Source organism: Chryseobacterium sp. UF-81 (assembly GCF_058245105.1).
Genome location: NZ_JBSIBX010000006.1, coordinates 57,672 through 173,014 on the forward strand (window position 1 = coordinate 57,672; position 115,343 = coordinate 173,014).

107 protein-coding genes, 2 tRNA genes and 1 pseudogene (2 of these 110 cut by a window edge) are annotated in these 115,343 nt (G+C 38.0%); 51 read left to right on the plus strand and 59 right to left on the minus strand.

Features of this window, described 5'->3' with window-relative positions; translation table 11 throughout:
- Nucleotides 1–612: the 3' portion of an NAD-dependent epimerase/dehydratase family protein gene (locus AC4IFE_RS10200; RefSeq protein WP_490756806.1), read on the plus strand. It extends 318 nt beyond the left edge of the window; 612 of the gene's 930 nt are visible here — the last part of the coding sequence; its start codon lies off the left edge, out of view; its stop codon occupies nt 610–612.
- 109 nt (nt 613–721) lie between these two features.
- The gene (locus AC4IFE_RS10205; RefSeq protein WP_490756807.1) at nt 722–1,630 is read left to right on the plus strand and encodes a helix-turn-helix domain-containing protein; all 909 of its coding nucleotides are present in this window, start codon (nt 722–724) and stop codon (nt 1,628–1,630) included.
- A 117-nt stretch (nt 1,631–1,747) separates the two neighbouring features.
- On the opposite strand, the gene AC4IFE_RS10210 is transcribed toward AC4IFE_RS10205, so the two are convergent.
- On the minus strand, nt 1,748–1,942 hold the full coding sequence (locus tag AC4IFE_RS10210) for a cold-shock protein (RefSeq protein WP_490756808.1): 195 nt from the start codon (nt 1,940–1,942) through the stop codon (nt 1,748–1,750).
- 93 nt (nt 1,943–2,035) lie between these two features.
- On the minus strand, nt 2,036–3,160 hold the full coding sequence (locus tag AC4IFE_RS10215) for a DEAD/DEAH box helicase (protein ID WP_490757053.1): 1,125 nt from the start codon (nt 3,158–3,160) through the stop codon (nt 2,036–2,038).
- A 517-nt stretch (nt 3,161–3,677) separates the two neighbouring features.
- Between AC4IFE_RS10215 and AC4IFE_RS10220 the strand changes: the two genes are divergently transcribed.
- Nucleotides 3,678–4,625, plus strand: coding sequence for a beta-1,6-N-acetylglucosaminyltransferase (locus AC4IFE_RS10220; RefSeq protein WP_490756809.1), 948 nt, complete (start codon nt 3,678–3,680; stop codon nt 4,623–4,625).
- Nucleotides 4,626–4,871: 246 nt separating this feature from the next.
- Here AC4IFE_RS10220 and AC4IFE_RS10225 read toward each other — a convergent pair whose 3' ends face one another.
- Nucleotides 4,872–5,699, minus strand: a complete 828-nt coding sequence (locus AC4IFE_RS10225; protein WP_490756810.1) for an anti-sigma factor — start codon at nt 5,697–5,699, stop codon at nt 4,872–4,874.
- A gap of 1 nt (nt 5,700) precedes the next feature.
- Entirely contained in the window at nt 5,701–6,177 is a 477-nt protein-coding gene (locus AC4IFE_RS10230) for an RNA polymerase sigma factor (RefSeq protein WP_490756812.1), read from the minus strand.
- 391 nt (nt 6,178–6,568) lie between these two features.
- Between AC4IFE_RS10230 and AC4IFE_RS10235 the strand changes: the two genes are divergently transcribed.
- From AC4IFE_RS10235 to AC4IFE_RS10250, 4 genes are all read left to right on the plus strand, one after another.
- A complete protein-coding gene (locus AC4IFE_RS10235) occupies nt 6,569–7,138 on the plus strand; it encodes a fasciclin domain-containing protein (protein WP_490756814.1) in 570 nt (189 codons plus the stop codon).
- Nucleotides 7,139–7,222: 84 nt separating this feature from the next.
- Nucleotides 7,223–7,933 (plus strand): ferritin-like domain-containing protein, encoded by a 711-nt coding sequence (locus tag AC4IFE_RS10240; RefSeq protein ID WP_490756816.1) that lies wholly within the window; start codon nt 7,223–7,225, stop codon nt 7,931–7,933.
- A 25-nt stretch (nt 7,934–7,958) separates the two neighbouring features.
- Nucleotides 7,959–8,774 carry a ferritin-like domain-containing protein gene (locus tag AC4IFE_RS10245; RefSeq protein WP_490756817.1) on the plus strand — a complete coding sequence of 272 codons (816 nt, stop codon included), beginning with the start codon at nt 7,959–7,961 and terminating at the stop codon, nt 8,772–8,774.
- Between the two features lie 242 nt (nt 8,775–9,016).
- Nucleotides 9,017–10,273 carry a hypothetical protein gene (locus AC4IFE_RS10250; protein ID WP_490756819.1) on the plus strand — a complete coding sequence of 419 codons (1,257 nt, stop codon included), beginning with the start codon at nt 9,017–9,019 and terminating at the stop codon, nt 10,271–10,273.
- A gap of 71 nt (nt 10,274–10,344) precedes the next feature.
- On the opposite strand, the gene AC4IFE_RS10255 is transcribed toward AC4IFE_RS10250, so the two are convergent.
- Both AC4IFE_RS10255 and AC4IFE_RS10260 read right to left on the minus strand, forming a co-directional pair.
- Nucleotides 10,345–10,424, minus strand: a tRNA-Leu gene (locus tag AC4IFE_RS10255).
- Between the two features lie 68 nt (nt 10,425–10,492).
- The gene (locus AC4IFE_RS10260; protein WP_490756820.1) at nt 10,493–11,260 is read right to left on the minus strand and encodes an MBL fold metallo-hydrolase; all 768 of its coding nucleotides are present in this window, start codon (nt 11,258–11,260) and stop codon (nt 10,493–10,495) included.
- Between the two features lie 54 nt (nt 11,261–11,314).
- Here AC4IFE_RS10260 and AC4IFE_RS10265 point away from each other — a divergent pair, with 54 nt between their 5' ends.
- Both AC4IFE_RS10265 and AC4IFE_RS10270 read left to right on the plus strand, forming a co-directional pair.
- The gene (locus tag AC4IFE_RS10265; RefSeq protein WP_111956088.1) at nt 11,315–12,742 is read left to right on the plus strand and encodes a TonB-dependent receptor; all 1,428 of its coding nucleotides are present in this window, start codon (nt 11,315–11,317) and stop codon (nt 12,740–12,742) included.
- Between the two features lie 12 nt (nt 12,743–12,754).
- Nucleotides 12,755–13,204, plus strand: a complete 450-nt coding sequence (locus AC4IFE_RS10270) for a GAF domain-containing protein (protein ID WP_436807145.1) — start codon at nt 12,755–12,757, stop codon at nt 13,202–13,204.
- Nucleotides 13,205–13,547: 343 nt separating this feature from the next.
- Here the strand turns inward: AC4IFE_RS10270 and AC4IFE_RS10275 are convergent, their stop codons facing one another.
- The 7 genes from AC4IFE_RS10275 to AC4IFE_RS10305 all read right to left on the minus strand — a co-directional run bounded on the left by AC4IFE_RS10275 (nt 13,548) and on the right by AC4IFE_RS10305 (nt 17,318).
- Nucleotides 13,548–14,285, minus strand: coding sequence for an ABC transporter substrate-binding protein (locus tag AC4IFE_RS10275; RefSeq protein WP_490756821.1), 738 nt, complete (start codon nt 14,283–14,285; stop codon nt 13,548–13,550).
- Nucleotides 14,286–14,307: 22 nt separating this feature from the next.
- Nucleotides 14,308–15,630, minus strand: coding sequence for a magnesium transporter (gene mgtE, locus AC4IFE_RS10280; RefSeq protein ID WP_490756823.1), 1,323 nt, complete (start codon nt 15,628–15,630; stop codon nt 14,308–14,310).
- 173 nt (nt 15,631–15,803) lie between these two features.
- Complete coding sequence (locus AC4IFE_RS10285; protein ID WP_490756825.1) at nt 15,804–15,968, minus strand: hypothetical protein; 165 nt, start codon at nt 15,966–15,968, stop codon at nt 15,804–15,806.
- A 29-nt stretch (nt 15,969–15,997) separates the two neighbouring features.
- Complete coding sequence (locus AC4IFE_RS10290) at nt 15,998–16,141, minus strand: bacteriocin-like protein (RefSeq protein ID WP_490756827.1); 144 nt, start codon at nt 16,139–16,141, stop codon at nt 15,998–16,000.
- 17 nt (nt 16,142–16,158) lie between these two features.
- Nucleotides 16,159–16,320 (minus strand): bacteriocin-like protein, encoded by a 162-nt coding sequence (locus AC4IFE_RS10295; RefSeq protein WP_490756829.1) that lies wholly within the window; start codon nt 16,318–16,320, stop codon nt 16,159–16,161.
- A 37-nt stretch (nt 16,321–16,357) separates the two neighbouring features.
- Complete coding sequence (locus AC4IFE_RS10300; protein WP_490756831.1) at nt 16,358–16,510, minus strand: bacteriocin-like protein; 153 nt, start codon at nt 16,508–16,510, stop codon at nt 16,358–16,360.
- A 256-nt stretch (nt 16,511–16,766) separates the two neighbouring features.
- A complete protein-coding gene (locus AC4IFE_RS10305; protein WP_490756832.1) occupies nt 16,767–17,318 on the minus strand; it encodes a pyruvate decarboxylase in 552 nt (183 codons plus the stop codon).
- Between the two features lie 174 nt (nt 17,319–17,492).
- On the opposite strand from AC4IFE_RS10305, the gene rpsO reads away from it, so the two are divergent.
- The gene (rpsO, locus tag AC4IFE_RS10310; RefSeq protein ID WP_034704056.1) at nt 17,493–17,762 is read left to right on the plus strand and encodes a 30S ribosomal protein S15; all 270 of its coding nucleotides are present in this window, start codon (nt 17,493–17,495) and stop codon (nt 17,760–17,762) included.
- 48 nt (nt 17,763–17,810) lie between these two features.
- Here rpsO and AC4IFE_RS10315 read toward each other — a convergent pair whose 3' ends face one another.
- Nucleotides 17,811–18,179, minus strand: coding sequence for a DUF4260 domain-containing protein (locus AC4IFE_RS10315; RefSeq protein ID WP_490756833.1), 369 nt, complete (start codon nt 18,177–18,179; stop codon nt 17,811–17,813).
- A gap of 157 nt (nt 18,180–18,336) precedes the next feature.
- Nucleotides 18,337–19,758 carry a sugar MFS transporter gene (locus AC4IFE_RS10320; protein ID WP_490756835.1) on the minus strand — a complete coding sequence of 474 codons (1,422 nt, stop codon included), beginning with the start codon at nt 19,756–19,758 and terminating at the stop codon, nt 18,337–18,339.
- A 449-nt stretch (nt 19,759–20,207) separates the two neighbouring features.
- On the opposite strand from AC4IFE_RS10320, the gene AC4IFE_RS10325 reads away from it, so the two are divergent.
- Together AC4IFE_RS10325 and AC4IFE_RS10330 are read left to right on the plus strand one after the other, a co-directional pair.
- Complete coding sequence (locus AC4IFE_RS10325) at nt 20,208–22,487, plus strand: polyribonucleotide nucleotidyltransferase (protein ID WP_490756836.1); 2,280 nt, start codon at nt 20,208–20,210, stop codon at nt 22,485–22,487.
- 210 nt (nt 22,488–22,697) lie between these two features.
- The gene (locus tag AC4IFE_RS10330; protein WP_490756838.1) at nt 22,698–23,042 is read left to right on the plus strand and encodes a TfoX/Sxy family protein; all 345 of its coding nucleotides are present in this window, start codon (nt 22,698–22,700) and stop codon (nt 23,040–23,042) included.
- Between the two features lie 68 nt (nt 23,043–23,110).
- On the opposite strand, the gene AC4IFE_RS10335 is transcribed toward AC4IFE_RS10330, so the two are convergent.
- From AC4IFE_RS10335 to AC4IFE_RS10355, 5 genes are all read right to left on the minus strand, one after another.
- A complete protein-coding gene (locus AC4IFE_RS10335; RefSeq protein ID WP_490756839.1) occupies nt 23,111–24,169 on the minus strand; it encodes a nucleotidyltransferase domain-containing protein in 1,059 nt (352 codons plus the stop codon).
- Between the two features lie 64 nt (nt 24,170–24,233).
- Complete coding sequence (locus AC4IFE_RS10340; RefSeq protein ID WP_490756841.1) at nt 24,234–24,983, minus strand: nucleotidyltransferase domain-containing protein; 750 nt, start codon at nt 24,981–24,983, stop codon at nt 24,234–24,236.
- 160 nt (nt 24,984–25,143) lie between these two features.
- The gene (locus AC4IFE_RS10345) at nt 25,144–25,281 is read right to left on the minus strand and encodes a hypothetical protein (RefSeq protein WP_165570718.1); all 138 of its coding nucleotides are present in this window, start codon (nt 25,279–25,281) and stop codon (nt 25,144–25,146) included.
- 290 nt (nt 25,282–25,571) lie between these two features.
- Complete coding sequence (locus tag AC4IFE_RS10350; protein ID WP_490756843.1) at nt 25,572–26,591, minus strand: helix-turn-helix transcriptional regulator; 1,020 nt, start codon at nt 26,589–26,591, stop codon at nt 25,572–25,574.
- 145 nt (nt 26,592–26,736) lie between these two features.
- Nucleotides 26,737–27,072: a HopJ type III effector protein gene (locus AC4IFE_RS10355; protein ID WP_490756845.1), complete on the minus strand. Its 336-nt coding sequence runs from the start codon at nt 27,070–27,072 to the stop codon at nt 26,737–26,739.
- Between the two features lie 737 nt (nt 27,073–27,809).
- Between AC4IFE_RS10355 and AC4IFE_RS10360 the strand changes: the two genes are divergently transcribed.
- From AC4IFE_RS10360 to AC4IFE_RS10370, 3 genes are all read left to right on the plus strand, one after another.
- Nucleotides 27,810–28,610, plus strand: coding sequence for an RtcB family protein (locus AC4IFE_RS10360; protein ID WP_490757054.1), 801 nt, complete (start codon nt 27,810–27,812; stop codon nt 28,608–28,610).
- A gap of 90 nt (nt 28,611–28,700) precedes the next feature.
- A tRNA-OTHER gene (locus tag AC4IFE_RS10365) sits at nt 28,701–28,808 on the plus strand.
- A gap of 241 nt (nt 28,809–29,049) precedes the next feature.
- Nucleotides 29,050–30,807, plus strand: coding sequence for a hypothetical protein (locus AC4IFE_RS10370; protein ID WP_490756846.1), 1,758 nt, complete (start codon nt 29,050–29,052; stop codon nt 30,805–30,807).
- A 122-nt stretch (nt 30,808–30,929) separates the two neighbouring features.
- On the opposite strand, the gene AC4IFE_RS10375 is transcribed toward AC4IFE_RS10370, so the two are convergent.
- Together AC4IFE_RS10375 and AC4IFE_RS10380 are read right to left on the minus strand one after the other, a co-directional pair.
- Nucleotides 30,930–32,114, minus strand: coding sequence for a DUF1501 domain-containing protein (locus tag AC4IFE_RS10375; protein ID WP_490756847.1), 1,185 nt, complete (start codon nt 32,112–32,114; stop codon nt 30,930–30,932).
- 189 nt (nt 32,115–32,303) lie between these two features.
- Nucleotides 32,304–33,683, minus strand: coding sequence for a DUF1800 domain-containing protein (locus AC4IFE_RS10380; RefSeq protein ID WP_490756849.1), 1,380 nt, complete (start codon nt 33,681–33,683; stop codon nt 32,304–32,306).
- A 236-nt stretch (nt 33,684–33,919) separates the two neighbouring features.
- Here AC4IFE_RS10380 and AC4IFE_RS10385 point away from each other — a divergent pair, with 236 nt between their 5' ends.
- The 6 genes from AC4IFE_RS10385 to AC4IFE_RS10410 all read left to right on the plus strand — a co-directional run bounded on the left by AC4IFE_RS10385 (nt 33,920) and on the right by AC4IFE_RS10410 (nt 39,548).
- Nucleotides 33,920–34,483: a hypothetical protein gene (locus tag AC4IFE_RS10385; RefSeq protein ID WP_223558637.1), complete on the plus strand. Its 564-nt coding sequence runs from the start codon at nt 33,920–33,922 to the stop codon at nt 34,481–34,483.
- A 114-nt stretch (nt 34,484–34,597) separates the two neighbouring features.
- On the plus strand, nt 34,598–35,647 hold the full coding sequence (locus AC4IFE_RS10390) for a glucokinase (protein WP_490756851.1): 1,050 nt from the start codon (nt 34,598–34,600) through the stop codon (nt 35,645–35,647).
- 146 nt (nt 35,648–35,793) lie between these two features.
- Entirely contained in the window at nt 35,794–36,360 is a 567-nt protein-coding gene (locus AC4IFE_RS10395) for a YceI family protein (RefSeq protein WP_490756853.1), read from the plus strand.
- Nucleotides 36,361–36,438: 78 nt separating this feature from the next.
- Nucleotides 36,439–37,065, plus strand: coding sequence for a YceI family protein (locus AC4IFE_RS10400; RefSeq protein WP_490756854.1), 627 nt, complete (start codon nt 36,439–36,441; stop codon nt 37,063–37,065).
- A gap of 391 nt (nt 37,066–37,456) precedes the next feature.
- Nucleotides 37,457–38,098 (plus strand): alpha/beta hydrolase, encoded by a 642-nt coding sequence (locus AC4IFE_RS10405; protein ID WP_490756856.1) that lies wholly within the window; start codon nt 37,457–37,459, stop codon nt 38,096–38,098.
- Nucleotides 38,099–38,204: 106 nt separating this feature from the next.
- Entirely contained in the window at nt 38,205–39,548 is a 1,344-nt protein-coding gene (locus AC4IFE_RS10410; protein WP_490756858.1) for an ammonium transporter, read from the plus strand.
- An 82-nt stretch (nt 39,549–39,630) separates the two neighbouring features.
- Here AC4IFE_RS10410 and AC4IFE_RS10415 read toward each other — a convergent pair whose 3' ends face one another.
- Both AC4IFE_RS10415 and AC4IFE_RS10420 read right to left on the minus strand, forming a co-directional pair.
- Nucleotides 39,631–40,254 carry an FMN-dependent NADH-azoreductase gene (locus AC4IFE_RS10415; RefSeq protein WP_490756859.1) on the minus strand — a complete coding sequence of 208 codons (624 nt, stop codon included), beginning with the start codon at nt 40,252–40,254 and terminating at the stop codon, nt 39,631–39,633.
- Between the two features lie 60 nt (nt 40,255–40,314).
- Complete coding sequence (locus AC4IFE_RS10420; protein WP_490756861.1) at nt 40,315–40,893, minus strand: Crp/Fnr family transcriptional regulator; 579 nt, start codon at nt 40,891–40,893, stop codon at nt 40,315–40,317.
- Between the two features lie 187 nt (nt 40,894–41,080).
- Between AC4IFE_RS10420 and AC4IFE_RS10425 the strand changes: the two genes are divergently transcribed.
- The gene (locus tag AC4IFE_RS10425) at nt 41,081–42,499 is read left to right on the plus strand and encodes an L-serine ammonia-lyase (RefSeq protein ID WP_490756863.1); all 1,419 of its coding nucleotides are present in this window, start codon (nt 41,081–41,083) and stop codon (nt 42,497–42,499) included.
- 191 nt (nt 42,500–42,690) lie between these two features.
- Here the strand turns inward: AC4IFE_RS10425 and AC4IFE_RS10430 are convergent, their stop codons facing one another.
- Both AC4IFE_RS10430 and AC4IFE_RS10435 read right to left on the minus strand, forming a co-directional pair.
- Nucleotides 42,691–43,533 (minus strand): prephenate dehydrogenase, encoded by an 843-nt coding sequence (locus AC4IFE_RS10430; protein ID WP_490756865.1) that lies wholly within the window; start codon nt 43,531–43,533, stop codon nt 42,691–42,693.
- A gap of 189 nt (nt 43,534–43,722) precedes the next feature.
- The gene (locus AC4IFE_RS10435) at nt 43,723–44,205 is read right to left on the minus strand and encodes a hypothetical protein (RefSeq protein ID WP_490756867.1); all 483 of its coding nucleotides are present in this window, start codon (nt 44,203–44,205) and stop codon (nt 43,723–43,725) included.
- A gap of 284 nt (nt 44,206–44,489) precedes the next feature.
- Here AC4IFE_RS10435 and AC4IFE_RS10440 point away from each other — a divergent pair, with 284 nt between their 5' ends.
- Both AC4IFE_RS10440 and AC4IFE_RS10445 read left to right on the plus strand, forming a co-directional pair.
- Entirely contained in the window at nt 44,490–45,227 is a 738-nt protein-coding gene (locus AC4IFE_RS10440) for a hypothetical protein (RefSeq protein ID WP_490756869.1), read from the plus strand.
- 254 nt (nt 45,228–45,481) lie between these two features.
- A complete protein-coding gene (locus tag AC4IFE_RS10445) occupies nt 45,482–46,147 on the plus strand; it encodes a hypothetical protein (protein ID WP_490756871.1) in 666 nt (221 codons plus the stop codon).
- Nucleotides 46,148–46,264: 117 nt separating this feature from the next.
- Here AC4IFE_RS10445 and AC4IFE_RS10450 read toward each other — a convergent pair whose 3' ends face one another.
- From AC4IFE_RS10450 to tsaE, 7 genes are all read right to left on the minus strand, one after another.
- Complete coding sequence (locus tag AC4IFE_RS10450; protein ID WP_490756872.1) at nt 46,265–48,547, minus strand: cation:proton antiporter; 2,283 nt, start codon at nt 48,545–48,547, stop codon at nt 46,265–46,267.
- Between the two features lie 274 nt (nt 48,548–48,821).
- A complete protein-coding gene (locus AC4IFE_RS10455; RefSeq protein ID WP_490756874.1) occupies nt 48,822–49,211 on the minus strand; it encodes a hypothetical protein in 390 nt (129 codons plus the stop codon).
- Between the two features lie 108 nt (nt 49,212–49,319).
- Entirely contained in the window at nt 49,320–50,030 is a 711-nt protein-coding gene (locus AC4IFE_RS10460; protein WP_490756876.1) for a LytR/AlgR family response regulator transcription factor, read from the minus strand.
- The gene (locus AC4IFE_RS10465; RefSeq protein ID WP_490756877.1) at nt 50,005–50,778 is read right to left on the minus strand and encodes a histidine kinase; all 774 of its coding nucleotides are present in this window, start codon (nt 50,776–50,778) and stop codon (nt 50,005–50,007) included. Before AC4IFE_RS10465 ends, AC4IFE_RS10460 begins: the two co-directional genes overlap by 26 nt.
- Before the next feature lie 50 nt (nt 50,779–50,828).
- Nucleotides 50,829–51,200, minus strand: coding sequence for a hypothetical protein (locus AC4IFE_RS10470; protein WP_490756878.1), 372 nt, complete (start codon nt 51,198–51,200; stop codon nt 50,829–50,831).
- Complete coding sequence (locus AC4IFE_RS10475) at nt 51,200–52,393, minus strand: alanine dehydrogenase (RefSeq protein ID WP_490756880.1); 1,194 nt, start codon at nt 52,391–52,393, stop codon at nt 51,200–51,202. Before AC4IFE_RS10475 ends, AC4IFE_RS10470 begins: the two co-directional genes overlap by 1 nt.
- 69 nt (nt 52,394–52,462) lie before the next feature.
- Nucleotides 52,463–52,864 (minus strand): tRNA (adenosine(37)-N6)-threonylcarbamoyltransferase complex ATPase subunit type 1 TsaE, encoded by a 402-nt coding sequence (gene tsaE / locus AC4IFE_RS10480; RefSeq protein ID WP_490756882.1) that lies wholly within the window; start codon nt 52,862–52,864, stop codon nt 52,463–52,465.
- A 373-nt stretch (nt 52,865–53,237) separates the two neighbouring features.
- On the opposite strand from tsaE, the gene AC4IFE_RS10485 reads away from it, so the two are divergent.
- From AC4IFE_RS10485 to AC4IFE_RS10505, 5 genes are all read left to right on the plus strand, one after another.
- The gene (locus tag AC4IFE_RS10485) at nt 53,238–55,064 is read left to right on the plus strand and encodes a hypothetical protein (RefSeq protein ID WP_490756883.1); all 1,827 of its coding nucleotides are present in this window, start codon (nt 53,238–53,240) and stop codon (nt 55,062–55,064) included.
- 163 nt (nt 55,065–55,227) lie between these two features.
- Nucleotides 55,228–57,054, plus strand: a complete 1,827-nt coding sequence (locus tag AC4IFE_RS10490) for a hypothetical protein (RefSeq protein WP_490756884.1) — start codon at nt 55,228–55,230, stop codon at nt 57,052–57,054.
- A 161-nt stretch (nt 57,055–57,215) separates the two neighbouring features.
- Complete coding sequence (gene dnaG / locus AC4IFE_RS10495; protein ID WP_490756886.1) at nt 57,216–59,198, plus strand: DNA primase; 1,983 nt, start codon at nt 57,216–57,218, stop codon at nt 59,196–59,198.
- Between the two features lie 119 nt (nt 59,199–59,317).
- A complete protein-coding gene (gene clpP / locus AC4IFE_RS10500) occupies nt 59,318–60,004 on the plus strand; it encodes an ATP-dependent Clp endopeptidase proteolytic subunit ClpP (protein ID WP_027373257.1) in 687 nt (228 codons plus the stop codon).
- 342 nt (nt 60,005–60,346) lie between these two features.
- Nucleotides 60,347–61,609: an esterase-like activity of phytase family protein gene (locus tag AC4IFE_RS10505; RefSeq protein ID WP_490756888.1), complete on the plus strand. Its 1,263-nt coding sequence runs from the start codon at nt 60,347–60,349 to the stop codon at nt 61,607–61,609.
- A 134-nt stretch (nt 61,610–61,743) separates the two neighbouring features.
- Here the strand turns inward: AC4IFE_RS10505 and tpiA are convergent, their stop codons facing one another.
- The 7 genes from tpiA to AC4IFE_RS10540 form a co-directional block, all read right to left on the minus strand.
- Nucleotides 61,744–62,505: a triose-phosphate isomerase gene (gene tpiA / locus AC4IFE_RS10510; RefSeq protein ID WP_490756890.1), complete on the minus strand. Its 762-nt coding sequence runs from the start codon at nt 62,503–62,505 to the stop codon at nt 61,744–61,746.
- The gene (locus AC4IFE_RS10515) at nt 62,502–63,194 is read right to left on the minus strand and encodes a DUF4276 family protein (RefSeq protein ID WP_490756892.1); all 693 of its coding nucleotides are present in this window, start codon (nt 63,192–63,194) and stop codon (nt 62,502–62,504) included. The genes tpiA and AC4IFE_RS10515 overlap by 4 nt, the downstream gene beginning before the upstream one ends.
- The gene (locus AC4IFE_RS10520) at nt 63,191–64,567 is read right to left on the minus strand and encodes an AAA family ATPase (protein ID WP_490756894.1); all 1,377 of its coding nucleotides are present in this window, start codon (nt 64,565–64,567) and stop codon (nt 63,191–63,193) included. Before AC4IFE_RS10520 ends, AC4IFE_RS10515 begins: the two co-directional genes overlap by 4 nt.
- A gap of 52 nt (nt 64,568–64,619) precedes the next feature.
- Nucleotides 64,620–66,746, minus strand: coding sequence for a S9 family peptidase (locus AC4IFE_RS10525; protein WP_490756895.1), 2,127 nt, complete (start codon nt 66,744–66,746; stop codon nt 64,620–64,622).
- Nucleotides 66,747–66,771: 25 nt separating this feature from the next.
- Nucleotides 66,772–67,122, minus strand: coding sequence for a tellurite resistance TerB family protein (locus tag AC4IFE_RS10530; RefSeq protein WP_490756897.1), 351 nt, complete (start codon nt 67,120–67,122; stop codon nt 66,772–66,774).
- A gap of 185 nt (nt 67,123–67,307) precedes the next feature.
- The gene (locus AC4IFE_RS10535) at nt 67,308–68,420 is read right to left on the minus strand and encodes a BT_3928 family protein (protein ID WP_490756899.1); all 1,113 of its coding nucleotides are present in this window, start codon (nt 68,418–68,420) and stop codon (nt 67,308–67,310) included.
- Between the two features lie 6 nt (nt 68,421–68,426).
- Nucleotides 68,427–68,990, minus strand: coding sequence for a DUF1599 domain-containing protein (locus AC4IFE_RS10540; RefSeq protein WP_490756901.1), 564 nt, complete (start codon nt 68,988–68,990; stop codon nt 68,427–68,429).
- 268 nt (nt 68,991–69,258) lie between these two features.
- On the opposite strand from AC4IFE_RS10540, the gene folP reads away from it, so the two are divergent.
- From folP to ilvA, 7 genes are all read left to right on the plus strand, one after another.
- Entirely contained in the window at nt 69,259–70,122 is an 864-nt protein-coding gene (folP, locus tag AC4IFE_RS10545; protein ID WP_490756903.1) for a dihydropteroate synthase, read from the plus strand.
- 337 nt (nt 70,123–70,459) lie between these two features.
- Nucleotides 70,460–71,332, plus strand: a complete 873-nt coding sequence (locus AC4IFE_RS10550; protein WP_490756905.1) for an aminotransferase class IV — start codon at nt 70,460–70,462, stop codon at nt 71,330–71,332.
- Between the two features lie 213 nt (nt 71,333–71,545).
- Nucleotides 71,546–73,228, plus strand: a complete 1,683-nt coding sequence (gene ilvD / locus AC4IFE_RS10555; protein ID WP_490756907.1) for a dihydroxy-acid dehydratase — start codon at nt 71,546–71,548, stop codon at nt 73,226–73,228.
- A 7-nt stretch (nt 73,229–73,235) separates the two neighbouring features.
- Nucleotides 73,236–74,963, plus strand: a complete 1,728-nt coding sequence (ilvB, locus tag AC4IFE_RS10560; protein WP_490756908.1) for a biosynthetic-type acetolactate synthase large subunit — start codon at nt 73,236–73,238, stop codon at nt 74,961–74,963.
- A 19-nt stretch (nt 74,964–74,982) separates the two neighbouring features.
- Nucleotides 74,983–75,264 (plus strand): ACT domain-containing protein, encoded by a 282-nt coding sequence (locus AC4IFE_RS10565; RefSeq protein WP_490756910.1) that lies wholly within the window; start codon nt 74,983–74,985, stop codon nt 75,262–75,264.
- A gap of 49 nt (nt 75,265–75,313) precedes the next feature.
- A complete protein-coding gene (gene ilvC / locus AC4IFE_RS10570; protein ID WP_490756911.1) occupies nt 75,314–76,360 on the plus strand; it encodes a ketol-acid reductoisomerase in 1,047 nt (348 codons plus the stop codon).
- Nucleotides 76,361–76,372: 12 nt separating this feature from the next.
- A complete protein-coding gene (gene ilvA / locus AC4IFE_RS10575) occupies nt 76,373–77,629 on the plus strand; it encodes a threonine ammonia-lyase (RefSeq protein ID WP_490756913.1) in 1,257 nt (418 codons plus the stop codon).
- Between the two features lie 444 nt (nt 77,630–78,073).
- On the opposite strand, the gene AC4IFE_RS10580 is transcribed toward ilvA, so the two are convergent.
- The 3 genes from AC4IFE_RS10580 to AC4IFE_RS10590 are packed head-to-tail and all read right to left on the minus strand — an operon-like array spanning nt 78,074 to nt 82,233.
- Complete coding sequence (locus AC4IFE_RS10580) at nt 78,074–79,543, minus strand: M28 family peptidase (RefSeq protein WP_490756915.1); 1,470 nt, start codon at nt 79,541–79,543, stop codon at nt 78,074–78,076.
- 9 nt (nt 79,544–79,552) lie between these two features.
- On the minus strand, nt 79,553–79,789 hold the full coding sequence (locus AC4IFE_RS10585) for a hypothetical protein (RefSeq protein ID WP_490756916.1): 237 nt from the start codon (nt 79,787–79,789) through the stop codon (nt 79,553–79,555).
- Nucleotides 79,790–79,818: 29 nt separating this feature from the next.
- On the minus strand, nt 79,819–82,233 hold the full coding sequence (locus AC4IFE_RS10590; protein WP_490756917.1) for a hypothetical protein: 2,415 nt from the start codon (nt 82,231–82,233) through the stop codon (nt 79,819–79,821).
- A 115-nt stretch (nt 82,234–82,348) separates the two neighbouring features.
- Here AC4IFE_RS10590 and AC4IFE_RS10595 point away from each other — a divergent pair, with 115 nt between their 5' ends.
- Complete coding sequence (locus AC4IFE_RS10595; protein WP_490756919.1) at nt 82,349–82,771, plus strand: hypothetical protein; 423 nt, start codon at nt 82,349–82,351, stop codon at nt 82,769–82,771.
- A 29-nt stretch (nt 82,772–82,800) separates the two neighbouring features.
- Here AC4IFE_RS10595 and alaS read toward each other — a convergent pair whose 3' ends face one another.
- Entirely contained in the window at nt 82,801–85,404 is a 2,604-nt protein-coding gene (alaS, locus tag AC4IFE_RS10600; protein WP_490756920.1) for an alanine--tRNA ligase, read from the minus strand.
- A 432-nt stretch (nt 85,405–85,836) separates the two neighbouring features.
- On the opposite strand from alaS, the gene AC4IFE_RS10605 reads away from it, so the two are divergent.
- From AC4IFE_RS10605 to msrB, 4 genes are all read left to right on the plus strand, one after another.
- Nucleotides 85,837–86,391: a sigma-70 family RNA polymerase sigma factor gene (locus AC4IFE_RS10605; RefSeq protein ID WP_490756921.1), complete on the plus strand. Its 555-nt coding sequence runs from the start codon at nt 85,837–85,839 to the stop codon at nt 86,389–86,391.
- A 13-nt stretch (nt 86,392–86,404) separates the two neighbouring features.
- Nucleotides 86,405–86,677: a hypothetical protein gene (locus AC4IFE_RS10610; protein ID WP_490756923.1), complete on the plus strand. Its 273-nt coding sequence runs from the start codon at nt 86,405–86,407 to the stop codon at nt 86,675–86,677.
- Between the two features lie 79 nt (nt 86,678–86,756).
- On the plus strand, nt 86,757–87,200 hold the full coding sequence (locus AC4IFE_RS10615) for a DUF417 family protein (RefSeq protein WP_490756925.1): 444 nt from the start codon (nt 86,757–86,759) through the stop codon (nt 87,198–87,200).
- 20 nt (nt 87,201–87,220) lie between these two features.
- Nucleotides 87,221–88,312, plus strand: coding sequence for a peptide-methionine (R)-S-oxide reductase MsrB (gene msrB, locus AC4IFE_RS10620; protein WP_490756926.1), 1,092 nt, complete (start codon nt 87,221–87,223; stop codon nt 88,310–88,312).
- A gap of 86 nt (nt 88,313–88,398) precedes the next feature.
- On the opposite strand, the gene AC4IFE_RS10625 is transcribed toward msrB, so the two are convergent.
- The 4 genes from AC4IFE_RS10625 to AC4IFE_RS10640 all read right to left on the minus strand — a co-directional run bounded on the left by AC4IFE_RS10625 (nt 88,399) and on the right by AC4IFE_RS10640 (nt 91,562).
- Nucleotides 88,399–89,046, minus strand: coding sequence for a hypothetical protein (locus AC4IFE_RS10625; RefSeq protein WP_490756927.1), 648 nt, complete (start codon nt 89,044–89,046; stop codon nt 88,399–88,401).
- The gene (locus tag AC4IFE_RS10630) at nt 89,043–89,669 is read right to left on the minus strand and encodes a hypothetical protein (protein WP_490756929.1); all 627 of its coding nucleotides are present in this window, start codon (nt 89,667–89,669) and stop codon (nt 89,043–89,045) included. Before AC4IFE_RS10630 ends, AC4IFE_RS10625 begins: the two co-directional genes overlap by 4 nt.
- 143 nt (nt 89,670–89,812) lie before the next feature.
- Nucleotides 89,813–90,658 carry an ABC transporter permease gene (locus AC4IFE_RS10635; RefSeq protein WP_490756931.1) on the minus strand — a complete coding sequence of 282 codons (846 nt, stop codon included), beginning with the start codon at nt 90,656–90,658 and terminating at the stop codon, nt 89,813–89,815.
- Complete coding sequence (locus AC4IFE_RS10640) at nt 90,651–91,562, minus strand: ABC transporter ATP-binding protein (protein WP_490756932.1); 912 nt, start codon at nt 91,560–91,562, stop codon at nt 90,651–90,653. Before AC4IFE_RS10640 ends, AC4IFE_RS10635 begins: the two co-directional genes overlap by 8 nt.
- Nucleotides 91,563–91,755: 193 nt before the next feature.
- On the opposite strand from AC4IFE_RS10640, the gene AC4IFE_RS10645 reads away from it, so the two are divergent.
- From AC4IFE_RS10645 to AC4IFE_RS10670, 6 genes are all read left to right on the plus strand, one after another.
- Complete coding sequence (locus AC4IFE_RS10645) at nt 91,756–92,751, plus strand: alpha/beta fold hydrolase (protein ID WP_490756934.1); 996 nt, start codon at nt 91,756–91,758, stop codon at nt 92,749–92,751.
- Nucleotides 92,752–92,898: 147 nt separating this feature from the next.
- Nucleotides 92,899–94,263, plus strand: coding sequence for an AAA family ATPase (locus AC4IFE_RS10650; RefSeq protein WP_490756936.1), 1,365 nt, complete (start codon nt 92,899–92,901; stop codon nt 94,261–94,263).
- Between the two features lie 185 nt (nt 94,264–94,448).
- Nucleotides 94,449–95,555, plus strand: coding sequence for an NAD(P)/FAD-dependent oxidoreductase (locus tag AC4IFE_RS10655; RefSeq protein WP_490756937.1), 1,107 nt, complete (start codon nt 94,449–94,451; stop codon nt 95,553–95,555).
- 14 nt (nt 95,556–95,569) lie between these two features.
- Nucleotides 95,570–96,607, plus strand: coding sequence for a tetratricopeptide repeat protein (locus tag AC4IFE_RS10660; protein WP_490756939.1), 1,038 nt, complete (start codon nt 95,570–95,572; stop codon nt 96,605–96,607).
- Nucleotides 96,608–96,656: 49 nt separating this feature from the next.
- Nucleotides 96,657–97,769 carry a peptide chain release factor 2 gene (gene prfB, locus AC4IFE_RS10665; protein ID WP_490756941.1) on the plus strand — a complete coding sequence of 371 codons (1,113 nt, stop codon included), beginning with the start codon at nt 96,657–96,659 and terminating at the stop codon, nt 97,767–97,769.
- An 87-nt stretch (nt 97,770–97,856) separates the two neighbouring features.
- A complete protein-coding gene (locus AC4IFE_RS10670; protein WP_490756943.1) occupies nt 97,857–98,552 on the plus strand; it encodes a DedA family protein in 696 nt (231 codons plus the stop codon).
- A gap of 42 nt (nt 98,553–98,594) precedes the next feature.
- On the opposite strand, the gene AC4IFE_RS10675 is transcribed toward AC4IFE_RS10670, so the two are convergent.
- From AC4IFE_RS10675 to AC4IFE_RS10685, 3 genes and pseudogenes are all read right to left on the minus strand, one after another.
- Nucleotides 98,595–99,464 carry an alpha/beta hydrolase gene (locus AC4IFE_RS10675; RefSeq protein ID WP_490756945.1) on the minus strand — a complete coding sequence of 290 codons (870 nt, stop codon included), beginning with the start codon at nt 99,462–99,464 and terminating at the stop codon, nt 98,595–98,597.
- Nucleotides 99,465–100,202: 738 nt separating this feature from the next.
- Nucleotides 100,203–100,457 (minus strand): annotated as a pseudogene (locus tag AC4IFE_RS10680) (thrombospondin type 3 repeat-containing protein); the annotation flags it as partial.
- Nucleotides 100,458–100,619: 162 nt separating this feature from the next.
- Nucleotides 100,620–102,005 carry a serine hydrolase gene (locus AC4IFE_RS10685; protein WP_490756947.1) on the minus strand — a complete coding sequence of 462 codons (1,386 nt, stop codon included), beginning with the start codon at nt 102,003–102,005 and terminating at the stop codon, nt 100,620–100,622.
- A gap of 162 nt (nt 102,006–102,167) precedes the next feature.
- On the opposite strand from AC4IFE_RS10685, the gene AC4IFE_RS10690 reads away from it, so the two are divergent.
- Complete coding sequence (locus tag AC4IFE_RS10690) at nt 102,168–103,067, plus strand: DUF808 domain-containing protein (RefSeq protein WP_490756948.1); 900 nt, start codon at nt 102,168–102,170, stop codon at nt 103,065–103,067.
- 91 nt (nt 103,068–103,158) lie between these two features.
- Here AC4IFE_RS10690 and dnaJ read toward each other — a convergent pair whose 3' ends face one another.
- The 5 genes from dnaJ to proS all read right to left on the minus strand — a co-directional run bounded on the left by dnaJ (nt 103,159) and on the right by proS (nt 109,551).
- Nucleotides 103,159–104,277 (minus strand): molecular chaperone DnaJ, encoded by a 1,119-nt coding sequence (gene dnaJ / locus AC4IFE_RS10695; protein ID WP_490756950.1) that lies wholly within the window; start codon nt 104,275–104,277, stop codon nt 103,159–103,161.
- Between the two features lie 105 nt (nt 104,278–104,382).
- Nucleotides 104,383–104,919, minus strand: a complete 537-nt coding sequence (locus tag AC4IFE_RS10700) for a nucleotide exchange factor GrpE (protein WP_490756952.1) — start codon at nt 104,917–104,919, stop codon at nt 104,383–104,385.
- A gap of 296 nt (nt 104,920–105,215) precedes the next feature.
- On the minus strand, nt 105,216–106,547 hold the full coding sequence (locus AC4IFE_RS10705; protein ID WP_490756954.1) for an Nramp family divalent metal transporter: 1,332 nt from the start codon (nt 106,545–106,547) through the stop codon (nt 105,216–105,218).
- 114 nt (nt 106,548–106,661) lie between these two features.
- Nucleotides 106,662–107,957, minus strand: coding sequence for an OmpA family protein (locus AC4IFE_RS10710; protein WP_490756955.1), 1,296 nt, complete (start codon nt 107,955–107,957; stop codon nt 106,662–106,664).
- A gap of 118 nt (nt 107,958–108,075) precedes the next feature.
- Nucleotides 108,076–109,551, minus strand: coding sequence for a proline--tRNA ligase (gene proS, locus AC4IFE_RS10715; RefSeq protein WP_490756956.1), 1,476 nt, complete (start codon nt 109,549–109,551; stop codon nt 108,076–108,078).
- Between the two features lie 177 nt (nt 109,552–109,728).
- On the opposite strand from proS, the gene AC4IFE_RS10720 reads away from it, so the two are divergent.
- Both AC4IFE_RS10720 and AC4IFE_RS10725 read left to right on the plus strand, forming a co-directional pair.
- Nucleotides 109,729–110,739, plus strand: coding sequence for a prolyl-tRNA synthetase (locus tag AC4IFE_RS10720; RefSeq protein ID WP_490756958.1), 1,011 nt, complete (start codon nt 109,729–109,731; stop codon nt 110,737–110,739).
- A gap of 29 nt (nt 110,740–110,768) precedes the next feature.
- Nucleotides 110,769–112,172 (plus strand): OmpP1/FadL family transporter, encoded by a 1,404-nt coding sequence (locus AC4IFE_RS10725; RefSeq protein WP_490756959.1) that lies wholly within the window; start codon nt 110,769–110,771, stop codon nt 112,170–112,172.
- An 80-nt stretch (nt 112,173–112,252) separates the two neighbouring features.
- Here AC4IFE_RS10725 and AC4IFE_RS10730 read toward each other — a convergent pair whose 3' ends face one another.
- The gene (locus AC4IFE_RS10730; RefSeq protein WP_490757055.1) at nt 112,253–112,978 is read right to left on the minus strand and encodes a ZIP family metal transporter; all 726 of its coding nucleotides are present in this window, start codon (nt 112,976–112,978) and stop codon (nt 112,253–112,255) included.
- Complete coding sequence (locus AC4IFE_RS10735) at nt 112,978–113,706, minus strand: class I SAM-dependent DNA methyltransferase (RefSeq protein ID WP_490756960.1); 729 nt, start codon at nt 113,704–113,706, stop codon at nt 112,978–112,980. The genes AC4IFE_RS10730 and AC4IFE_RS10735 overlap by 1 nt, the downstream gene beginning before the upstream one ends.
- Nucleotides 113,707–113,841: 135 nt before the next feature.
- Here AC4IFE_RS10735 and AC4IFE_RS10740 point away from each other — a divergent pair, with 135 nt between their 5' ends.
- A complete protein-coding gene (locus AC4IFE_RS10740; protein WP_490756962.1) occupies nt 113,842–115,008 on the plus strand; it encodes a THUMP domain-containing class I SAM-dependent RNA methyltransferase in 1,167 nt (388 codons plus the stop codon).
- A gap of 38 nt (nt 115,009–115,046) precedes the next feature.
- On the opposite strand, the gene AC4IFE_RS10745 is transcribed toward AC4IFE_RS10740, so the two are convergent.
- Nucleotides 115,047–115,343 carry the 3' portion of a hypothetical protein gene (locus AC4IFE_RS10745; protein WP_490756964.1) on the minus strand. 102 nt of this gene lie beyond the right edge of the window, so only the last 297 of its 399 coding nucleotides appear in the window; its start codon lies beyond the right edge, outside the window — the gene reads right to left on this strand; the stop codon is at nt 115,047–115,049.

Consider the following 115,343-nt stretch of genomic DNA (forward strand, 5'->3'; position numbering starts at 1 on the left):
ATGTATCCGCAGAACAGCAGGATTCTCACAGAGCAAACGCCATTTGCACCTGTCGGGAAAAAAGGGAAAGTGAGGCAGCAGATGGCTGAAATGCTTTTAAAAGAAATAAAAACCGGGCAAATAGAAGCTGTTATATGCCGTGCTCCCGAATTTTATGGTCCCGGAAAGACGCAAAGTATTACCAATACCCTGATCTTTAATAATATCAAGGCTCATAAAAAACTGAAAGTTCCTTTAAGAGATGATACGGCAAGAAGCCTGATCTGGACACCGGATGCCAGCAGAGCAACGGCCCTGATTGGAAATACGCCGGATACATATGGGCAGACCTGGCATCTTCCGGTAGACAGCAATAAGCTCACCTATAAGCAGTTTATAGCCTTGGCATCACAGATCTATGGAAGGGAATTAAAATATACTGTCATTCCAAAGTTTGTGTTTAAGATAAGCGCCCTTTTTAATAAACAGGCGAAAGAGCTGCAGGAGCTGCTTCCAAGATATGGGGATGATAATATATTTGATGATTCAAAATTCAGAAAACGTTTCCCGGATTTTAAAATAACTTCATATAAACAGGGGATAGAGCAGATAAAAGAAGAACAGAAAAAATAGTAATTTTAGGGACGGAAGACGGAAGGCGGAGGATGGAAACCTGTTTACAGTTATTCATTCTGGCATAACAACTTCTTATTCCAGTTCTAGCTCAATCAATTAAAAACTCATGAAATCACCGGAAAAAATATCTTCCATTAACCTTTTTCACAGGTATTTGAAGCTGAAAAAACCTTCAAATCCTTTGATCAGTGTTTTCGACTTTACAGAAATCTCTGTAGATCCTGCCACTCTGTTAAGTGCTATCATAACAGATTTTTATGTAGTGGCCCTTAAAAAAGACTGTGCAGGAAAATTCAAGTACGGACAGCAGTATTATGATTTTGATGAGGGAATCATGTATTTTACGGCACCACAGCAGGTCATGCAGTTTGAAGATATATTGCTTTCCGAAGTAAAGGGGAGTGTGTTGGCCGTACACCCTGATTTCTTACAGGGATATGCTTTAGCCAGTGAGATCAGGAATTATGGTTATTTTTCTTATTCCAGCAATGAAGCACTTCATCTTTCCGAAAGAGAGGAAAAGTCTGTGATGGATATTATTGACAATATCAGAAAGGAAATGGAGGCTAATATGGATGTCTTTACCCAAGATCTTCTGGTGTCCAACATTGATCTGTTGCTAAAGTACTGCGACCGTTTTTACAGCCGGCAGTTCCTGACCAGGAAAAAAGTGAATAACAATCTCCTCACTAAGCTTGAGAACTTACTTGATTATTATTTTAAAAGTGATCAGTTAATTATTAACGGAATTCCCACCGTTCAGTTTATGGCGGGCGAGCTTGGCGTAAGTTCCAATTATCTGAGTGATATGCTTAGAATTCAAACCGGTCAGACCACACAGCAGCATATACAGAACAGGCTGATTGAGAAAGCGAAGGAATTGTTATCTACAACCTCAATGTCGGTTTCTGAGATTGCTTACCAGCTTGGCTTTGAGCATCCTCAGTCTTTTCACCGCTTATTCAAGAACAAGATGTCTGTTTCACCACTGGAATTCAGAGATTCTTTCAACTGAAAATACAGATGTATTCAAACAAAAAACCTCTCACATCAAGTAAGAGGTTTTGAACGGACATCGAATGAAAGGTATTGCTACTTATCAGTCAATGTTCGTTTAAATGGTATATTCAAATTATGCTAACTTTACGTTAACTGCATTTAAACCTTTGTCGCTTTTTTGTACTTCGAAAACTACTTTATCGTTTTCACGGATAGATCTTGTATCTAATCCTGAAGAGTGTACAAAAATGTCTTTACCTCCGTCTGTTGGAGAAATAAATCCGAAGCCTTTTGCTTCATTGAAAAATTTTACGGTGCCTTCTTGCATTGTAATAGTATTAAAAATTGTTGTATTAATTATCTTGCGGACTATTTTCTAAAAACTTATCAGAAAAGTTGTCCATTTATTTTTTTATTATGATCAGTGTAAATATTGAAATTTTTCCACATGCATTATAAACCCTATCAGCTTCTGAATATTGGTTAAGTCAGAACGTTCCCCTTCGTCACAGAAAGAAACGGCAGTTCCCTGGGTTCCTGCTCTTCCGGTTTTTCCAATGCGGTGAACATAAGTTTCCGGGACATCCGGAAGTTCATAGTTAACGACATAAGGGAGTTCCTCAATATCAATTCCTCTGGCGGCAATATCGGTAGCGACCAGAACACGGATCTTACTGTTTCTGAAATCTTCCACAGCCTGTTGTCTTGCCATCTGAGATTTATTTCCATGGATCGCTGCTGCAAAAATTCCTGTACGCTCCAATTGTTTCACCAGTCTGTCGGCTCCCTGCTTGGTACGTGTAAAAACCAGTGAACGTAAAATAGATACATCCTGCAGTATATTGATAAGCAGATCAGTTTTCTGGGTCTTTTCAACGAAGTAAACGGACTGGTTGATGGTATGTATTGGTGATGGAACCGGGTTTACTGTAATTTCTACAGGGTTCTTCAGCATGGCATCTGCAAATTTTTGGACGTCCGGAGGCAAGGTTGCAGAAAAGAATAAGGTCTGTCGTTTTGGTGAAACCAGCTTTAAGATTTTTTTTACATCCTCTGCAAATCCCATATCAAGCATTCTGTCAGCTTCGTCCAGGACCAGTATTTCAATTTTAGAGAGATCAATATATCTTTGGCTTACCAAATCCAGCAGTCTTTCGGGAGTTGCAATAAGAATATCCACCCTTTTTCTAAGAGCAGCAAGCTGGCTTCCGGATAATACACCTCCAAAAATGGAAAGCTGTGATAGTGGTAAATATTTACTGTAAACTTTAAAACTTTCTTCCAGCTGCAGGACCAATTCCCGGGTTGGCGTTAAGATTAAAGTCCGTATTTCTTTATGATCTGGTGTATTTCTTTTTAATAACTGAAGAATAGGCATGGCAAATGCCGCCGTTTTCCCGGTGCCGGAGTGAGCATAGCCTATAATATCCCTTCCTGCTAAAATATGGGGAACAGCAATGTACTGTATCTCTGTAGGTTTGGAATATCCGGCTTCTGTAACGGCACGGACTATAGGATTTATTAAATTTAAATTTCTAAAACTCATCATATTCTACCGGAACATCCGGTTCTGAGTGGCCAAATCGGTTAAGATCTGAATTGTTGTCTTGCATCAAAATAATGAATATCAGTTCTGATAAGCATTATCTTTAATTATTATTTACTTTGCATTAACTTTGACAATAAATTCAGTTGGGAATATATTTGCTGAGCTTTGCAATATCATATCGTTCTTATTCTCAGGGGCAGGGTTTTAATCTGTACCATTCTGAGCTTTATAAATACTTTTCACCTGAAAACCAAGGAAACAGTATTAAAAATTATTAAAAAATAAGTTTTAATTGGGCAGCTGAAAAAGCAAAACTGAAAGAGAAAAATGAAGATTTTAAACTATTACAGAATAGCAAAAGGCAGAGACCTGTTTTTATAAATGCTTTGCAAAGCTACAATAAAGAAATTGAATATTAATTGATTTAAATGATTGATTATCAAAAAATTATTTGTAGCTTTCGCACGTTAACTGAATTGTTTGCAGCCAAGCGGATGATTTTAAATCCGTACTTATGCAGACCTCTGTTCCTACAACCAGCCCCCAACCCCAAACTTTACAATCCCACACAGACCAGCATGTGAGAATTGCATACTTCATTATGGTTCATCATAAGCCGGAAGTATTCAAAGCAATGTTTCAGAAGATCTATACAAGAGATCAATTTTATCTCATCCACATAGACCGTAAAGCTAAAGATGAGTTTACCGATGAGATCCAGATGTATCTCATTAAGTTTCCCAACGTTTATATTCTGGAAAGTATCAATATTGTTTCCGGAGGATTCAGTATGATCCAGGCTGAACTTGATGCCATGGAATTTCTGCTTAATGTAAGCCAGGAATGGGATTATTTTGTTAACCTGAGCGGTGAAGATTATCCTTTGAAATCACAGAATATCATCAGAAAATTCCTTACAGCAAACAATGGACGGAATTATCTTTTCTATTATGATCAGAAGTTTTACCGTCCGGATACTCTTAAGAGAATACAAAATCATTTTACGGAGCTGTCTTATAAGATATCGTCTCTTATGTACAAAAGAGAATTCATGAAGGGAGTTACGCCCTATATCGGTGGGAAATGGGTTATTTTTACCAGGGATACCTGTGCTTTTCTTGCCAATAATAAAAGAGTGATGAATTTTGAGGATTATTATCTCCATACATTTCTGCCTGCAGAATCATTTTTCCAGACTGTTCTTATGAATACTTCTTTTAACGATCTTATTGTAAATGATGATAAAAGAGCCGTCATCGAAAAACCGATATTCGGTAAGAAACAGACATCAGAGGAGCTTATTCTTTTTCTGAAAGCAACCAACCACCTTTTCATCAGGAAAATAAATGACAAAACAGAAGAAGAGGTTGTGAAATACATCGAAGAAAGCTACGATTTTCCTCTACCGGACATAGATGAAGTAGAAAGAGAACTGAAAATTGATAAAAGGCAGGATAATTAACTTCCGTATTTCCTCAAATTCCAAAAAATTCTTGTCAATGTTTTTTTAACCTCCTGTAATTAACAAGGGGCCTCAATGAAATGTAAATTTGTTTCAACTTAAATGTTCCAGATATTAAGTCTCAGTAATTGAGAAATTTTATTAAAATTAAATGCAAGGTCATAGAATATACGTACTGTAATATTATTAAGCGCTATGATCCAAATGAGTAATACCATGAAGATCATTCATTCTAAAGTATAGGTCTTAGATCTCACCCATTACATACATATTCTCCATGGTCGGAACTGTACTGCCTCCCTGTTTTTCAAGGGTTATAGCGAATGCTTGTGCTTTCGGAATATGGGCAAGAGCAGTTTTGCTGTCTTTTTCTTCAGTGTATATTCCGGCGCTTACTGGTTTTCCGTCTGCAATAGCCCAAAGCTGATACTGCATTCCTTCCGGAGCCTTTGGTAAGCTCTCAGCGTTGAGGTAGACTTCTTTTGTTTTTTTGTCCCAGAAAACCATTGCTTTGGAATCGGTATGCTTTTCTACGCCTTTCAGCATGACCATCTGCATATCGGGATTGGAAAACATTTCCATTTTCTGATTCATCTTTTGCATAGCGAGATCCTGAGCTTTTTTCTCGGTCTGCATTTTAGCAATTTCATCTTTCGTTTTAGACTGATCGCTCATCCAGAAAAGATTTCCGGCAGCACTGATCAAAAATAATACAGAAGCGGCAACTGCATAGGTTTTCCAGCTGCTTTTACTCTGAGGCTTAATGTCTTGTTGAAGCTTGATATCCTGCTGAGGTTTCGCATGGGGAATATCCCGGATAACCGCAGGCTGTACTTCTTCAGTAGTCTGCTCCTGCTGGATCTTATTCCAGATCTTAGATTTTAAATCGGCTGGTGGTGCCACGGCCTGGCTTGTCACCAGATCTTCCAAAGTTTTTTGTGCTTCTTCAAAAGCCGCTTTTACTTCAGCATTGTTTTTCATCACACACTCCAAAATCCCTGCCTCCTCAGGAGAAGCAAGACCTAGAATATAAGATTCTATAATTCCGGATGATATGTATTCTTTAGTGTTCAATTTATTGATAATCTTTTAACAAATCCTTTAATTTCATCAGCGCATTCCGCATTTTGGTTTTCACCGTTCCAAGGGGTATCTTTAGTTTATCAGATATTTCGCTCTGCGTATAACCCTGGTAGTATGCTAAGTCGATAAGTTCCTGTTTATCAACCTCCAAACCTTTCAGTACATTATTAAATCCAATAAAATCGGATGAATTGTTAGTCGTTGAAAGTTCTGTAGAGTTATATACGAAATCCGGAAGAGGCTGGTTTTTAAGTTCGTTCTGAAAACCTTTTGATTTTAAATAATCTATAGCCGTGTTTCTTGCAATATTAATCATCCACGTATAAAACCTTCCTTTGGAAGAGTCATACTGATGAGCGGCATTCCAGATTTTAACAAAAACATCCTGGATTATTTCTTCCGTATATTCTTTTGACTGAACGATCCGGAGAACCACACCATACAGGGCTCCTGCATAATGATCGTACAAATAATGAAAGCCCGATTCGTTTTTTTCCTTCAGTAAAACGATAAGCTCTTCTTCCGAATAGGTTGTTTTAATAGTGTATGATTTTCATTCCAAATGTAATAAAAATTAATATACTACAGACAACATCCGAAAAATCTTTTAAATCGTAAATGATTTTAAGTAATCGTTTAAAATTATCAGATATGAAAAGTATAATCATAAAAACAGCCCTCCTGTTTTTCAACGGATCTGTCTGATTCCCTATGTCTCAATTAGTTTTGGATTCCGAAAGATCTAACAGGTTCTAAGTTTTTAATAAAAAATCAATTTTTTTAAATCCAAAACAAAAACCGCCTCGTAAATGATTCTAAGAACACAAACTAAATAAATATTAATTAAAAAAAACAACAAAATGAACACAAACTCAAAAATTGCAGTTTTAGGAATGATCGTTTTATCATTCGCTTTCAGCGGGAAGGTAACTGCACAGATGGTGAAAGAAAAAACAGTAATGGTAGGCGGAGCGCTGATGTATCCATCTAAAAATATTATTGAAAACGCTGTTAACTCCAAAGATCACAAAACTTTGGTAGCAGCAGTAAAAGCAGCCGGTCTTGTAGAAACGCTGCAGGGAGCAGGACCTTTTACAGTGCTTGCCCCTACGGACGCAGCCTTTGGGAAACTTCCCAAAGGAACTGTGGAAACTCTGGTAAAACCTGAAAATAAGGAAATGCTTACAAAGATCTTAACCTATCACGTGCTTGCCGGAAAATACAGTGCTAAAGACATCTGGGCTGCAGTGAAAGCCGGAAAGGGTAAAAGTATGATGAAAACGGTAGAAGGGGAAGGGCTTACCTTCTGGACAAAAGGAAAAGATCTTTATGTACAGGATGCTAAAGGAAATAGTGCAAAAGTGACGATAGCTGATGTGAATCAGTCAAATGGTGTGATCCATGTGATTGATACGGTCTTGATGCCGTAATGTTTTAGTTTTCAAACAGCATAATTTTTTATGCTGTTTTTTTCCTCTTTTGAGAATCATAAAACACTTTAACCTAATAATATTATGAAAAAAACAATTAATGTTTCTAACCAGGGAGCAACTCTGGATACAAGCAGAAGAAATTTTTTGAAACTGGGCGGTATAGGACTGGCAATGGCAGGACTTGCGCTGATTGGTTGTGACGACGATGATTTCGAATTTTCAGGTAACGGTCAGGTCTTTGACCTGGGTACCGGAGATGTCGGAGTCTTGAATTATGCGTATGCATTGGAACAGTTGGAGGCAGATTTTTATACAAAAGTAGTCAATAACTTTTACTCAGGGATTTCAAGTGCCGAAAAAGAGATCTTTACAGACCTTTATCATCATGAAGTCATTCACCGTGATTTTTTTAAAACGGCTATCACCGGTGCTACGATGAATGTTTTACCCACACTGGAATTTCAGTATCCCAATGTGAATTTTAATAACAGAAATTCCGTTCTGGCGACAGCAAAAGCCCTGGAAGATACAGGGGTGGCTGCCTACAACGGTGCGGGAAAATACATTGCCAATCCTGCCTATTTGGTTATTGCAGGAAAAATCGTTTCTGTAGAAGCGCGACATGCCTCTGCGATCAGGAATATCATTAATCCCGGATCTACAGACTTTTCAGGTGATGACGTGATTGATGCCAACGGACTGGATCTTGCCAAAGAGCCTAAAGACATCGTGATGGCAGCAGGAGGATTTATAAAAACTCCTTTCACATGGAAAGAAAGAGGAATCAGCTAATTACCCATTTTCAAAATCTACAGTTATGAACATTCTTAAATTACTCGATAAGCTTTCTAATGATAAATTTTTTACCACAGAAGCGACAAGATTAGAAACGATTACCAATATTTCATCGTTTGGTAAAAAAGCAGCGGTGGCCTCTATTCCGCTTGGATTGGGCACCTTAATGGCAACCCCTGCTAAAGCTGAAACTTCAGATAAAACAGTTCCCGTAAGTGTTTTTAAAAATGCTTTGACGGATGCTTTGCAGCTGGCATTAGTTCTGGAATATCTGGAAAATGAATATTACGCAATGGGACTGGCTGTACCCGGCCTGATTCCTAATTCAGACCGGCCAGTATTCATGCAGATCTCAAAGCATGAATCGGCTCATGTTACATTTCTGAAAAGTACACTGACATCTTTGGGAGAGACTCCGGGAGCAAAACCCACTTTTGATTTTACCGCTGGCGGGGCTTTTATGCCTTTTACAGATTATAATCAATTTCTTGTTTTGGCACAGGCTTTTGAAGATACCGGGGTTCGTGCTTATAAGGGACAGGCTGGAAATGTGATGGCTAACAAAGCAGTTTTGCAGGCCGCATTACAGATACATTCAGTAGAAGCCAGACATGCTTCGCAGGTGAGAAGAATGAGAGCCAATAAAGGCTGGATAGAGCTGGCCAACGGAGGAAACATGCCTTCTGCTACCAATGCTGTCTATGCCGGTGAAGACAATGTGAATCAGGCCGGATTCAATACCGGTACTGCTTTTGGAGCTGCTGCAGGATCTGCAGCTTATGATGAAATTTTAACAGGAAGTGAAGCTCAGGCAATTGCAGGTCTGTTTATTGTCTGAGATAATTTTTATTATTTAGGTGTGAGTCCTATCCTTAGAAAATTTCTGAGGATAGGATTTTTTTAATTATTAATCTTAATTATAGAAAAATATTACCCAAAAGTGTAATTGACCTGCTTTGTTTTTATCACCAGCTTTACTATGAAATTAATAGTATAAACAGTATACCAACGGCATTTCTGCCGAAGAGCCTACTGTAGAATTTGATTTGTACTCATACTGCTAATAAAAACAAAATTACCATGAAAACACTACATTTAAAAAGTCTGAAGATTCTCGTGAGCTTTTTCCTGCTCACTCTGTTTACCAGCCTGTATTCACAGCCTCCGGTACCTGTTGGCCGTATTTATGACCAGGCGCACCAGCAGAGCTTTGTTCTGTACAGTGACGGGATGACGGTACAGGATGGTAATCCCATGAATAGAGGCCTGGCGTATCGTGATCCATCCGGAATGATGTATTTGAGGCTGCCCGCTGCCAATCCGCACCAAAAAGCTTTTTTCCTGGATTACAACAGGAATGTTATTGAGATTGATTATATCCAGGGAGCCAGAATTATTGGTTATTCAGACATTCAGCCGCCACCAAATCCAATGATTAATTATGTTCCGCCGGTATACAGCCCTAATGTCGGTATTCAGACAGCGAACGGTTTTCAGCCTTTACCGGAGCAGGTTATAGACATAAAGAATCCGTATGGTGACCTGATGATTACAAACGAGCAGACCGCTAAAAACTGTTACGACCGGTCAGTTGGTTTTAATGGCACCCTGGACAAACAGAAATTTGGTGACTGCATGATTGAAAATATGGCCGGAAAAAAAGAGAATGAAATTTATAACTGTGTTAAAAATGCTTCAACACCGGAAGAGCAGGCTTTATGTCTTGTTGGCACTATGGGAGGGACAAATGAAAGAAGAATATCTGCATCTCTGCTGAAATGTTATAAGCACTATGGAAATGACTATAGTAAATATCCGTTGTGTCTGGCAGGCGAATCCTCGGATCCTGAGCTTCAGAAGCTTCTTTCCTGCGTGCAGCAGCAGGGCAGTTTTGGACAGGTGAACTTTATGAATACCGCTATGTGCTATGGAGCAAGCAGACTTAATATGAATACAGAAGCCCAGATCGTAGTGCAGTGTGCTGTGACGTCAGGCGGACAGCCTTATGTTTTTGCCGGCTGTGCCGGCGGGCAGCTCATGTCCAGGGAACTGGATAAATGCCTTACCATTGGTGTGGGAGGTGATTCCGGCTGTTTTGGTAAAAATAATGACATTATAAAAGGTTTGAATAAAATTGGTTCCGAGCTGCAGAATCAGTTTGGCCCAAATAATGACATCGTAAAAACATGGAATAATACAGTTCACGACATTCAGTATGGTCCGGGTAAAAACCACGAAGTGGTAAAGGTCTTTACCAATGTTGGAAACGAGCTGGAAAAAGCAGGAAATAATATCGGAAAGGAAATAAAAAAAGTACTGCCGAAAATAAAATGGTGATTTGCAGGAAAAACTTATTTTTTAATTTAATGAAAAACCCCTGAGAATCAAATGATTTCAGAGGTTTTTAGTACCCGGAGCCGGGCTCGAACCGGCACGGTTTCCCACTGGTGTTTGAGACCAGCGCGTCTACCAATTCCGCCATCCGGGCATATGTTAAATTGGTGTGCAAATATAGAAACTTTTTTTAATGTTCAAAAGCTTTTTAAGAGAAAAATTTTAAAATTCTATCTCCAAACCATCATAAGCCAGGTGTATTCCTTCCGGAAGATCCTTATCTTCAATATCATGCAAACCCAGATGGTGACTGATGTGTGTTAAAAATAATTTTTTAGGCTTAAGTTCCTTAAACAGGGCAATGACGTCAGGAAGAATAAAATGGGCAGGATGCGGATCGAATTTTCTGATGCAGTTTAAAACCAGCACATCCAGATTCTGCAGTTTCTCCTTTTCTATATCCGAAATAAAATTGGCATCGGTAATGTAGGCAAGGTTTTTAAATTTATATCCGAAAACCGTAATTTCATAATGGATCACTTCAACAGGCGTGATTTCGGTGTCTAAAACACGGAAAGGCCTGTTTTCAATTTCGTGGAGATCAAAAGCCGGAGCTCCCGGATATCTTACATCGGCGAAAGCATAGGGGAAACGGTTTTTAATCTCATGTCCAACCCTTTTGTAACAGTAGATCGGCATATTTTTCCCGCTCTTAAAGATCAGCGGACGCATATCATCAAGACCGATCACATGGTCATTATGCTCATGGGTAAGAAGAGCAATATCTACAGTGTTTTCGTGGTTAAGAAGCATTTGTTCCCTGAAATCCGGCCCGCAGTCGATAAGTATTTTTTTACTTTCCTCAGTAGTAATCATTACTGAAGAGCGGAAACGTTTGTCTTTGGGATTTTTGGAAGTACATACTTCGCATGTACAGCCTATAACGGGCACACCCTGAGAAGTACCGGTTCCTAAAAATTTCAACTTCATTTTCTTTTGAGGTTGGTTTAATTTTGGTAAATTTACGAAAAATTTTACGTCCTAATGTATCAGAAATTAACTCCTAAACAAAAAGCATTAACAATTAATCTAGATCCTACTATTTATGGTACTTTCGCAGAGATTGGAGCAGGGCAGGAGACTGTTCGTCACTTTTTTAGAGCAGGAGGGGCTTCCGGTACAATTGCTAAGGCGATGTCTGCTTATGACAAGGATTTCAGTGATGCCATTTACGGAAAAGAAGCAAAAAACAGGTATGTTACACAGAACAGACTCCGTAAAATGCTCCGTTATGAAGTTGCGTTAATTGAAGAAAGAATTTCAAGGGAAAATAACCCTAATAGAAAATTTTTCTCTTATGCGAATACGGTAACTACCATTAATTTTGATAAGACGCTTAAAGGCCACGGATGGGTTGGAATCCGTTTCCAGACAAAGGAAAACGAAGATTATAATGAGATCGTGATCCACGTAAAATTTAAGGAAAATGATGCTACCTTACAGCAGGAAACCTTAGGAAACCTTGGAGTAAACCTGATCTTCGGAGCTTTCCATTACTATGACAATCCCAGAAATTTAATCGAATCTTTATACGACGATATTGCAAAAGACGGCCTTGAAATTGATATGATCGATTTCAGCGGTCCTGCTTTCGATTATGTGGACAACAGGCTAATGTCGCTGCAGCTTGTGAAGCATGGAATGACAGATGCGGTGATTTTCAATTCCCAGGGAAGCAATATGCTGCCTGCCGATGTTTTATACAAGAAAAATATATTCGCGGTAAGAGGGAGTTTCAGGCCCGTAACAAAAGTGAACATCGATATGCTTAAAAACGGCCTCGAGATGTTCCAGAAAGATGCAACCTGTACCCATGAAGAAACAGAAGTCCTTATTGAGATTACCATTTCAAACCTCAGGGCGGATGGGGATATTGATGAGAGAGATTTTATGGACAGGGTGGATATTCTTGGTAAACTGGGATATACCGTTATTATTTCCAACTTCTCGGAATATTACAGGCTGATCGATTATTTTGCGTCCTATACAAGCGGTGATATCGGTGTTGCAATGGGTGTGAATAACCTTCTGATGGTATTTGATGAGAAATATTATAAAGATCTTTCAGGTGGAATTCTTGAAGCATTCGGAAAGTTCTTCAGAAACGGGATGAGGGTGTATCTTTACCCTTATAAAGATCCTGAAACCCATGAATTGCTGGATTCTTCAAACCTTAAAGTAGAAGAAAATTTAAAAGAGCTTTACAAATATTTCAAGCACAATAACCGTATTGTAGATATTACCAATCATAATCCGGAATTCCTGGAAATTTATTCCAGAGAAATATTAAGAAAGATTGCATGCTGCGTTAAAGGCTGGGAAAACCAGGTTCCTGAAGGTGTGGCAGAAATGATAAAAGAACGTGGAATGTTCGGCTATAAAGAAGAGCTTTCCTTTAAACAATTCTCCTAAAAACAAAATAAAATGTCAGAAATAAAAAAAAGACTTTCTTCCATTCTTGAAAGTCCAAAACATAATACAGAGGAAAAGCTTCAGAAAGTGTGTCACCTGTTGGATCAGGAAATTTCCTACTTCAACTGGACAGGATTCTATTTTAAAAACGGAGATAAGGATGAGTTGAAATTAGGACCGTATGTGGGTGCACCTACCGATCATACTATTATTCCTTACGGAAAAGGAATCTGCGGACAGGTTGCTGTTTCCAATGAAACATTCGTAGTTCCGGATGTTCACCAGGAAAGCAATTACCTGAGCTGCTCTATTGATACGAAAGCTGAGATAGTAGTACCGATTTTCAAAGATGGCCAGAATGTTGGTCAGATCGATATTGATTCCCATACTGTAGACCCATTTACTGCTGAGGACCGTGAACTTTTGGAATGGCTTTGTAATGAAGTGTCCAAAATTTTGTAATTGGAATTTCAATTCGAAATATAAATATAAGCTCCGGTGTAAATCGGGGCTTTTTTGTTGCATTTAAATACAATTGGTGGCTGAGGCTCTCGAAGCCACCAATTAGCTGGTTCAAGAGATTTCTGAGATAAATATGGAGTATTTTTTTGACCACCCCGTCAAAAATTCTTTGAATTTTCACCACCCCTCCGGAGGAGGGGAATTTGATCCCTCAGACAAATTTTTGCCAGTATGAAAATCAGAGATTTTCAGAGAACTTATGTGCTCTTCTATGCAGTTTATATATCAAAACTTATAAAACTTAAGTGTTTAAAAACTTTTGCTCCTTTTGTGGTTAAAAAAATCAACGCTGCATCGCATGAATTTCAGCTAATAATTCTTTAAAATAATCTCCGCATTTTGCGATATGCGTTCCGTACCACGAAAATGCCTCTCCATCCACAATCATAATTTTTTTGTCAGGATAAAATGCTTTCATTTCCTCAATATGCTTTTCTTTAAAAGGGAAGGGCTCCGAAGAAAGCATAATGACTTCCGCTTCGGCAAGATCTTCCATTTGAATCTCAGGATAACGGGTTCTGTTTTTGAAAATATTTTCAAAACCGATCTCTGACAGGATTTTGTGTATAAAAGTATCCGAACCGATGGTCATATAAGGATTTTTCCAGATGAGATAAGCTGCTTTTACTGTTGCATTGAGTTTGGCCTGTTCCAGAACCTCATAAATCTTAAGATTGAACTGTTGTGCCCTTTCTTCTTTATTAAAAAGATTTCCGAGTGTTTTAAGAAGGTAATAATTATCTTCAATGGTTTCCACATTGGTTACAATCACTTTAAAATCATCCATCAGTGCTTCTACCTGCTCTTTGATGTTTTCTTCTTTATTGGCCAGAATGAGATCCGGCTGCAATGCCCTGATCTTATCAATATTGATATTTTTTGTTCCGCCGATGACCGGGACATTTTTCACTTTGTTTTCAGGGTGGATGCAGAATTTTGTTCTCCCGATCACTTCATTTTCACTAAGACCAAGATCAAATAACGCCTCTGTAATAGAGGGAACTAAAGAAACAACTTTCATATTCAGACTTTCTCTGCCTAAATTACAAAAGTTTTCCTGTCAGGAAAAGCCCGGCTACAGAAAAATAAATAATAAGCCCGGTAACATCTACCAGAGTGGCCACAAATGGGGCGGAAGAAGTAGCAGGGTCTAGGTTCAGCTTTTTCAGAATAAAAGGAACCATGGATCCTGAGAGCGTTCCCCAAAGAACAATCATCACGAGAGAAACACCAACACTTAAACCTACGTATGGCCAGTACATTCCATAATTGAAGAATCCTGCTTCGTGCCATACCATAATCCTTAAAAAGCCGATCACACCAAGAATACCACCCAGAGCGAGCCCGGTAAAGATTTCTTTTTTCATGACATACCACCAGTCTTTCAGACCAATTTCCTGAAGAGCCATTGCCCGGATAATAAGAGTTGCTGCCTGGGAGCCGGAATTTCCTCCACTGGAAATAATTAGCGGAACAAATAAGGCCAATACAACAGCTTTCTGAATCTCATCCTCAAAATAGCCCATCGCTGAAGCAGTCAGCATTTCAGAAAAGAAAAGAATAATCAGCCACGTACCCCTCTTTTTGATCATTTCCATCAGAGAAGTCTGCGTATATGGATCATCTAACGCTTCAAGACCCCCGAATTTCTGAATATCTTCCGTATTCTGCTGTTCGATCTGATCGAGGATGTCATCAATCGTTACAATACCTACAAGAACGCCGGCTTCTGTAATGATGGGAAGAGCAGTCCGGTCATATTTTTCAAAATAAGTTACCGCATCTTCTTTTGAAGTGGTCGTTGTTATCGCCACGAAATGATTGTCGGTCATATCCGATATCAAAGTATCCTCTTCTGCCAAAAGCAGGCTTCCTAAAGCAATATCATCAATCAGGCGGTTTCTTTCATCCACTACATACAGATGGTTCATTGTTTCCACTCTTTTGCCAACCTTTTTGATCTGCTGAAGACATCTTTTTACCGTCCATTCTTTACGGATCTGAATGTAGTAAGGCGTCATCAGACGGGCAATAGAATCTGAGTCATACCCAAGAAGCTTCAGGGCAATCCTTCTTTCCTGGGGATTAAGATGATTGATGGAATACTTGATCAGCTCATCCGGAAAGTCCTCGAAAAGAGAGGTTCTGTCATCCGGAGTCATTCCGTTCAGGATCTCGGAAACTTCTTCGCTTCCGATACTTCTGATCGTTTCTTCCTGGAAATCAGGATCAAGATGGGAAAAAACTTCCGCTTTATATTCTTTCGGAACTTTTAAAAATGCCAAAAGCCTCTCATCAGCAGGAAGGTTGCTGAGAGTTTCGGCGATATCGGCAGGATTAAAGATAAGTTCGTCTCTGGAATTCAAAACGTGAATTTTTTGGATATGCAAAAATAATTCAAAAATTTAAGACTATGAAGGAAAGCGGCAAAATTAAGGATTAATTAAAGCTTAAAATCAGTTAGAACGTTTTTCTGGAAACAAAAAACACCCGCCGGAGCGGATGTTCAAAAATTAAATTTAATTCATAAATACCTATATTATTCAAGAATAGGTCCGCATAAAGGGTAAGGAGAGGGCATACACATGCCTCCGTCACAGCATTCCCCAAATCCACACTGAGTGTGGTCCTGGCATTTTTTGCCCAGTCCGCTGCCGCTGATCGTCAGCTGTTCTTTCCTGGTGAGTTTTTTTATATTTTTCATGGATATTTTGTATTAAGTAAAAAACTGATTTATTCTTCAATACAGTCATATTCCATGCACACTCCCCTGCAGCAGAAACCAATAAAACATGGTCTGGTTGCGCTGCATCTTTCAATAGCTCCTCCGTTGATTTTTCTTTGCTGGTCTCTGTTGAGTTTCTTTAAATTTTTCATGATAGATATTTTTTAATTCAATAAAAGTTAAGACTATTAGAATTCAATACATGCTTGTGGGCTACATACTCCATCACACACCATCCAACGGTACATGGTCTGGTTAAACTGCATCTTGCGATAGTCCCGCCATTGATCTGGCTTTGCTGTTCTCTGTTTAATTTCTTTAGATTTTTCATATCAATAGATTTAATCATTAAGATAAAGATCTGGTACTTAAAGTTCAGGATCAATACATGCGTGAGGTGAGCATATTCCGTTACAGCACCATCCTATAGAGCAGGGTCTGTTGATATTGTTGCATCTGTTAATAGCACCTCCATTAATTTGTTTCTGTTGCTCTCTGTTGAGCTTCTTTAAATTTTTCATATTATATAAGTTTTAATTTGTAAAACTAAAATAGTAAAAAATATTATATTATTCACTATGTGATGAAAATATTTAACTAGTAATCAGAGTATTTGAAGGTTTTTTTAATTTTATTGAAAAAATATAGTTGAAAAAATATACTTGTTAAAGAAAGGTGGGTAGATCGTAAATTGAGAATTGGGAATCGTCAATGAGTGAATTTTTTTGACAGTAATAATTGACCATTAACTTGCGAAGCAAAATTCACCATTCCCCTTTAAAGCTCTGCTCCAGCCCCGGATTTAAGTTTTCTGAGTTTTTTCAAAATCCCCTTGATCGCACCGTCAGTTCCTATTTTAATAGAATTTTCGGTAGAACCTAAAAGGCGCATATTTTTCCGGTAGGTGTCATAATCTGTTTCTGTAACCAGATTTCCTCCTGCATCAAAAAGTTTCATACTTACTACAACCTGGTTGGAAAACACATATTTACCGATGCCTACTTTGAAATACCTTACTTTGGGAACAATAGCAAAATCAGCGTCGTTATTGACACAGTAATCGGTGATGGTTTGTTTTTCAACGCTGTCAAAAGGGATCTGCACTTCGGCTCTGAGTACTTTATTCTTTCTCCCGCTGAAATTATCGGAAACGGCACTGAAGAACGCCAGGTTTGTAGGCTCTTTGATTTCCTCAATATCAGGTTCTACCTCAGGATTGAAGTATAGGATTTTTTTTGTTTTGTTGTCGGCATTTTTCTGCGCTTTTACCGAAATAGCACCGACCAGTAAAAAAGTTCCAAGAGCTGTAAAGAATATAATTTTTCTCATTGTGTAATACGTATGCAAAATTACTGCCTTTTCATCGGATGGCATACAATTTATTAAGAAATTTTTAACATTTTTTTCTATCAAATTCAATAAATGAAATCGATAATGTTTGCAGAATCAAAAAATAGTCGTAATTTTGCACCCGTTACATAATAATCATTAAACAATATTGGAATGTACTTAACAACAGAAAAAAAAGCAGAAATTTTCGCAAAACATGGAAAATCTGCACAGGACACAGGAAGTGCTGAAGGACAAGTAGCTCTTTTCACTTTCAGAATCAACCACTTATCTCAGCATTTAAAGGCTAACCGTCACGATTTCAACACAGAGAGATCTCTAGTGAAATTGGTAGGTAAAAGAAAAAGCTTATTGGATTATCTTAAGAAAAAAGATATTACAAGATACAGAGCTATTATCGCTGAACTAGGTTTAAGAAAATAATCTACAGAGATTTTCAAATAAAAGCAACTTCGAGAGGAGTTGCTTTTTTTATGCCCCTGCTTTCCGGTCTTTTCCAATTTTCCCAAGATGTGTATTCTGAAAGTTATCCGGATATTTCAGTCCATAACCCAATATTCTGTCAAATGCCGAATGGGCAAACAGTATGGCACCTGCCATTTGGAGATAGGGAAGAGAAAGGGCGGTCCCGGCAAGGTATATAACGGCAGCCAATCCAAGATGATGAAACAGGTTGTAAAAAAACGCCCCCGTTTTATTATTGAAAACATACCCCAACATAGAAATATCCGGTGCCAGAAATAATCCGGCAAACCACCACCAGGATAGCCCTGTCTGCCCAAAAGCAAATATTCCCAATAACAAAAAAGCAAAGTATTCCAGCTGTAATTGAATCTTCATAACAAAAGTATTGATTATCCCCATAAGTGTCTGACTTAGTGTAAAAGTTACATCTTAAGGTGGATTTAAAAACAAAAGTGAGACGTTTTTAAACATCCCACTTTAAATTATGAATTAACCCGAACTCAGGTTAATTAGGTTCTGTGTCAAATAATTCTTAATGTCCCGATTTTGCTTCAGTGCTTTCTACATGCCCTAAATATTTAGAACAGTATGCCCCAAAGATTAAAATCACCAGATAACAGAAGACAGGAATAATAAATGAATGCTGTACCCCCAGCTGATCGGCAAGATAACCCTGAAAAATAGGAACAATAGCACCTCCCAATATAGCCATTACCACCAAAGAAGATCCCTGGCTGGTATATTTGCCTAAACCGGAAATAGCCAGCGTATAAATATTGGAAAACATGATTGAGTTAAAGATTCCTATTCCTAAAATGCTGTACATCGCCAGTTCACCGTGATTAACCATTGCAGAAATTAGGAGAATGACATTAATGGCCGCAAAAATAGATAATGTCCTTGCCGGAGCTGCTTTACCGATAAAGAAAGCAATAAAGTTAAGTACAATAAATACAAGGAAAAAGCTGATTTGTGCAAAGCTCAGGTCTACGATACTGAAAATGACCAGGAAAACAGCAGCTGCTGCACCCAGCATATAGATTGCTTTTTTTCCCTGGCTTAATGACTGGTTTAAAGAAATGGCCCCAAGAAAACGTCCGATCATCGCACCACCCCAATAAAGTGAAAGATAATTTTTGCTGATGATCTCATTAAAACCCATGATCTGAGGCTGTTCCAGAAAGCTGATGATAAAGCTTCCTACCGCCACTTCTCCGCCCACATAGCAGAACATGGCAAAAACGCCGAATTTCAGGTGACTGAACTGAAGAGCGCCCCATCCTTTTACGATCTCTTCTTCCTGGGTCTGGAAAGAAGGCAGTTTCACCCGGGAAATAAGTAATGCCACCAATAGAAGAATGCCTGCAAAGATCAGGTAAGGAATTCTGGTAGCGACTGCACTGAACGAGCCGTCCGGAGCTGAGAAAAATTCAAAGATCAGGTGACCTCCAAGAACCGGTGCAATTGTGGTTCCGAAGGCATTGAAGGCCTGAGTCATATTCAGTCTGCTGGAAGCTGATTCTTCGCTGCCGAGTAATGAAACATAGGCGTTGGCCGTTATCTGAAGCACGGTAAAACCTAATCCCAGAATAAACAGGGCTCCAAGAAATAAAGGGTAATAAGAAAAAGTCGCTGCCGGATAAAATAAGACACACCCAAAGGCAGCCAGAAATATACCGAACATGATTCCCTTTTTGTACCCTGCCTTATTAATAGGATCTCCTTTTGTAATAGAGATCAGGAAATAGATCAGTGAACCGATAAAATACGCTCCGAAAAAACAGAACTGTACCAGCATGGATTCGAAAAAAGTGAGTTTGAAAAGCTGTTTCAGATAGGGGATCAGGATATCATTCATACAGGTGATGAATCCCCACATAAAAAAGAGCAGGGTGATCGTGATTAAAGGAACCGTATAATTCCTGCTCTGTGTTTTTACTTCTTTATTGATCATAAACATTTATTTAATTTGAAAAAGAACGGTTAAGCCCTTTTCAGTTGTTTCGTCTGCTGCATACATATTTTGAGAAGCATGGCAAATATAAGCCAGTGACCTGTTTTTCTGCAACTTTTCAGATGACTTTTCTTTAGATAAAATGTATCTATTGCTGCAGAAATATTATTTGCACTTTTTGAGACAATAATACGAAAACAACAGGATTTAATAATCAATTTTCTTTAAAAAAAATATTTTTTGTCATTCTGAATAATGAATAGGTTAAACATACCGTCAGTAATTTTACATCTTTGACAAAAAAGGAAGGGATATCTTATGATTCTGAGCAGCATTTCTGAGACTGAAAATTTAATATCTCATTATTATATGGTATATTTGCACACGAAAATTTAGACGAAATATCAATAATTAAAGCACTCAATACGGAGTGCAACACAAAACAATTTATGAGTATACCTCAAGCAATTACAGAAACGATTATTCTTGCAGACGGCAGAGAAATCACAATTGAAACAGGAAAATTAGCAAAACAGGCTGATGGTTCTGTAGTCGTAAAAATGGGCGGAACAATGCTTTTAGCAACTGTTGTAGCCAGTAAAGAAGCAAAAGAAGGAGTAGATTTCCTACCCTTAACTGTAGATTACAGAGAAAAATTCTACGCAGGAGGAAAAATTCCTGGAAACTTTTTCAGAAGAGAAGCCAGACCGTCAGATCAGGAAATCCTGACAATGCGTTTGGTAGACAGAGTTCTTAGACCATTATTCCCTGAAGATTTCCATGCTGAAGTTCAGGTAATGATTTCATTAATTTCTTATGACGGACAGTCAATTCCTGATGATTTAGCAGGTCTTGCCGCTTCTGCCGCTATCGCTATTACAGATATTCCTTTCAACGGGCCAATGTCTGAAGTAAGAGTGGTAAGAATTGATGGCGAGCTTTCTATCAACCCTAAATTTGAAGATCTTAAAATTGCTGACCTAGACATCATGGTAGGAGCAACCAAAGATTCTATCGTAATGGTAGAGGGAGAGATGAAAGAAATTTCTGAGCAGGAAATGCTTGAAGCTATCCAATTCGCTCACGTAGAAATTAAAAAACAAGTTGAAGCTCAGGAAAGATTAGCTGAAAAGGTAGGTAAATCTTTCCCAAAAAGAGAATACAGCCACGAAAATCACGATGAAGCTATCCGTGAGAAAGTGTGGAAAGAAACATATGATAAAGTATATGAAGTAGCGAAAACTCCTTCAGGAAAAGAAGAAAGAGGTGAAAAATTCAAAGCTGTTCTGGATGAATTTTTAGCTCAATATGTTGATAATGCTGAAGAATTAGAAAGAGTAACCCCTTTCGCTAAAGTATATTACCACGATGTGGAAAAAGAAGCGATGCGTCAGATGATTTTGAATGATAAAATCCGTCTTGATGGTCGTGATCCTGAAACCATTCGTCCAATCTGGAGCGAAATTGATTATTTACCGGGAGCTCACGGTTCTGCAATCTTCACAAGAGGTGAAACTCAGTCTTTAACAGCTGTAACACTAGGTTCAGTGAAAGATGCAAACATGGTAGACAGCGTGATGGTAAACTATGACGAAAGATTTTTCTTACATTATAACTTCCCGCCGTTCTCAACAGGTGAAGCAAGACCTTTAAGAGGAACTTCAAGAAGAGAAGTAGGACATGGAAACCTGGCTCAGAGAGCTTTGGCAAACATGATTCCTGAAGAAAACCCTTACACTATCCGTATCGTTTCTGATATTTTGGAATCGAACGGTTCATCTTCTATGGCTACTGTTTGTGCCGGAACTTTAGCATTAATGGATGCTGGTATTCAGATTGCAAAACCTGTTTCTGGTATTGCAATGGGATTGGTAACAGACGTTAAAACCGGAAAATTCACTGTTCTTTCTGATATCTTAGGAGATGAAGATCACCTGGGAGATATGGACTTTAAAGTAACGGGAACTGCAGACGGTATCACGGCTTGTCAGATGGATATCAAAATCCAGGGGCTTTCTATGGATATCATGGAAAAAGCTCTTCTACAGGCAAGAAACGGAAGACTTCATATCTTAGATAAACTAAATGAAACTATTTCTGCTCCAAGAGAAGATGTGAAACCGCACGCTCCGAAAATGGTAATGCTTGAGATCTCTAAAGATTTCATTGGTGCTGTGATCGGACCTGGTGGAAAAATCATTCAACAACTTCAAAAAGATACAGATACTGTTATTGCTATTGAAGAAGTAGGAGAAATCGGAAGAATTGAGATTTCTGGTGTAAGCAGAGAGAAAATCAATGCAGCGATCGCCAGAATCAACGAGATTACGTTTGTACCTGTAGTAGGTGAAGTGTACCAAGGAAAAGTGGTGAAAGTAATGGATTTCGGAGCTTTCGTAGCCATTGCGAAAGGGACTGAAGGACTTCTTCACATTTCTGAAATTGAGTGGGCACGTCTGGATAAAGTACCTTATAACGAAGGTGATGAAGTAGAGGTGAAGTTCATGGGTTATGATGACCGTAAGAAAATGAAGCTTTCAAGAAAAGTTCTTCTACCAAGACCTGCAAGACCTGAGTCTAAACCAAGACCAGAAGGACAGGACAGACCACAAGGTGACAGAAGACCGGAAGGACAGGGCAGACCTGACAGACCGGCAAGAAGAGAAGAGAATACAAGACCGGAAGGGGAAAAACCTGCCGGAGATCAAAATCCTTCTTCTGAAGCTTAAGATTAAATCTTATATATATAATGAAATCCCTCAGAAATGAGGGTTTTTTTTGTAACAAAATTGGATGTTTATGCTTTTCCCAATCTGGCAGATAATGCTGATGTTTTGTGCCAAAACCTATTAAATAATAGGATTGATTTGACGACAACTAAAAAGAAAATATGTTTAGTTAAATCGCTTTTGCTTAAATTTAAAGTATAAAATTATTTTATGGCTTACAGTACTGAACTTGCGGACAGAATCCGTGAACGGCTTTCAGAAATTCCGGATCTTGAGATCAGGGAAAAGAAAATGTTCAGCGGATTATCATTTTTGGTCAATGATAAAATGTGTATCAATGTGAGCCACGATAATCTGATGTGCCGGTATCATCCTGACCTGGAAGAGGAAGTTTCGGAAAGAACGGGGTTTCTTCCGATGATTATGAAAGGAAAGCAGCTTAAAGGATATTGCTATGTGGAACCTGCAGGTTTTCAAAAACCTGATGATTTTGAATACTGGATTAAAATATGCCTGGATTATAATTCGATAGCCAAAGCTTCAAAGAAAAAATAACCTTAATATTCCTGACATTTTAAAATTCAACCATTAAGGTAAAGTTTAGTTGTTAAGAATATTAAGATTTAACCATATAAGTTTTCGCGTATCTCTATTAAGATTTTCTCCGTCTTTTTTACATCTTGATACTCGGGGAGGGTAGAAACTGCGTGATAGTGCTCAATAGACTTTATCAGATCGTCTGCTTTTTGCATGACCGCTTCATAGGACCGGTTTCCGGCTTTGATATCAAGTAATTCCTCCCTGTTGTCTACGCGGATATTTAACGAATTGGTTTTGAATATATGTTCGCAGGACTGTAATAAACGGATGGTATGCATCATGTTTTTACTGTCATAGTTCTGTCCGTGTTCCTGGTTGACGTTATAACGGTCTTCGTTGCGTTCAGATACCCATTTCCAGTATTCTTTATAGTCTTTGCAGTACGTGGAATAGGCATCCAGATTACAGAAAAGATAGGCTGCTGGTTTTTCGTCTTTCGGAACGGATGATACAGAAACCTGATTAGCTTCTTCATGTTGGATCATTCCTTTATACCCTAAAGTTTCTGATTCATCATAAAACACAGCGTACATCCCCTTGGTATTCCCGATATTGACCAGCCCGCATTTGTCCTGTATTTTTCCGCTTTCTGAAAGCCATTTCTTAAGAGGAACTGATCCCTGATCTTCAAGAATATAGCAGAAATCAAGAACGGATTTTCTTTCTTTTTCTATGGGATTAAGGATTTTTTTATTCAGTCCTTTAGCCTTTTTGATCTGTGAAATGGCATATCCCGCAAAGGTGTCTTTGCATAACTTGGATAAAAAGTCTTCTGAACGGAGGAGATCCATCAACGGATGTTTTTGCAGAATACAGTCTTCCGGACTTGCCAGCACTTCCAGAATATTAGGGTTGTTTTTTTGCAGCAGCTCTACAAATCTCCCGATCTCATAATAAGTGATATCATTGGTTTCATTAGAGATCTGCGGAATGTAATTCAGTCCGTAAAATTCTTCTTTTGGCAGATAATATACCCCACGGATATCTGTATCCGAGTTTTCCGTTGCGAGTCCGAAGGAGCGGCTTCCGGATATGGCTTCGAGGAGGATGAGGTTATTAGTTTTTAGAAATTCAATAGTCATGATTTTTTTTCTTTGGAAACATGAGTTTCTTCCTTTTCTTTAAAGTTAAACATTGTATTAGTTTCTAGAGCTTTAATATCTCCCTAAAAACCCTCTCCATTTCACCTTTATCCACCTTTCCTCCTGCAAGACTTTTCGCTCTTTCTTCATTATCGAATATTGTTTTCTCCAGAAACCTAAAAAGTTCCCAGTCATTCGGGTGGTAATAGGATTCTCCTTTAGTAGCTTTTAAAACGATAAGATCTTCTATCTTTTTTCTGGTCTCATCATCTATTAATACTAATAGTTCGCTGAACAATACCGGCGGAACCGTTCCTTTTTCTATGATCCATTTACCGGTCAGTGCAGTTCGTAAGCAGTAAAAATAACTTTTCAGTTTTACTTTATCATTTCTGCAGGCTTCCAGGTATTTTTTGCTCATGCTCAGATAGTGGTAAGAAACCGCTATCGGTGAAAAGCAGGCATCTGCCAGGGGAGTGAACAGTTCCAGAAAATTCTCGTTCTTTTTGTAAACGATAGGAGAATAAAACCAGCTCAGTAAAGCTGCATTGGATTTCAGCAACAGATGAAAAGTCTTGCGAAGATCCCATCCGGAGCCGTCCAGGTCGTCTTCTGTCATAAATTCTATCGTCTCGTCTTTATCCCATGGAGAAAGATACCAGTCTTTTTCATGCCGGTAGATAAAGCGTATATCATAATCGCTGTCCGGAGATGCAAAACCCCATGCTCTGCTTCCGGATTCTACAGCCAGAAGAATTTCTACACTGCGTGTTTCCTCTATTTCTTTTATTTTCTCTAGTATTTTTGGTGTCATTGTATTCAATTTTAAGGCAAAGTAAAATCAGTAGTGCGCAGTGTTTTTGCGTAGATTTTTCGTTGGAAGTTTTATTTGAACCTGTTGAACAAAAAAAGAGGCTGTACATACTAATGACAGCCTCTTTTCAATAAAATTAAATTCTAACTACTTCTACATTTTAAGCAGTAATCTGCTTAGGTCCTTTTCCTTTATCTTCTTCTTTTTTATCTAATTTCTCAGATATTTTTTTTACGATGTACTCTATCGCAATAGGTGCTATAATGGCAATCAATGCTTTAAATATTCTTGATTTCATAGTAAGATTTTTTAATGTATCAATTAATACAATTTCTGAGCCATTTTAAAAATGTCAGGATTGATCAGTGTTGGAAAGGATATGGAGTGATCATTCTCATTTTTTTAACCACCCCGTCAAATCTTTGATTGCCACCTCTCCAGGGGAGGGGAATTCTGACCCGACGAATTTAATCATCATGAAAATCGTAGATTTTCAAAGAAACTTAAGTGATCTTCTTTTCAGACATCCTGCCACTTAAAAATAACTAAAGTGTTTAAAAACTTTTGTCTCTTTTGTGGTTGAAAAAATCAGTTTTCATCCGGAACTATTAAATCTTCATAGTTTTTTAATCCTGCTTTAAACTTATCCTGCAGCTTCAGTCTCAGCTTTTTAGGCTGATGAACAATCAGACATTCTCCAAAACCGAGCAGGAGTCTTTCAAGTTCAAAATTGATTTGTACACAAATCTTAAATAATGTGCCTTCTTCTGTTTCGCTTATAATTTCCTGGCTTTTATGAAGTGGTTTTGTTTTTACATAAGGAGCATTCGAGGAATCTACAAAGAAAACAACATTTCTGGGAGCCATCGTTTCAGAAACCGTAACCCCTACAATATCTTTAAAATATTCATCACCATCCAGATTTTTATCTATATACTCTAAACTTTCCTCCACATCAATCTTTTCCATTCTGTCCAGGGCTAAATTGTACATTTTGCCTTTATGCTGGCAGATCAGGAACCACCGGTTATTAAACTCCTTCAGAAGCTGCGGGTGAACCACATAATTACTGGATTCCCTGGCGGTAAAGCTGCGGTAAAGAATATTGAGTACTTTTTTGTTGGATATGCTTTCATAAAGGATATCAATATGTTCTAGCCCTTTCAGCTGCTCATTTTTATCCAGATGGATGATGGATTTCTGCCCGGTAGAATGGATGGAGTCTTCCAGTTTCTGAATGACCCCGTTCATCTCTTTGAACATAGAGAAATCCTTAAACTGTTTCAGGATCTGAACTGCATTATTCATGGCTTTCAAATCACTTTCATTCACAGAAATGTTGTGGATGCTGTATTCAGGATCGCTGTAGCGGTAGTATTTTCTATCGTATACTTCAATAGGTGCTTCATACCCGAATTTCTCGCTCCGCATATTCTGCAGATCCAGCTGAACGGTACGTCTGCTTACGTACGATTCCTTTCCTTCAAATTCAAACAGGGCATCCGAGCAGGCATCAATAAGATCTTCCAGCGTATACTTCCGGTATTTATTCTTAAGGCATTTATCTAATGTTTTATAGCGGATGAGTGCGTTTTTATTAGATGACATGGTTTTTTGTGTTTTGGATGGTGAATAGTGAATAGTGAATAGTGAATAGTGAATTTTGCTGCACAAGTCAATTTTTTGGTCTATCATTAGTTTTTCTCAAAATTGACAATTCACTTGCGAAGCAAAATTCACCATTGACTTATAATTACTTCTCTTTTAAAGCATTTTCATCAAAAGTAATTCCTTCCCAACCGAACTTCATAAAATTCCGGATATTCTGGTGATCGGTTCCTTCCGGTTTTTTCATAACATCTTCCCTGTAATACTCACCAAAAAGCCAGAGTGTTTCTTCTTTCGTTAGATTCTGAATACTTGCGAAACTAAAAACTTTACACGAGCCATTATTCTGCCCCGCATGGTTGATCGTATCTCCGTTTTGAAAAGCAGTAGGAGTAAATTCATAATGTTCATCAATATAAGTGATAACATCACTGAACTTGATGGTTTCCGGGAAATGTTTTAATTGTTCTAATAATACCATGAGCCTTGTTTTTTTAATTATATACTATTGTACAGATCTGCAAGCCTGCTTTTCTGCATTTTTACTAAATTTTTGTAAAAATAATTAAATTTCTTTATCTACGCAAAACTATTGCGCAATAAGGCTGTTACTTTGCATCATCAAAATGAAACAAAATGGAATTTAACGGAAATCACTTAATAGAATTAGGGTATAGACCGGCCAAATGGTTTAAAAATGCCATTACATATATCAACGAAAACAATCCGGATGAAGTTCAGATCAGAGAATATCTGGAGCAGTTCAGACAGCCTGATATTATTCCGCTTCATGAAACAGCTAAAGATTTTATCATCAACATCAGGGCAGAACATGAAAGTGAAAACGACAATGTAGAGAAAGTGATCAACACAATGAAAGTCCTGATGAAAACACCTACGCTTACTGCCGGAGCATTGATGCCCGATGCATGTCCTACAGGACCTGAAGGGTTAATTCCGGTAGGGGGAGTGGTAGTTGCCAAAAATGCGATCCATCCCGGATTTCATAGCGCTGATATCTGCTGTTCTGTAATGCTGACTGATTTTGGAGATGCTGATCCTAAAGAAGTATTGGATGCAGCCCATTCGGTGACGCATTTCGGATATGGAGGAAGACCGAGAGGTGAACAGATGCAGATGTCCCAGGAACTGATGGATGCATTCAGAAAAAATGAATTTTTAAATGATGAAAAGCTGATCAGCATTGCCCGTTCTCATATGGGAACTCAGGGGGACGGAAACCATTTCTTGTTTGTCGGGAAGTCTAAAAATACCGGAAATACCATGTTGGTTACTCATCACGGTTCAAGAGCCCCGGGTGCTGCTCTTTATGATAAAGGATTGAAGGTTGCCAACCGGTTCAGACAGGATATTTCCCCTGAAACATTAAGAGAAAATGCATGGATTCCTTTTGATACGGAAGAAGGGCAGGCCTATTGGGAAGCTCTTCAGCTGATCAGAACATGGACCAAGGAAAACCATACGAATATTCATGATGCGGTTTTAAATAAGCTGGGAACAGAAAAGCAGGATAGATATTGGAACGAGCATAATTTCGTTTTCAAAGATGGTGATCTGTTTTACCATGCCAAGGGAGCCACTCCGCTGGATGATAAGTTTATGCCGGATATCACAGGACCAAGACTGATTCCGCTGAATATGTCAGAACCTGTTTTAATCGTTCAGGGAAAAACTAACGAAAGAAATCTGGGTTTTGCTCCTCACGGGGCCGGAAGAAATTTCAGCAGGACACAGCATAAAAAATCACTGGCCCATAAAACGGTTGAAGAGGTTTTTGATGAGGAAACCACAGGATTGGATATCCGTTTCTTCTCTAATGAAATTGATATTTCCGAACTGCCAAGCGCTTATAAAAGTGCCAAAAATGTAAGAGCGCAGATTGAAGAATACGGACTTTGCGAAGTCCTGGATGAGGTGATGCCTTACGGGTGTATCATGGCGGGTGATGTAGGGAAAAATGCACCGTGGAAGAAAAAGAAGAAATTCAGAAAAGCATAATTTTTAATTTAATAAAAAAACTAATAACTAATAACTAACCTTGCAGGTATAAAAACCTGTAAGGTTCATGAAAACTTTTTTCATAAGGCAGGGGCAGTAGCTCAGATGGTAGAGCAACAAAATTACTTTTCGCTGCAGGCAAATGAAGTTCCTATGAATCCCAATTGTGTGTCACAGGTTCGAGCCCTGTCTGTCCCTCAAAACAAAGGAAATACTTATATTCATGTATCAGTTATTTTCATATGTTAAAAAATTGAAGGCAAAGAAAGTTCCTATATTTTAGAATTACTTTCCGCCTTTTTATAAATGATAAGGCAAAGGGAGTTCCTATATTTTTGGATAAATTACTCCCCGCTTTTTATAAACTATAGGTAAAAGGAGTTCCTATACCCTTCACTTTTAAGAACCTACTCCTCACTTATTTTTTAAATTAAAAACAATGAAAACATTAAAATTATTCAATGCTGTATTAGCTAAGGAATCGAATGCAGAGGCATTTATTTCTAATGACGGTTTTATTATTGAACCTGATGCTCTATGGGCAAAAAATGAGATCATCTCTTATTATGCAAGGGAAAAATTAAATGGAAATGATTTGAATAAAACCTTTCATAAATCATGGGAGAAAATAAAAAATACTTCCAGAACTGATTTATTTTTTGAACAGATCAGACATTATATTTCAACGTATGGAAGCGATTTTCAGAATGAAATCTATATTCCTGCTGAAATATTGAATGTTCCGGATACAAAGCTGGTTTTTAAAATCATCAGGGCTTACACTGTAGAAGAAATGCAGGAAAAGTGTCTGTCTCTTTTGAGATCGGGAATTGCTTTAAAAGAAGAAACTATTGATGAACTGCTTTATATTTTACATACGGAGCTGGAATATGATTTCACCGGGAAAGAAAACATCAGAAATAAGGAAGCTGTTATAAAAATAGCCGATCTGTATGATATCTATCCTGAAAATCCTGTTGAGTTTTTCCGGTATGCTATTTATAAAACGACCAATACTACACTTTTAATAAAAAGTGATGATTTGATTGATTTAATCAAGCAAAGTAAATTCAATCCAACCCATCTGTTCGAAAGTTTCGGTCTGGAAAAACTGGCGGAAATTTTTAACAGGTTCAAGCCGCTGTTCCTTGCTTTTAAAAACAGAGCTCCGAAAGTGATCAATAAAATTTCAAAGCTGTCTAAAGTACATCATAAACCGTTGATTTCAAATCCTTTGAATGATGCTACGAATACATTACTGGAAAACAGTGATTGGCACTGGCTGGAAAATGCAACACCATTTGCGTTATTTAAGGCTTTGTCAGCATGTTACTCAAGAATGTATGGTCAGGATACTTTTGTTTACAGAGTAAGAAACGGAAAATCGTGGGTGAAAAAAGGTAAAGAAACTTATGTGAATCAGTTCAACTATGATTTTATTCTGGATTATCTGAAACTAAAATACGAAAACGTATCCGGAAAGAAATTTTATTTCCCGGAGAATGTAGAATTTGCATTACCGACTTCTGAAAAAATGTTTGTTGGAAATATTCCTACCGGAACCCGTTTGTATGGCGACAGACTGGCTGTAGGTATTTATTGGGAAGATAAATGGGGTGCCCGCGACCTGGATCTTTCCGGATTAAATATCTCAGGAAAAATAGGTTGGAATGCCGCTTATAATCATGGTGACGGACAACTGATGTATTCCGGAGATATGACTTCTGCTCCTCACGGTGCCGTTGAATATCTGTACGCCAATAAAGGACATTGTGCACCAACACTTGTGATGAATAACGTTTTCAGCGGAGATGCAAATTGTGGATATAAAATCGTGATCGGAAAAGGAGATGATATTTCCTACGATTATATGATGAATCCTAACAATCTCTTTGCTGAAGCCAGATGTAACTCTGTTCAGAAGCAAATGATCCTGGGAATGCTGGTGGCAAAAAACGAAAAACAATGTTTCGTACTGTTGAATTTCGGAGCCGGACATTCTCACGTTTCTGGAAATAATCAGGTTTCCATAATGGCAACAAGTGCATTATACCAGCAATGGTACGAAGCCATGTCTTTCAATGAACTTGTAAAAGAGCTTGGAGCTGAGATTACAACAGAAAAAGCGGAAGCCGATTTCGATTTCTCACTGGAAACTCTTGAAAAAGACAGCTTCATAAAAATCTTTAAGCAGTAAAGTAATGCGCAAACATCTGCGACATCTGCAAAATCAGCGAGAGATTTAAAGAATTCAAAGTCTATATAGTAAATTTATACTGCCATTTTGATTAAAAATCAGAGTGGCAGTTTTATTTCAGATTAGATAAAATCATATACTCCGTTTTTCCAGCCCAATACTTTGGAAGAATCCGCTTTAAGCCAGTTTTTCAGAATGGTAGCATAGACTTTTCTGAAATCTTCCGTGTAGATCAGATCCCCTTCATTCAGTTTCTGCAGGTCGGGAAGTGCATTAAGAATTCCTTTCTTTTTAAGCCCGCCACTGATGAAAAACATTTGGTTGGCCGTCCCGTGATCCGTTCCGTTGCTGGCATTTTGAGCGACCCGTCTTCCAAATTCTGAAAAAGTCATTAATAAGACATCATTGAAAATTCCGTCGTTTTTCAGATCGGTCACAAAAGATTTCACTGCGTCATTGATGTCGGTGAACAGTTTTTTCTGCCTGTCATTCTGATTGACGTGCGTATCAAAACTTCCCACCGAAAGATAATAAACCTGTGTGTTGATATCAGATTTGATCAGCGAAGCTACAGTTTTAAAATCCTTCCCCAACTGTGAATTCGGATACGTCTGATCTGTCTTTTTTGACTTGCTCTTCTCAAAAATATAATCAGCATTATTGATGGTAGAGCCAAGCGTCTGGTATAAATAAGAAACCGTTTCATCATCATGATGGTGGTCATAAAGAGATTTGAAATATTTCTCCTGACTCGTTTGGTAAAGTCTTTTCGGATCTTTAAAGGCAAATGCTTTATTATTTTCCCCTTTAAGCGCTAGGCTGAGCATATCATCAACTTCCAGCGCTTGCGTGGGATGTTCGCAACGGTAGCATTCTTCATCCAGAAAACGACCTAGCCATCCTGTTTCCAGGAATTCGTCGCTGCGACTGGCAGAATGCCAGATATCCATACTTCTGAAATGCGATTTATCAGGATCCGGATAACCCACATTATTCATCACCGAAAGTTCACCGCTATCAAAAAGTTCTTTAAAATAGGATAGTGCCGGGTTGATTCCCGTTTCATCATTAAGCGGCAAAGAATCTTTGATGGCGATACTGTTTCTTTCTTTAAAATAAATATCGTTTTTTGTGGGAATGATTGTATTCAGACCATCATTCCCCCCTGTAAACTGCAGGACTACAAGAATCTTCTGATTACGCTCCAAAGCTTCATCCAATGTCATTGCCTTCAGAAAATTGGGCATCATAAACGATGCGGTAGCTAATGAGCTTATTTTGAGGAATTCTCTTCTTTTGATTAACATAATTTTGTTTTTAGATTGGAGATTGTAGGGATTAGGGGAAAGGGCTAGGGGAATCGTAATATAACTTTTAAATTTCTTAATTTATCATTTATTTGTTACTTTAAAATATGAGTTAAAAACAAATATTATTGAATTTTGAGATTCAGTACTAATCCCTAATCCCAAAACCCTAATCCCTTTCATCTAATCCTACATTAACTGGTATTCCGGAGTAGACATCAGATTAATAATATTCATCTTTATACTTTTATCCGAGAAATTTTTCACTGAATCCATATCAAGTGTTTTAGCATTCAGGATAAGATAATCTTCACAGTTTTTGTCCGCAAATACTTTTTCCAGCCTGCTCCAGTCGATGGTGATGTTGGGATTCTTAAATGATTTATTTAAATCGGTTTCGCGGGATTTCATACCCATATCGATATCGTCATCCTGTCGGGGGCTGTATTCTAAAGGGCGCAATCCGGACCATATCTGTGGAATCTGCAATCTCAGCATCAGGGTAGAGCTGTCTATCCATGATTTTCCGCTGGGCCATCCGGCTACGTTGGGCGGATAAAGCAGCATTTGTCCTAGCAATTTCTGGTAAACGATGAGATTTTCCGGATTCTGAATGTTCATGGGAAGCATTCGCATCATTCCCGCCATCAGTTCGACAGGAGATTTTATCCTGTTTCCGATATTTTTTTTGTCATAAAACCAGGAACTGGAAAAGATTTCGGACATCAGTTTTTTGATATCGTACCCGGAATTGTAGAAGTCTGTGCTTAACTGATCAACAATATTGCTGTCTACATTTTCATTAACGAAGAACTTATATATTTTTGTGGTGATAAATTTCGCTGTGGCTTTCTGTTCAAGGATCATATTTAAAATGTCAGTTCCGGAGAAATTTCCGGTTTTTCCTAAAAATACTTTTGAACCTTCATCATGCAGGTTTTTTCTTTCTTTAAAATAGCCTTCTTTATCATAGCCCCATCCTGTGAATGCTCTTGCGCCTTCCCTGATATCTTTTTCAGTATAATTTCCCCTTCCCATGGTAAATAATTCCATCACCTCTCGGGCAAAGTTTTCATTCGGGTGACCTTTCTTGTTCTGCTGATTGTTGAGGAAGTTCAGCATTGCCGGCGACTGGCTTACTTCAAAGAGAAGATCTTTAAAATTGCCCAGTGCATTCTTCCGGATTGTATTGAGGAGCTGTTTACTGAATTTTGAATTATTGATTCTGGAAGCAAAATGTCCATGCCAGAAAAATGACATCTTTTCTTTCATCTGCTCCTTACTGTTCACCATTCTGTCCAGAAAATTAAGGTTCAGCTCATTATTTTGCTGCCTGTTGATGCGCTGTATTTCTTTTCTTTTTTCTGCAGGGGTTTTATTATTCATCATATCCTCCTGAATAAAAATGTCGGGAGTATCATAATTAACTTCTGTAAAGTTTTCTTCTTTAAACAACTCACCAGTCAGTATCTTTATACTCTTGTTTTTAAGATCGCCGATCTGGTTGATCCCGACTCCGAAGCCGGCACGCCAGAGAAGATGTTTATGGTGTAATAATGAATCGTCCATTGTGGAGAATTTAATTTTTGGATGGATTAGAACGGGAAAGGTTAAAATAGTAACGGTTAAGAATTCTTAATATTACTTTTCTTTAAAATAATTTAAACAATCATTTGAATTTTAATATAAATTAACATATTGATAATCATTGTATTGTGTTGGAATTGAGTGTTAAAATCATAAAAAACGCCTCCCTTGGCACGATTTTTACAGCTTATTGGAATAGTAAAATTAAAATTAGAGTTATGAAAATGTTAAAACAAGCAATAGTACTGGCTGGAATCTTAACAGCAGGTATCGCAAGCGCACAGAACTCAAAGATGAATAACATGATCAAAGTAGGTGCGAATGTTGGTTTAGCAGTGCCGGCAGATAATTTATCTGCAGCAGCAGGCGTAGATGTATCTTATCAGAATTTGATCACTCCTGGATTCGGATTAGGTATTGCCACAGGATATACTCATTATTTCGGAAAAAGCAATAACGGGTATGATAACAATGATGTAGGGGTAATTCCTGTAGGAGCTTTAATAAGAATCTATCCTAAACAGACTGGTTTCTATTTCGGAACAGACTTAGGATACGGTTTCCTTGTAGGAGATGATAAAGTAGCTTCCAACAGCTCTGCTGACAGACCGGACGGAGGTTTCTATATCAAGCCGGAGATCGGATACCACAACAGAGACTGGAATTTCTTCGTACAGTACCAGAAAGTTTTTGTAGGAGATAAAGGCGATATTGCCGGACAGGACTATAATGTGGGGAATATCGGAGTAGGATTCGGATACAATATTCCATTAGGAAAGTAGTTAGATTTATATATAAACAATTATTAGCCAAACCTTTTTATGAAAATGAAAAGGTTTTTTGCTTCCCTGCAAGATTTACGAAAACTATTATTATATTTGATAAAATTTGAGGTTATGATTTTGAATCCAAAATTTCCGCTTTATTTACCAGGAGTAGAGAACAGTAATAATGATAATGTCACTATCATTGGGGCAAGTCTCCGTGAAGATATAACCATCCTAGGCTATTTTGTTTCCGGTAACGGAGGCCTTGAGATAAAAATTCAGAATGAGTATAACACCAAAGAGTACACCTCATTTTCTGACATATTAAGAAAATTCATACAGGATAATCAGCTGGACAACGTAAAGCGTCTGGCAGTAGCTGTGCCGGGACCTGTAATTAACGGCAAAAGCAGCCCTGCACGACTGGGTTGGGACCTGGATATTGAAGAATATACAAGAGATTTCGGATTTGAGAAAGGAGATATGCTGAATGACCTAGAAGCATCAGCTTACGGAATGGGCCTTCTCGAAGACAGTGATCTGGATCCCATTTATACCAGCGGGCATCTTGAAAAAGGAAATGTAGCTATCCTTGCTCCCGGAAACGGACTGGGAGAGGCCGGATATTTCTTTGACGGAAAGAACCTGAGACCTTTTGCAACGGAAGGTGGACACTCCGAATTCTCACCAAGAACCAATGTTGAAGTTGAGTTTTACCAGTTTTTAAATAATATCTACGGTATTGTGAGCTGGGAAACTGTACTCTCTAAAACCGGTCTTTTCAATATTTACAGATTCCTGAGAGATGTAAAAAGACATCCGGAACCGGAATGGCTTGCAGAACGTCTTAACGGAGGAAACTTTGTGGAGGAAATCTATAAAGCTGCGGTAGAAGATGATGTGCTGATCTGTAAAATTGCCTTAGACACCTTCCTGGAATTCCTTGCAAGAGAAGCCAATAACCTTGTGCTGAAGCTTAAAGCTACCGGAGGACTTTTAATAGCAGGAGATATTCCGCAGGTGATCAGGGAATATATCGACAAAGGGAAATTCTATGATAAATTTAAGATAAGCGATAAGATGGAAGGACTGCTGAAAAGCACCCCTCTGTATCTGATTAAACAGAATCACACCGCATTGAAGGGGGCCGCATTGTACACTGCTTACTATCAAAATTAAAATACAAACTCCGAAACTTTTCGGAGTTTTTTTATGGAATGATATTATTCATAAAAATAATTAATTTTATTGATATACATCAATGAAATCTATCGGATAAGTTGGCTACATTTGCACCATCAAACAAGTAAATAACTTTATTCAAAATGAAAAAAATATTCTTATTAGCGGTTTTAGCCGGTAGTCTTGCGTTCGGACAATCTAAAAAAGTGGTAGCATCTGATGTTCACTGGTGGGGATACAAAGTAGCAAAATCTGAGGCAAGTTCTCATGACGGAACGGTGAAAGTAAAATCAGGAGACATGATCATGAAAGGGAATAACCTTGTAGGAGGAAGCTTTGTACTGGATATGACTTCCATCAATTCTACTGACCTTTCCGGAGAATACCAGCAGAAACTGAACGGGCACCTTAAGAACGGTGACTTCTTCGAGGTTGAAAAATTCCCTACTGCTTCTTTCAAAATCACTTCTGTAAAGAAAAACAGCGATAAGATTTATAATTCTTTAGTATCCGGAAACCTTACTGTTAAAGGGAAAACGAACACCATTACTTTCCCAGCAAAAATTGCTTACAGCAAAGGAGTAGTGAGCCTGGTTTCTGATAAATTCTCTTTCGACAGACAGAAATTTGATGTGGCTTACAAGTCTACCATGCAGGATGTTTTTGTGAAAGATGACATTGAAATGCTTGTAAAGGTGACTGCTAAATAATTTAATCAAAAAAAGATTATTAAAAGTGTAGAAGTTCTACACTTTTTTTTATTTTTGTTGAATTGTAAATAAAAAAGAATGAAAAGATTACTATTGTTTGCTATGATGTGTGCGAGCATATCATTTGTTTCTGCACAGAAGAAATTTGATAAGGTTTCAAAAGTGACTTCATCAGAGATCAGGTGGTGGGGATATAAAGTTGTAAAAACTGAAGCATCTTCGCATTCAGGGACGGTAAAGCTGAAAAGCGGGAAATTCAATTTCGATAAAACAGTCCTTGTAGACGGAGAATTCATTATAGATATGAGGAGTATAATGGCGGGAGATGTTTCCGATGAAGATCAGATCAAGCTTACCAATGATCTGAAAAGCACCAATTTTTTTGAAGTTAAAAAATTCCCGATCGCAAAGTTTCACTTGACTAAAATCATTCCTTTAGCAAACAGTGAGTACAATTCAACGGTGTACGGTGATGTTACCATCAAAGGCGTAAGAAAAACGATTACTTTCCCTGCCAATGTATATGTAACCCAGTTTACAGTAGTGGTAGAGTCTGCTAAATTCTCTCTGAACAGAAGAGACTTTAAAGTATTCTACCAGTCTTCACTGAAAGATTACTTTATCAAGAACGAGATGGATATCCAGTTCAGAGTTTCTACGGAAAAACTGGATAACGAAAACAGAGTTCCTGTAAAGAAGAAATAAGTAAAATATACTTTCAAATATTAAAGTGGGCGGTTTTTATCAACTGTCCATTTTTTTATATATGTATTTGAATTGTGCATGAATTTTTTAGCGCAAAAAATCAATTTTAATCATATAAAAATTTTAAAGAATGTATCAGCCACAAGTTGAATCCAGGGCGAAGCACGATTCTTTGCCTTTAAATAAAAAATGTTGAGTCAGAAGCTTTGTGTTAAAAAATATTCAACTTCTTCACGTGTCAAAATAAGGATAATCAAAATGATTTTTCATGCATACCCATACATCAAGTCATCTTAATATTCTAAAATCCTTCAGTAAACTTAATGGTTCAGATCATACACAGCCAAAATTAATCTCTGCTTTTTACCATGTTTTTTCATAAATTAGTACTATGAAAGTTTATGTAGTAAGCGGTCTCGGAGCCGATTTTAAAGTATTGGAAAGACTGGAATTTCCCGGGAACTGTGAGTTGGTTTTTATAGACTGGCTCATTCCCGAAAAAAACGAGCCTTTTCATTCCTACGTCCAAAGAATGGCGGAAAAAGTAGATGATTCCGAACCGTTCTGCTTATTGGGCTATTCTTTTGGCGGTATTATGGTGCAGGAGATCAATAAGCTGAAGCCGGCTCAAAAAGTGGTCATCATGGGAAGCATCAAGTCGGATAAAGAAAAATCTAAATTTATCAGGACCGGCGAGATTACAAAAATTCCCAGAATACTTCCTGTTGGGATGTTTAATGACAAAGCTGCCAATGTATATGCTGTGGTCAGAAAACTTTTTGATCCTAAAAATCCTAAAATCCTTGAATACTTCAGAGTCAGAGATCCCTATTACCTCAAATGGTCTATAGAAAAAGTTTCCGAATGGAAATTTGAAGAAACTCCGGAGGTTATTCAGATATTGGGAGATAAAGACATTGTTTTTCCTATTAAATATTCAAAACCCGATTATGTGATCAAAGGAGGGACCCATCTTTTTCCTGCTACAAAACATAAAGAAGTATCCAGAATATTAAAGGAAGTTTTTGTTTAAAACTGATTTTAATATAATTAAGGTATAATATTTTAAGGGTTATCATTTAAAATGTATGTTTTTATAAAATTTATATTTAATTTTGATAGGGTTAAATGTAAATTGTATGAAAATTGGTTTAAAATGGATTGTTTCATTCTCGGTCATTACCCTTGTGGCATTCGGAGGATTATTTTGGAGCCCGGCTGTTGATTTGCCCAACACCGGAGAATTTCTCAGTGAAGATAAGATCGTAGGGGCAGATGTCGCATGGATTCTTGCCGCGGCAGGGCTTGTACTGCTGATGACACCAGGACTGTCATTCTTTTACGGAGGTATGGTAGGCAAGAAAAATGTGATCTCCACCATGCTGCAGAGCTTTATAGCACTCGGTGTTATTTCTATTTTATGGGTCGTTGTCGGATTTTCCTTGTCATTTGGGGATTCATTAGGTTTTGAGCTCAATGGTGTACATTACGGAATCATTGGAAATCCTTTAAGTTATCCGTTTTTCAGCCATGTGGGGGCATTACCTCATAAAATGATGGCTTCCACTATTCCTTTTGTTCTTTTTGCCCTTTTTCAGATGAAATTTGCCGTTATTACTCCCGCACTGATCACAGGTTCTTTCGCTGAAAGGGTTCGTTTTATTTCTTATCTTTTATTCATGGTGCTTTTCAGCATTTTTATCTATACACCGCTTTGTCATATGGTATGGCATCCTGACGGACTTCTGAATAAATTTTTCGGAGTAAAAGACTTTGCTGGTGGAACCGTAGTCCACATGAGTGCAGGTTTTGCAGCTTTAGCGGGTGCTTTGGTTCTGGGGAACAGAAAAAATCCGCATCATGAGCCTTCCAATATTCCTTATGTCCTTCTTGGAACAGGAATGCTGTGGTTTGGATGGTTTGGATTTAATGCCGGTTCTGCTCTGAGTGCCAATGCCTCTGCAGCAGTGGCTTTCGGAACAACCACCATTGCTTCCGCTTCTGCTATGATGACCTGGATATTTTTTGACAGGATTAATGGAAGGAGCGTTTCTGCCTTGGGAGCCTGCATCGGAGCTGTAGTAGGGCTGGTGGCCATTACTCCCGGATGTGGGTTTGTCAGTATTCCGGAAAGTCTTTTTATAGGATTTGCCGCTGCTATTGTCTCTAATCTTATGGTAAACTGGAAAACATTGAAAAAAATAGACGATACCCTCGATGTTTTTGCCTGCCATGGGGTAGGGGGAATTATGGGAATGATCCTGACTGCTGTTTTTGCCCACGGTGAAAATGCCAGCCTCCTTCATGGCGGTATTGAGGTTTTCGCCCATCATATGGCTGCACTGGTACTTGTTTCAGCTTTTACCTTTTTTGGCTCTCTGCTTTTGTATAAAATTACAGATTCTATCATTACATTGCGGGTTTCTGAAGAATCTGAAGATATGGGGCTTGATCTTTCTCAGCATAAGGAGCGGTTCAAGTGATGGTTGCTAAAAAAAACAGGGCACAGATGATATCTATGTGCCCTGTTGAATACTGAAATGAAAAGGATGTTGGATCTCCTGATCACCCAATAGATTGGATGGCGCTGAAAATGTTATTTTTTGACCTTTCAAATACTTCACCCCCGAATTCCTCATTATCTAATGAGAAAATACTAACATCCCTGACTCCCATGATTCCGAAAATGTGTTTCAAATAAGACGTTTGGAAATTGATATGCCCGTTTTTTTCATTTTCTCCGTATCCGGTATCACCGCGGGCAGATAATATAAATGCTTTTTTGTTTTCAAGCAAGCCCACATAGTCACCATCGGGGACTCCTGATCTGAATTTCCAGGTTTCATTGATCCGCATTACCTGGTCTATATAAGCTTTTAACCCACTCGGAATAGCCCAGTTGTACATTGGAGTTCCAATGACATAGATATCATGCTCTTTGAGCTCTTGTACCAGCTCATTGCTTAGCTGTAATGCCTTTTGGTTTTCTTCGGTCCTGTCCGACGGCTTTTTAAATGCTCCTGCAATCCAGGATTCATTAATGTTGGGAATACTGTCAATACCTGTTTCCCGGTACATAAATACATCCAGGGGGTATTTACTTTTCCAGTTTTCAACAAAAAGTTCGGTTAGTTTTCGGCTGTAAGATCTTTCATTTCTTACACTGGCGTTAATGATCAATACTTTCATTATTATAAATTTTATAACAACAAAATTCCTGATTATTCATTCCTTAAAAATTGATCTAGTTCAAGAGGATTTATTTTTTTTCCGGATTCTGCTTATAAATTCGGCTGACACTCCTAAATAAGATGCAACTAAATATTGAGGAACCCTGGAGACAATATCGGGGTAGGTATCAAGAAAATCATAATATTTCTGTTCAGCTTTATACATATTGTTAAACACAATCCTTTTTTCAAGAGTTCCCAGATAGCTTTCTAAAATAATTCTGAAGTATCTTTCCAGGGAAGGGATTTCCTGCAGCATTTTTTGAAAAGACTGATGGCTGATCTGTAAAAGATTTGTTTTTTCTACAGCCTGTATATTGTAAATAGAAGCTTTTTGTTTCGAAAAACTGGAGATATCGGTTGCCCACCAATGGTCAATAGCTAAAAAAAGGATCTCTTCATTTCCGTTTTCTGAATTGATGCAAAAGGCTTTTAATACACCTGAAATAATATAGCTGTCATGCCGGCAGATTTCCCCGTTTCTTAAAAGAAATTCACCTTTTTCCAATGTTTTTTCTGTCCAGAAGCTTTTAAAAACAGCTGTTTCTTCGGGACTTAACCTGACATGCTGTGCAATATTCTTAATTAATGTTTCCATTTGAAGTGATTAAAAGGAGAGAAACTGATATAGGGGTTGAAGAGAACACTATAACTGCTAATTTACAAAAATACCTATTATAAAGGCATTCCATGATTTACGAAGTGTTATTAATTTGAGATCCGGGGACACTTTTATTGGGATTTATCGCGTATCTTTGTTTTAAGAGGAAAATGAAGAATTATCTATGGAATCAATATCGGTTTTTGAGATTATTAAAGTAGGAATAGGCCCGTCCAGTTCGCATACAATGGGGCCCTGGAATGCAGCTTCTGCATTTATCAGAATTATAAAAAGGGAAAGATCAATCGCAGAAGTGAAAGAAGTTTTCCTTGAATTTTTCGGTTCTTTAGCTAAAACCGGAATTGGGCACGGAACAGATATTGCCGGAATGCTTGGGCTGAATGGTGAAGATTTTAAAACAATAGACACAACTAAGATCGATGAAAAAGTCGATAGAATAAAAAATACCCAGATCCTGAATCTGGGTGGTGAAAAAGAAATTCCTTTTGTATATGGACATCACCTGATCCTGAATATGGGAAAGTCGCTTGATTTTCACCCTAACGGAATGATCTTTAAAGCTGTTTTTGAAGACGGCACCGAGCTTGTTCAGGATTTTTATTCTGTAGGAGGTGGTTTTATTGCAAGCCAGGAAAAAAATTCCATAGAAAAACACTGTGTCCGAACACTATATCCTTGCCATCACGGGTCGGATATTATAAAATATTGTGAAAAATTAGGGTTTAAAAGATTTTCAGACCTGATTTTGATTAATGAAGAAAGCTGGAGATCCCAGGAAGAAACCAGACAGGAAGCAATGAATATCTGGAAAAATATTAAAGAATGTATCTATAAAGGAGTCAATAAGGAAGGTATCCTTCCCGGCGGTTTAAATGTCACCAGAAGGGCTGCAGGAATCAACAGAAAGCTTTTAGGAGACAAGATCTATAAAAATATTGATGAATGGTTTAAAATGGTGGTCGATGCAGAAGAGAATTTCACGAATATCAATAAATGGATTGCGTGTTTTGCGCTGGCAGTGAATGAAGAAAACGCAAGCTTCGGAAGAATCATTACAGCACCTACCAATGGAGCCAGCGGTGTTATTCCGGCAGTTTTAATGTATTCGCAGGCATTTACCGAATTCATCAGTGAAGATGACATTGTAAGATTTCTGCTTGTAGCAGGTGAAATAGGTACGCTTTTTAAGAAAAATGCAACAATTTCAGCTGCAATGGGCGGATGCCAGGCTGAAATCGGAGTTTCATCAGCGATGGCAGCAGCAGGACTGACGGAAATATTAGGTGGAAGTATTGGCCAGGTATTGATGGCGGCTGAAATTGCCATGGAACATCACCTTGGACTTACATGCGACCCTATCAAAGGCCTTGTACAGATTCCTTGCATTGAAAGAAATACAATGGGTGCCATGAAAGCGATTACTGCAGCGAATATAGCCCTGGAAAGTGATCCTGCCAAAGCGAAAGTGACTTTGGATGAAGTAATCCAGACCATGTGGGAAACAGCTTTGTCGATGAGCGACCGTTTTAAGGAAACCTCAGAAGGAGGGCTTGCGATTGCAGTCAATGTTCCTGAATGTTAACAGAGAATCTTAAAAAAATATAAAATCCTTAGAAATTAATCTAAGGATTTTTTTATGATGTATTTTAAGCTTAATAATTTTGAAGCATTAAGAGCTATGAAGTGATTAAGAAAATGAAGATAAAATCAATTACTTTTTAACCACATGCAAGCACTGTTTAATGTTTTTTTAAGATCTTAAAAGGCTTGTTCTTATCTTAAAATACCTCTGATCCTGTTCGCATTGGTGATCAGCTCTTCAAGGTATTCATAATTTTCTTTTTCTAAAGCAGCCTTGAATTTTCTGAGCTGGGTGATGTGCTCATTCAGAACATCCAGAACATTTTCCTTATTTTGCTTAAAAATGGGAACCCACATTTCAGGATGTGATTTTGCAAGACGTACGGTACTGGAAAAACCGGAACTGGCAAGCTGGAAAATAGTTTCTTCTTCACGTTCTTTTTCCAGAACAGTATTGGCCAGAGCATAGGATGTAATGTGAGAGATATGTGAAATATAAGCAGTATGAATATCATGATCCTGTGCATTCATGTAAATCAGGTGCATATCAAGGTTTTCTGCTACTTTTTCAACCAGTTGAAGCGCGTCCGGGGCAGATTCTTCTTTATTACAAATTACTCCTGCCTTTCCTGAAAAACTCTCGGAAACTGCAGATCCGGGACCACTGTTTTCTGTACCCCACATCGGGTGGAAGGCTACAAACCTGGAACGTTTAGGATGGTCTTTGACTGCATTTACGATCCCTGCTTTGGTAGATCCGGCGTCCATCACAGTTTGTTGGTCTGATATAAGATCGAGCACGCCGGGAAGCAATTTTCGGGCGGCATCTACAGGAACGGCAACGATAATGAAATCAGCATTTCTGACTCCGTATTCCAGATCTGTACCTGCATCAATAATATTAAGTTCCAGCGCCTCCCGGATATGTTGCTGATTGTTATCGATTCCGTAGATAAAATCAGCCAGACCCTTTTTCCTTAATTTTAATGCCATTGAGCCCCCGATTAATCCTGCACCAATAATACTTATTTTCATCTTTCTAAATTTTTAAAATAAAAAACCCCGTCCGAGGACGAGGTTTTAAGTTATGTTCATAAGAATCCCTAGCCCAGATTTGAGTTCAAAATTCTATAATAATATGTTCCGTTATTGAAATTCACAAAGCGAAGGTATAAAATATTTTTCAAACTGGGGATATTTTTGGCTTAAATTATATCATCCGTCTTAATCTGCACTGTGCATGATTATTCTTTTCACATCCTTATTCTGCTGTTCCAGGCTTAGAGTCGTTACACCACCCGCAAAAAGGAGCTCAATTTCAGCTTTTACATGAGTAACGGTGTAGCTTATGGAAATAAGACCGTCTTTGTTTATTTCTTTTGTCATGTTTTCTTTCGGCAGGTCGGTTAATAACAGCTCAGCATTTTCTATGTCCTTGTCTTTTATTGTCCTTCTATAAACTTCATCAATGACAGAGTTTTTAAAGACACATTCCTGTTCAGTTTCGTATTCGATCTGTTTTTCGGTGCATTCTTTCAGTGTCGGGATTTCTTTAGCTTGAGAATCAGAGGTATTTTCTGTAGCTGCTGCCTTAGAAGGAATACTGTCTTTTTGAACGTTTACGGCTGCATTCACTGTTTTTTCTGACTCATTTTTACAGGCCGTAAAAAATAAAAGACTGAGGCAGACGAAACTTATTTTTTTCATGGAATTTTAAATTTACTTTTTAGAGTGGTTCAAAAATAATGAATATTCATATTTGAAACTGTCCCGATCTGTGATTTTAAATGTTTGTCTTTATAAGTATTGAATATCAGTTGTTTTTTGGTTACGGATTATTTTTTAATCCGTAAAATACAGTTCAATTTTAACTGCTTTTTCTGTTAGAAGGGCAGTGTAATAGCCGTCTTTTTGTACTTTTGTATGACGAGGCCTTTTTGTGAAAAAATGATTTCACTGAATCGATCCATTTTATCATTAAATCTAATAATATGAACTATCTGAAAAAAATAATATTCATAATATGCCTTGCCACAGGTATCGGTCAAGCTCAGCAAAAGAACACTGATGCGAATTATAGTTTGAGCGGTTTTATTGACCAAAAAATCCCTGTTGAACTGACCGTCAGTGTTTCAAAGAACGTTGTTTTAGGGAACATCAGATATGTAAAAACTAAAGAAAAGAAACCCATTAAAATAATAGGAACGCTGGATTCTGGAACTCATTATCATCTGGAAGAATTTGAAAAAGATGGGAATATCAGCGGAATTATTGACGCGGTCTTAAAAAATGGAAAATTAGAGGGAACCTGGTCTTCCACAAAGTCTGATGCAGTTTATCCCATGGTACTGGATGTCCAAACTAAAGTAAATCCGAAGCCGGAAATATTTTCACCTGTTCCATCTGATCATTTTGAAGGAACGTATACCTATCAATATGGAGAAGATGGGTATCAGGGAAGTATTGCTATTAAAAAGATAAAAGGTCAGATGTATTCTTATGACATTGGTTCTGTGACCAGGGCTCCGGGCAGAAATATTGCAGATGCATCGGGAGAGGTGATGATTAAAAATAATCAGTTTACCATTGAAATCAATAAATCATGTTCATTCCTGGCTACATTTTATAATGGATTTATATCAATTACACCAGTTCCGTCTGAGCAGTCGCGTGACTGTGAATTTGGGCTGAATGCAACATTAGAAGGAACTTTTCTTAAAGTGAAATAGATTCGTGAGCTAACGCAAAACAAACTTATTGAATCACTTCTGAAAAATAAAAGCCAATGGGCTGTCCTCAAAAGTTAGATATTGTTTAGTCTTTATTAGAATACGAGTGTGATCTTTGCGAGAATGGAGGCTTACTGATTATGTCTCTCTAAAGATAGTAACTCCAGTTTTTAAGTTACGTGGAGTGCGTTATCATGAAGGCTAACTAGGTTTATTACAGAACAGAATTAATATTACAGCAAAATACAATGATCATGAAGAATTGTTTTTATCCTTTACTGGTAGTAATTGCTGCCATACATTGGAGCAATATGGAAACCTTCATACCCGAAATTGGAAAGCGGAAGCTTCCTTCTTCGTTACAGGTCGTACCATCTGATACGATAAAGATCAAAGAATCTTTCAGGGAAAATGATATTGTCGTCAACGAATATTTAGCTGACAGGCTGAAACCAATCCGTGCCAATTTTAAAAGGATCAATTCTATTACAAAATGGAGTTCCATTACAAGGAAAGACATAGAAGGAGAATCCACAGAAGGCGGGGAAGCTGTATTTTATGAGCAGAAGGGGCGTTTGGAAAAGATAACGGCAAGACTTTACGGTGAAATGGGGCAGGTACTTACCGAATATTATCTTCTTAATGGAAATCTATCATTTGTTTTTGAGAAAATATATACCTACAACCGGCCGCTGTTCTATGATGTAAAGGCTATGAAAGAAAATAATGATACCGAAGCTTTTGATTTTAAAAAATCAGAGATTGAGGAAAGCAGAAATTATTTTGAAAAACAAAACCTGGTTCATATAACCAATAGTGTGGATTGTGGTGCACCTTTCAGCAGTGATTATATTGCAGGAGAGCAGAAAAGAATTTACGAGGCATTTCAAAAACTTCTACAACTCAGAAAGGAAAAATAATGTAACAATATAGCAGTTTAACAATGTACCAGTTTACCAGCCATTTAATCAAACCGGATACTTCCTATCTATTATAATACCCTGGTATTATAATATTGCTATATTGCTACATTAATTTTATGGGTTTGAGATAATCAGTGTCGAAGGAATATCAGACAGCCAAAGGCTCTTACTGTCGATCAGGTTTTTCCAGCTTTTGCTGCTGACCAGCATCAGATCCTGTGAGTTCAGGAATTCTTTCTCGATCTTTTTCTCGTTATATAAAGTGATGTGATTCGGGGCTACCTGCTCAATGCTTCTGATCAGTTCTTTCACCTCGATATTGTTGCGGATTTGTCCGGCAGCATCCAGGATAATGATTTGCGAATTGTTATTGTTGATCAGTCTTTTTGCATATTCCAACAGATAAAAATCGCTCAGATTAAAAATAGGTACGAACACTTTGTCCGCTGATTTAAAATCTTTCTCTACCAGAATTCCTACAGGAATATGGGTTTTGTCCAGGATCTGAAGTGTAAAATCGTCAAAAGGGGAGTTGTTGAAAATATTTCCTTTTCCTTTTACTGTATTCAGAAGCTTTTCAGGATTGATGATCTTCGTTGTGAAGCCAAGCAGCCTTCCCAGCAGGCTTCCTTCGTACATAGATTTTCCGAGCATGATCAGAAGAAGGTCATAATTTCCTTTGTTTGAAATACCTGCAAGGTCGTTTTGAATATCTGTGGAAGCTTTGAAGAGGGTTGTAACTTCCAGTTTCAGGTCGTGTGATGTTTCAATAACGTTTTTAAACTGGGCATCTTCATATTCATTGATATCATAAGCATGCATTTCATCTACCGGAGCAATATTCATAGCAGTAATGCTTTTATTGCCGTTCATTTTATTGGTGAAATCATGGGCAAGCTTCAGCAGCGTGCTTCCGGATTCAGGTTTATCAAAAGAGAGCAGGACACGGTATTTTGAGTCATTATTGTCGTGAATCTCTTCATCGGAGCTTTTTTTAGATTTAAAAATAAAATTAATAAAGTCCAAAGCAGGTCCTGTCATAAAAGTGGTAAATAAAGCCATAATCACCAGCATTGCAAAGATCTCCGGGCTTAAAACTCCAAGGTCATATCCGATATTCAGGACAATAAGCTCCATAAGTCCGCGTGTATTCATAAGAGCGCCAATCGTTAAACTTTCCTTCCAGTTGATGCCGACGAACCGCGCTGTGAGGGCACTTCCAATAAACTTTCCGGTAACAGCCGTTAAGATGATGAATCCTGCTGTCATCCACAAATGGCCGTCATTCAATAGTCCGATCTGTGTACGGAGACCCGTAAATACGAAGAATAGCGGAAGAAGAAGTACCAGAGCCACATCTTCTACCTTATCGATGAAAAGCGTACGGAATTTGGCATTTTCCGGCATGATAGCACCTGCCATAAATGCTCCGAATAAAGCATGAATACCAATAACTTCAGTAGCATACGCAGAAAGGATAAGAGTCAGGAAGAAAATAGCGACCATAGGTTTGCTGATGGTATTTTTTCCCGCCTGTAAATCTCCGATCCTTTTCAGAAACGGCCTTACGATTTTGATCATAAAAAATACATAGGCAATAGCCATAATGATCACATAGATGGAGCTGGTGAAAGATCCGGCCTTTACAATGGCAATCACTGCCGCAAGGATACACCATGCCGTAATATCATCTGCTGCTGCACATGTAATAACAATAGTTCCGAGTTTGGTTTTCTGAAGATTTCTCTCCTGAACAATTCTGGCGAGTACCGGGAATGCCGTAATACTCATTGAAATGGCAATAAACAGGGCAAATGATGTAAACTGAATACCTTCCGGTGCAAATTCCTGATATACAAAATAAGAAAGCCCTATACCCAATGCAAAAGGAATGATGATACTGGCATGGCTGATGACTACCGCATCATGTGCTTTTTTTCTTAAAACACTGAGATCCAGCTCCATTCCTACAATGTACATAAACAGGATAAGGCCTATCTGGCTCAAAAACTGTAAGTTGCCTAAAGATTCTTTCGGGAAAAGAAAAGCAGAGAACTCAGGAAAGTACATCCCGAGTAGTGAAGGGCCTAAGACAATCCCTGCGATCATTTCGCCAATTACCGTAGGCTGCTTGATTTTCATACAGATCCATCCAAAAAGTCTTGCAACAAGAATAATGGTAACAATCTGCGCCAGAAGAAGGGCCAGCGGATGATGAAGATTCGCTTTAAAAGATTCCTGGAAGTTTTCCCATGTAGAACCTGTGTTGGTTTTAGTAACTATATTTTCCTTGATCTCCAATGTCTGTCCCTCTATGATGAAGAAGTACATCAGGCAGGAAAAAAAGGCGATGGTTGCTATGTAAAAAATTAAATTTCTGTATTTTCCCCAATTCATGATCCTAATATTTTAATGCAAAGTTGATAAGAATATATTGATGTTAAATACTATTCTTTTTAAAATGTAATAAATGTTCTAAAAAATGTAATAAAAATGATATAAGGTTGAAAGACGGAAGAGGAGGTTGGAAGTTATTGTGGACACTTTTTTAATTTCTACTTTTAAAATTTGATTCTTTATTCGTATAAAGCAGGTCTGGAAATCAATAAAAACAGTGTTTTAGTGATGTTTCAAATCTCAATAACTTCCCTCTTCCTGACTTTAATAAAATCTATCTGAAAGAATACCCCAATCCGATTCCTACTTTCCAGGCTCCGTTTTCTGCAGCGGTTTTTGTATTGTAATAGACAGGTATCTGAAGTGCGATTTTTTTATAAACTGCAGTAAGCCCGGCTCCCAGGTTTGGAGTAACAGGACTGTTTCTGGTGCCTGAAGAACGATCCTCTTTGATCCTGAGCGAAGGAAGCATCCCGGCGATTAGTTTAAGGCCTTTATGAGTAAAGCTTATATTCGGACCAGTAAAATTGATAAAAGCCCCATGATCTACATATCCGGCCGCTACAATTCCATCGAAAAAGGAGGCCTTAACCTTTGAGCCTGTTTCCTGTGAAAAGCAAAGTCCGGATATGAGAATTCCTGCTGCATACATAACGTTTTTCATTATAAATCATTTAATCAGCAGCAAAAATACGCTGTAAAGGCAATGTAAAAGGGTAGGATGTAATGAAACTGCCACATTTTGCAGTAAAACCGTAAAGGTCTGAAAGATCTACTTTCCGAATAGTTCCATTAATGAATGCTTGTAAGCCTCTCCGATCTGAAGCTTAAGGAAATTATCTCCTTCCAACTGAATTGTCGTGATAATTTCATTGGTGGAAAATACTTTGATGGAAGAAAGAGCGATAATCTCCTTTTTATTCACCTGTGCGAAATCCTTTGAGGGAAGCATTTCCAGAAGGTTTTTAAAATTAAGGTTTTTCAGAACAATGGTAGTTCCGTCATTCAGCATAATATCCTTGTCGCGGCTGTCGATCTCTGATGTTTTAATATAAGCGATCTGGTCAGTAAAAATCACAGTCCGGCCGATATTGGTGTTCCATTCGATCATGTGCTTTTTATGAGGAATAGCTACCAGTTCTTTTGCTTTTTCAAAGGCCTGGATCAGCCTTTCTTTTTTGATGGGTTTTCGGACATAATCTACTACATTCAGATCAAAAGCTTCTGCTGCATATTCTTTGTAAGCGGTAGTGAAAATAATTTTTTTGGAACCGGAAATAAGTTCTGCTACCTGAAGTCCTGTCATTCCCGGCATTTCAATATCAAGGATGCAGAGATTACAGTCGATGTTATCTATTTCGTTCAGAAAAATCTTAGGATCATTAAAAGCTTTTACCACTTCTACATTTTCGATCTGTTCGCATAGAAGTTTTAAATAGCTGATTGCTAATAATTCATCATCGAGAATAACGCATTTTATCATAGAATTCTCCTAAATTGATTTTTAATTCTGCCGTGAAGATACCGTTTTTTGAACTTCTTTCCAGCTGGTAGCTATTACTGTAGATCATTTTAAGCCGCTGGTCCAGAGACTGACTTCCGAAACCACTGTTTTCCTTTTCAAGAACATTCTTCAATGAAGCTTTATTGCTTACTTTCATGGTGAAAATCCTGTTTTCAAGTTCCAGATGGATCGAAATAAAAGAATCCTGAGCCAGAAAGTCAGTATGTTTAAACGCATTTTCAATAAGATCAACCGAGATCAGTGGGGCAAAGACTTTTTCTTCATATACCGCATCAGATTTATTGATCTTCGACCTGATTCTGAAATCAAAAAGAGGGTTGATCTTTATTTTATTGATCTCAATAAGACTTAAGGCGAAGTTTAATTCTTCTTTCGGGCTGACAAATTTATTGTTGCTTTCGTACAGGATGTAATCCAGGACATTCGCAAGTTTGTCCAGTGACATATAGGTCTGGTAGGCATGCGACTGTACGGAATTAAGAATGTTTTTGAAAAGATGGGGGTTCAGTTTTGTACCAATATGTTCCAGCTGAACTTCATTCAGTTTCTGCTCAATGATCTTATTGGTTTCAGAAAGTCTGGTATTTTTCTGTCTGATCCTGCTGTTCTGGCTGAAAAGATAAATGCTCACGGTAAGCAGAAAGAAAATAGCAAAAACTCCAATGAATATCAGATAATCGTGGATCATGTAGTAATTGCCTTCCATAAAAATAGCTTTAATGATCTTTATACAAATTTAGTAAAAGATCTTCAGGATCATTTGAGTTTTTTCAGACTGTTTATATTAACCGTTTCCTCACACTTTTCAAAGGTAATCTCATAAGAAGGGTTCTTCTCAGGATAGGTCAAAACATAATCAGGACAAGGTTTTTTCTGTGCGTGACTTCTGTCGAAATCTACTTTTCCTTTGGTGATGATACTGTCTTTTATAAATTTTTCATCAATTTTATAAGTACCCATCCCGTTTTTAACGTCTTCGGAATACTTGAATTCTTTGGACAGCGTTTCTGCAATTACACGGCTGTTGGGAAGATACCCACTGCAGCTCGCCCCTTTTTTGTTTAGAATAAAAAATACAAGAATCAGCCCCGGAATAAGGCCTATTAAAAAGAATTTAACTTTTTTCATTAGAAAATTAAAAGATTGATATCATGGTAAGTAAGTCCGAAACGGTCGCAGATCACTTTTTTAGTATGCCTTCCTTTGTACATGTATAAGCTCTGCTTCATTTCATTTTTACGGATCAGCATATTTTCGAAACCGCCTTCTTCATCATAATTCAGGATATAGGAAAGGAAGAAATTGGATATTGCCTTGGTCGTTGTTCTTGGCATTCTGGACGTAAGGTTCGGAAGTCCGCAGTGGATTACGCCGTGTTTGATAACATAAGGATTATCCATGGTCGTAAGCTCAGAAGTTTCAATCACCTTTCCGTTATCGATGGTAATGTCAATAATGACACTTCCTTTTTTCATTTTTGCGACCATTTCCTCTGTAACGATCGGGGTCATATTCAGTCTTGGAAGAGCACCGATAACCACATCAGCACGTCTTAAAGCTTTGCTCAATTCTTTCGGATCAATAATGGAAGTCGGAACACGGCTGTCTACTAAAGTATGAAGTCTTCTCAACTTTGAAAGTGAATTATCAAAAACCCTTACACTGGCTCCAAGCCCGATGGCAGCTTTAGTGGCAAATTCGCCTACGATACCGGCTCCTAAAATAACAACTTCTGCAGGTCTTACTCCTGTGATACCGCCCAACATTAAGCCGTTCGACAAAGCAAGAAGTTCTGATGCGTATAAAACAGAAACTGTTCCTGCAATTTCACCGATCAGTCTTACCAAAGCAAGCTGCTTATACTCATCTACAATAAATTCAAAAGCAATGGCATTGATCTTTCTCTCTGCAAGTTTTAAGAAATAATCTTTGTCTCTCAGGTTGATCTGAAGAGCTGAAACCAAATACGTATTGGGCTTCATATAGTCTATTTCTTCTTCTGTAGGAGGATTGATCTTTAAGATAAGATCCTGTCCGAAAGCCTCTTTGGGATCATTGGTGATCTTTGCCCCGGATTCAGAATACTGAAGATCTGTAAAAAAAGAACCTTCGCCGGCACCCGCTTCTATAATAAGCTCGTGGCCGTGTTCTACCAATACCTGTACCGCATCCGGAGTAATGCATGTTCTCCTTTCATTAAGACAGGTCTCCTTAGGAATTCCAATGCTGAACTGTTTTCCTTTCTTTATAACCTCCAACTTTTCTTCCTTCGGCATCAATTCTTCTTCAGTGAAAGGAGTAAAAATGTTTGTAGTACTCATCCTTAAATTAAATTACGTCTTACAGATTATTATTTTACCATTGAATTAGGAAGCAAAGATACATAATATTTACTCGAATGAGACTTCTCTTTCATCCCCGATATTCACGATGCTCATTGTGTGGTAGTTAAGCCCATAGAGCTCTTCTTCATACACTTCCGGCCATTCTATGATGCATAAAAAAGCATTATCCAGGTATTCTTCGATGCCAATGTCATACACTTCTTCAATGTTCTTTAAGCGGTAAAGATCAAAATGATAAACCTTTCCTTTTGGAGTGTTATATTCGTTGACAATGGAGTAGGTAGGAGAGTTGACTTCATCATTGCTTTTCAGTTTTTTAAGAAGAAATTGCGTGAATGTCGTTTTGCCCGCCCCCAGATTCCCTTTTAAAAGGAGAATGTTATGCTTTAATTGTGGAATGATCTGTTCAACGATCTGTTCCCATTCATTATAAAAGTTTACTTTCATGGAGCAAATTTACTTCTAAATTATTATTTTTTTCTGTAGCCCGTCGCAAAAAAAACGGCTTTATTTTCTAATGACAAGTTTTATATCAGGAAATCAAAGCTTATCATGCGTTACAATATTAAGTGAATGAAATGATACAAGAAAGTATAAAATTCATAAAGTGCTTATTCTTATTTTATTTTCTTTTTTAATCCCCGGATATTTTCTGTTAATTTTTGTTAACGGATTAATTTGGATGTATTTTATTTATTGTATGTATTTGATTATCAATAACTTTAATTATGTGTTGCATGATTATTTTTGTGAAATATTAATGATTTTCACAGTGGAGTGTATTAATTTTATGCCTGATAACAATTTAAACTTTTGCGTTATGAAAAAATTTCTGTTTTTATGCTTACTCATTATTTCGGGTAAGTTCTTTACACAACAGCTTCCGTATGCCACTTTACCGGAGCCTCATTTATTATCTCTGAACTATCTTAACAGTCTTGTGGGGAATAATATTTTATATGGAACTACGCCTCCTAACTACAATGGTAAGACCATACTTTTTACCCATGGTTTTATAGGATCAACAGAATCTCTGCTTATCGGTAACTCGATGTATAAGGAGGCTTATACTGCAGGTTATAAAACTGCTTTTGTAGCTACCAGCAGACTTAAAGGGGATTGGGAAAATGGTGAAATTCTATCTCGTGCCATTGATCAGGTAGGGATTTATTTAAATGCAAATACTATGACCATCATAGCCCACAGTAATGGAGGAAAAGCGGCAGATGTTGCCTTACTGGAATATCAGAAAATTAATAAAATAGATAAGGTAATTACCTTGGGAACACCTCACTGGGGAACCCAAATTGCAGATTTTGCTAATTATCCGGGATTAGAATGGATAACAGGTGCACTAGGATTAGGTACAGGATCTCAATTATCCACTACCTATTACTGTGAGACCTATTTCAGACCTTATATGGACAATAATCCGCTTAACCAGCCTCAGAAGTTCTATAGCTTAGGTGCATGGGGATTCAGCAGACTGTTAGGATTGTTGTCTCCAGTAATTATTCCGGCCGGTACTACGATTGCTGCTTTAGGAGGCGGAAAGAATGACGGAGTGACTCCGTTCTACAGTTCTACAAGACCAGGAGCAAAGCAACTAATGACAGACAGTGATCCCAGAGGATATATTAACCATGTAGATATCATGGAAGGTATTTACGTTTGGGATGAAGCGATCAAGCCTGTATTAGACGGACAGGTTGTTAACACGGGAGTTTCTGGCAGAACAACGCAGTCTGAAAATAAGGAACTTAAAGCTGTCAGCAATTATCAGCTGGTTTCAAGCGAAGAACCGGAGAGTTTACAGCTAAGCAAGGATGCAAAAAATATTCAGTTTGAAATTATTACAAAGAATTCAAATGCCTCCGTAGATATCACAGACCCAATGACAGGAAAGGCGTTTAGACAGATCAGACCAGAAATAAAAGATAACAGGAATGCAGAAAATCATTTACTGTCATCCAATTATATCTTGGAAAACAGACCAATTAAGCTTAACAGCAATTCTGAATTTATTGCAGTAGTGCAAGATGGAATAGATAATCCGATGGAATATAAAGTAGTCAAAGAAAACGGAAAAACCTATCTGGAAATATCTTTTCCTAAGCTTACTTCAGATGATCTTAATAAAGTGGTTCTAAAAAGTTCAGCCTACAGAGTATCAGGTCTAAAAGGAGAGGAAGCAAAAGAAAAATCTGTAAATGTAAAATTCAATCTTCAGGATAACAGATTTTTGGCAGATGTGAGCAATGAGGAATCAGGCGTTTATTCTATCAAATTAAATGCTCAAATAGGGAATGGTATAAAAAGAACATTATTGAGTGGTTTTGTTGTATCAACTGTGGGAAATGATGTTAATAATACCGTTGAATCTGTTAAAAAAGATCTTGTGTTTGCTCTTGATGGAAATCCCGTTACGGAAAATTCTAAACTTGTAAGCAAAGCGGAGCTTAAAGGAGATGTATCAGTAAAAGTCTATAACTATACATCAAAATTGATGAGCAAGAATATTGTAAAAGCAAAAGGAGAGAAAAGCCTTGAGTTTGGCAGATATACTAAAGGCTTAGGAAAAGGAAACTATGTAGTTATAATAGAATATAATAATACAAAAGAGAGTATAAAATTCATAAAGGATTAATTTTTTATTAATGGATTCGTTTGTAAGTATTTTGTTGAATGTATGTATCTGATTTTCAATATGTTTATTTATGTTTAATATAGCGATTTATAGAAAGAATTGATAAATTTCACAGTTTAGTGTATTAATTTTATAACCGATAACAATTTAAAGCAATTACGTTATGAAAAAAATTTTGTTCTTGTGCTTACTTATTATTTCAGGTAAGCTTTTTACCCAGCAGCTTCCGTATGCCACTTTGCCGGAGCCTCATTCATTATCCCTGAACTATCTTAACAGTCTTTTGGGAAATAACATCTTATATGGGACCACGCCTCCTAATTATAATGGGAAAACCATTTTATTTACTCACGGTTTTGTTACTTCAACAGAAATTATGCTTATTGGGAATTCTCTGTATAAGGATGCTTATGAAGCCGGATATAAAACTGCTTTTGTAGCTACCAGTAGGCTTAAGGGAGATTGGGAAAACGGTGAAATTTTATCTCGCTCTATCGATCAGGTAGGGACATATTGTGGAACAGATGTGGTTACTCTCATTACCCATAGTAATGGAGGAAAGGCTGCAGATGTTGCATTATTGGAATATCAAAAAATTGATAAAGTAGATAAGGTGATTACTTTGGGAACACCTCACTGGGGAACCCAGCTTGCAGATTTTGCCAACTATCCGGGATTAGAATGGATAACAGGTGCACTAGGACTAGGTACAGGATCTCAATTATCCACTACCTATTACTGCGAAACCTATTTCAGACCCTATATGGACAGTCATCCCCTTAACCAGCCTCAGAAGTTCTATAGCTTAGGTGCCTGGGGATACAGTAGACCGTTAGGGTACCTTTCTGCATTGCTTATTCCATCGGGTGCTGGAATTTCTTTGTTGGGAGGTGGAAAGAATGATGGGGTGACTCCATTCTACAGTTCTACAAGACCAGGAGCAAAGCAGCTAATGGCAGACAATGATCCCAGAGGATATATCAATCACGCAGACATAGTTTTAGGGCAAAATGTTTGGAATCAGGCCATCAAACCTGTATTAGACGGACAGGTTGTTAACACGGGAGTTTCTGGCAGAACAGGGCAGCCTGAAAATAAGGAACTTAAAGCTGTCAGCAATTATCAGCTGGTTTCAAGTGAAGAACCGGAGAGTTTACAGCTAAGTAAGGATGCAAAAAATATTCAGTTTGAAATTATTACAAAGAATTCAAACGCCTCCGTAGATATCACAGACCCAATGACAGGAAAGGCGTTTAGACAGATCAGACCAGAAACAAAAGATAACAGGAATGCAGAAAATCATTTACTGTCATCCAATTATACTTTGGAAAACAGACCAATTAAGCTTAACAGCAATTCTGAATTTATTGCAGTAGTGCAAGATGGAATAGATAATCCGATGGAATATAAAGTAGTCAAAGAAAACGGAAAAACCTATCTGGAAATATCTTTTCCTAAGCTTACTTCAGATGATCTTAATAAAGTGGTTCTAAAAAGTTCAGCCTACAGAGTATCAGGTCTAAAAGGAGAGGAAGCAAAAGAAAAATCTGTAAATGTAAAATTCAATCTTCAGGATAACAGATTTTTGGCAGATGTGAGCAATGAGGAATCAGGCGTTTATTCTATCAAATTAAATGCTCAAATAGGGAATGGTATAAAGAGAACATTATTGAGTGGTTTTGTTGTATCAACTGTGGGAAATGATGTTAATAAGACTGTTGAATCTGTTAAAAAAGATCTTGTGTTTTCTCTTGATGGAAATCCCGTTATAGAAAGCTCTAAACTTGTAAGCGGAACCGAGCTAAGAGGAAATGTATCGGTTAAGATCTATAACTATGCATCAAAATTGATGAATGAATATACGGTAAAGGCAAAAGGTGAAAGGAATATAGAACTGGGCAAGTATACTAAAGGCTTAGGAAAAGGAAACTATGTGGTTATAGTGGATTATAACAATACAAAAGAAAGTATAAAATTCATAAAGGATTAATTTTTTTGTGTAATGTGTTTTTTTCAGGTCGGGAAGATTCCCGGCCTTTTTTATTGAAGAATATCACAGGAATTCTGAGGTATTGTGAAATATTATACACTAAAAAATTTTTATAGAATCTCTTTTTTGTTAAAGGAAAAGAAATATCTTATTTTTACACTATGATTTCCAAGCAGACCATAGATAAAATTTTCTCAACGATACGGGTAGAAGAAATAGTGGGAGAGTACGTTCAGCTGAAAAGAGCGGGGTCTAATTTCAAAGGGCTCAGTCCTTTTCATGAGGAAAAGTCTCCGAGTTTTGTTGTTTCACCAAGTAAGCAGATCTGGAAAGATTTCTCAACAGGAAAAGGGGGAACGGCCATTTCTTTCCTGATGGAGATCGAAAATTTTACTTATCCTGAAGCTCTTCGGCATGCTGCCAAAAAATATGGAATTGAGATTGAAGAAGATCAGCGTGAATTTTCTGAAGAGGCAAAACATGCCCAGACAGAGAAAGATCAGCTGTATAAAATTCATGAGGTTGCCAACTCTTATTATCAGGATATTCTCTGGGATTCGGAAGAAGGAAAAAGCATTGGTCTGGCTTACTTCAGGGAACGTGAGCTGAAAGATGATATCATAAAGAAATTCCAGCTCGGATATTCACCGGAAAAGAAAAATGCCTTTACAGTTTATGCTGAAGAAAAAGGTTATACAAAGGAAATCCTTGAGAAATCAGGGCTTTCCATATTTCCTGAAAATACACCTTCCGGGATCGACCGTTTCCGGGAAAGGGTTATTTTCCCGATTCACAGTTTTTCGGGCAGGGTTTTAGGTTTCGGAGCCAGAATTCTTAAAAATAATGTTAAGACTGCCAAATATCTGAACTCTCCGGAAACGGAAATTTATCATAAATCCAATGTACTTTATGGCTTAAATCAAAGTAAACAGGCTATTTCACGAAAAAATGTCTGTCTTCTTGTGGAAGGTTATATGGATGTGATCGCCCTTCATATGGCGGGAATAGAGAATGTAGTGGCGAGCTCCGGAACGTCTCTGACAACGGAGCAGATCAAGCTCATCAAAAGGCTTACAGAGAATGTAACAATTCTTTTTGACGGTGACAATGCGGGAATCAAAGCCAGTTTCAGAAGTATCGACATGCTTCTGACCGAAGGGATGAACATCCGTGTCCTGCTGTTTCCGGATGGTGATGACCCGGATTCTTTTTCCAGAAAACATCCGCAGGAATATGTTGAAAAATTCATCGAAAATGAAGCTAAGGATTTTATTGATTTTAAGGCTGAAATCCTTTTAAAGGAAGTCGGAAATGACCCGATTAAAAAAGCTGAAGCCATCAGGGATATCGTAAAATCTGTAGGTTTCGTTCAGAATGCTTTAAAAAGAGAAGTTTATCTGAAGGAGGTTTCCAATAAATTCGGACTTTCGGAACAGAGTCTTTTCAATGAGCTGGATATCCAGAAACAGATTACCCAGAATCAGCATCAGCATGTTCAGCAACAGAAAGAAAAGGTTCAGCCAAAACTGGAGATTGTGCCTTTGGATGAGGAAAAAGAAGATCCTTATCTGTATGACGTTCTGTTTATGGAAAGCAAACTTGTAGACCATATGCTGATGTTCGGAGATATTGTTCTGAAAAGGACCAATGAAAAAAATGAGGAATACCAGATCACGGTTATTGAAGAAATCCTGATGCATTTTGAAGAAGAGCAGTACCGTTTTTTGGTAAAAGGCAATGAAATTATTATTGATCAGGTAAAGGAAGGTATTCAGAAAGATGAGCTGAGAAGTGGGAATTTTTTTGTGACATTTATGGATGAAGAGATCACCACCAAAGTAGTGGATGCGCTGATGCCTCCTGATGAATTAGAGAATTGGGGCTCCAGAAATATTTATCCTCCCAATTACGGCGACAAAATAGCAGAACAGGTGCAAGGTGATGTTTTGCTGCACAAATACAGGTATATAGATTTCCTGATTAAAGAAACAGCAAAGCAGCTGGATGAATACAGGGGCACCGATGAGACAAAATATTATGAACTGATCAAGAAGATCACCCTGCTGAAACAGGCTTCTATCAGACTGAGCAATATTATTGAATATTCACCGATCAAAGGAATCTATATTGATAGGAAAAGATAAATGTACAGACATGCTGATGATCAGATAGGTATTCTATGACAAAAAGTCCTATAAAATTTTAGGAATAAAAGTTGTATTTTAAACTTCGAAAAAAATATTTAATAATACATAATAGAAATATGGACATTAAAAAAGAATTCAGAGATTTCTCTGTAAAACATTTAGGAAACAACGGTCTGGTTACCGATCAGTATATGGGGATGTACGGCCCAACAAACCTTACGCCGTATATCATGGAAGAAAGAAGGTTAAACGTTGCACAGATGGACGTATTTTCACGTCTGATGATGGACAGAATTATCTTCTTAGGAACCGGAATTGATGATCAGGTAGCCAACATCGTAACCGCACAGCTTTTATTCTTAGAAAGTGCAGATCCATCGAAAGATATCCAGATCTACATCAATTCTCCGGGTGGAAGCGTTTATGCAGGCTTAGGAATTTATGACACCATGCAGATCATCAAGCCGGATGTGGCTACAATCTGTACAGGAATGGCAGCTTCAATGGGAGCAGTTTTACTTGTGGCAGGAGAAAAAGGAAAACGTTCTGCACTTAAGCATTCAAGAGTAATGATTCACCAGCCTTCAGGAGGTGCTCAGGGAGTAGCTTCAGATATGGAGATCAACCTTAGAGAGATGCTGAAACTAAAGCAGGAGCTTTACGAAATCATCGGTCACCATTCAGGACAAACCTACGAATGGGTAGAGAAGTCTTCTGACAGGGATTACTGGATGACTTCTGAAGAAGCGAAAGGCTACGGAATGGTAGACGAAGTTTTACAGAGATCTACAGAGAAAAAATAATTTCCTTTTCCTGGAAATTGAAAAACGCACCGATTCGGTGCGTTTTTTTGTTTACCACAAAAGAGACAAAAGTTTTTAAACAATTTAGTTATTTGTAAGTTTAAAAGCTTTGAAAAAGAAAATCACTTAAGTCTTCTAAAAATCTTTTTAATATTGACGAAAATTCGTCGGATCACATTCCCCTCCAGTGGAGGGGTGGCAAAAATTCAGAGAATTTTTGACGGGGTGGTTAAAAGCGATTAACAAAGTATACATCTAAAGATCTTATTGTTAAAATACAATTATTATTAAATTCAAGATCAGTTTATAATCAATGTATATTTTCGCGGCATAAAAGTAATTATGAAAAAACTGCTGTTATCCGCTATCGCATTCGCAACGCTTGCATCATGTAAAGATGATGACCCGGTGAATAATCAGGATATCAATTATACCAAACTCCCTCAGGAATTTCCTTTCTCCAAATTAGCAACTGTCAATGGTGTAGATGTTATTCATGGTGGCTTTGGTTCCGGTGCCGCTGCACATCCGACCAGGAAAGGAGAGTTTTATGTGATCACCGATCGTGGCCCGAATACAGATTATCTGAACGGGAAAAAATTTCTGGTTCCAGATTTTACCCCTACCATTATGCACTTTAAAATTAATGCAGATGGAAATATCGAGGTCATTAAATATATTAAGCTGAAAAACCCTTCCGGCCAGCCGATTACAGGCTTACCAAATCCGGCAGGAATGGGTAGTACCGGAGAAACAGCATATGACTCATCAGGGAATGTTTTAGGAACAGATAATTACGGACTGGACAGTGAAAGTATTGTGGCAGCAGCCGACGGAACATTCTGGGTCTCTGATGAATATGGACCCCATATCGTTCATTACAGTGCAGAAGGAGTTGAACTGGAAAGAATAAGTCCGATAGGTGTTAATACAGGACCACGAAAACTCCCTGCCGTTTTAGCCAAAAGAAGAGCCAACAGAGGTATGGAAGGCTTATGCATCACTCCGGACGGAAAAACGCTGGTAGGAACAATACAGTCTACCATGTATGTCCCGACCAAAGCTCTCGCAACCAATACAACTTTAACGAGAATTGTAACGTTCGATATTGCGACAGGACAGACAAAACAATACCTGTATAAGCAGAATGGCAGTGGATCAGACTCGGTATGTGATATTACAGCCATCAGCAGCACAGAATTCCTGGTGATCGAAAGAGACGGGAATTACGGTTCGCAGGGTGGAACGAAAAAAGTATACAGGATTAATATAGCCGGTGCTTCAGATGTAAACGGAACCGATATTACAGCCGTTGACGGAATGAAGATTAACAATAAAACTTTAGAACAGTCTACCTGGGATGAAATTACCAATGCCGGGCTAAAGCCGGTATCCAAAGTTTTAGCCGTAGATCTGGTAGCAAAATTAGGATATGAGCATGATAAATTTGAAGGAATAGTTTATTTGGGAAACAATAAACTGGCCGTCTTCAATGATGATGATTTTGGAGTTTTAGATGACGGAAACGGAAACCCGAAAGCTAAAATTCTGCCTAAAACAGGGAAAGTAGACAAAGGAACAATGTATGTAGTCGATATTCAATAATTAGATTTTTTTAAGAAAGCGGCGGCATCGAAGATGCCGCCGTTTTTGATTGTATAAGGTTTATAAAACATTCAATAGGAATGGGCTAAAGCCCATTTAATGAAATTTATAATCCCATCGGCTTCAGCCGAAGCTTATGAGTTAAACCCCTCAATAATTTTAGAAAAATCCTCCAGTTTTAAAGCCGCACCTCCGATTAGTCCCCCGTCAATATCAGGCTGAGAGAAAATCTCTTTTGCATTATCCGGTTTTACAGAACCTCCGTAAAGAATAGACACCTCGTCAGCAACTTCCTGCCCGTATTTTGCAGCAATAATGTTTCTGATATGTGCGTGGATTTCCTGAGCCTGCTCCGGAGAAGCGGTTTCTCCTGTTCCGATCGCCCAAACCGGTTCGTAAGCGATTACCACTTTTTTAATCTCTTCAGCAGAAAGCGTGAAAAGGGCAACTTCCGTCTGGTTTTTCACCACTTCGAAATGCTGTCCCGCTTTTCTCTGTTCAAGGGTTTCACCGTTGCAGTATACAGGGATCAGGCCTTTATCTAGCGCTAATTTAATCTTTCTGTTGCAGTGAGAATCTGTTTCACCGTGGTATTGTCTTCTTTCAGAGTGCCCGATCAGTGAACCTGTCACATCGATAGATTCAAGCATATCTGCAGAAAGTTCACCGGTATAAGCACCGCTTTCATGCTCACTCATGTCCTGAGAGAATACACCGATCTCATCCTTCTCGAAGATATCTTTAGCCATCATCAGATATAAAGACGGTGGCGCGATCCATACTTCGCAGTTGGTAGTGTTGTTATTTTTATAGCTCAGTAATTGAATCATTAACTGTTGTGCGTCAATGACATTTTTATTCATTTTCCAGTTTCCTGCAACTATTTTTCTTCTCATAGTTTAATATTTAGAACTTCATTATAATTTATTAAGTTAATTTTCTTCAACGTTTCAAAAGTATCTACATAAAAGATTTTGTAAGATGTTAATTTTAATAATTGTTTTATGTCAAGTTTTTGTCCAATAATTTGGTACAGATCGTTTATTTTTAAATCACCCCTCCTCTTTTTAGGTAATTCTAAATTCACAATGTTTAGAGCATCAATTATTTTTCTTTTAGGATCAGTAAATGTTTCAGGATTTCCAGAAAGACTTAATTGGCTTTTGGATTTAGTAGTTTTGATTTCATCTCTAAATAACTCAAAATCTGCGAGCATCCATGCTTCAGTCATATGTATAGGTATAACTTCTACAAAATTAAAGGTTTTGAGATTTTCAGTTTTACTTAATGCATTTCGTAATGGATTAAATTTAGATTCAATAGTTTTGTTTGAATCAATCTCATCAGCGTCAGCATGTATAAATAAAATATCTGAAGAATTTTCAATAAAACAATTATTAAATACATTAAGCATCTGCTGAACAAAGCTATCTCCTTCTTTTTTATAAGATTTTAAAATAATTTCAATATCCCTGTTTCCATATAGAAATAGAATATCAGAAATTGTCCTTTCAAATATTTTAGAAAGAAACCTAATATCTGTTGAACCTTCAGTGGTGTAAGCTAAAAATAGTTGATAACTCATTCTGTAATATCAAATTTCCCTTCGTTTAAATATACTTGTACATCGGCTAGGCTTATTGTTTCCTTGAATAACTTTAACTGTTGTGATTTTTCAGCTAGAAGTATTTTAGTTGCCTCTATTCTAAACTTTTTATCAGCAACGTTAATAATCATCATCCGCATCTCACTGAACCATAAAATTTTTAGATTATCACTTTTAAAATTCTTCATTAGATTACCAATTAATACAGGAGAATGAGTATTAACAATAACTTGTCTTAAAGAGGCATTTTCATCAGAAAAGTCAGATGAGAGATTTACCAATAAATCAAGCATTGTTGAAACTCGAGATGGGTTTACTCCATTTTCTGGCTCTTCAAAACATAATAACCCTGAGAATTGATCATCATATTCCAAAATACATAGTGTTAGTATTCTTAAAGTTCCTTCAGATAAGACTCTAGAAGTATATTCTTTTTTATCGACGTCGATTAATTTTATAATATATTGTCTGTTTTCTTTATCGTCAAAGGCTTTGACTTCTATAAAATTTGGTAAAAACTGATTCAATTTTCTAGAAATTTCACCCAAAGCAAAAGGATTACTTTGTGAAATCCGATAAAGAGCTGCGGCTAAGTTTTTACCTGTTTGTGAAATTTCATCTTCACCATTATTTTTGTTTGTAGGCTCTCTTAAATCATCTGGGTTTAGTTGCAAAAACTTCCAGGATTTCATTTCTTCTTTAGCTGCTAAAACGTGGGGGAAATCAATACTGTCAAAACTGCTTAATACTGTTCTATTTGCACTATTTAGAGGGAATCTTCTTTTATTTCCACCTTTCAAATCTTGTGGAACTATTACAGTATTTATACTATCTTTCAGCTCTGTATCAATATATGGTACACCTCTTTTTCCTGTAGGAACTTTAGGTCTCCAAAATTCTCTATAATTTTTTGGAATAGTATCTATCCATTTGTCATCCTGATGTTTTAAATTTACTAGTTTTTCATAAATCAATTCAATATCTTCTAGTCCTGAATTATTTGTATATCTTCTTATTTTTAAGTGATATTGAAGTCTAGTATATCTTAAATCAGCTTCATTTCCCCATGCATCTCTAACAGTTTTGTTTACTAACATTTCTACTTCAAATTCTATAAAACTTGAATGATGCAATTGATCATATTTCGTAAATAATTCAAGAAATTCACCTCTTTGTTCACTTAATGATCTTTTTATGTTATCACTATCAGCTAGTTTTGATAACAAAGATAATGCATCAAATAGATTACTTTTACCGGAAGCATTAGTTCCAGCTATAACTGTAAAAGGAGTAAATGACATTTCAAAATTATGAAAAGATTTAAAACCATTAATTTTAATATTAGTAATCATTTTTGAAAATTTTTGTTTTTTGAAAATTAAAACAAATTTACATTTTAATATCTTATTTATTAATTCCTTCAAGTTTAAACATAAAAGCATACACCAGCGAAATATCCTTCAGATAATCAAATCTTCCGGAAGCACCACCATGACCGTAATCCATGTCAGTTTTTAATAGCAATACGTTTTTATCAGTTTTCATATCCCTAAGCTTGGATACCCATTTTGCAGGCTCAAAATACTGCACCTGGGAATCATGAAGGCCTGTGGTTACCAAAAGATTAGGGTAATTTTTCTTTTCAATATTTTCGTACGGGGAATAAGATTTCATGTAGAAATAGGCTTCCTTATTGTTCGGATTTCCCCATTCGTCATATTCATTGGTCGTCAATGGAATACTTTCATCAAGCATTGTATTGACAACATCTACGAAAGGAACCTGTGAAATAACACCATTCCATAAATTGGGACTCATATTCACTACAGCACCCATCAACAGACCTCCAGCGCTTCCGCCCTGAGCATAGAGATGTTTTGGTGAGGTATATTTTTCCTTGACAAGATATTCTCCGGCATCGATGAAATCGGTAAAAGTATTCTTCTTTTTCATCATTTTTCCGTCTTCATACCATTGTCTTCCCATTTCCTGACCGCCACGAATGTGTGCAATGGCAAAAGCAAAACCTCTGTTCAGAAGGCTCAGCCTCGTACTGCTGAAAGCTGCATCCGTTGAACTTCCATAAGATCCGTATGCGTAAAGAAGCAGAGGACTGTTTCCATCCTTTTTGAATCCCTTTTTATAAACAATGGAGATTGGGATTTTTGTTCCGTCTTTCGCTGTTGCAAAAAGTCTTTCAGTGGTGTATCCATCTTTGGTATAACCGTCAAGAACTTCCTGCTGTTTCAGTACTGTTCTTTTGCCGGTCTTTAAATCCTGCTCAAATTGAGAAACAGGTGTAATCATAGAGGTGTATCCAAAACGGAAATTGTCTGTATTGTATTCCGGGTTTTCCAGTGAAGAAATCGTGTAAGCAGGTTCGTCAAACGTCAACGCTTCCTTTTTACCGGTCTTTCTGTCATAAATGACAAGCTGGGTAAGCCCGTTTTGTCTTTCACTGAAAACCAGATAATTTTTGAAGGCACTTACAGACTGCATTAAAACATTACTTCTGTGCGGAATAAAATCCTTCCAGTTTTCAACACCGGTTTTATCCAGAGGAGTTTCTGCTATTTTAAAGTTAAGGGCATCCTTATTCGTTCTGATCAGGAATTTGTCTTCCAAAGGCGTGATCGTATACAAAACATTCTTCATTCTCGGCTGGAAAACTTTGAATGTTCCTTCCGCTTGGTCAGCATCCAGATATCTGGTTTCAGAAGAAGTGGTAGCACCCGAATAGATCAGAAGGAATTTGTGATTTTTAGACTTGTATACCGATATATAATTGGAATGGTCTTTTTCTTCATAAACTGTCACATTCTTGGCTGGATCAGTTCCCAGCGTGTGTCTTTTGATTTTTTCAGACAGAAGAGTAACCGGGTTTTTCTCTGTATAAAAAATGGTTTTATTATCATTTGCCCATTCTGCAGAACCTTCTGTATTTTTAATACCCAGATCAGTCGTTTTTCCGGTATTCAGATCCTTTAAAAATAAAGTATACTGTCTTCTGGAAACATCATCAACACCATATACCAGCTTAGTGTTGTCCGGACTGATACTGAAGCCTGTTGCAGAGTAATAGGCATGGCCTTCCGCAAGTTTATCCACATCCAGAAGAATCTCTTCAGGAGCAGTAAGGCTTCCTTTTTTCCTGCAGTATTTGAAATACTGTTTTCCGGCTTCTGTACGGGTATAATAATAGTATCCGTTTTCAAAAACCGGTACAGATTCATCTTTTTCCTTGATGCGGGCTTTCATTTCCTGAAAAAGCTTCTCCCTGAAAGGTTCCGTATCTTTCATCATGCCTTCCCAGTAAGTGTTTTCGGCTTTCAGATAATCAACGACTTTCGTGGAATCTTTTCCCTTTTTAAAATAATCGATCATCCAGTAATAAGGATCGTTTACTTTATCACCATGAATTTCCCGGATATGTTCCTGCTTTTCGGCGATCGGAGCTTTAAGGGCAGGAAATTTTTGAGATTGTATCATAGAGGTACTCATAATTAATATTCCCAGATAAAATTTTTTCATAGTATGTTTTGTTTTGGTGTGGCCTCTATGCTAAATTCCAAAGGTTTTTCAGAAGCTTGTAAAAAGTATGCTCTTCATCAGTGACTTTATTATCAGCTTTGATCAGGGTTTTAGCAAATTTTGCAAATTTTACGCGCTCTTCCTCTGTAGAATCATCATAGAAACATCTTGCATGGAATTCAAAATGATCTTTCCATTCTTCAGGCTTTAAAAGAGCCAGGGTTTCAAGTTCGTTATCAAGGTTCATTCTGAATGGAAATTCGTCTGCCATATATTGCTGAACCAGCATTCCCTCTTCAGGAGCAAATTCTCCGTCTACGGAAGAAAGGATCATTAACAGGTGATAGCCGGCGATTGATTTATTTGATTTTTGCATTTGTAAATGTATGTTTTAAGTTTAGTGTTTAAATTTGATTGTTGGCAGTTGTTTTAGGTTGCGAGATATGAGGTTCGGGTTTCGTGATTCAGAATCGGAAGCGTTTAATTATGTTTTTTTAATTCAAAATTCAAAATCCACGATTCAGAATTCACCATTGACCATTGACCATTCACTCATTCATCCTAATCGACATAGTCTTTTGCCGGCTGCTTGTCTACAATTTTCCCCTTCTCCAATACCAGGACAAACGGATTGCTTCTCGCGATTGTTTTGATTGCAGTGGCATCCATCATGGCATTTTTAATGGTTTTAAAAGTATTTGGATGAGTAGAAATACCATAGATTACAGCACCTTTTTGGGCATTCACTTTAGCCTCAACTTTCTGGATAAGATCAGCAGAAACCTCTTTCGGATGATAAGAGAAAACCAAAACAGCTTTTGGCGCACTGATAATCTTGTCCGTCAGGTCCATTCCCGTAGGATCTTCAATTTTAAATTTAACGATCTCGGATTTATAACCTTCTTTCGTCAGGACAGATTCATTTTTTCCTTCTTCAATCTTCCATGGGGAACCTTCTGCCCAGTATTTTGTTTCTTTAATATAATCATCCTGATTCACCTTTAAAACTTCGCCTGTCTTCTGATTTTTAAGAGAATAGAAAGTCTTGTATTCTGAAGGATTTTTATTGATTTTTTCCTTTTCAGCTCTTATATCCGTCCCGATCTTATAATCACGGAAATCAATCAGCGGTTCGTGCATAATGCCCTGGGCCATAATGTAGATCATGATCACAGAAAAAAGGCCTAACAGAGCATATCTGAACTTGCCTGAAGATTCTTTCGTACCAGTATTGCTGTACTCGTCTTTTTTACGGAATTCTTTTCTGTAAAGAATAAACAAAATAATAAGACCTGCAAGAAGCACAATATCTTTAATAAAACTCTGCCATGGTGTAAACTTTATTGCGTCTCCAAAACATCCGCAGTCTGTCACCACATTAAAATAAGCAGAATAGAAAGTAAGGAACCCAAAGAAGATACAAAGGGCAATTAACGCTGAAAGAGTGAACTTAAGCTTCAGTTTCAGCAGCAGCATAAATCCTAGGAAAAGCTCCAGTACAACCACAACGATCGAGAACAGAAGCGCAAATTTTTCCAGGAACGGCATATTGAAAACTGGTGGTGCAAAATATTCTTCCATCTTGAAAGAAAATCCTACCAGATCCACAGCCTTTACAAAACCTGAAAGAATGAAGATAACAGCAATAATAAAGCGTAATAAACCTTTGATCATATTAAATTATTTGGGGGTTTCGGAAATATTTTCTTTTTCAGAGAACTTGATCAGGCAGAAAACAGCATAGTTCAGCATATCGAAATAATTGGCATCCAGCCCTTCAGAAACGATGGTCTTTCCCTGGTTGTCTTCAATCTGTTTCGTTCTCAATACTTTCTGATAAATAAGATCGGTAATAGAAGAAATTCTCATATCTCTCCATGCTTCACCATAGTCATGATTTTTTCTCTCCATTAAAGCCTGGGCATCATTGGAATATTTATCGTAAAGACTTAAAATTTCTTCGTTATTTTCATTAAAATCATTGGAAAGTCCTTTTTCAAGCTGTATAAGCCCGATGATGGAGTAGTTAACGATCGCAATAAACTCATCTTCCTCGCTTTCATCCACCATTTTTTTATCCGTCATCTGCAGCGTACGGATCCTGTTCACTTTAATGTAAATCTGATCCGTAATAGAACTGGGTCTTAAAACCCTCCATGCTGCTCCGTAATCCTGTAGTTTTTTACTAAAAAGGTCACGACACTGACTGATAACTTTCCCGAACTGTACTGATGTTTTTGACATAAATTCTCTTAATCTCCCAAATATACGAATTCGGTTTTAGGTAGCAGGAATCGGGAATTGATTTTTGTCAGAGTTTGTGTTTTGAGTTGGAGAGTTAGAGAGTTTGAGGGTGGGAGAGTTTTAGAGTTGTGAGGTACGAGCTAAAAATTCTATCAATCAGCAACTGCCAACAGCAACAAACAAAAATTTTCAATCCCTCACATTCCACAATAAGTCTTAATTTTGCAGAATATCATCAGCTGTCAATCATCATTTATCAATCATAAACATGCTCTCAAACTTCCAAACACTCAAACCTTTCCATTCCATCAACTGCAATGGGAGACTTATAGATCTCAACATCCCAAAGATCATGGGCATCCTCAACCTTACTCCGGATTCTTTTTCAGACGGCGGGAAATTTAACAGCGAAAAATCAGCGTTGGAACATGCGGAAAAGCTTTTGAAAGACGGTGCGGAGATCATAGACATCGGACCACAATCCACACGCCCGAATGCCAAATTTCTGAGCAGTAAAGAGGAAATAGCCAGAATCGGAAATATGATTTCACAAATCAAAAAAGAATTTCCGGAAGCATTGATATCACTGGATACGTTCTATGCTGAAACAGTGAAATTTGGGTTTAATGAAGGGATTGACATCATCAATGATATTTCAGGAGGGCAGTTTGATGATACCATGTTTGAGGTTGTGGCTGAGACAAAACTTCCCTACATTCTGATGCATGTGAACCCATCTTACGAAACAATGCACGACAAAGTAAAGTTTGAGGACATTACTCTGGAGGTTAACCGTTATTTTTCTAAAAAGACCAATGAGCTTCTGGAAAAAGGTGTGAAAGACATCATTCTCGATCCCGGTTTCGGTTTCGGAAAAACAGTAGAGGATCAGATGAAAATGATTGGAGAAACAGTGTATTTGGGTTTTGAAACATTCCCTCTGTTGATAGGCATTTCCAGAAAGTCATTTATCTATAAACCGCTTGGAAAATCTCCCCTGGATATCAATGAAGAAACACAGAAACTTCATCTGAAAGTTTTGCAACAGGGAGCAAAAATTTTGAGAGTGCATGATGTTGCAGAAACAGTAGTAACGATCAGACAATTTTGTGAAAAAAAGAAAAAGTGTTAAAAAAACTTGCTCAGTATTAAAAAATTAATACATTTGCAGTATGAATCTTACGAATCAGAAAAATATTATTGTCATTTCTAGCATTATTGTTGTGATTAACAACAGTAGGGAAGCGGCATTATAAAATATTTAATTTAAATTATATAAGCCGTTTCATAATGAAGCGGCTTTTTTTATTTCAAAAATTATGGATCAGTTATTAACAGTAATTATTATCGTCATTATTATTCCCTTGCATTGGTGAGAAGGATAGAGTATGACTGTACATATTTGAGCCCTCTCACATCGTGAGAGGGCTTTTTTTATACTCATTTGTTATTTTTTTAAACCTTATATCATGTATTACAACAGCAAAACGATCGTGTATTTTGACGGAAACTTTCTCAAAGCCGAAGAAGCAGGAATGGACCTTTACGGGCAGTCACTGCATTACGGGTATTCCGTTTTCGAAGGCATCAAGTCCTACAGTACAGATTACGGAACCAAAATTTTTAAAGCAGAAGAACATTATGAAAGACTGAAAAAATCAGCAGAACTGATGCATATCCCGTTTGATTATTCAGTCAGTGAATTAACAGATCTCACCTATGAACTTTTAGAGCGTAACGGATTCAGCGATGCTTATATCCGTCCATTGATTACTTGTTCTCCCAACATGTCTCTTTCAAAAGGACAAAGATCTTACCTCTCTTTGCTTGCCTGGGAATGGAGTAATGGTTATCTCGCGGACAAAATGAAGATCATGACCTCCGGTTTCCAACGCCCGAATCCCGGTGCTTTTAAAATAGAAGCCAAAGTAGGCGGACATTATGTTAATTCTATTCTGGCCTGTCAGGATGCCAAGGACAAAGGCTATGACGAAGCCCTTTTACTTGATGAATATGGAAATGTCGCCGAGAGTTCAGGCGCCAATATATTCTACGAAAAGGACGGGACATTATTTACACCCGCAAAAGGAAGCATACTGCCGGGCATTACAAGACAGACTGTTTTTGAAATATGCAGTGAGCTGAATATTCCCGTTAAAGAAGCCTTCTTTAAACCTGAGGAAATGAGAGGAGCTGATGCCGCCTTCTTCTGTGGTACAGCAGCTGAGATAGTAGCGTTGGATTCTTTGGATGATGTTCCTTTCACCAAAAACTGGAAAGATACATCAAGCAGCAAGGTACAGCAGGCTTATCAGAAACTGGTAAGAGTTCTGTCATTGTAAATTTAAACAATTTAAATATTTGATTATCAAATGATTAAATCTATTTTTCAAACGGTTGAATATTGTAGTTTTCATAAAAATGAAAATGAGAACAATATAACAAGCTGTAGTTTTGGATCGAAATTAAGTAAAAAACATCATTTATGAATTCCGAAAAAATTAAAATTCTTGATACCACAATAAGAGACGATAGAACAGCAAATGCAGGATAATATGTTAAATAAATATTCAAAAACATTCACACAGAACAGCGAGCAGCCAGCCGCAAAAGCAATGCTTTACGGAATAGGCTTTACAGAAGAAGATATGCACAAGGCCCAGATCGGAATTGCCAGTATGGGATATGATGGAAATACCTGCAATATGCACCTTAATGATCTCGCAAAAATTGTAAAAAAAGGCACATGGAATCACGGTCTTGCAGGATTGATTTTTAATACCATAGGCGTAAGCGACGGAATGAGCAACGGAACAGATGGCATGCGCTATTCGCTGGTAAGCCGGGATGTGATAGCAGACAGTATCGAAGCTATCTGCGGGGCACAGTATTATGACGGAATTATCGCTTTACCGGGCTGTGACAAGAATATGCCGGGAACCATTATCGCCATGGGAAGACTGGACAGACCATCCATCATGGTGTACGGAGGGACAATAGCTCCGGGATGCTACAAGGATGAGCCTCTTAATATCGTTTCTGCCTTTGAAGCTTTAGGGAAAAAAATTGCCGGGGAAATTTCAGAAGAAGATTTCAATGGAGTGATTAAAAATTCGTGCCCGGGAGCAGGAGCATGTGGGGGAATGTATACGGCTAACACCATGTCCTCAGCCATAGAAGCACTAGGAATGAGCCTTCCGTATTCATCTTCCAATCCCGCACTGAGCCCGGAAAAGCAGAATGAATGTCTGGAAGCAGGAAAGTATATCAAAATATTACTGGAAAAAGATATTAAACCTTCTGATATCATGACCCGTAAGGCTTTCGAAAATGCACTTCGTCTGATCATCATTCTTGGAGGCAGTACCAATGCCGTTCTGCATTTTATTGCAATGGCAAAAAGTGTCGGTGTTTCTGTTACTCAGGATGATTTCCAGAAAATGAGTGACTGTACACCGGTACTGGCTGATCTTAAGCCAAGCGGAAAATACCTGATGCAGGATCTTCATAACCACGGAGGAATCCCCGCTGTCATGAAATATTTACTGGAAGAAGGTTTACTGCATGGTGACTGTTTAACGGTTACCGGAAAAACCATCGCTGAAAATCTTGAAAATGTTCCCACCCTGGATTTTACAAAACAAAAAATAATCAGACCCTTATCAAATCCTATCAAGGAGACAGGTCACCTCAGAATATTATATGGCAACCTGGCCGAAAAGGGAAGTGTGGCCAAAATCACCGGGAAAGAAGGTGAAAAGTTTTCAGGAAAAGCCAGAGTATTTGACGGCGAAAAAGATCTGATCAAAGGAATTGAAAACGGAAGAGTACAACACGGAGATGTCATTGTCATCCGTCATGAAGGTCCCAAGGGCGCACCGGGAATGCCGGAAATGCTGAAACCTACCAGCGCTCTGATCGGGGCAGGACTGGGTGGAAGTGTAGCTCTGATTACCGATGGAAGATTCAGTGGAGGAACTCACGGCTTTGTGGTGGGGCACATCACTCCCGAAGCCTATGAAGGCGGCCTGATCGCTTTTGTGGAAGACAATGACCTTATTGAAATTGATGCTGTAAACAATACCATACAGCTGAAAGTTTCCGATGAAGAAATCGAACAAAGAAAGAAAACATGGCAAAAACCTGAACTTAAAGTAAAAAAAGGATTGCTGTACAAATATGCACTTACCGTGTCATCAGCCGCAGAAGGCTGTGTAACAGATGAAATTACTCAATAAAAATACAATGACGAATCTAAATGTATCCACAGAAACAGAAATCAGCGGAAGCCGGATCATCCTTGAAGCATTTCTTCAGGAAGGGGTAAAAACCATATTCGGTTACCCCGGCGGAGCCATTATCCCAATCTATGATGCCCTTTATGACTATAAAGACCAGCTGGAACATATTCTGGTCCGCCATGAGCAGGGAGCAGTCCATGCAGCCCAGGGTCTTGCCAGGGTTTCCGGAGAGGTAGGCGTGGTGCTTGCGACCAGCGGTCCCGGGGCAACCAACCTGGTGACAGGCTTAGCTGATGCTCTGCTGGATAATACTCCCATTGTGTGCATTACGGGACAGGTTTTTGAACATCTTCTGGGAACCGATGCATTTCAGGAAATTGATGTGATTAATATCACCAGCCCCGTTACGAAGTGGAATTATCAGGTAACCGATGCCAATGAACTTTCAGAAGTATTGGCCAAAGCATTCTATATCGCAAGATCAGGAAGACCCGGCCCGGTATTAATCGATGTCACGAAAAATGCCCAGCTGCAAAAGGTTCCGGACAGAGGTTACACGCCTTGTGATTCTTTGAGAAGTTACAGGCCGGATCCTGTTCCCCATATGGAACACATCGAAAAAGCATCCGTCCTTATCAATAATGCAGAACGGCCGTTTATTATTGCCGGACAGGGAATTATGCTGGGAAAAGCAGAAAAAGAATTTCTTCAGTTTGCTGAAAAGTCGGGGATTCCGGTGGCATGGACTGTACTGGGAATGAGTGCTATTCCCACAGATCATCCGCAGGCTGTAGGAATGGTAGGCATGCATGGAAACTATGGACCGAATATCCTTACCAATGAATGTGATGTCCTGGTTGCAGTAGGAATGCGCTTTGATGACCGTGTGACCGGGAGACTGGATCAATATGCCAAACAGGCAAGGATCATCCATCTGGATATTGATAAAGCAGAGATCAATAAAAATGTAAAAGTTGAGGTTCCGGTTCTTGGAAACTGCAAAGAAACATTACCGCTTCTTACACAGCTTATAAAAGAAAGAGAACATACAGACTGGTACCAGAAGTTTAAAGACTGCTATCAGATTGAATATGATAAACTGATAAACCACGAATTACATCCTTCCGGAGGAGAAATCACAATGGGAGAAGTGATCCGTCAGCTGAATGACATGACTCAGGGAGAAGCTGTAATTGTAACAGACGTAGGGCAGCACCAGATGGCAGCCTGCAGATATTCATCGTTTAAGAATTCCAGAAGCAATATTACCAGCGGAGGATTGGGAACTATGGGATTTTGCCTTCCTGCGGCAATAGGAGCTGCTTATGGTGGGACAAACCGCCCGGTCATTGCGGTGATGGGAGATGGAGGAGCTCAAATGAATATTCAGGAATTGGGTACACTGATGCAATATCAGCCCGATATCAAAATCTTAATTCTTAATAACTGCTATTTAGGAATGGTAAGACAGTGGCAGGAGCTGTTCCATGAAGAAAGGTATTCCTCCGTAGATATCCAGAGTCCGGATTTTGTGCAGGTTGCCAAAGGATATCATATTCCGGGAAGAAAGGTAAGCCAGAGGGAGGAACTGGAAGCAGGCCTTAGTGAAATGCTTTACCATCAAGGAGCTTTCCTGCTGGAAGTCATGACCGGAAAGGAACATAATGTTTTCCCAATGATTCCTCAGGGGAAAAGTGTTTCAGAGATTGTACTGACAAACAATAAGACATAATAATATAAAATACAAAAAAATGAAATCAGAAAACAGGGAATACACGATAACAGCCTACACAGAAGATTATCTGGGGCTGATTGGCAGAATCAATGCTATTTTTTCAAGGAGAAGGATCTCTATTGTGAATTTCAACGCAGGACCTTCTGAGATTGAAAATGTGAAAAAATTTGTGATCATTATCAGAGAACCGGAAGAATCTGTACGGAAGATCACACAACAGATGGAAAAACAGGTCGATGTCCTGGAAGTTCATTATCACAGAAACCCATACCTGACCGCAATAGTACATGCGAGCTGATGGTGAATAAACTAAAATATAATTATCAACAAATAAAAAATATAAAAAAATGGCAAAATTGAATTTTGGCGGAGTAGAAGAAAACGTAGTAACAAGAGAGGAATTTCCATTGCAGAAAGCCCAGGAAGTATTAAAAGATGAGATTGTAGCTGTGATCGGCTATGGCGTACAGGGGCCGGGACAGGCGCTTAACCAGAAAGACAACGGAATCAATGTGATTGTTGGTCAGAGGAAAAACTCCAAATCATGGGATAAGGCTGTAGCAGATGGATTTGTACCGGGAGAAACATTATTTGAAATAGAAGAAGCCTTACAGAAAGGAACGATTATTTGCTACCTGCTAAGTGATGCAGCCCAGATCGAATATTGGCCTAAAGTTAAACAGCACCTTACCCCTGGAAAAGCGCTGTATTTTTCTCACGGTTTCGGAATTACCTTTAATGAACGTACAGGAATTGTTCCGCCTGCTGAGGTTGATGTATTTCTTGTTGCGCCCAAAGGATCAGGAACGTCATTGAGAAGAATGTTCCTGCAGGATCGCGGGCTGAACAGCAGTTTTGCCGTATATCAGGATGCCACTGGAAAAGCAAGGGAAAGAGTTACTGCTTTAGGAATAGCCATCGGAAGCGGATATTTGTTTGAAACAGACTTTAAAAAAGAAGTGTTCAGTGACCTGGCGGGAGAAAGAGGAACCTTGATGGGTGCAGTACAGGGAATATTTGCTGCTCAGTACGATGTATTGAGGAAAAACGGACACAGTCCTTCCGAAGCATTTAATGAAACCGTTGAAGAATTAACGCAATCATTAATGCCTTTGGTTGCAGAAAACGGCATGGATTGGATGTACGCAAATTGCAGTACCACAGCCCAAAGAGGCGCACTGGACTGGTGGAAACGTTTCAGAGATGTTACCTCTCCCTTATTTGAGGAATTGTATGACAGTGTTGCCAAAGGAGATGAAGCTCAGCGTTCCATCGACAGTAACAGCAAACATGATTACAGAGAAAAACTTGAAGTAGAACTTACTGAGCTTAGAGAAAGTGAAATGTGGAGAGCGGGCAAGACCGTCCGAAGTCTCAGACCAGAGAACAATTAATCAGAAAAAATAATGGAAGAAACGTATCCTTCTGTTTTGGGCAATGTCTATAAAGCAGCAAAAAGACTCAGGAATGTAGTGGTAAGAACACCCCTGGCTATTAATAATCATCTTTCCGGCATTTATGACGCGAAGATAAGTTTTAAAAGAGAAGATTTGCAGCAGGTGAGATCCTATAAAATCAGGGGAGCTTACAATAAAATGGCGGTGATGTCTCCCGACAGCCTGGCAAAAGGTATGGTTTGTGCCAGTGCAGGAAATCATGCTCAGGGAGTAGCTTTTGCATGCAGCACTATGAAAGTGAAAGGAACTATTTTTATGCCTTTGCCCACGCCGGGACAAAAGCTGGAACAGGTTAAAATGTTTGGAGGGGATGATATTGATATTGTGCTTTACGGTGATACGTTCGACGAGGCTAAAGATGCTGCCCTGAAGTTCTGTAAAGAGAATCAGAGTATATTTATTCATCCGTTCGATGATCAGGATATTATTAATGGTCAGGCGACAGTGGCACTGGAAATTCTTGAACAGTCGGATGAACCTATTGATTATCTTTTTCTTCCGATTGGAGGTGGTGGCCTGGCTGCAGGGGTTTGTTCTGTATTCCGGGAATTGTCACCCCATACGAAGATTATAGGAGCAGAGCCTTTTGCAGCGGCAAGTATGAAAAAGGCTCTTGAAAAAGGAGAACCTGTACTCCTGGAAAAGATCAGCCGTTTTGTAGATGGAGCCGCAGTACAGCAAGTAGGAAATCTCAATTTTGAAATTTGCAAAAATGTGCTGTACGATATGGCTTTAGTGGATGAAGGAATGGTCTGCGAAACCATTCTTTCCCTCTACAATAAAGATGCTATGGTCGTGGAACCTGCCGGAGTTCTTTCTGTGGCTGCACTGGAAAAATATAAGGATCAGCTCAAAGGAAAAAATGTAGTCTGTATCATCAGTGGGAGCAATAATGATATTACCAGGATGGAAGAGATCAAAGAAAAAGCTCTTTTGCATGCAGGCTTAAAACATTATTTCCTGGTAAGATTTGCACAGCGTCCGGGAGCTCTGAAAGATTTTGTGATGAATGTGTTGGGACCGAATGATGACATTACTTTTTTTGAATACACGCAAAAAAATTCAAAGGAGAAGGGAATTGCGGTTTTAGGAATTGGCCTGAAGAACAGTGAGGATTTTATTCCACTGCTCAATAATATGAAAAAGTATGACTTTTTTGTCAATTATCTGAATAATGATCCGTCTTTAATGAATCTGCTTATTTGAAATGTTGATTAAGGTGTGTTGTTAAGGCGCAAAGATTTTATCGTCGATATATTTAGCACTGTTGATTTATTTAAAATTTACAAAAAATTGATTTTATAACTGCTATAACCTGACTTCTGAAAATGGAGCTTTAAGAAAATAAATTCTGTGAACGTTAAGAAAATTCTACTGTCCGAAGCGCGGGACGAAATCAGATTCTCAACACAGACTGCTACCACGCAAGTTTTAGAATTTTTAGAGAACAGAATGTATTTTTAACGGAAGTTTCCCGGTTTTGAACTTTTGATTCTTTTGTTTCAAGACAAAAGAATAATATTAGATATTTCACATAATCTATTGTTAACAAGTAAAAAGCAATCAAAAGAATAAAGTGAAAATTGCTTTGTGGCTACGCTTCCTGTAGACAGAAGCAGGCTCGGCGGCCCGAAGGGTCGCCGAGCCTTTTTATCTCTCAAGCGTAAAATTAGAAATCACTTTTGGACGTTCAGCCTCATTGGCTACTTTCCAGGATGTCCTGTACATCCATTCCGTCATTTTATAAAGCTTTTTATAGTTGATGTTTTCGGATTCATCCTGAGGCGTATGGTACTGATCATGCAGTACGCTGGTGAAAAATACAGCCGGAATCCCGATTTTTGCATATGGCAAATGATCACTTCTAAAGTAGAAATACTCAGCGTGATTCGGAGAATCCCAGTCTTTCAGGTATTTGAATTTTGTACTTTCATTATTGGCATCCTCAGCCATTTTTACCAGTTCCTCAGAGTTTTTATGCGGGGCAATTCCTCCCAGAAGAGCAGCTTCATTATTATCATTTCTTCCGATCATATCGCCATTCAGAACGGCTACGATCTTTTCTTTCGGAACGACCGGATGAGCAGCGTGCCATCTGGAACCCAGCAATCCTCTTTCTTCAGCACCATGGAAAACAAACAGAATACTTCTTTTTCCCGGCTGTTTTTTGTAGGCTCTGGCCATGGCAAGCAAGGCTACGCATGTACTGGCATTATCGTCAGCCCCGTTGTAAATTGTGTCATTTTTTACAGGATGCCGGATGCCGTCGTGATCCTGGTGGCCGCTTAGCAAAACGTATTCTTCCTTAAGGGCAGGATCCGTACCTTCAATTTTTCCGATGATATTTACAGAAGGGTATTTATAGGTTTCTGTGATCAGGTTCAGAGCAATTTTAGGATTGTTTTTCACCCAGTCTGCATTTTCTCTTTTGATCCATAAAACAGGAATATTATCCGTTATTTTTTCTCTCAGGCCTTGTACGCCGTAAGTTCCTCTCGTCATTTGAGGAAGAACTTCAACCCAGCTTTTTTCGGAAATATCATCTGTGATGAAAATAATGGCTTTTGCGCCCAGTTCATAAGCTTTGTTGTAATATTTTGTTCTTACAAATCCAGGATATCTTCTAACGAAAAGAGTCATTTCCTTGTCGATATTTTTATCAGAAGCATTTACCGCAAGAACTTTTCCTTTGATATTTAGTCTGGAAAGTTCCTCAGGTTCTGTATTTCCTGCGTAGACAACCTCGGCATCAATCACTGAATTTACAGGTTCTGCAACGAGGAAATCTTTCCATAGCTTCAGGCTGCTGTTTCCGATTTTCAGACTGCTCTGAGGAGTTACCTGATGCCTGTACATATCAAAAAACTGGAAGAATGTACCATTGTCACCCGCTGGTTTCATTCCGGCTTCTTTGGCTTTGTTGGCAAGCCACATCGAAACTTTTAATTCATCTAAAGTTCCTGCTTCACGTCCCCAGAACTGATCTGCAGCCAGCTCATACATGTCTTTCCTTAAATCGGCTTCCTTAATGGCAGAGACCAAAGGTTTTTTATAATTCTGAGCATTTCCAAGGCTGAACAGGAGAATACTCAGTATAGAGAAGACATAATTTTTATTCATCTAAAAATTTTAATTGAAGTTAGCCAATTTATCTGAGAACTGTTTTGAAAATTCTTTTCTGTCTTCTTCCAGTTTTTCCTCTTCAGCAGGAAGGATATAATTGAAAAGTACTTTATCTTCATTATCAAGAAATATAATTTCCTTTTCATTACCATCGATCATTTGCGAAAAAATCTCCCACATTGAAGTGTCTTTTAGTTTTAATAATTCAAAAAACTGTTCCGCTTTTATTTCTATTCTCTGCATGTTTCGGTTTTATGTATTTATAATGTTGTTTAAAATTCTAATAGTTTCAACTTAAACTGGATGGCAAAATTCTGTTTAAAGTTGGGTGTGGTATAGTATCCGACTCTGTAGAACAGCCCTAAATTGAAGTAGCTTGACAAGAAATTATTCCACTCAAGACCCACTTCCTGATAAAGGTGATCCAGCTTTCTGAACCTGAACTGGTGGTATTCCGGGTGCTTCATATCTCCGATTGTTCCTCTCAGTACAAAATCAAAGCTCGAAATATTCTGTCCGAAACTTTTAAAATACAAAGGAAGCTTGTGGGTGAAATAATAGGCAACGAATTTATCATTGTAATACTTTCCGCCCTCCAGCGTTGCAAAACCAAGATAAGACGTGAAGTTGAAATTAAAATCCTTTCTCGGAGAAGCCAGTCCGTTCATGGTAAAATGCTTCCAGATTGGCGCTTCACCCAATACGATTCCGCCGTACAATCTGAATCCGGTAGTTCCCAACAGGGTCTTAAAATTATGAACGAACAGCGCATCAAAACGGGTATAATTGAAATCTCCGCCCAAAACTTTGTAGCTCTGCTCATAGTTGAAATACAGCTCGGGATATTTCTGGTCAATAATGGACTTTCCCTGAGGGGTCATAATATTTGTAGAATTCGGAGAATATTTTAAAGTAAACAATGTGTTGAAATTATCAAACTCACCGCCTTTACCCTGAAATTCATAATCAAATTTAGCCTCTTCAATATTTCTTTTTGCGGCAAAAACCAGGGTCAGTCCGTTCGTAACATCGTTCAGATAGGATAGGGAAGCCCCTCTGTAATGATAGTACTTATCATTGTTGATGTTATTTCCGTAATTCATGGTTCGCATCTTGAAATTCCATAGTCGTCTGTAGAATTCTCCCGATGCCGTTACATCATTATAATATTCAGCTCTGAAAAATGAATTTTTATCCAGAGATGTCTTCATATCCAGACCGATCCCGTATTTCCATTTATCATCTTTAAAACCGTAGGCGAAATAATAATCCGGTGAGAAATAAGGATTAAAAGTTTCATTAAGCTTTGCTTTTAAACCAAGCCTGAAGCCTTCGTATAAGTTATAATTCACAATTTCATCTACGGCAAAATCTACAATTCCCATCCTGATCTGTCCATTAATAAGTCCCGTCAGGATTTTAGCCTTGCTGTCGATATTATATTTTTTGCCCAGACTGTCTATAGTAGTATATGTATTACTTTCTCTTTCCGTGAGGGGATCGGTCCTGTATTGGTCCAAGAGATGCCCGTCTGCATTTTTCACCGAAAATGTATATCCTTTAAAATCATTCTGTTTTTCTTCAATAGGCGATTTGAAGTCAAAATAAGTGGAGGTGAGAAAAGCATACGTTCCGAAGCTTGTTCTGTCTTTTTTCTCATGGTGTTCTTTGGTCTTTTCTTTGTCTTCCTCTTCCATGGCAACCCTGCTCATTCTTAGTTTTACTTTTTCCTGAGCCAGGAACCATTTGTTATTATAGAAAATCCAGGTACTTGTAATAATACCGTCGTTTTTGTTTTTGCTGAAATTTTCGATCTTCTGGATACCGTAGGTTTCGGTGTCTATATAGATTGCGCCATTATATTTTCTCTTTTTATCAGGTTTTTTGTAGTTTACTTCCCGGAAGCGGATCACGAAAGTTTTTCTTCCGTTCACTTCAATGGTATCCGAAAGAAAAAAACGGTAAAGACCTCTGTTTTCCTGTTTAATCTGGTTGGGTATTTTATCTCTGTTGCTCTGCTGGATGGCAATCATTTCGTAGATCGGCTGTCTCAGACCTGAAATCCTGTTGTCCAGGATGTTAATCTTTTCACCATATTGTTTGGAATATAAAAATTCCTGAGCCCTTTCCCACAGAAAGAGCTTACTTTTTGAAAAGATCTGTTTAGCAGAAATATTATTTAATGAATCCTTTTCCCTCTTTTTCTTGAAAAACTCAGTATTATTAAAAAACTGATTAAATTGCGAGATACTGTCCTGATCGATATCCAGGGAAATTTTTTCGTAAGATTTAAAAGAATAGGAATTTAAACTTTTTGGTGAATTCTCCCTGAACATCCTGTTCACTTTTTTAAGGATCTCCAAAGCCCGGGGATCGCTTCGGTCTTCAATGATGACGGTTTCAATATCAGTCGTTTTTGATGTTTTTTTCAGCATCGAAACTTCCATGTCTGCTTCAACAGATGCTGTCTCCTTCTGATATTTTTCCGCCTGGATTTCAATGGTTCTGCATGATGCTTTAAATTCCAGGGTGCCCTGGATATCCGTAAAGCCTAAAATCTTCCCATCACACGAGATTTTTGCATTGGATATAGGTTTTTGGTCAATTTCGTCAATAACCTTAATCCTTGATTGGGAGAAACCAAAGAAGCAGATCATCAAAAACAATAAAACTAAAAACCTTTTCATGCAAAAACTAGGTAAAAGTAGTAATATTTCTGCTTTGGGGAAAGTTTTTAGTTAATTGTTGAATGGTATAATTTTTTAATATAGATTTACTGAAATTTTTTATAAACACATTAAGATGAAAAAATCAATTATTAAAGGATTGGGCTTATTTCTTTTAGCCATTTCTTTTAACGTACAGGCTCAAACGCAGAATATCTCTGCGATGACTCAACAACGCGATATGTTCAAACTTCAGACCGATTTAATGAATAAACAGATCAGTCTCGAAACTGAAAAACAGAACAATGCCAAAATTTCAGGAAAAACTGATGGTCTGAACAGTCAGTCGGAGAGAAAGACAGATAAATTTACTTCTTCTGATCCCAATACAACGGCTAAAGATGCCAGAAAAACTGCAAAACTTCTAGGGCAAACAGAATCTGCAAACAGAGCACTTCAAAGAAGTAACAGAAAGATTGCTTCCATTGAAAGGGATATCAAAAAACTACAGATGATGCTTGACAAGTATAAATACACAGTTGAGATTAAAGAAAAATAATAAGGGAGCCAATTGGCTCCCTTTTATTTCTATATATTCAAAGCTTTCTGGTAAGCATTCTCCAGACCGTCAAGGTTTTTACCACCGGCTGTGGCAAAGCCCGGATTTCCTCCACCGCCGCCCTGGATTTCTTTTGCCAGGTCTTTTACGATAGCTCCGGCCTGATAATCTGCAGCCAGATCGTCAGAAACACCTACAGTGATCATAGGCTTTCCATCCGCATCAGAAAGAATAATCGTTACCGAGTTGGGGATTTCTCTTTTCAGCTGGAAAACAATGTCTTTAACAGAACCCGCATCCAGGGAAGTTTTCTTCACCAATAGCTGTTTGTTGCCTTTCTGCTCATAAGCGTTTTTCCATTCGCCGATCTCTCCTTTTGCTTTCTCCTTTTTAAGAGCTTCCACTTCGGATTTTAAAGAAACATTTTCTTCAATCAGTTTTTCAATAGATTTTACAACATCTTTGGATTTCAATAGTTGGGAAAGCTCATGAATCTGACTCTCCAGGTTTTTGAAATACTCTTCAGATTTATCTCCTGAAATGGCTTCAATTCTTCTGATCCCTGCTGCTGCAGATCCTTCGGAAGTAATTTTAAAATGACCGATTTCGATTGTATTTTTAACGTGAGTTCCACCGCAGAGCTCCTTAGAACTTCCGAACTGGATCATTCTTACACTGTCACCGTATTTTTCACCGAATAAAGCCATAGCTCCTTTATCCAAAGCCTCCTGGATAGGAATGCTTCTGAACTCCTGCAAAGCAATGCTTTCTTTAATTTTGTGGTTTACTTTTTCCTCTACCAAAGCCAGTTCCTCTTCCGTCATTTTATTGAAGTGAGAGAAGTCAAAACGAAGATAATCAGGGCCTACGTAAGAACCTTTCTGTTCCACGTGTGTCCCTAAAACCTCTCTTAATGCCTCATGTAAAAGGTGAGTTACCGAGTGATTCGCCTGGGAGTTTTTTCTGTCGGCAGCATCCACTTTAGCGTAGAAAACAGCTCCGGCATCTTTAGGAAGACCATTGATTAAAGAAATGATCAGTCCGTTTTCTTTTTTAGTTTCTAAAACTTCAAAGCTTTCAACAGCATTTTCCAGAACACCTTTGTCTCCCACCTGGCCACCGCCTTCAGGATAGAAAGGAGAACTGCTCAAGACCACCTGGTAAAATTCTCCGTCTTTATTTTCTACTTTTCTGTATCTCGTGATATAGGTTTCAGATTCAATCTGATCATACCCTACAAAGTTTTCATCTCTTTCTTCTAAAGTTACCCAATCGTAAACTTTCTGAGCAGAATCAGCTTTAGAACGAATTTTCTGCTTTGCCATTTCTGCCTTAAATCCATCTTCATCAATGGTTAAACCTTTTTCCTCAGCAATAATTCTGGTTAAATCATCCGGGAAACCATAGGTGTCATACAATTCGAAAACTTCTTCGCTTGGCAATACTTTTGAACCGTCTGCAATGGTCTGCTGAATTAATTTTTCAACTCTGATCAGTCCGTTTTCAATAGTTTTCAAGAAAGAATCTTCCTCACTTTTGATCACTTCAGAAACCAGTTTCCCCTGCTTTTCGATTTCAGGAAAGAAAGGACCCATTTGCTCCTGAAGTACAGCCACAAGCTTATAAAGAAAAGGTTCTTTCATATCCAGGAATCTGTAAGAATAAGAAATTCCTCTTCTTAGAATTCTTCTGATCACATAGCCTGCACCGCCGTTTGAAGGAAGCTGCCCGTCTGCAATAGCAAAAGCAACTGCTCTGATGTGGTCTACCACAACACGGATGGCAATATCTTTTTCGTCTTCTAAAATTCCGGTATATTTTTTACCTGAAAGTTCTTCCACTTTAGCAATAAGCGGTGTGAAAACGTCGGTGTCATAATTGGAAGATTTACCCTGAAGTGCCATACAAAGACGTTCGAAGCCCATTCCTGTATCTACATGCTGTGCAGGAAGTTTTTCTAAACTTTTGTCCGCCTTTCTGTTGAATTCCATGAAAACAAGGTTCCATACTTCTACAACCTGAGGGTGATCATTGTTTACCAGATCAAGTCCTGAAACTTTAGCCTTTTCTTCAGGCGTTCTCAGGTCAACGTGAATTTCTGAACACGGTCCGCACGGTCCGCTTTCTCCCATTTCCCAGAAGTTATCTTTTTTGTTCCCATTGATAATTCTGTCTTCCGAAATATGCGATTTCCAGAAATCGTAGGCATCCTGATCTCTTTCAAGATTTTCAGAAGCATCCCCTTCAAAAATCGTTACGTATAGGTTCTCTTTTGGAATACCGAATACTTCAGTCAGTAATTCCCAGGCAAAAGCAATAGCATCTTTTTTGAAATAATCACCAAACGACCAGTTTCCCAACATCTCAAACATGGTGTGGTGGTACGTATCTCTTCCCACATCATCCAGATCATTATGTTTTCCGGAAACTCTCAGACATTTCTGTGTATCGGCAATTCTTGGGGCTGTAGGCGTTTTGTAGCCTAAGAAAAAATCTTTGAACTGCGTCATTCCTGAGTTGGAAAACATAAGGGTAGGGTCGTCTTTCAGCACAATAGGCGCTGAAGGAACGATAAGGTGGTCTTTACTTTTAAAATAATCTAAAAATTTTTGACGTATCTCTTGTGATGTCATAGTATTGCTTTGCTTTTAAAAACTATCAAATTTTTGATAAGATGCAAATTTAATGTTTTTAAGCGATTTGTAAATAATTTTATGCTATGTTTTGAATGGTGTAGAGTGGAGGTGCCTGTATGTTGCGGGATAAGTACAAAAAGAAAGAAGAATTTATAATTGTATACTGTTTTTAAGACCCTGGAAAGATTTCAGCACATGGGAATGCATAAAGTTTTAACGGAACTCAATCTTCTTTAAGGTAGGATTTGAGATTGCTTTACCTCCGATTCAAAATAACGATCATGATAAAACTTTGTATATTATCATTTAACTTTTTATATTCGTTTTGATATTAAATAAAGACCTCATAGATTTTATGATTTCGAAAATGAAATATTAATGATCTGCGTAATCAATAAAATGAGTTTTTATGATATTAAAGAATAAAAAATGACGAAAAACGAAGTGCTGAAAAGCTGGGTAGAACAGTATTCCGGGCCTCTTCTGAAAAGAGCAGCCTATCTGCTTTCGGATAAGGTGGAAGCAGAGGATCTTGTACAGGAAGTCTTTTTAGCGGCCTATTCGTCTTATGATTCTTTTGAAGGGAAAAGTCAGCCGCTAACCTGGCTGACAGCTATTCTGAACAGAAAGGCCGCTGATTTTTACCGGAAAAAGTATAAATCGGATCCGGAGATCCGGCTGGATCACTTTTTTGATGAAACCGGTTCGTGGAAAAATGACGGTGTTTTGAACGACTGGAATGTTTCAGAGAAAGAACCGGAACTCTTAGATAATAAAGATTTCAGTAAAATTCTTGAGGACTGCATTGAGGATTTGCCCTCCCGATGGAAGATTCCATTGAAAATGTATTATCTTCAGGAGAAAAAAGCACCGGAAGTGAGTCAGGAATTAAAGATATCTGCGACTAATCTTTGGAAGATCCTTCAGAGAAGCAGAATGCAGCTGAGGGAATGTCTTGATATCAACTGGTTTACTAACTTATAACCATATCATAAAAATGTTGAGAAAATTTATTCATATTCTGTTCCTGCCATGTAGTAAAGCTACGATGCTGATGGAAAAAAGGAATGCCAAAGCGATCTCCCAAAAGGAAGACTGGCAGCTTTCCATGCACATGAAGATCTGTAAATGGTGCAGAGCTTATGAAGAAAAACTGAAAATTTTGGATGATATTTTAAAACGGAAACTTTCTCAAAAAGAAAATACTGAAATTAATGAATCTGATATTCAAGGTGTTAAAAATAAAGTTTTGGAAAAATTAAATCTTTAGAAGAAATACTGTCAGGATTTTGAAATACTTCCGACTATACTTTTGAAAATAATAAAGTATAATTCAAAATCTTAAAGACATGAACGGAACATTACAACTTAACGGAGAATCGCCGACGTACAAAACAGGCTATTATATTTCGCTTTTTGGGGCTGCACTTATTTTACTCTGGATTGGCATATTTAAATTCACTCCTACAGAAGCTGCCGCCATTAAACCTCTGGTCGAAAACCATTTTCTTACTTTTTTCGTATATAAAATAGCAGGTGTCCAGACGGTATCAAATGCTATCGGAGCGATAGAAATTATCATTGCCCTATTACTGATCTTTAGTGTGAAATTTGCATCTCTAAGAAAGTATGCAGGAATGGGAATGATTATAACATTTCTTGTAACACTGAGCTATCTGTTTACCACTCCGGGAGTCTGGAAAATAGTGGATGGAATTCCTGTCACAGATTTTTTTATTCTGAAAGATATCATGCTTTTAGGATTTGGATTAATGATATTTCAAAAAAAATGAATACAAATAAAAATATAAAAATGAAAAATATATTAATATTACTCGGAATGATTCTGGGAATAGGAGTATTTGCAATGAGTTGTGGAAATTCAAAAAAGATGAAATCCACTGAAACTAAAAGAGAAAATGAGACCAATATGGATAGTAAAAATGTAAAAGAAGTTTATTTTGCAGGCGGATGTTTTTGGGGAACAGAGCACTTTTTTCAGCAAATTCGTGGAGTTGTAGGAACTGAAGTTGGCTATGCAAACGGAAACGTTAAAAATCCTACGTATGAGCAGGTTGTAAGTCATACGACAGGCTTTGCTGAAACGGTGAAAGTGAAATATGACCCTGAGCAGGTTGATCTTAAGCTGTTGATTGATTTATATTTTAAAACAATTGATCCGACAAGTCTAAACCAACAGGGAAATGACCGCGGTGATCAGTACAGGACAGGGATTTATTCTACAGATAAAAACACCGAAGCGATTGTAAAAGAGGAAGTTGCGAAATTATCTAAAAATTTCAGCAAGCCGGTTGTAGTTGAAACAATTCCGTTGAAAAATTTCTATAAAGCAGAAGATTATCACCAGGATTATCTCGGCAAAAATCCGGGAGGTTACTGTCACATTGAACCGGGACTTTTTGAAATGGCTAAAAACGCCAACCCGCTTCCCAAAGCAAAATACCAGAAGCAGGATAAAAAAGCATTGAAAGAAAAGCTGACTGAAGAACAGTATAAAGTAACTCAGGAAAACGCAACGGAAAGACCTTTCCAGAATGAATACTGGGACGAAACCCGTGAAGGTATTTATGTAGATATCACTACAGGAGAACCCCTGTTTATTTCAACCGATAAGTTTGAATCAGGTTGCGGATGGCCAAGTTTTTCAAAACCGATTACCAAAAAACTGATCGATGAGAAAATGGATAAATCTGCCGGAATGGTAAGAGTGGAAGTAAGAAGTAAAACAGGAGATGCTCACCTTGGACACGTTTTTACAGACGGTCCTGCAGATAAGGGCGGTCTTAGATACTGCATCAACAGTGCTTCACTGAAGTTTATTCCAAAAGCTGACATGGAGAAAAAAGGTTACGGAGATTATATCTCTCTGCTGAATAAAAAGTAATATGAAGACAGACCGCTGAAAGGCGGTCTTTTTTATTTAGATCAAATGCAAAAATTCTCTCGCGGATAGCGCAGATATTTGAATACCTAGAAATGAGCTTGAAACCTCTCTTTAATGCTCAGCATCGACATGTTCACCAGAAATAAAAATCCGAATAGGAGATAAAACGATTGTTTGGGAAGTTGAATAAGCTGCGACTCAAATGTTTGAAATTCTTTTAGCCATGTATTGTTCGATTGGTAATTAGCAAAAAGTCCTGTACCACATCGGGTAAATGAAGAATCATCCAGTATCTGAATATTCGAACCAACATAATGATGGGTAACAAAAAAGTGCCATGTTTTTTCCACATCCAGAGTGTAGCTGAATTGTCCTGCAAGTTCTACATCATTAAGTAAGGCAACCAGATCATTATAGGTGTTGCGGTCATCAAGAATAAATTCAATACCTGAATTTTTCTCATTTCTCTTCTGCAAATTCTTAATTTCAGCAACGTAAAGCTTTGTGTTTTTCTTTGCTTGATTTGGAGCTACCTTTATTTTTTTATAACTCCAGTTTCTATAAGGTTCAAAACTTAAAAAGGATGACTTCTCTCCAGCTTTTGTTTTTGCAGGAAGCCAGATATCCATAGCAGTAAAATTCACTTCCTCAAACTTCCGGTTGCCATAATACCAGAACAGCAGCGGAATAATAATAGCGCTGATCAGTCCCGGAAAGTAATAGATCTTTTTCATGAAAATGTTTTTCTTTGGATCTGAAGATTTTCTTTAATACTGAACATGGATATGTTTACTAGAAATAAAAATCCAAAAAATATATAAAATGCCTGTTTGGGAAGATTTTTCACAATATTTTCAGGATCAGAAAAACGGATATTGCTTTTTCTTTCATAATACTCTCCTCCAACTGAGCCCCCGCAAGTAGCAATATTTTTATTTGGATCTTTATAAAAATGAACTGCAAAAAAATGGCCTGTTTTTTCTACATCAATAGCATAAGTTTCCTGTTTAGCAAGTTGCATGGTATTGATTAATGACATGAAATCCTGATAATTGTTATAGTCGTCAATAATAAACTCAATGCCTGTTTCTTTTTGATTCCTTTCCTGAAGTTTTTTTAGTTCTGAAACATAGTATTGCTGATTTTGAAGGGCTGTATTAGGTTTTACTATGATTTTTTTATAGTTCCAGCTTCTATATGGTTCAAAGGTATTGTGCGGATTGTAGGTTTCTTTTGAAGGAAGTCCTAAATCCACGACAGTGTATTGTGGTTGTACTCTCTGACTTCCATAGTACCAGAAAAGCAACGGAATCAGTACAGCGCTGATCAACCCTGGAAAATAATAAATCTTTTTCATTTTCGTCCTTTTGATAAAAATAATAAAAAATTGATTATCTGGATGATTACCCTTGACTTTTAACACTATCCAAATAAAAAGTGATCGAAAGGACCACTTTATTATTTAATCTTTCAATTTTTAAATCTTTTAATCTCATATGTCTACCAATCCCTCTTTCTCAGGATCCAGTAAGAACCCCCGATAAAGATCGCAGACCAGATGATGCAGGCAATCATACTTTCCGCAGGATAATGAGCATCGTATTTTGCACCCATAACTTTCAGCATATTCAGTCGCATCAAAGGATTAGGAATCAGATTTGACATGCTTTCCAAGGGTAACAGGCTGGTGATGAAAAAATCATTTTCCAACACAGCTTTCCTCTGTTCGCCCTGCATTCCTGTTAGTTTCTGGTAAGCTTCCAAACCTGCTAAAATCTTTTCTAAGACCCAGTAAGCAAAGAAACCAAGGAATACAAACATTGATTTTCTCAGTAATATAGAAAGAAACATCAGGAAAGAGAAGAATGTAAACAGTTTTACAAAATAATTTCCTATATAATAAACCTCCGCATAAACTTTTGAAGCATCTGTAACCTTAGAATACTGATGTCCCAGAAACATTGCAATGATAAACACAATTAATGTGGAAACCGTTGTAAAGATAGTAATCGTTAAAAGTTTTGAACCTATAAATTCCTTTCTGCTCAGTCCGTCGATCGTGTTCTGCTTAAACATTCTGTTGGTGAATTCCTGGGAGATCGAAAAAACAATGATTAATCCAAGAAAGATCTTTAATAAAGCGACTATCCATGTGGTGAAATTCCAGATCTCCGGAAAATTGTAAATGCCCTGTTCTTTTAAATTGACGGTCCCTCCGAAAACATTCAGATCTACCAGTCCAATGAAAAGAAGAGCAATCAGAATGGCAAAATATAAGATAGTGAAAACCTTGAACGGTTTGTAGTTCAGGTTTTTATAATATTCTAGTTTTAATAGTTTAAGCATGGGTATTCGTATTTTTTACAAGTTCAAGAAATTGAGACTCCAGAGACAATTTTTTCTTCGTTAAATGAGAAAGGTAGATTCCTTTTTTAGCAAGCTTCTGATTCAAAGTTGAAGCAGAAATAGAGGCATCATCTCGAATCTGGGCTTTGATGATCTCGCCGTCTGCTTTCACGGCACTGAACCACTGCAATTCTTCCAAAGCATTTAAAAGGAGCGTATTGTTGTCTGCCTTTAATTCAAAATAGCCGTTGTTGGCTGTTATTTCATCCACCCGCCCGCAATAAATAGAATTTCCCTCTTTCAAAACAATGACGTGACTGCATATTTTTTCGATCTCGTCCAGAAGATGGCTGGCGATGATAATGGTAATGCCTTGTTTGGCGATATTGCTGATGATATCCCGGATCTGGATAATTCCTTCGGGATCCAAACCGTTGGTCGGTTCGTCCAGGATCATCACCTCCGGATTATTTAGCATGGCTGAAGCGATGGAGAGACGCTGCTTCATTCCCAGAGAATATGTTTTGAAAGCATCTTTTTTTCTTTCTAAAAGACCAACTGTTTTCAAGACTTCATCAATTCTTGTGTGGGGAGTTCCCTTGATCTCAGCAACAATCTTAAGATTTGTTTCAGCATCCAGATACGGATAAAAATTAGGCTGTTCTATAATAGCTCCTATCTTTTTCAGGGTATCCGGATCAGTTCCTTTCTGTCCAAACCAATACCAATCTCCGCTGGTTGGATTGATCGTAGACAGCAGCATTCCGAATGTAGTAGATTTCCCGCTTCCGTTGGGGCCTAATAAGCCATAGACATTTCCCCTTTCCACGTCAAAGGAGATATTGTTGACAACAGTCCTTTTGAATTTTTTAGTTAAATTCTTTACTGACAAAATTTTTTCCATGTAATTTGTTTTACATAGTAGTAGTCTATATAAATTAGGTATTGTTACAGTATTTTTGTTTTTTTTAGATAATATTTTTAATCCAATACCAAAATTCAATGTAATGAGATTCACGGTATTATTGTTTTATGGATGTAACTATTTTTATGAGATACAGACCTATTGAGGAAACATTACACCAAAAAACAGAACTATGAATGTTATGAAATGGATAAAAAGACTGTTAATGGCTTTGCTTTTAATAGTCATCCTGTTATTAATTGCCGGATTTATTTTTGAAAGGATATCCCGCTCAGTGGCTGAAAAAATTCAGCCCGACGGTCAGTTTGCAGAAGTTGAAAATCATAAGATACATTATCTGATGGAAGGAAAAGGTGGGCCTACAGTAGTTTTTGAAACCGCTTTCGATCCCGCGGGCCATCTTCAGTGGTATCATATCCAGAAAAATCTTCCAAAAAACTATACTACATTCTCCTACGACAGATCCGGAATTCTGTGGAGTGAGAGAGGAATCAATCCTAAAACAGGGGAGAAGATAGCCGAAGAGCTTCATAGCCTGCTTGAAAAATCAAAAGCTCCCAAACCTTATATCCTTGTCGGGCACTCTTTTGGAGGGATGCTTACCCGTTTTTTCGTACAAAAATATCCGGCGGATGTGGCAGGAGTGATATTGGTAGACAGCCAGTATCCGGCAGATGAAAAATACCTGTCACCTGAGATGCATAAAATGGTAAATCAAGGGCTTCCGGGAGGATTTCTCCAGTTTGCAAACACTTTCGGTATGGCAAGACTTATGTTTGGAAATATGTTTCCGGCCACTTCGGAGTACAAATTCCAAAACTCTGTTATGCCTGCACTGCTTTACAAAAGTGCTGATGCTACTCTGGAGGAACAGGACCATATGAAATCTATTAAAACGGAGGCTGCTGCTATCAGTTCTTTTGGCTCTGTTCCTTTGTTTGTGATTACAGCCGGAGATAAGACCAGATACGACAGCTTTATTAAAAATGAGAAATTGAAAAATGAAATGCTTCAGGCGTGGGATAAAATGCAGAAAGATTTACTGAATTTATCTACCGACAGTAAACAGATCATTGTACCGAAAAGCGGACACTATATTAATCAGGACCAGCCGAAGATCATAGAAGAAGCTGTAAACGATATGGTTAAAAAAGTCAAAACCCGATAACAAGCATCATCAACGTATAATTTTAACTTAAACCTGGAAGCAAGCACCCCAAAACTCGAATCCCAGATCACGCACCCTCAATTTTACTACATTTTCAATAGATTTTAAGATTAAAATATTAAATTTGATAGAATTAATCGGTAGTTTATGAAGTTAATTGAGTTAGCTAAAGAGCTTAATGTTTCTGCAGAAGCGATCAAACAGTTTATTCAGGATTTTGATCTTGAGCTGGGCGTCTGCATCAGTACCAACTTTGAAGTGAAGAAAGACTTCGAAAGGTTTGCCCGTGAAAACCAGGCCTTTTTAAAGCTTTATGAAAAAGATCTGGACAAAAATAAAACCCTGGAACAGATCGCTGAAGTGATCAATCAGCCCAAAGAAAAAATCGAAGAAGCGATTAAAGAAGGGAACCCCAATATTTTTGATAACGGCTTTTTCCGTTCATCAATCTCAAGCTATGGCATAGACAATAAGCTGGGTGGCAATTATCAGTTTGTCTATGATTATTTCGGGCAGAAAACTACCCTTCAACACAGAGATTTTATCGGATACAGAGATCTGTTCTTTTATATATCAGCCGTTTTAGAACCCTTCTTAAATCCTCAGCAGATCAAAGATTGGGGAATTCATAAACCTGCAGGAATTATTCTGTACGGACCCCCGGGAAGCGGAAAAATATTCTGGGCAACCAAAATCGCCGAGATCATCGGATATCAATTTAAAGAAGTCAAAAAACATTATTTGGGAACATCGTTCATAGACGGGAACAAAACCAACTTCAATGATTTTCTGCTCACTATGATGAAAGAAGAAAAAGTCCTGCTTTTCCTCGATGATTTTGATGAGATCATGATGGAAAGAAGAGCGGAAACGGATGTTGCTTCCTGTAATCTGGAAACTCAGGAGCTGATCCTGCATTATATCGGGAAATTTGAAAAAGAAGAACTGCTGATGATCGGTTCTGCCAATTCTGTTTCGGAGATTGACGAAGAAATTCTTGCTCCGGGAAGATTTGATGTGATGATTCCTATATTTCCACCCAATGCTGCAGAGCGTTCAGAAATTATTCTATATGCGATGACCAGAGAGCTTGAGGAAGATTCTCTTCTTTATAAGATTCTCAAAAACAACAAAGCAGATAAAGTTCCGTTCTGGCATGAGATCTCGTCTAAAATGAAGGCATTCAGCAATACCATGCTCATTGATTTTACACAGAGTCTGAAGAAACGTCTTAAAAACCAATATCAGAGAACTAAAAATGAAAACCTGAAGATCGATCAGAAACTTTTGGAGGCAGCTTTGAGAGATGCTGCCGGAAAGCTGACCGGAGAATATCTGGATCAGGTTGCAAGATTCCTGGCAGACACGGTTATCAATAATTTTGACGAATTCAAATTAAGGATTCAGGCTTTGAAAAAAGAGCTGGATACTTATAAAGCCGTTGAAGAGCCAAGAAGAGCAATCGGTTTTCAGCACAATGGGGAAGACGGACATGATGCTGCAAAAGGGTGAAGCCGGGTTTGAGAGCAGGAGGGTTTTGAGTGTTTGGGAATCTGATTGATAAAAGAGTTTAAGGATCTTAATCTCAGTCTAAATCTTTGCATTAGCCTAATATCTGACATCTGAAATTTAGTATCTAAAAGCTTCTGTCATTAATCATACCATAAAAATTACTCATCACTTATTACTCATTACTTATGAACAGCATCTGGGAACTGGAAACATTTTACAGAAAAAGAGATATTGTCATCATCGGAGCCGGGTTTTCCGGGCTCTGGACTGCTGTATCCATTAAGGAAAAATATCCTGAAAAATCTGTTTTAATTATTGAAAGAAATACGGTTCCGCTCGGAGCTTCAACCCGGAATGCAGGTTTTGCCTGCTTTGGAAGCTTAACGGAAGTCATTGCCGATTCCGGCAACATGGGCTGGGAAAAAACACTGGCTCTGGTTAAGATGAGGTTTGAAGGGCTCCGGAAGATCAGAAAATATTTTAAGGACAGCGAAATAGATTTTGAACTTAATGGAGGTTATGAAATTCTAAATAGCGATGAGCATTTACAGCAGTTAGATACAGTAAATGAAAAACTTAAACTAATAACCGGTCTCGAAAAAACCTATTTTCTTAACCAGCAGAAGATCGAGGAATTCGGTCTTGGGAAATCTGAATTTCTGATTGAAAACCCTTGCGAAGGAAGTCTCCATTCCGGAAAATTATTGCAGAAGCTTTTAGAAAAATGCAATGAGCTGAAAGTCGAGTTCCTTTTTGGAACAGAAGTGAATAGCATTGATGAAAATACAGGAGAAATTGAGATCTGTCTTTCGGAGGATCTATCTGTAAAATGTGATCAGATTATTTACTGTACGAATGCTTTCAGTGCACAGTTTCTTGAAAAAGAGGAAATTATTCCGGCACGGGGACAGATTCTTTTAACGGAACCCATTAACGGACTGAAACTCAGAGGAACCTTCCATTATGACGAAGGATTTTATTACTTCAGAAACCTCGGAAACAGGGTTCTCTTAGGCGGCGGAAGAAATCAGGATTTTAAAACCGAAGAAACAACCGTTTTTGAAACCACAGAATTTCTACAAAAACATTTGGAAACTTTTTTAAAAGAAGTTATTTTACCAAAGCAGGACTATAAGATTGCGCTTCGCTGGTCAGGAATCATGGCCATGGGCTCAGAAAAAACTCCGATCGTAAAACAGCTTTCAGAAAGGCAGTTCTGTGCGGTAAGGCTTTCAGGAATGGGAGTTGCACTGGCTCCGAAGATAGGAGAAATGATGGCTGAAATGATTTAATATAATAACAAATGATGAAAAAAACACTACTTATTCTGGGCTTGGCATGCTCAGTCTTTTGCCTGTGTCAGAAAACAGAAATGACAGCTGCATTTAAAACCAAAAACTATAAAGAAGCGCTTTCCTTAGGGCAAAAAGCACTTGAAAATAACCCGGATGATTTTGAGACCAATCTTATCATAACCGCATCTTATAATAGCCTTGGAGATTTCCAGAATGCTTTTCTCTATTCAAAAAAACTTGAAAATCTGGCACAGAGTGATGAACAGAAAAGTTGGACCTTCATGCAGCTACTAGTTGTACATTATGGGGTGGGTGATAAAAAAACTTCGAAGGATTATTATGAAAAGGCAAAAAAGATTAATGCTCCGGAAAAAGCAATGTCGGAATTGGCTGCCATAGGGAAACTATTTGGATTTGACGGCTTTTATGCTCACTGGAATACCATAGAAACTGAAAATATGATATTTCATTTTGAAAATTCGATCAACGAGGAAACCCGGAATGAAATTGCAAAAACAAGACAAAATGCCTTTATAAAAAACAACGAGTTTTTCAAAGCAGATCTGCCTAAGAAAATCGATTTTTTTGTCTGGGGTTCCAATGAAATTTATAACCAGTTTTTAAAGCGCAGCTTAGGATTTACTGTACCCAATTATTGCGTTTCCCATAACAGGCTGAATCAGACTGCCGGGCATGAAATTGCCCATAATCTTAGTTTTTGGCAGGGAAATAGAGGGAAAATCACTACACAGTTCATTAATGAAGGAATAGGAGTATGCTTTGATCAAAGCAGCAAAGATAAATTGGAAACGGCTAAAGAAGCTTATAAAAAATCTCCGGTCGACATCAAAAAAGTCTGGGCAGAAAACCGGAAAATTGACAGTGAAATTTTATATCCTGTTTCTGGTGCATTTGTCCGGTTTTTAATCAGGTATGATAAAACTAAATTTATTGAGCTCAATAACAATCAAACCTATGAAAATGCTAAGAAGATCTATGGAGATGAAATAGATGTTCTGATCCAAAATTTTACGGATAAACTGAAATAGTGAAGTGCTCACAAAAGAATTCCGTATTTTTGCATAAAATAAAAAATTCGTGATCAACAACGACCAGATAAAAGAAGTTCAGTCCAGAATTAGTGACTTATATAAATATCTTCAGATCGAAAAAAAGAAGATAGAAATAGCGAATGATGATGAAAAAACCGCTGCACCCGAATTTTGGGACAATCCAAAAGAAGCCGAAGTATTTCTGAAGCAGCTCCGTTCCAAAAAAAGATGGGTAGAGGATTATGAAGAGATCAGTACGCAGTTTGAAGACCTGCAGGTGCTGGCAGAATTTGCCAAAGAAGATCCGGACTCGGAAAAAGAGCTGGATGAAACATTTCCGCAGCTTGTAGAAAAAATAGAAGATCTGGAATTTAAAAATATGCTTTCCAATGAAGGAGATGAGCTTTCTGCTGTTCTTCAGATCACGGCGGGAGCCGGGGGTACGGAAAGTTGTGACTGGGCTTCGATGCTGATGAGAATGTACACTATGTGGGCTGAAAAACAGGGGTATAAAATCCGTGAGCTTAACTATCAGGAAGGTGAAGTAGCCGGAGTGAAAACCGTTACATTGGAAATCGATGGTGAATATGCCTTCGGATATCTGAAAGGTGAGAACGGGGTACACAGGCTGGTAAGGATTTCACCTTTCGACAGCAATGCAAAACGCCATACCAGTTTCGTTTCAGTATATGTTTATCCTTTAGTGGACGATACCATTGAAATCAATATCAATCCTGCCGATATTTCATTTGAAACCATGAGGTCTTCCGGAGCCGGGGGACAGAACGTAAACAAGGTAGAAACTGCTGTACGTCTCCGCCACGCACCAACCGGAATTATTATTGAAAACTCAGAGTCCCGTTCCCAGCTTCAGAATAAAGAAAAAGCCATGCAGCTCCTCCGTTCAAGACTTTATGAAATGGAGCTTGAGGCACGTATGAAAGCAAGAAATGAGATAGAGGCCAATAAAATGAAAATAGAATGGGGCAGCCAGATCAGAAATTATGTGATGCATCCGTATAAACTTGTGAAAGACGTTCGTTCCGGTCACGAAACCTCAGATGTGGATTCCGTCATGAACGGAAATCTTACACCATTCCTGAAAGCCTTCCTGATGGCCGATGGTACCGCTGTTTCAGACGATGATATGGACTTGTAAAATATCATGTCCGTATTTTAGTTAAAATCTTATAATTAATTTTTGTTTAAGACTTTTTACGCTTACTTTTGTTGTTAATCGTTATATATGGAAGATTTCAATAGCTGGAGAGATTTACTGAACCCCGAGTTTTATATTAAAATGGGTGGGTTCTGGCTTATTTTATTTATTGTTTTTGCTGAAACAGGTCTTTTTGTAGGATTTTTCCTGCCTGGAGATTCATTACTGTTTGTGTCAGGAATTTACGCTGTTGAAATTATCAAAGAGACTTTTGGCTCCACCGGGAGCGACTTTTTAGATACGACTATTCTGGCTTCCTGTGTAGCACTTGCTGCTATTATCGGGAATGAGGTTGGATATTATTTTGGCGTGAAAACAGGTCCCGCTTTATATAAAAAGCAGGATACTATGCTGTTTAAGAAGAAATACCTTTACCAGGCCCACGACTTTTTTGAAAAGCACGGAGCATTGGCGATCATTATGGCCAGATTTTTACCAGTGGTAAGAACCTTTACTCCCATAGTTGCAGGTATCGTGAAAATGGACAAAAAAGAATTTTTGAGAGATAATATTATCGGTGCTGTTCTTTGGTCATTCATTCTGATCTTTGCCGGACATTATCTGGACAAGCTTTTCCAGGAGCAGTTCGGTATCAATTTAAAAGAGAAGCTGGAGCTTATTATTATCATCATCGTGTTAGTAACAACACTTCCGGTAATCATCAAATTTGTTTTCGGGAAAAAAGAAGATTTCTCTAAATACGAAGACAAAGAGCCTGAATAAGACTACAAATACAAAAATATAGATAACCTGTCTTTCGGCAGGTTATTTTTTTATCCATTCCAGAATATTCGGATAGATAATGCTGTCTCTTTTTACCTTGCTGAAAAACCTCGGAACATGGCCTGTTTTTTCCATAAAGATGAGCTTATGAGGGACATGCTGTTGGGTAAGCGCAGAATCCATAGATAATCCCTGATGCTGATTCACCAGGAAGTCTTTATTACCCTGGAACAATAAAGTGGGAACGTTGGATATATTGGCGACCGGGCTTGCTTCCTTAAAAGCTTCAGATATATTCTTACGGTCAAATTTTGTTCCTACCACTTTCTGAAAGGTCGGAGAAGTATATTTAGAATAAAATGAATTCAGGTATTGCGGGCTGTAAAAATCCGTCGGGCCGCTCATTGAAATGATCTTTTTGATCTGTTCAGGATGTTTGTATCCGTAGAGCAGGGCAAGATGACCGCCGGCGCTTTCCCCGAGCAGAATATAATTGTCCGGCTGAAGCTCTGCCTTTTCCGCCAGCGAATTGAACTTTTCAATGGCTGCGCCAATATCTTCCAGCTGCTGCTTATAAGTGATATTTTTACGCTTTGAAACCAGTCTGTAATTCATATTGATGCTCGGAATCTTATGTTCAAAAAGCATTTTCTGCACCTGAATCATGTGTTCCTTTTTTCCCAGAGTCCAGGCACCTCCATGTACAATAAGTACTACAGGTACATCTTGTGCATAATCCAACGGAAGGAAAACGTCCATTTTCTGTCTTTTGTGCTCACCGTATTTTAAATTATATATTTTCTGCTGTCCGCCGGTGCCTACCCAGACCCTGAATTTTGTATTGCATGACTGCAGCACGAAACTAAGACATCCTACAACAAAAAAATGGTATCTGAGAACGAGCTTTTTCATAAGATAAAATTACGGAATATTATCAGTATAGATTAGCCCCGAAAAATGATTTTTGTTATCAGAAATTCTTTTTGAATACATGAATTACTTTTATACTGACATCTTTTAATAGGAGAGTTTTTCTTTTTTTATAAGCTTCCACTGTCCACTATTGTATTCAAATGTATAAGCATAATAGCCTTTGGGAATATTTCTGATTTCGACATTGACAATATCCTTAGCGGCATAAAGGCCAAAATCTACTTTTAACCTAGTGTTGTAGGGATGAAATTCAGCTTTCTGCTTATTTCCTGGATAATAATATACCATTCCGTATTTTGTAGGATCTGGAACCTGTGGAAAGGTTTCGATAAAATTATAATAACCTTCTTGTTCATAATCATTTAAAAAAACAGTATTAACGGGAATTCTTCCAAAGCCGTAAGTGGGGAAAAGGTTTTTCTTTAATTTTTTTGCAGCATAATCAAACGTATCCTTTGTCCAGAAAAGCTGATCAAGAAATAAACTTTTATTGAACCCTAAAGTTGACATTGAAGCACAATTGCTAATGTTATCATTGACAAAGGTATTAACGTGAATGCTTACCGATATGTTGTTTTTGGGGAATAATTCTTTTGGAATACTGTTGAATATGACCGTTCTCAACGCCTCAAACTTTTCTTTTTCCCGGATATGTTTTTCTTTAAATTCTTTTAAAACTTTCTCTTCTTTTTTAAAGAATTCGTCACAATTATTTGAAGGACATCCGTTAACTTCAGCAACACCGGGAATTGTAGGACAGGCATCATCTTTATCCAGAATGCCGTCGCTATCTGTATCCGGCCACGGGCAGCCGTTATTTTCAGCTTCCCCTTTTTCGTTGGGGCATGCATCTTCCTTATCAATGACACCATCACCGTCATTGTCTGGCCACGGGCAACCTTTAATTTCTGAGAAACCGCTTTCTTTCGGACATTTGTCAAGATAAAAAATAACACCGTCTTGATCTTCATCCGAAAGGCAGATCTTTTTAGAGTATTGTTTTTTACATTTTCTGAACAGTTCTTTGTTTTTCATTTCCTGAGAATGTAAACAGAGTGCTGAAAATAGTAAGAATATAAAATATTTTTTCACTTTTTAATCTTATCAGGTTGGAGATCATTTGTATTTCTCAGTTTATTGTTTCTCTGCCGTTTTTGATGAAAGTCCTTTTTTGATGGTAATTACACCTTTCTCGCCCTCTTTGAAGATAAAAGTAATTTCACTGTCATCATCCTGCAGAAAAAACGAATGGTCATTTTCAGCCAGCATTCTTACTTTTGGTTCGTTGTTATTCTGAATAAAAAGCTGTCCTTTTTCATACAAAATATGGATTGTATTATCTTCCGACAGTTTATAATTACCCGCATATTTTTTAAGAATGGAATCATCCGGTAGCATTTCTTCTTTGGGCTTTGGAAGCTCATAAGGTTGACTTAAAAGCGCACCCAGAATTGTATTTCCTGCTTTCTCCAGCTTTTTACTGGTAATATTGTTGAGCAGAATAATGCAGATGTCATCATCAGGAATCATGGCAAAATAACTTGTCGCGCCTTCAATATTTCCTCCATGATTAATCACTTTCTTTCCGTAAAGATCATCAATAAACCAACCATAGCCGTAGCCGCTTAGAAAAGGTGTTGTTGCCTTCCTGAATGCTTCTTTAGAAACAATCTTATAATCTCGGAGTCCTTTATAATATTTGTAAAGATCTTCAGCTGTGCTGTAAATCTGCCCTGCAGAGGCTGTTAATTCAGGATTCCAAATTTCTGTTTTTTCCTGTCTTGTTTTTGAAAGGTAAGCGTAAGGAACTGTTTTGTCCGGGCTTTTCAGTGTCGGATAGTCAAAGCCGGTATGATTCATTTTCAGCGGATCTAAGATAAATTTCCTCACAGCATCTTCATAGGAAAGGCCTGTGATTTTTTCAATAATAACCCCAAGCAGGATGTATCCTGAATTGGTGTATGAAAACTGACTTCCCGGCTCAAAATCTAAAGGTTCGTCCTTGAAAAAGGAGATTTCTTTATTTAGGCTGATGCTTTCTCCCGTATGAAGAAGGCGGAAATATTCCTTGTTGCGCAATGGTTCATAAATTCCTGAAGTGTGAGTGAGGAGATGCTCGACTGTAATCTCATTTCCTCTGGGATAATCTGCAATAAATTTAGAGATAGGATCTTTTACAGAGAGTTTTCCTTCCTCGCTTAGCTTTACGATAGTTAATGCAGTAAAAGATTTCGTTAAAGAAGCAATCTGGTAAATGCTGTTGTTTTGATTAGGAATTTTCTTTTCTGCGTTCTGCCAGCCGTAAGACCTTTCGAAGATCGTCTTGTTTTGATGGATAAGTGCTGTCCCGTTGAATTTGTTGATCGCAGAATAAGCTTGGATAATGTTATCTATTTCCTCCTGTTTTTTCCTTTCCGGATTTTCTCTGTCGACATCCGCTTTATTCTGAGATTTCAATGGAGAACAGAACGTACTAAAAATCATGAATCCTGAAAAAAGAATATAATGTTTACAGCGCATGGTATATTGTTTAAAACATGGTAAAAGTAAGCAGAGTTTTGTTCAGTTGCACTGCCAGTGATCAGAAAATATTTAAAATTAATAGTCAGAAACAAATTGAAAATAGATTTTAATAATTATTTTTGCTCGACTTAACATAAATTAAAAAAACATTAAAATAATATGGCATCTGGTTTTTTTGCAATTTTAGATGATATAGCGGCACTGATGGATGATGTAGCGGTCACAAGTAAAATAGCTACACAGAAAACAGCGGGTATCCTGGGAGATGACCTGGCTGTGAATGCAGAGAAAGCCACAGGTTTTCTTTCCTCACGGGAAATTCCGGTTTTGTGGGCAATTACAAAAGGCTCATTCATCAACAAATTGATCATTCTGCCTGTTGTGTTTTTACTCAACTGGCTGTATGCTCCGGCAATTAACTACGTATTGATTCTTGGAGGATTATATTTGGCTTTTGAAGGTGTTGAAAAAATTATTGAATTTCTTTTTCACCGCGAAAAGGAAGGTTACGAAGTTGTGGAAGAAATTATAGAAGACGAAAAAAGTGATGAAGAGATAGAAAAAGCAAAGGTAAAATCGGCAATTACTACAGATTTTATTTTATCAATTGAGATTGTAATTATTGCTTTAGGAACAGTTTTGGAAGAAAATCATCCTTTCATTACCCAGATTTTAGTAACCAGTTTGGTGGCATTTATTGCGACTGTGGGAGTTTACGGAATTGTTGCTTTAATCGTAAGAATGGATGATGCAGGATTTAAATTAATCAAGAAAAGCAATGATAAAGGCTTCTTTGGGAAGCTTGGACATCTATTGGTGAAAGCTCTCCCTATCGTTATTAAGGCTTTGGGCGTTATCGGTACAATTGCCTTAATCATGGTAGCTGGTGGTATTTTTGCCCATAGAGTTGAATTTCTTCACCATGTTTTACCTTCCTGGTCTTCTAATGAGTTTCTGACTATTTTAAAAGAAATTATTCTGGGTCTTATAGGAGGGCTAGGAGCTGTAGCTGTTTTTACAGCAGGAAAGAAGATCTACTCACTGGCATTTAAGAAATAACCGATTACCGATATAAAACAAAAAACTCAGCAGTACTGTACTGCTGAGTTTTTTTATATTTGAATACAAGAAGCCTTGCAGGTCTCTTATATTAATTGAATAAATCTTTCACTTTATCAAAAAAAGTCTTTTCTTTTCCGGAAGGTTCTGCAACCATTTCTCCGCTTGACATCTGTTTTTCAAAGAAATCTTTTTGTTCTTTAGTCAGTTTTTGCGGGGTCCATACATTAATGTGGATGAACATATCACCTTTTCCATAGCTGTCGATGCTTGGAAGGCCTTTTCCTGCCAGTCTAAGGATCTTTCCGGACTGTGTACCCGGATCAACAGTAATTTTCACTTTACCGCCTACTGTAGGAACTTCTTTCTTAGTTCCCAAGGCAGCTTCTGCAAATGAAACATATAATTCCTGGTGAAGATTATCTCCTTCTCTCTTGATTGTTTTATCTACTTCCTCTTCAATGATTACCAATAAGTCTCCCGGAATTCCTCCGAAAGGAGCATCATTTCCTTTTCCTCTTACATTAAGCTGGATACCGTCTCTTGCCCCTGCCGGAATATTGATGGAAATTTCTTCCTCATCTTTTATTAATCCCTGTGCATTGGCTCCTGCCGGAATTTTATCTGCCACTTTCCCGATTCCCTGACAGGTGCTGCAGGTAGTCTGTGTCTGCATCTGTCCGAACATCGTGTTCATCACTTTGAGCTGCACACCGGAACCGTTACAGGTAGGGCATACTTTTGAAGTGGCACCTTCCGCCATCTTCATTTTTTTTACTTTGATAGTTTTTTGCGTTCCGTTCACCATTTCTTCAAGGTTCAGCTTGATTCTGATCCTTAAATTGGAACCTTTCACCTGCTGGCGTCCTCCGCCATTTCCACCAAAACCGCCGAAGCCTCCACCGAAAATATCTCCAAACTGGCTGAAAATATCCTCCATGTTCATACCTCCGCCGAAGCCTCCGCCTCCGAAACCTCCATTACCGCCCATCCCGGCATGGCCGAACTGGTCATATCTGGCACGTTTCTGGTCGTCGCTCAGTACTTCATAAGCCTCTGCAGCTTCCTTGAATCTCTCCTCAGCCTCCTTATCTCCTGGGTTTTTATCCGGGTGATATTTGATAGCCATTTTTCGGTATGCTTTCTTTATCTCGTCAGCTGATGCAGATTTACTGATCTCAAGAACTTCGTAATAATCTCTTTTTGACATGTTGATTATAATTGATTATTGATAAATGATAACTGATGCCTATTGCGTATGGCTTAAAGCCTGCTGCCAATCAATTATCTATCACCATTTATCATTTATTTAATATTAGTTTCCTGTTACTACTTTTGCAAAACGTATTACTTTATCACCTAAAGTATATCCTGTTTCAATAACATCTACGATTTTGCCTTTCAGATCTTCAGATGGAGCAGGAATCTGAGTAATGGCTTCATGGAAATCTACATTGAACGTATCACCTGCATTAACTTCCATAGCTTTTAAGCCCTTTTCAGTAAGTTTGTTTTTAAATTTCTGATAGATCAGCTCAACACCCTGAAGGTCAGATGGATTTCCGTTTTTGGCGATTTCTTTTAGAGCTCTTTCAAAATCATCCAAAACTCCCAACATAGAAACCATCATATCCTGGTTGGCATACTGGAAGAATTCCATCTTCTCTTTAGTTGTTCTTTTTTTATAGTTTTCGAATTCAGCGTACAATCTGATATAACGGTCTTTTTCTTCTGCCAAAAGTTCCTCTGCAGAAGGAGATTCTGTCACATTGTTCCCAGATACCGCTTCGTCCTGAATGTTGTTTACTTCCTGATTATTGATGCTTTCTTCGTTAATATCCTGGTTTTCCATAATTCAATATTTATTTAAAGAATTGATTGACAAAGAACCTGCCAAATACAAAAAATGGACATTAAGGCAGAAAAATGGAGAAGCAAATGGTTGTGAATGGTCAATTTTGCTTCGCAAGTGAATGGTCAATTATGGGTTGGGAAAACGATTGACAATTGAGTATTTACCATTTACTATTGTTCATTTTTAACTGTGAATGGTCAATTTTGCTTCGCAAGTCAATGGTCAATTATTTATTTGGTAAAATTCACAATTCACAATTCACCATTAACCATTCACCATCCACCATCTACTTTTCATCCTGCAAACGTCTGATACAACAGGTACAGATTCAAAATAATAATGACAAAAGAAATAATCCAGACACTGACTTTTAAAACAGGCTTATTCACGAATTCTCCCATTTTGGTTTTGTCGTTGGTAAACATAACCAGAGGAACTACCGCAAAACTCAGCTGCATAGATAAAATGACCTGACTTAAAACCAATAAATCTGTTGTTCCCTGTTCACCATAAATAATAGCGACAATTAGTGCGGGAATAACAGCAATAAGTCTCGTGATCAGTCTTCTCAGCCATGGTTTTAACCGGATATTTAAGAATCCTTCCATAACGATCTGTCCTGCAAGTGTTCCTGTAAGTGTAGAATTTTGTCCTGAAGCCAGTAAGGCAATCGCAAAAGCAATACTTGCCATAGAGGCACCTAAAATAGGAGTCAGCATTTTATAGGCATCATGAATATCTGCTACGTGTTCATTTCCTGTAGTATGGAAGGTTGCGGCTGCAAGAATAAGAATGGCTGCATTGATAAAGAAGGCCAGCATCAATGAAACTGTACTGTCCAGAGTGGCAAATTTTATTGCTTCCTTTTTTCCTTCCCGGTCACGCGAATAATCTCTTGTCTGAACAATACTGCTGTGCAGGTACAAATTATGGGGCATTACGGTTGCTCCCAAAATACCGATAGCGATATAAAGCATTGCCGGATTTTGGATAATTTCCTTTTGAGGAACCAATCCACCGAGGATTTCATTGAAAGCCGGCTGTGAAATTATAATTTCATAAATGAAGCAGGCCAAAATAATGAAAATGAGCCCGCCAACAATACTTTCTATCCATCGGAAGCCTTTAGCCTGAAGCAAAAGAATAATCAGAACATCCACTGTGGTAATCACAATTCCCCAGGTAAGAGGAATGTGAAAAAGGAGATTCAATGCAATGGCAGAACCAATTACCTCGGCGAGATCGCAAGCAGCAATGGCTATTTCACAAAACACCCACAGAATAAAATTGGTGGTAGGATTGAAGTGATCACGACAGGCCTGAGCAAGGTCCCTTTCGGCAACAACCCCTAATTTTACAGATAAATGCTGTAAAACCATTGCGAAAATATTTGAAATAAGAATCACAGAAAGCAGGGTATACCCGAACTGAGCACCTCCGGCAATATCCGTAGCCCAGTTTCCCGGATCCATATATCCAACAGCAATCATTAGTCCCGGACCGGCAAATGCCAGATATTTTCTCCAAAACGGAGCATTTCGGGGCACTTTTATAGAGGAATATACCTCAGAGAGGGAATGGGATGTTTTATCTTTACGCCAGGCGCTATTTAATTTAAAATTCATAAATGTTAGAAATGACTAACAAATTTAATTAAATAAATATAAATATGAAAGTATGGAATAAAAAAAATCCCGGAAATTAATTTCCGGGATCCTATTTTTAAAGATTCTAAAGATCTATTTTGCAAATCTTACAGACATTTTTCTGTCTGCAGCTCTTTCTGCATCAGAAGCTTTAGCATCTACTGTTGCAAACTTGCTTCCGTAACCTTCAGCTCCTAAAACCTGAGCACCAACTCCTGCTTTTCCTAAAGCACTTTTGATGAAATCAGCTCTGGCCTGAGATAATTTTACGTTAGAAGCTTCATTTCCTGTTTTATCAGTGTAGCCTCCGATTTTAATTTTTGCATCCGGGAATGCCTTTAAAATAGCTACCAAGTTATCAAGCTGTCCTTGCGAACCGGCTTCCAGCTCAGTAGAGCTTCCCATTTTGAAGTTTACATGGTCAAAATCATACCACTTATCTTTCAATGCTGCATCATCAGCTGCATTTTTATAATTACCTGACTTAAGGAAAGTAATCATCTGATCTTCCATTCCTCCTTTGTAACCTTTCAGCATTACACCATTAAGATCGATATTTTCATCTGTTCTGGTCGTTGTTGCAGTTGTAGTTGTCGCAGAAGTATCTGCAGGAGTAATGGTAGCTGCAGTATCAGTGGTTGATCCTGTAGAATCCACTACTGTGGTAGTTGTGGTTGTTTCTTTCTTCTCACACTGCTTCCAAATAAAATATGCTGCAGCGATTAAAAGTAAAAGCGGAAGCAACCATTTCCAGATCGAACCTCCGCCATCATTATTGTTTCTGTCAGGATTGGTTCCTGTAGATGTAGTACTTCTTGTAACTTCTACTTTAGGCTCTTGTCTTGGAGTTGCTTCTGCATGAGAACTGCTCCCTCCAAACCAGCTTCCTAAATTTAGGGATGCTAAAGAAAGTCCTGCCGGTAAAAGTGAAGAAATAATTCCTTTTTGTTCACCCAACAGGTTTGAAATACCAGATTTACCCAAATTATTATCAGCAGCATATTTTCCGATAGTACCTACGGTAGCTCCTGTTACTAAATTAAGCAATGAACTGGAAGAATTATTGCTGATTCCTGCGTAAGTAGCAATAGCATTCACTATTCCGCCGATCTTGTCTCCAAAAATAGAGGTCAATAAATTGGAAATTATAGGGCTGCTGGACGCACCACCTACTAAATTTCCTAAAATTCCGCTTGACGAGGCATTGGTAATTGCATCCAAAACCCCCGGATTATCAGAATTATTGGCTAATCCTCCTACAACTGCAGGAAGCAATCCTCCAATCGCTTTTGAAATACCAGATTCGCTTTCTCCAAACTGAGAAGCTGCTTGCGAAATTAAAGCGGGACCTAACTGTCCTTTAATTAAATCAATGACATTTAAAGACATAATAAATTATTTTTTTAGATTAATGTTGCATAAATTTAAACAAAAATCTGTCCAAAAGTCATTTTTTTTAAATATTTATTTAATTTCCAGCGAAGTTTTTGAAAATCAGCAAAAATTATTAGTAAGCTTTTGCGAATAATACACGTCTTTGAGACGGTTTCCCGCTTATCAGAGAAATACCTTCTTCCATATCATCATCTAAAGGAATACATCTGATAGTAGCCTTCGTTTCATCCTTAATTTGTTCCTCTTCTTCAGCAGTTCCGTCCCAGTGTGCATAAATGAAGCCTCCTTTTTCTTCAAGAACTTTCTTGAAATCTTCATAAGTGTCAACTCTTGTAATGTTGTCTTTTCTGAAGTTTAAAGCTTTCTCATACATATCCTTCTGAATAGTCTGTAACAGTTCTTCGATATAAGAATCCAAACCGTCAATAGAACGAACTTCTTTTGTTAAATTATCTCTTCTTGCAATTTCAACAGATTTATTTTCAAGATCTCTTGGTCCCATTGCAATTCTCACAGGAACACCTTTCAATTCGTATTCTGCAAACTTCCATCCCGGTTTGTTATGTGTATCATCATCAAATTTAACAGAGATGCCTTTTGCCTTTAATTTAGCCTGGATATCAAGAGCTACTTCACTGATCTGCGCCAATTGCTCTTCTCCTTTGAAGATAGGAACAATAACTACCTGAATAGGAGCCAGTGTAGGAGGAAGCACCAATCCGAAATCATCGGAATGGGTCATAATCAAAGCACCCATGAGACGTGTGGAAGTTCCCCAGGAAGTTGCCCATGCATGTTCTATTTTTCCTTCTTTATTGGTGAATTTTACATCGAAAGCTTTCGCGAAATTCTGGCCTAAGAAGTGAGATGTTCCTGCCTGAAGTGCTTTTCCATCCTGCATCAATGCTTCGATACAATATGTTTCATCAGCCCCTGCAAATCTTTCAGACGGGGTTTTTAATCCTTTAATAACAGGCATCGCCATGAACTTTTCTGCAAAATCTGCATATACATCATTCATTTTTTCGGCTTCTTCCACAGCTTCATCTTTTGTAGCATGTGCTGTGTGCCCTTCCTGCCAAAGGAATTCCGCTGTTCTAAGGAACAGACGTGTTCTCATTTCCCAACGGACAACATTGGCCCATTGGTTGATCAGGATTGGAAGGTCTCTGTAAGACTGGATCCAGTTTTTATATGTATTCCAGATAATGGCTTCTGAAGTAGGGCGTACAATAAGCTCTTCTTCTAATTTAGCATCCGGATCTACAATAAGTTTGTGTGGATTGTCCGGATCTGTTTTTAATCTATAATGGGTAACTACTGCACATTCTTTAGCAAAACCTTCTGCATTTTTTTCTTCTGCCTCAAACAGGCTTTTGGGCACAAAAAGCGGGAAATAAGCATTAACGTGACCTGTTTCTTTGAATCTTTTATCCATTTCATCACGCATTTTTTCCCAGATTGCATATCCGTATGGTTTGATCACCATGCATCCTCGCACTCCAGAGTTTTCAGCTAAGTCAGCTTTTACCACCAACTCATTATACCATTTGCTGTAATCTTCGCTTCTTGAGGTTAATTTTGCCATTATTTTTTTTAATTTTTTTAACTTTTGTACATTATTGTAATCTAAAAATAAAAATCTATTTTTGATAGATTTTTTTACCAGTGTTTTGGTACATTTTTGGTACAGATTGCAAATATAATTTAAATTAAAAATCTTTACGTTATCATGAAAAGAAATATACATAAAAATTTGCTCGGTATGTTAAAATCCAAGGGGATTTTAGCAATATCAGGCGGATTGCTGCTTGTGTCCTGTGGTGCTCAAATGGGAGGATACACGGAGACCGATGGGGTGTACTATGACCCTAATAAAGATACACTGCCGGAAGGAGTGATCATCAATGATGGAGGTAACAGGGTAGGAGAAAACTATGACTATTATCAGGACTCTAATGTGATCCAGAACGCGCAGGCCAATTCCAGAGAACAAGACAACAAATATAGCACATGGAGCGATACTAACTGGAATACGAATGCTACTGATTCAGACTGGGGAACATTTGCCGGTTCTCAGACCAACTATTACGATAATTCCTGGGGCTCTCCCTGGGGATGGTATGGCGGTTATAGCCCTTATTGGGGAATGAACCGTGGCTGGGGCTGGGGAATGAATATGTCTTGGGGCTGGGGTGGATCTTTCGGATGGGGCTGGGGAAGTCCTTACTGGGGATATGGATATTCTCCTTATTGGGGAGGATATTATGATCCGTTCTGGGGCGGTGGTTACGGTTATCCATATTGGGGCTGGAATGGCGGCTACTGGGGTAATGGTTACAGACCGGTTTACAGAAGAAGCAGCGGTGGTGGATTCAGCAATCCCGGTTTAACCAATGCGGTTTACAGAACCAATACTTCCGGCTTCCGAAACAGTGGAAACGGTTTCCGAAATACACCGACCAACAACGGTTTTAGAAACAGCAGTACGAACAGCGGTTTCAGAAACAATGGTTCCTATAACAACGGCGGCTTCAGACAGGGAAATGGCAGTTACAGAACACAGCCACAATCGGGCGGATTCCGTAATTCAAATTCTCAAAGGCCTAATTATAACTCTCAGCCTAACTACAACAATGGAGGCTTCAGATCCAATGACAATGGAGGTTTCAGATCAAGCGGAGGCTCTTCAGGCGGTGGCTTCAGAGGTGGCTCTTCAGGCGGAGGCGGTATGAGATCCGGCGGTGGAGGCGGTGGCTTCAGAGGTGGCAGATAATTTCAAATTAAATAACTATTAAAAAAATAATGTTAAAAAAATCTTTAGTATTAATGAGTGTTTCTGCTGCATTTTATGCACAGGCACAGGATGTTTCTATATTGAGAAATACTGTAGATGTTTATTCCAGCACTCCTATGGTGGGTTCTTCAAAGTTTAATGCAATGGCGGGAGCTAACGGAGCATTAGGAGGTGATGCCAACTCACTGCTTACGAACCCTGCCGGTTTAGGAGTAGCTATTTCCGGAGAAGTTTCCGGAACATTATCTATTGCAGGAAATAAAAATAAAAGCAGCTGGGGAGGAACTTCCATTGATTACAGCAAAACCAATACGGATCTTGGAAATGTCGGAGGGGTTATTGCTTTTCCTCTGATGAGTGAATCAGGATGGAAGTTTATTAATATCGGTATTAATTTTTCCAATCAGTCCCTTGATAATTATGTAGAATCTCCCGGAAGCAGTAATGTGATTAAAGATTTTACTGATAAAAGCGCATCATTTGCAGGTCATGCTTACAACAGATACGGGAACCTTTCAAAAACAAGTTTTGGGGTAGGTGCCAATTATAACCATAATGTATATGTCGGAGCAGGATTCAATTTTTTCAATGCTTCTATAGATCAGTATGATACGGCAGCTTTCAAATCATTGAGTAATGGTTCCATAGAATATTTCGACAGACAGAACACACCGATGTTTGAAAGATCTTCAGGTTTTTCTGCTTCCTTGGGAGTTATCGGCAAACTGAGTCCTAATTTCAGAATTGGTGGTGCCATAGAAACCCCGACATTCTGGCGTATAGACAGAAGTTATAATTTCTATAATGACCCGGACTACGGTGATGGTAGCGGAGCAGAATCAAGAGATCTTACGACACCGCTTAAAGCGACAGTAAGTGCTGCGTTTGTTGCAAGTAAAAACTTTTCATTAAATGTAGACTATACTTTAGGACTAACAAGACCTAAATATAAAGTGGTTACAGCTGCTGAAACCGAGCTGAACAGTTTCTTTAAAGACAATTATAAAAACCTTTCAGAAGTACGAATAGGTGCAGAATACAGAGTGAAGCAGTTCAGATTGAGAGGTGGTTATTCTTACACATCCAATCCTTTTGATGCTTTAACAGTAAGCCAGGTAAATCCGGATGCTTCTACATCAGATCAGTCATATAGTGATATGATGCTTAATAACAGAAACCTTGCCTCTTTCGGTTTGGGGTATGATTTCAAATCATTCTACATAGATGCATCTTATCAGTATGTAACCTCTACATACAGCAATCCTTTCTTAAGAGGTATTGAAACAGGAAATCCTTCTACTGATACAGCATATTATTCTGATACAAGAATTATGTCATCAGACTATTTTGCAGTTTCAGAAGTGAAAAATAACAGGAATAACTTCTTTATTACATTCGGCTGGAAGTTCTAATTCCAGATTGTGTAATGAGTGATTAAATTGAAGGCTCCGGATTTAATTCGGGGCTTTTTTATTGTTGTTGATAAAGAGAATTAATGTGAATGCCCGGTAGCCGGATGATGGTGAAAAAGATGCATGATAAGTGCTAATGAAACCCCAACAATGACCAAACCTATCTTCATCCAGTCAATATTATGATTTTTGTTGCTTTCAAAAATAATCACAGAAGAAATATGAAGAAAAATTCCTCCTACGATTGCCAGGAAATAGGGTTGCAGATCAGGATTGAAATAGTTACCAAGCAGCATTCCCATTGGAGATGCAAGGGCAAACAAAGCAACGATCAGAATCGAAGGGTAGGGTGACGTTTTGGATTCATTTTTTCTGTTGAATAAAAAGGCTCCAAGAATAAACGAAATAGGAAGATTATGAAACAGAATTCCCAGAAGGTAAGGAGAAAGCTCATGTTCTTCATTAGCTAACGGAATCCCTTCTATAAAAGCATGTACAAATAATCCTATCATTAATGCCACAGGAAGGATGTTGTGCTCGCTGTGGTGGTGGAAATGCCCGTGTTCAAAACCTTTCGTCAGTGCTTCCAGGACCATCTGAAGCAATACACCTGCGATCACGAAAATTCCGAGACTGCTTCCAGCTTCCGAAGTATATACCTGCGGGAAAACTTCATTCAGACAGATGGTGATGAGAAATCCGGCACTGAGTACCAAAAGATTTTTAGCCAGCTTTTCTTTTTTTCCGAAATGCTTGCCCAGGAATACTCCTGTAATAACGCTTAATATCAGTAAAATAACCGTTATCATGCTTTTTTCTTAAATAAATTGATGCAGCGTGGCGAAACTTCACGGTCAAATTCATTCAGCTGATAATCGCCCCAGATTTTTACTCTTTCGAAGCCACAGTCTGTTGCATAGGAATTGATAGCCTCCAGTGTATGAAGCTTTACTTTTTCAAAGAAGTGAAAAGACTTTCCTTCCGCTTCAAAACGGATGTCTTTGACGATGTGTCTTCCCTCAATTTTTTTCAGGATCTTAAAATCAATATCACCGCGTGTTATGGTAGTCTCAGGAATTAAGTTTTTTCTTACGTATTCTTCATTCAGATAATCCAGAACAAAATATCCTCCCGGTTTTAGAACATTGTAAACCGACTGAAAAACTTTTTTGTCGTCACTTTCGTTATCAAAATATCCGAAGCTGGTAAATAAATTGAATACGGCGTCCATAGGATCTGCATCAATCGGGTTGCGCATGTCGTGGACATTAAAAAGAAGAGACTGGGTTTCAAACTGCTTATCAAATTCAATGCTTTGTCTGGAAAGGTCAAGACCCAGGACATCATAGCCCAGCTTATTCAGAAAAACAGAGTGTCTTCCTTTTCCACAAGCCAGATCAATAATCTTGGATGAAGGAGGCAACTGAAGGTCTTCAGTAAGCTTAGTAATGAAATTTTCGGCTTCCGTATAGTCCCTGTTGCTATAAAGAAGATGATAATAAGGTGTATCAAACCAAGATTCAAACCATTCCATAATGCAAAAATAACTAAATTTGTGCGGTTAAAAGCAAAGTATTTAAATAATGAGAGATTAAAAAATTCAATTAACAGCAAAATTGGATGCATAATCTTTTCATTGTTAAATCATTAAATCTTTTAATAAATATTTATGGACACAGAAAATCTAAAGATTCAGATAAAGACATTCTTCGGACTGGAGCAGATCCTTGCGGAAGAAATTAAGAAATTAGGCGGAAAAAACGTTGAAATTAAAAACCGCGCGGTCAATTGTGAAGGCGACCTCGGTTTTCTTTATAAAATCAATTACTCTGCAAGAACAGCATTGAAAATCTTAATTCCTGTTTTTGAATTTAAAGCATTTAACCAGCATCAGTTTTACAATAAGCTTTCTGCCATTGCATGGGAAGAATATATGAATGTAGACCAGTCTTTCGCGATTGATTCTACTGTAAATTCGGAAACATTCAAGCATTCACAGTTTGTGACTTTGAAAATGAAGGATGCTATTGTAGATTATTTTCAGGAAAAATTCAAAAGACGTCCGGATGTGGAAACGAAAAGTCCGGATATCAAATTTCATCTTCATATTGACAGGGAATTGGTAACTGTTTCTTTAGATTCTTCAGGAGATCCTTTGTTTAAAAGAGGTTACAGGAAAGAACAGGGGGAAGCGCCTATCAACGAAGTGCTGGCAAGCGGAATGCTGCAGCTGGCAGGCTGGGATGGTAAAGGAAACTTCCTGGATCCTATGTGCGGCTCAGGAACCCTTCTTGTTGAAGCAGCAATGATCGCAATGGATCTTCCTGCCCAGATCTTCAGAAGAAGATTTGCTTTCCAGAACTGGGATAATTATGATGCAGACCTTTTTGCAAAGATCAAAGAAGTAAGGGTAAACAGGGTAAGGGAATTCACCGGAAAGATTGTTGGATATGATATCGATAACAGAATGCTGAATGCAGCCAGAACGAATATCGAAGCAGCAGAAATGGAAGATGTTATTGAAGTAAAAAAACAGGATTTCTTTGAATCCAAAAAAGAGCTTTTCCCACTGCTGATGGTTTTCAATCCACCTTACGATGAGAGAATTTCTATTAATGATGAAGATTTCTATAAAAAAATCGGGGATACATTCAAGACAAGTTATCCGAATACCTTAGCCTGGCTGATCTCATCTGATCTGGAAGCCGTGAAGAAGATCGGACTTCGTCCTTCAAGAAAGATCAAACTTTTCAACGGAAAGCTGGAAACGAGATTTTTACAGTATGAAATGTATGAGGGGACGAAAAAGCTTCATAAAATTGAAACAAAAGATTAATCCCATTTAATAAAAACCTTCCTGTTATGGAAGGTTTTTTATTTTAATATAAATGAAATTAAGTATTTATTTAACATAATAAATGCACAGATATTTACTATTATTTTCAAAAAGTAAAAGATATGCATTGGTAATGGTAATAAATAGGAAGCTTGTAGTTTATCTTCTTCTTGTACTCCTTTTGCCTCTTTACATAGATAAAATACCCACCAGATTAAGCCACCAATAAAGTATTGAAATAGATCTAAAGCAATAGCAATAAAAAATAAAGCTAGTGGCCACATTAATTCTGATGGAATATTGACCAAAACATTCTTTTCAGATTTGTTGAATAT

Bases quoted from the DNA above. Each gene is read 5' to 3' on its own strand.
- AC4IFE_RS10205 (WP_490756807.1), top strand. From the start codon at position 722: ATGAAATCACCGGAAAAAATATCTTCCATTAACCTTTTTCACAGGTAT.
- AC4IFE_RS10210 (WP_490756808.1), bottom strand. From the start codon at position 1,942: ATGCAAGAAGGCACCGTAAAATTTTTCAATGAAGCAAAAGGCTTCGGA.
- AC4IFE_RS10215 (WP_490757053.1), bottom strand. From the start codon at position 3,160: ATGAGTTTTAGAAATTTAAATTTAATAAATCCTATAGTCCGTGCCGTT.
- AC4IFE_RS10220 (WP_490756809.1), top strand. From the start codon at position 3,678: ATGCAGACCTCTGTTCCTACAACCAGCCCCCAACCCCAAACTTTACAA.
- AC4IFE_RS10235 (WP_490756814.1), top strand. From the start codon at position 6,569: ATGAACACAAACTCAAAAATTGCAGTTTTAGGAATGATCGTTTTATCA.
- AC4IFE_RS10240 (WP_490756816.1), top strand. From the start codon at position 7,223: ATGAAAAAAACAATTAATGTTTCTAACCAGGGAGCAACTCTGGATACA.
- AC4IFE_RS10245 (WP_490756817.1), top strand. From the start codon at position 7,959: ATGAACATTCTTAAATTACTCGATAAGCTTTCTAATGATAAATTTTTT.
- AC4IFE_RS10250 (WP_490756819.1), top strand. From the start codon at position 9,017: ATGAAAACACTACATTTAAAAAGTCTGAAGATTCTCGTGAGCTTTTTC.
- AC4IFE_RS10260 (WP_490756820.1), bottom strand. From the start codon at position 11,260: ATGAAGTTGAAATTTTTAGGAACCGGTACTTCTCAGGGTGTGCCCGTT.
- AC4IFE_RS10265 (WP_111956088.1), top strand. From the start codon at position 11,315: ATGTATCAGAAATTAACTCCTAAACAAAAAGCATTAACAATTAATCTA.
- AC4IFE_RS10270 (WP_436807145.1), top strand. From the start codon at position 12,755: ATGTCAGAAATAAAAAAAAGACTTTCTTCCATTCTTGAAAGTCCAAAA.
- AC4IFE_RS10275 (WP_490756821.1), bottom strand. From the start codon at position 14,285: ATGAAAGTTGTTTCTTTAGTTCCCTCTATTACAGAGGCGTTATTTGAT.
- AC4IFE_RS10285 (WP_490756825.1), bottom strand. From the start codon at position 15,968: ATGAAAAATATAAAAAAACTCACCAGGAAAGAACAGCTGACGATCAGC.
- AC4IFE_RS10290 (WP_490756827.1), bottom strand. From the start codon at position 16,141: ATGAAAAATTTAAAGAAACTCAACAGAGACCAGCAAAGAAAAATCAAC.
- AC4IFE_RS10295 (WP_490756829.1), bottom strand. From the start codon at position 16,320: ATGAAAAATCTAAAGAAATTAAACAGAGAACAGCAAAGCCAGATCAAT.
- AC4IFE_RS10300 (WP_490756831.1), bottom strand. From the start codon at position 16,510: ATGAAAAATTTAAAGAAGCTCAACAGAGAGCAACAGAAACAAATTAAT.
- AC4IFE_RS10305 (WP_490756832.1), bottom strand. From the start codon at position 17,318: ATGAGAAAAATTATATTCTTTACAGCTCTTGGAACTTTTTTACTGGTC.
- rpsO (WP_034704056.1), top strand. From the start codon at position 17,493: ATGTACTTAACAACAGAAAAAAAAGCAGAAATTTTCGCAAAACATGGA.
- AC4IFE_RS10315 (WP_490756833.1), bottom strand. From the start codon at position 18,179: ATGAAGATTCAATTACAGCTGGAATACTTTGCTTTTTTGTTATTGGGA.
- AC4IFE_RS10320 (WP_490756835.1), bottom strand. From the start codon at position 19,758: ATGATCAATAAAGAAGTAAAAACACAGAGCAGGAATTATACGGTTCCT.
- AC4IFE_RS10325 (WP_490756836.1), top strand. From the start codon at position 20,208: ATGAGTATACCTCAAGCAATTACAGAAACGATTATTCTTGCAGACGGC.
- AC4IFE_RS10330 (WP_490756838.1), top strand. From the start codon at position 22,698: ATGGCTTACAGTACTGAACTTGCGGACAGAATCCGTGAACGGCTTTCA.
- AC4IFE_RS10335 (WP_490756839.1), bottom strand. From the start codon at position 24,169: ATGACTATTGAATTTCTAAAAACTAATAACCTCATCCTCCTCGAAGCC.
- AC4IFE_RS10340 (WP_490756841.1), bottom strand. From the start codon at position 24,983: ATGACACCAAAAATACTAGAGAAAATAAAAGAAATAGAGGAAACACGC.
- AC4IFE_RS10345 (WP_165570718.1), bottom strand. From the start codon at position 25,281: ATGAAATCAAGAATATTTAAAGCATTGATTGCCATTATAGCACCTATT.
- AC4IFE_RS10350 (WP_490756843.1), bottom strand. From the start codon at position 26,591: ATGTCATCTAATAAAAACGCACTCATCCGCTATAAAACATTAGATAAA.
- AC4IFE_RS10355 (WP_490756845.1), bottom strand. From the start codon at position 27,072: ATGGTATTATTAGAACAATTAAAACATTTCCCGGAAACCATCAAGTTC.
- AC4IFE_RS10360 (WP_490757054.1), top strand. From the start codon at position 27,810: ATGGGAACTCAGGGGGACGGAAACCATTTCTTGTTTGTCGGGAAGTCT.
- AC4IFE_RS10370 (WP_490756846.1), top strand. From the start codon at position 29,050: ATGAAAACATTAAAATTATTCAATGCTGTATTAGCTAAGGAATCGAAT.
- AC4IFE_RS10375 (WP_490756847.1), bottom strand. From the start codon at position 32,114: ATGTTAATCAAAAGAAGAGAATTCCTCAAAATAAGCTCATTAGCTACC.
- AC4IFE_RS10380 (WP_490756849.1), bottom strand. From the start codon at position 33,683: ATGGACGATTCATTATTACACCATAAACATCTTCTCTGGCGTGCCGGC.
- AC4IFE_RS10385 (WP_223558637.1), top strand. From the start codon at position 33,920: ATGAAAATGTTAAAACAAGCAATAGTACTGGCTGGAATCTTAACAGCA.
- AC4IFE_RS10390 (WP_490756851.1), top strand. From the start codon at position 34,598: ATGATTTTGAATCCAAAATTTCCGCTTTATTTACCAGGAGTAGAGAAC.
- AC4IFE_RS10395 (WP_490756853.1), top strand. From the start codon at position 35,794: ATGAAAAAAATATTCTTATTAGCGGTTTTAGCCGGTAGTCTTGCGTTC.
- AC4IFE_RS10400 (WP_490756854.1), top strand. From the start codon at position 36,439: ATGAAAAGATTACTATTGTTTGCTATGATGTGTGCGAGCATATCATTT.
- AC4IFE_RS10405 (WP_490756856.1), top strand. From the start codon at position 37,457: ATGAAAGTTTATGTAGTAAGCGGTCTCGGAGCCGATTTTAAAGTATTG.
- AC4IFE_RS10410 (WP_490756858.1), top strand. From the start codon at position 38,205: ATGAAAATTGGTTTAAAATGGATTGTTTCATTCTCGGTCATTACCCTT.
- AC4IFE_RS10415 (WP_490756859.1), bottom strand. From the start codon at position 40,254: ATGAAAGTATTGATCATTAACGCCAGTGTAAGAAATGAAAGATCTTAC.
- AC4IFE_RS10420 (WP_490756861.1), bottom strand. From the start codon at position 40,893: ATGGAAACATTAATTAAGAATATTGCACAGCATGTCAGGTTAAGTCCC.
- AC4IFE_RS10425 (WP_490756863.1), top strand. From the start codon at position 41,081: ATGGAATCAATATCGGTTTTTGAGATTATTAAAGTAGGAATAGGCCCG.
- AC4IFE_RS10430 (WP_490756865.1), bottom strand. From the start codon at position 43,533: ATGAAAATAAGTATTATTGGTGCAGGATTAATCGGGGGCTCAATGGCA.
- AC4IFE_RS10435 (WP_490756867.1), bottom strand. From the start codon at position 44,205: ATGAAAAAAATAAGTTTCGTCTGCCTCAGTCTTTTATTTTTTACGGCC.
- AC4IFE_RS10440 (WP_490756869.1), top strand. From the start codon at position 44,490: ATGAACTATCTGAAAAAAATAATATTCATAATATGCCTTGCCACAGGT.
- AC4IFE_RS10445 (WP_490756871.1), top strand. From the start codon at position 45,482: ATGAAGAATTGTTTTTATCCTTTACTGGTAGTAATTGCTGCCATACAT.
- AC4IFE_RS10450 (WP_490756872.1), bottom strand. From the start codon at position 48,547: ATGAATTGGGGAAAATACAGAAATTTAATTTTTTACATAGCAACCATC.
- AC4IFE_RS10455 (WP_490756874.1), bottom strand. From the start codon at position 49,211: ATGAAAAACGTTATGTATGCAGCAGGAATTCTCATATCCGGACTTTGC.
- AC4IFE_RS10460 (WP_490756876.1), bottom strand. From the start codon at position 50,030: ATGATAAAATGCGTTATTCTCGATGATGAATTATTAGCAATCAGCTAT.
- AC4IFE_RS10465 (WP_490756877.1), bottom strand. From the start codon at position 50,778: ATGGAAGGCAATTACTACATGATCCACGATTATCTGATATTCATTGGA.
- AC4IFE_RS10470 (WP_490756878.1), bottom strand. From the start codon at position 51,200: ATGAAAAAAGTTAAATTCTTTTTAATAGGCCTTATTCCGGGGCTGATT.
- AC4IFE_RS10475 (WP_490756880.1), bottom strand. From the start codon at position 52,393: ATGAGTACTACAAACATTTTTACTCCTTTCACTGAAGAAGAATTGATG.
- tsaE (WP_490756882.1), bottom strand. From the start codon at position 52,864: ATGAAAGTAAACTTTTATAATGAATGGGAACAGATCGTTGAACAGATC.
- AC4IFE_RS10485 (WP_490756883.1), top strand. From the start codon at position 53,238: ATGAAAAAATTTCTGTTTTTATGCTTACTCATTATTTCGGGTAAGTTC.
- AC4IFE_RS10490 (WP_490756884.1), top strand. From the start codon at position 55,228: ATGAAAAAAATTTTGTTCTTGTGCTTACTTATTATTTCAGGTAAGCTT.
- dnaG (WP_490756886.1), top strand. From the start codon at position 57,216: ATGATTTCCAAGCAGACCATAGATAAAATTTTCTCAACGATACGGGTA.
- clpP (WP_027373257.1), top strand. From the start codon at position 59,318: ATGGACATTAAAAAAGAATTCAGAGATTTCTCTGTAAAACATTTAGGA.
- AC4IFE_RS10505 (WP_490756888.1), top strand. From the start codon at position 60,347: ATGAAAAAACTGCTGTTATCCGCTATCGCATTCGCAACGCTTGCATCA.
- tpiA (WP_490756890.1), bottom strand. From the start codon at position 62,505: ATGAGAAGAAAAATAGTTGCAGGAAACTGGAAAATGAATAAAAATGTC.
- AC4IFE_RS10515 (WP_490756892.1), bottom strand. From the start codon at position 63,194: ATGAGTTATCAACTATTTTTAGCTTACACCACTGAAGGTTCAACAGAT.
- AC4IFE_RS10520 (WP_490756894.1), bottom strand. From the start codon at position 64,567: ATGATTACTAATATTAAAATTAATGGTTTTAAATCTTTTCATAATTTT.
- AC4IFE_RS10525 (WP_490756895.1), bottom strand. From the start codon at position 66,746: ATGAAAAAATTTTATCTGGGAATATTAATTATGAGTACCTCTATGATA.
- AC4IFE_RS10530 (WP_490756897.1), bottom strand. From the start codon at position 67,122: ATGCAAAAATCAAATAAATCAATCGCCGGCTATCACCTGTTAATGATC.
- AC4IFE_RS10535 (WP_490756899.1), bottom strand. From the start codon at position 68,420: ATGATCAAAGGTTTATTACGCTTTATTATTGCTGTTATCTTCATTCTT.
- AC4IFE_RS10540 (WP_490756901.1), bottom strand. From the start codon at position 68,990: ATGTCAAAAACATCAGTACAGTTCGGGAAAGTTATCAGTCAGTGTCGT.
- folP (WP_490756903.1), top strand. From the start codon at position 69,259: ATGCTCTCAAACTTCCAAACACTCAAACCTTTCCATTCCATCAACTGC.
- AC4IFE_RS10550 (WP_490756905.1), top strand. From the start codon at position 70,460: ATGTATTACAACAGCAAAACGATCGTGTATTTTGACGGAAACTTTCTC.
- ilvD (WP_490756907.1), top strand. From the start codon at position 71,546: ATGTTAAATAAATATTCAAAAACATTCACACAGAACAGCGAGCAGCCA.
- ilvB (WP_490756908.1), top strand. From the start codon at position 73,236: ATGACGAATCTAAATGTATCCACAGAAACAGAAATCAGCGGAAGCCGG.
- AC4IFE_RS10565 (WP_490756910.1), top strand. From the start codon at position 74,983: ATGAAATCAGAAAACAGGGAATACACGATAACAGCCTACACAGAAGAT.
- ilvC (WP_490756911.1), top strand. From the start codon at position 75,314: ATGGCAAAATTGAATTTTGGCGGAGTAGAAGAAAACGTAGTAACAAGA.
- ilvA (WP_490756913.1), top strand. From the start codon at position 76,373: ATGGAAGAAACGTATCCTTCTGTTTTGGGCAATGTCTATAAAGCAGCA.
- AC4IFE_RS10580 (WP_490756915.1), bottom strand. From the start codon at position 79,543: ATGAATAAAAATTATGTCTTCTCTATACTGAGTATTCTCCTGTTCAGC.
- AC4IFE_RS10585 (WP_490756916.1), bottom strand. From the start codon at position 79,789: ATGCAGAGAATAGAAATAAAAGCGGAACAGTTTTTTGAATTATTAAAA.
- AC4IFE_RS10590 (WP_490756917.1), bottom strand. From the start codon at position 82,233: ATGAAAAGGTTTTTAGTTTTATTGTTTTTGATGATCTGCTTCTTTGGT.
- AC4IFE_RS10595 (WP_490756919.1), top strand. From the start codon at position 82,349: ATGAAAAAATCAATTATTAAAGGATTGGGCTTATTTCTTTTAGCCATT.
- alaS (WP_490756920.1), bottom strand. From the start codon at position 85,404: ATGACATCACAAGAGATACGTCAAAAATTTTTAGATTATTTTAAAAGT.
- AC4IFE_RS10605 (WP_490756921.1), top strand. From the start codon at position 85,837: ATGACGAAAAACGAAGTGCTGAAAAGCTGGGTAGAACAGTATTCCGGG.
- AC4IFE_RS10610 (WP_490756923.1), top strand. From the start codon at position 86,405: ATGTTGAGAAAATTTATTCATATTCTGTTCCTGCCATGTAGTAAAGCT.
- AC4IFE_RS10615 (WP_490756925.1), top strand. From the start codon at position 86,757: ATGAACGGAACATTACAACTTAACGGAGAATCGCCGACGTACAAAACA.
- msrB (WP_490756926.1), top strand. From the start codon at position 87,221: ATGAAAAATATATTAATATTACTCGGAATGATTCTGGGAATAGGAGTA.
- AC4IFE_RS10625 (WP_490756927.1), bottom strand. From the start codon at position 89,046: ATGAAAAAGATCTATTACTTTCCGGGACTGATCAGCGCTATTATTATT.
- AC4IFE_RS10630 (WP_490756929.1), bottom strand. From the start codon at position 89,669: ATGAAAAAGATTTATTATTTTCCAGGGTTGATCAGCGCTGTACTGATT.
- AC4IFE_RS10635 (WP_490756931.1), bottom strand. From the start codon at position 90,658: ATGCTTAAACTATTAAAACTAGAATATTATAAAAACCTGAACTACAAA.
- AC4IFE_RS10640 (WP_490756932.1), bottom strand. From the start codon at position 91,562: ATGGAAAAAATTTTGTCAGTAAAGAATTTAACTAAAAAATTCAAAAGG.
- AC4IFE_RS10645 (WP_490756934.1), top strand. From the start codon at position 91,756: ATGAATGTTATGAAATGGATAAAAAGACTGTTAATGGCTTTGCTTTTA.
- AC4IFE_RS10650 (WP_490756936.1), top strand. From the start codon at position 92,899: ATGAAGTTAATTGAGTTAGCTAAAGAGCTTAATGTTTCTGCAGAAGCG.
- AC4IFE_RS10655 (WP_490756937.1), top strand. From the start codon at position 94,449: ATGAACAGCATCTGGGAACTGGAAACATTTTACAGAAAAAGAGATATT.
- AC4IFE_RS10660 (WP_490756939.1), top strand. From the start codon at position 95,570: ATGAAAAAAACACTACTTATTCTGGGCTTGGCATGCTCAGTCTTTTGC.
- AC4IFE_RS10670 (WP_490756943.1), top strand. From the start codon at position 97,857: ATGGAAGATTTCAATAGCTGGAGAGATTTACTGAACCCCGAGTTTTAT.
- AC4IFE_RS10675 (WP_490756945.1), bottom strand. From the start codon at position 99,464: ATGAAAAAGCTCGTTCTCAGATACCATTTTTTTGTTGTAGGATGTCTT.
- AC4IFE_RS10685 (WP_490756947.1), bottom strand. From the start codon at position 102,005: ATGCGCTGTAAACATTATATTCTTTTTTCAGGATTCATGATTTTTAGT.
- AC4IFE_RS10690 (WP_490756948.1), top strand. From the start codon at position 102,168: ATGGCATCTGGTTTTTTTGCAATTTTAGATGATATAGCGGCACTGATG.
- dnaJ (WP_490756950.1), bottom strand. From the start codon at position 104,277: ATGTCAAAAAGAGATTATTACGAAGTTCTTGAGATCAGTAAATCTGCA.
- AC4IFE_RS10700 (WP_490756952.1), bottom strand. From the start codon at position 104,919: ATGGAAAACCAGGATATTAACGAAGAAAGCATCAATAATCAGGAAGTA.
- AC4IFE_RS10705 (WP_490756954.1), bottom strand. From the start codon at position 106,547: ATGAATTTTAAATTAAATAGCGCCTGGCGTAAAGATAAAACATCCCAT.
- AC4IFE_RS10710 (WP_490756955.1), bottom strand. From the start codon at position 107,957: ATGTCTTTAAATGTCATTGATTTAATTAAAGGACAGTTAGGTCCCGCT.
- proS (WP_490756956.1), bottom strand. From the start codon at position 109,551: ATGGCAAAATTAACCTCAAGAAGCGAAGATTACAGCAAATGGTATAAT.
- AC4IFE_RS10720 (WP_490756958.1), top strand. From the start codon at position 109,729: ATGTTAAAATCCAAGGGGATTTTAGCAATATCAGGCGGATTGCTGCTT.
- AC4IFE_RS10725 (WP_490756959.1), top strand. From the start codon at position 110,769: ATGTTAAAAAAATCTTTAGTATTAATGAGTGTTTCTGCTGCATTTTAT.
- AC4IFE_RS10735 (WP_490756960.1), bottom strand. From the start codon at position 113,706: ATGGAATGGTTTGAATCTTGGTTTGATACACCTTATTATCATCTTCTT.
- AC4IFE_RS10740 (WP_490756962.1), top strand. From the start codon at position 113,842: ATGGACACAGAAAATCTAAAGATTCAGATAAAGACATTCTTCGGACTG.